The organism is Bradyrhizobium hipponense, assembly GCF_008123965.1.
In the GTDB taxonomy this organism is placed as follows: Bacteria; Pseudomonadota; Alphaproteobacteria; order Rhizobiales; family Xanthobacteraceae; genus Bradyrhizobium; species Bradyrhizobium hipponense.
In genome coordinates this window covers 1-91,511 of record NZ_VSTH01000055.1, presented here as the reverse complement: position 1 = coordinate 91,511, position 91,511 = coordinate 1, and the positions used below count along the sequence as shown (strand labels likewise).

Genomic DNA, 91,511 nt, shown 5'->3' with positions numbered 1-91,511 from the left:
TGCTTTAATGGTTGCTACAATCTTGCCGGCGCCGCGCCGTCCGCTACGAATACGGATTGATCAGCTTCTGCTGCTCGGCGCTGTGCTGCACGAGCATGTCGATGAAGGTTCTGACCTTCGCCGACAGATGATGGCGGTGCGGATAGACCGCATTCATCGACATCTCGACCGGACGATATTCCGGCAAGAGGCGCACCAGCCGACCGGCATCGAGATCGTCGCGCACCAGAAATCCAGCCGCGAGGCTTATGCCGGCGCCCTGCAACGCAGCCTCGCGCAGCGCTTCGCCGCTGTTCGTGATCAGATTGCCCGACACGCGCACCGAGGCCTGCGAACCCTTGCGATCGAAGAAGCGCCATTCGTCGAATGGGTAGTTCACGTGGCGGACGCAATTATGTTCAGTGAGGTCCTCGAGCTTCTGCACGCGCCCATGCGCCTCGATATAGGCGTGAGAGCAGCACAGCACGTGCCGCCAGGTCGCAAGGCTCCGCACGATCAGGCTAGAATCCGCCGGCGCGGTCATGCGCAGCGCGAGATCGAAACCCTCCTCGATCATATCGACATTGGTCTCCCCCATGCGCAGGTCGACCTTGACCTCGGGATAGGTCGCGAGGAATTCGGCCATCACAGGCGCAACGAACGGCACCATGTGGGTGGCGGTGTGGATCCGCAACGTGCCGCGCGGCGTCGATTGCAGCGCGCCGGCGATGTCGTCGGCCTGCTCGATATCGGCCAGTATCTGGACGCAGCGATCGTAATAGGCCTTGCCGATCTCGGTGACGTTGACCTTGCGCGTGGTGCGGTGAAGCAGCCTCACCCCGAGCCGGTCTTCCAGCGCCTGAACGTGGTTGCTCACCATGGTGGTCGACATGTTGAGCTTGCGGGCTGCTGCGGAGAAGCCGGCGGACTCAACCACCCGGCTGAACACTTCGAGGCTGGTCAATCGATCCATGGCTGCCGGATTATCCGCGTTTGATCGATAATCGCAAGGATTTCGCGCCGATTATCTATCGGATAGTTCACGCTACTACACTGCATGCTCGTCGATTGCCGCCATCAGTCTCTCCAGAGCGCTTCGTCCTCGAAGTCGGCTGCATCGGGATGCGTTAGCAGCAATCGCTCGGCAAATGCGGCAATCGCTCTGGGGCAATCGCGCGCCTGGCTTGCTAGACCGAGGCCCCGGTTATCCACTCCTGATGGATAGTCCTTCCGATGTTTCGCCGATTATCGCGCGAACCAGAAAGACCGATATTCCCGGGAAGCCGACAGGAGACTGACATGTCCGAGATGCCCCGCACCGAGAACTTCCAGCAAGCAGCTGAAATCATTGATGATTACTCCAAGGGGACGACGCCTGTCCCGGCCCGGAACGTGGTCCGCCGCTTGGCCCTGGTGCTGGCGTTCCTCGCCGGCACGGCAACGGTCGCCTATTTCGGCCACGACTACTGGACGAGCGGCCGCTACCTCGAGACAACCGATGACGCCTATGTGAAGGCCGATTCCACGATCATCGCGCCCAAGGTGTCCGGCTACATCGCAAAGGTGCTGGTCGGCGACAACGAGAAGGTCAGGGCAGGTCAGGCGCTGGCGAAGATCGGCGATCGCGACTTCAAGGCGGCGCTCGACCAGGCCCGCGCCGACGTCGCCGCTGCGGAAGCTTCGGCGCGCAACCTCGATGCCCAGCTCGAGCTGCAACAGCCGGTCATCGAGCAATGCACCGCCGACGTCGCAGCAGCCGACGCCAATCTGAAATTCGCGCAGGAAGAGCGCGCCCGCTACGACGATCTCATGAAGTCGGGCTCCGGCACGATCCAGCGCGCACAACAGACCGATGCGGCGCTCCGCGCCAGCAACGCGCAATTTCAGCATGCCAAATCGGGCTTGGTGGCCGCGCAGCGCAAGGTCGACGTGCTCACCACCCAGCGCGCCCAGGCCATAGCCCAGCTCGCACGCGCCCGCGCGGTCGCAGACCAGGCGCAGCTGAACCTGTCCTATACCGAGATCACCGCGCCGGTCGACGGCACCATCGGCGCCCGTTCGCTCCGCGTCGGGCAATTCGTGCAGGCCGGCACACAATTGATGGCGGTGGTGCCGCTCGATGCGGTCTATGTGGTCGCGAACTTCAAGGAGACGCAGCTGACCCATGTACGCCCAGGCCAGCCGGTCGAGCTGCATGTCGACAGCTTCCACAGCCGGACCCTGCGCGGCCACGTCGACAGCCTGTCGCCGGCGAGCGGGCTCGAATTCGCGCTGCTGCCGCCGGACAATGCCACCGGCAATTTCACCAAGATTGTGCAGCGTGTGCCCGTGAAGATCCTGCTCGACGACCACAGCCTGACCGGCCTGCTGCGACCGGGTATGTCGGCGGTGCCAACCGTCGACACTAAGCAGGCCGTGTTGGCTGAGCGCGAGATCGCCAAGCGAGTTGCCGAGAACACTGCGCGGCCAAACGGCGGCTAACGCCGAGAGGATCCCGGCGGGGGGTTATCAAGTCCTGCTGGATGACCCTCCCAGAACTTCGTCGATTATCGAAACCATCCGTCTAACGCATCCTGTCTCCGTAACCGAGACGAGGCTTCCATGAGCACGCTCCAGCCGACCCTCAGCGCCGCTTCCACCCCCAGCATCCCCGCCCCGGCCGCGGCACCCGCGGCGCCGGCTGTTTCCGCGAGGACCTGGATCGCCGTGATCGGCGCCACGCTCGGCGCGTTCATGGCGGTGCTGAACATCCAGATCGTCAACGCCTCGCTCGCCGACATCCAGGGCGCCATCGGCGCCGGCATCGACGATGGCGGCTGGATCTCGACCTCCTATCTGATCGCCGAGATCGTGGTGATCCCGCTGTCCGGCTGGCTCGCGCAGGTGTTCTCGATCCGCATCTATCTCCTCACCAATGCGGTCCTGTTCCTGATCCTGTCGGCGGCCTGCGCGCTGGCGCAGGATCTGCCGCAGATGATCGTGCTCCGCGCGGTGCAAGGTTTTACCGGCGGCGTCCTGATCCCGATGGCGTTCACGCTCATCATCACACTACTGCCGCGCGGAAAACAGCCGGCGGGCCTAGCGCTGTTTGCATTGTCCGCGACATTTGCCCCCGCGATCGGCCCGACCATCGGCGGCTATCTCACCGAGAATTTCGGCTGGCAGTACATCTTCTATGTGAACCTCGTGCCCGGCGGGATCATGGTCGGCATGCTTTGGTACTCGCTGGATGCCAAGCCGATGAAGCTCTCGCTGCTGCGCGAGGGCGACTGGGCCGGCATCGCCACCATGGCAATCGGCCTGTCCGCGCTCCAGACCGTGCTCGAGGAAGGCAACAAGGACGACTGGTTCGGCTCGCTCTTTATCGTCAAGCTGTCGGTGATCGCGGGCGTCGCGCTGACCGTTTTCCTGATCATCGAGCTCACGGTAAAGAAACCGCTGTTGAACCTGCGCCTGCTGGTCCGCCGCAATTTCGGTTTCGGCATGCTCGCGAACTTCCTGCTCGGCGTCGCTTTGTATGGTTCAGTGTTCATCCTGCCGCAATATCTGTCGCGCATTCAGGGTTATAATGCGGAGCAGATCGGCATGGTGCTGGCGTGGACCGGTTTGCCGCAGCTGGCGCTGATCCCGCTGGTGCCGCGTCTGATGCAGCGGTTTGATGCACGGATCATCATTGGCATCGGCTTCGTGCTGTTCGCTGCGTCCAACTTCATGAACATTTACATGACCAGCAATTATGCCGCCGACCAGCTGCTCTGGCCGAACGTGGTCCGCGCGATCGGCCAGGCGCTGGTGATGGCGCCGCTATCGGCGGTGGCGACCGCCGGTATCGAGCCGGAGAACGCGGGCTCGGCCTCCGGCCTGTTCAACATGATGCGCAATCTCGGCGGCGCCGTCGGCATCGCGCTGTTGCAGACCGTACTCACCAAGCGCGAGCAGTATCATTCCAACGTGCTGATGCAGTCGGTCTCGGTGTTCGAGCAGGCCACCCGCACGCGGCTGGAGCAACTCACGCAGTATTTCGTCGATCACGGCATCCTGGACCGTTCTGATGCGGCGCATCGTGCCTATGTCGCAATCGGCCATATCGTGCAGAAGCAGGCCTATATCCAGGCCTTCAGCGACACCTTCTATCTGCTCGGCGTGGCGCTGATCGTGGCCCTGATCGCCGCCCTGTTCCTGAAGAAGCCCGGCCATGTCTCGGCCGGGGGAGCACACTGACATCAACCCAGCAGGCAAGGAGAACGACCATGAAGCCCCGCATGAACTTCTACCAGGCAGCCCCGGACACCATCAAAGCGTTGAACGCATTGGAGACGCATATCCAGTCGACGGGACTCGAGAAATCGCTGATCGAGCTCGTCAAGATCCGCGCGTCGCAGATCAACGGCTGCGCCTTCTGCATCAACATGCACACCGAAGACGCCCGCAAGCGCGGCGAGAGCGAGCAACGCATCTATCTGCTCAACGCCTGGCGCGAATCCCCGCTCTACACCGACCGCGAGCGGGCCGCACTGGCCTGGACCGAGTCGGTGACGCTGATCGCGGAGACGCACGCGCCCGACGACGTCTATGCGCAGCTCCGCGCGCAGTTCTCCGAGGAGGAGACGGTGAACCTGACCATGCTGATCGCGACCATCAACGCCTGGAACAGGCTGGCGATCTCGTTCCGGGCGATTCACCCGGTGAAGGTGAAGGCGTCGGTGGCGTGAGGGGCGTTGATCGGCGTGAGGAAGGCAACGCTGCTACCACACTTGCAACTGTCATGCCCCGCGAAAGCGGGGCATCCAGTATTCCAGAGATAGCGAGAATCGGAACAACCGCCGCGGCGTACTGGATCGCCCGGCCAAGCCGGACGATGACGGCGGAGTATGCGGTGACGTTATCGCATCACTCGCCGTCCGCAACGCCGGCTTCTCAAACCGCTGTCGCCTTGGCGAACTCCACATAGATCTCGCGCAGCCGCGTCGCCATCGGGCCCGGCTTGCCGTCGCCGACCTTCTTGCCGTCGATCGCGACCACCGGCTGCACGAACAGCGAGGCCGAGGTGGCGAACGCTTCTTTGGCGGCGAGTGCTTCGGCGACCGTGAAGGAACGCTCCTCGACGCGGAGCTGTCGCTCTTCGGCCAAGGCCACCACGGCCTTGCGGGTGCAACCCGGCAGGATCGCGTTGGAGTTCTTGCGGGTCACGATGACGTCGTCCTTGGTCAGGATGAACGCCGAGGACGAACCGCCCTCGGTGACATACCCGTCCTCCAGCATCCAGGCTTCACCGGCACCGGCTTCGGCTGCTGCCTGCTTCGCCAGCACCTGCGCCAGCAGCGCCACGCTCTTGATGTCGCGCCGTTCCCAGCGGATATCGGGCACGGTGATCACGTTAATGCCGGTCTTCGCCGACGCCGCGTTGATGATGTCCTTTTCGGAGGTGAACATCACCAGGCTCGACCTGACGTCGCCCTTGGGGAAGGCGAAGTCGCGGCCTTTGTCGGCACCGCGCGTCACCTGGAGATAGACGAGGCCATTCGCGACCTTGTTGCGCGCGATCAGTTCCTTCTGGATCTCGGTGATGCGCTCGACTGTCGCCGGCAGCTTCAGCTTGATCTCGCCGACCGAGCGCTCCAGCCGCGCCAGATGCGAGGCATTGTCGACCAGCTTGCCGTCGAGCACGGCCGAAACCTCGTAGATGCCGTCCGCGAACAGGAAGCCGCGATCGAGCACCGAGACTTTGGCCTCTGAGAGCGGGACGAATGAGCCGTTGACGTAGGCGATCGAGTCCAAGGCAGGTCTCCTGGCGGGCAAGGGGGAATTCGGCGCGCTTATACGCCAATTAGAGGTGCCGAGCACCCCACGATTCGTCATTCCGGGGCATTCGCGCAGCGAATGAGCCCGGGATCCATTTCACCTCGTGTACTGCAGCCCGATGGATTCCGGGCCCGCGCCAAACGGCGCGTCCCGGAATGACGACGAAGTTAGTGAGAGAGAATCTTCGACAGGAACTTCTGCGCGCGGTCGCTGCGCGTCTTTCCGAAGAAATCGTCCTTCGGCGCGTCCTCGACGATCTCGCCACGGTCCATGAAGATCACGCGGTTGGCGACCTTGCGGGCAAAGCCCATCTCATGGGTGACGACCATCATCGTCATGCCTTCGCGTGCGAGATCGACCATGACGTCGAGCACCTCGCTGACCATCTCGGGGTCGAGCGCCGAGGTCGGCTCGTCGAATAGCATCACGATCGGATCCATGGCCAGCGCGCGGGCGATCGCGACTCGCTGCTGCTGGCCGCCGGAGAGCTGCGCCGGAAATTTTTGTGCCTGCTCATTCAGTCCTACGCGATCGAGCAGTTGCATGCCTTTCGCCACCGCCTTGTCGTGCGACCGGCCCAGCACCTTCTGCTGGGCAAGGCAGAGGTTTTCAATGATCTTGAGATGGGGAAACAGCTCAAAATGCTGGAACACCATGCCGACGCGTGAGCGCAGTTTCGGCAAGTCAGTCTTGGGATCGTTGACCTTGGTGCCATCGACGCTGATATCGCCGCTCTGGAAGGGCTCCAGCGCGTTGACGCATTTGATCAGCGTCGACTTGCCCGAGCCCGACGGACCGCAGACCACCACGACCTCACCCTTGTTGACACTGGTGGTGCAGTCGGTCAGCACCTGAAAGGTCGGGCTATACCATTTGTTGACGTGGCTGATTTCGATCATGTGCTTCTCTCGCGCCTCGGCAAACTCGGTTCACCTCTCCCAAGGGGAGAGGTCGGCGCATCGCGCCGGGTGAGGGGTTCAGGTCTGTCGTTGGAGCGAAACCCCTCACCCGGATCGCTGCCGCGATCCGACCTCTCCCTAAAGGAGAGGTGAAGAGGAGCCCGCTTCCAGATCTCAAATCCAAATTCCACCTATCGAATGATGGCGATGCGCGCCTGGAGGCGCCGGACGCCGAAGGACGCAATTGAGGAGATGGTGAAATAGACGACGGCGGCGAACAGATACATTTCGACCAGACGGCCGTCGCGCTGCGCGACCTTGCTCGCCGCCCCCAGGAAATCCGTGATCGAAAGCACGTAGACCAGTGATGTGTCCTGGAACAGCACGATGGTCTGTGTGATCAGCACCGGCAGCATGTTGCGAAACGCCTGCGGCAGAACGACGTAGCGCATGGTCTGGGCATAGGTCAGCCCGAGCGCGTTCGCCGCGGCCGGCTGTCCGCGCGAGATCGACTGGATCCCGGCGCGCATGATCTCGGAGAAATAGGCCGCCTCGAACATGATGAAGGTGATGAGCGAGGATGCGAACGCACCGACGCTGATGGGGCGCGAAGCGCCGGTCAGCCACTGCCCGATATAGGGCACCAGGAAGTAGAACCAGAAGATGACCAGCACCAGCGGCAGCGAGCGCATGAAGTCGACATAGACTCCGGCGATGCGGCCCAGGATCTTGAAGCCGGAGAGCCGCATCAAGGCGATCGCCGTACCGAAGATCAGGCCGCCGAGGGCTGCGAGCCCGGTCAGGGTCAGCGTGAAGGTCATGCCCTCGTAGAACAGATAGGGCAGCGCGCGGCGGATGACGTCGAAATCGAGATTGGCGAACATCGCGCTATTTCCCCGTGATGTAGCCGGGGATCGCGACGTAGCGCTCGAGGAAGCGCATCGCGGTCACGACAACGGCGTTGACGAGGAGATAAAGGATGGTCGCGGCCGTGAAGGCCTCGAACACCTGGAATGAGAATTCCTGCATCGAGCGCGCCTGTCCGGTCAGCTCGACCAGGCCGATGGTGATGGCGACGGCCGTGTTCTTGATGGTGTTGAGGAACTCGGAGGTCAGTGGCGGCAGGATGATGCGGAACGCCATCGGCAGCAGCACGTAGCGATAGCCCTGCACCGTGGTGAGACCGAGCGCGGTCGCCGCCATCCTCTGCCCGCGCGGCAGCGAGCCGATGCCGGCCTGCAACTGTATCGCGACGCGGGCCGACATGAAGAAGCCGACGCCGATCGCAGCGGTCCAGAACGGTGCGTTCGGCAATTGCTTCAACCACAGGCCGGCAGACCGCGGCAACAATTCCGGCAGCACGAAGTACCACAGGAAGAGTTGCACCAGGAGCGGCATGTTGCGGAAGAACTCGACCCAGCAGAAGCCGAACCAGGTGGCGGCCTTCGACGGCAGCGTGCGCATGACACCGACGACCGAACCGAAGATCAGCGCGATGACCCAGGCGAGCGCCGCCGTCTTGAGCGTCAGCACCAGTCCCGACAACAGCATGTCGAGATAGGTGCCGGTACCCATCGGGTTCGGCTCGAAAAAGATTCCCCAGTTCCAGTGGTAGCTCACGAGTCCCCCGCGCGAACGCGTCAATCACACCTATCGCTAACGTCTATGCAAATGTCCGGCCACTCTCCTGTCAAGAATGGCCGGACATGGTCTTGACCTCCAGGGTCGAGGTTTACTTGTAGTCGTCCGGGTTCGGCGAGTCGGTCGGCTTGGCGAACTCGTGCTTCAGCTCGGCCGAGATCGGGGTGTTGAGGTTCAGACCCTTCGGCGGGATCTTCTGCGTGAACCACTTGTTGTAGATCTTCTCGCCCTCGCCGGAGGTGTAGAGCGCCGCGGTCGCCGCATCGACCACCTTCTTGAACGGCGCGTCATCCTTGCGCAGCATGATGCCGTAAGGCTCCGGCTTGGAGAACGCATCCTTGGAGATGACGTAGTCGTCCGGCGACTTCGAGCCGGCAACGAGGCTCGCAAGCAGGATGTCGTCCATCACGAAGGCCACCGCGCGGTCGGTCTCGACCATCAGGAAGGCTTCGGCGTGGTCCTTGGCCGGGATGATGTTGGCGCCGAGGCCTTTCGCAACGTTGGCTTCGGTGAGCTGCTTGATGTTGGTGGTGCCGGCGGTCGAGACCACCGTCTTGCCCTTGAGATCGTCGATCGACTTGAGGCCGCTCGACTTCTTGAACACGTAGCGGCTGGCGGTCAGGTAGTGGGTGTTGGTGAAAGCGACCTGCTTCTGCCGCTCGGCATTGTTGGTGGTGGAGCCGCATTCGAGGTCGATGGTGCCGTTGGCCATCAGCGGGATGCGGGTAGCCGAAGTCACCGGGTTGAGCTTGACCTCGAGCTTGTCGAGCTTGAGCTCCTTCTTCACGGCGTCGACGATCTTGTAGCAGATGTCCATCGCGAACCCGATGGGCTTCTGGTTGTCGTCGAGATAAGAGAACGGAATCGAGGAGTCGCGGAAGCCGAGCGTAATCGCGCCGGTGTCCTTGATATTCTTCAGCGTGCCAGTCAGCTCCTGGGCCCCGGCCTGGCTGACGGCAAAGGTCGCGGCCAGCGCGATGCCGATGGTACGGAAATGTTTCACTTTTTTCTTCCCCTTTCAGGATGATGCGGCCGGATGCAAGCACAAATCGGCCAAGATTAGAATGTGACTTTCGGCGGGATCGCAGCTCAGGTTAACGGGCGCGGCAATTCGCCGAGATCCCAGAACAGGCCAGCCATTACCGTCAAGGCCTCTTCGGTCAAAGGCAGCAGGATGTGCTCATTGGGCGCATGCTGGGAGCAGCCGGGATAAGAGTGCGGCACCCAGATCGTCGGCAGGCCAAGAATCTCGGAAAACACGTCATTGGGCAGCGAGCCGCCGAAATTCGGCAGCACCGCCGGTGTCTTGCCGGTGGTCTCGCGCACCGAATCCGCCGCCCAATTGATCCAGGGGCTGCCAAAATCGGTGCGCGAGGCGGCAAAGCTCTGCGCCGCCCGCACCTCGACCATCGGAAAGCCCTTTGCGGCCAGATGCGCGCGAATGGCCTCGATCAGGCCGTCGATCCTGGTGCCGACCACGAAACGCAGTTGCAGCACGGCATTGGCATGGCCGGGAATGGCGTTGGCGGGCTTCTCGATATTGCCGGACGACATCGCCAGCACTTCGAGCGTATTCCAGGCGTAGAGCCGCTCGGCCGCCGACAACCCTTCTTCGCCCCAGTTCTCCGCCAGCGCCGGCTCGTCCTCGGTCGGCATGACCTGCACGTCCGCGAGATAGCTGCGGATCTGGTTGGTGAGGCGCGGCGGCTTCAGCGCATCGAGTTGAAGGCGGCCGTGGCCGTCGACCAGCGTGGCAATCGCGTTGACCAGAATGGTCGCGGGGTTGGCAAGCACACCGCCCCAATTGCCGGAGTGGTGCCCGCCATCGCGAAGGTTGACGTCGAGATGGATGCGGATGCCGCCGCGGCAGCCGAGAAACAGGGTCGGCCGGTCCGCGGACAGGCGCGGCCCGTCGGAGGCCATGAACAGGTCGGCCTTCAATGCGTCGCGATTGAGATCGCAGACCTTGCCGAGATCGGGCGAACCGATCTCCTCGCCCATCTCGACGATGAATTTGGCGTTGAAGCCGAGCTTGCCGCCGCGGGCGTCGCGCACCGCGCGGAGCGCCGCCATGTTGATGCTGTGCTGGCCCTTGTTGTCCGCGGTGCCGCGGCCGTAGAGCCGCGCGCCTGAAACCGTGGTGCGCCAGGGATCGCGGCCGTCGCGCCACTCGCCTTCCATACCGTCGACGACGTCGCCATGGCCGTAGATCAGAACCGTCGGCGCCGTCTCGCTCTCGCGATGCTCGGCGAACAGGAACGGCGCCTTGCCGCTCGGGGATTCGACCATGCGGCTTTCGAAATCCAGCGCCGCGAATGCGGGCTGCATCTCCTGTTCCAGATAGGCGCGCAGCTCGGAGCTGCGCGAGGGGTTCTGGCTTTCGGTCCGGAAGGCGACGCGGCGGTCGAGTTCGGCGAGGAACGCGCCGGATTTGAAATCCTCACGGGCGCGGGCGATAGCGTCGGCTCTGGTCATTACTTGCTTTTTCAGGATTGTGACACGAAAGGAGCATACCCGAGACGGGTGGGGCTTCGAAAGTGGCGGGGACCGGATAGTTCTTGGGATTTCGTTCTTGCTCTCTTGAGATTGGCTTGCCAAGGGCAGCCGCGCTGCTGATTTTGGCCTTGCCAAGGTCCGGCTATATGCAAGAACTTCGCCAAGTTCGGGCGCACATCTATCATTCGAAGAGTGCCCGGTACAGGGCGCCGAGGGACCAGCATGGCCAAAGTGATCAGGCTCAACGCATTTGCGATGAATTGCGTCGCACACCAATCACCGGGCCTGTGGACCCACCCGCGCGACCGTACTGCCGACTATAACCGCCTGCCCTACTGGATCGATCTCGCCAAAACGCTGGAGCGCGGCCGTTTCGACGGGTTGTTCCTGGCCGACGTGCTCGGGGTCTACGACGTCTATGGCAACAGCCCTGACGCAGCCTTGCGCAACGCAGCGCAGACGCCGTCGAACGAGCCGCTGCTGCTGCTCTCGGCGATGGCGGCGGTGACGCAAAATCTCGGCTTCGGCGTCACCAGCAATCTGTCCTTCGAGCCGCCCTATCCGTTCGCGCGGCGGATGTCGACGCTGGATCATCTCACCGAGGGGCGGATCGGCTGGAACGTCGTCACGGGCTATCTCGACAGCGCCGCGCGCGGCGCCGGCAAGGACAAGCAGGCCGGGCACGACGACCGCTACGACATTGCGGACGAGTATATGGAGGTCGTCTATAAGCTCTGGGAAGGGAGCTGGGAGGACGATGCGGTGCTGCGGGATCGCAAGCGCGGTATCTTTACCGATCCCACGAAGGTTCATCGCGTCAACCATGAGGGCGCGAACTACCGCATCAACAACACCATCCACCTCAGCGAGCCGTCGCCGCAGCGCACACCGGTGCTGTACCAGGCGGGCACCTCGCCGCGGGGAAGGCAGTTTGCGGCGCGCCACGCCGAATGCGTGTTCATGTCGGGACCATCAGCCAAAGTGATCGCGCCGCGCGTCTCCGCCATCCGTCAGGAGGCTGCCGCAGCCGGCCGCAATCCGGCGGAAATCCTGATGTTCTCGATGATGACGATCATCCTCGGGCGGACGGAGGCAGAGGCGAGGGAAAAGTATGCCGACTATCGCCGCCACATCAGCCCCGAAGGCGCGCTGGCGCTGATGTCGGGATGGACCGGCGTCGACTTCTCCGGCTACGACCTCGACCAGCAGGTACGCCACGTCCAGAACGACGCCGGCCGCAGCGCGATGGACAATGTCACCCGCGCCGATCCCGACCGCATCTGGACCGTGCGCGACGTCATCGAGCATGTCGGCGTCGGCGGCGCCGGTCCCGTCGTGGTCGGCACGCCGGAGACAGTCGCGGACAAGATCGAAACATGGTTCGAAGCGACCGACGTCGACGGTCTCAACGTCGCATTCGCGATCTCGCCGGGCGACTTCGAGGATATCGCCGATATGCTGGTGCCCGAGCTGACCCGCCGTGGGCGCTACAAGCCGGAGTATGCGAACGGCACTCTGCGGGAGAAGTTGTTCGGCGCGGGCCGCGCAAGGCTGGGCGCGCCACATCCTGCTGCAGGGTATCGGGTGGGGAAGACGGGATAGAACTGCCGCCTCCTCGTCATTGCGAACGAAGCGAAGCAATCCGGAGTCTTTCCGCGGTGGCAGTCTGGATTGCTTCGCTTTCGCTCGCAATGACGGCGGCTGTGTCCTACATCTTTCCGTCCACCATCACCTCGATCAGCTTCGTCCCGGGACGGTTGAACGCGGACGACAGCGTCGCCTTCAGCTCACGGGGATCGCTCAGCTTGATCGCCTCGCAGCCGAGCGCCTTCGCGATCCCTGCGAAATCAACTGGCGGATCGACAAAGTCCATGCCGACGTAATTGTCGTCGCCATGGAAGGCGAGCAGGCGCTGCTTGATGATGCGATAGCCGCCGTTGTTGGCGATGACGACGTTGAGCGGCAGCTTGTGATGCGCTGCCGTCCATAGCGACTGGATCGAATACATTGCGCTGCCGTCGCCGGAGAAGCACACCACGGGGCGATCCGGGTTGGCAATGCTGGCGCCGACAGAGGCCGGCAGACCCCAGCCGATGCCGCCCGATGCCAGCCCGTGATAGCCGAAGCGGTCGCGGTGCGCACGAAGCGCCGTGATCTGGCGGCTGGAGGTGAGGCCTTCATCGACGAGGATGGCGTTGTCGGGCATGGCCTGGACCATTTGCAACACTAGCCAGTCCGGATCGATGGGGCTACGCTCCGCAGTCCTGCCGATCTGCTCGACCAGGGCGGCGCGCCGCGCGGTCCAGTTCTTCGGAGCAAGCTCGGCGAGACGTTGCTTCGCGCGCTCCGCCAGCGCCGCGCCGCCCATCTCCTTCAGCACGGGCATCAGCGCCTGCAGGGTTTCCTTCAGGTCCGCCTTCAGCGCGATCTCCGCACCGTAGTTCTTGGCGATCTCCCAATCCACCAGGCCGACCTGCACGATGCCGAGGCCGTCCGGCAGCGCATCGACCTCGCTATAGACCGACATCCGCAGGGGATCACCGCCGAGCGCGATCAGCAGATCATAGCGTGCGAGCGTATCGCGCGCGACCCTCTGCACCCGCGCCAGCGTGCCCACGAAGCTCGGATTCTCCGAGAGGAAGTGCGAGCCATAGGGCGTCGCGGACTGATAGGCGGCCGCGCCCAATAGCTCAGCGAGTTCGGCGGCCTCCTTCAACGCATCGCTCTTGACCACCTCGTCCATAGTGACGATCACCGGACGTTCGGCCTTGAGCAGGCGCGCAGCAAAGGCCTTCAGCGCCTCGTCGGACGGCTTTGTGCGCGCATCGATCCGGGTGGAGCGGCCAAGATCGATGCCGGCCTCGCTGTTGAGGATGTCACCCGGCAGCGAAATGAACACCGGCCCGGTCGGCGGCGTGGTCGCGACTTTTGCGGCGCGGCGCACGATGCGCGGCAGATCCTCCAGCCGCGTCACTTCGACCGCCCATTTCACCAGCGGCTCGGCGATCCGTACCAGCGGGCCGTACAGCACCGGCTCCATCAGGCCGTGGCCCTGCTCCTGCTGGCCCGCAGTCAAGATCATCGGCGTGCCCGTGAACTGCGCATTGTAGAGCGAGCCCATCGCATTCCCAAGGCCGGGCGCGACATGGACATTGCAGGCGACCAGCTTGCCGGAGGCGCGGCTATAGCCATCCGCGATCGCGACCACCAGGCTCTCCTGCATCGCCATCACATAGGTGAGGTCGGGATGATCCTTCAGCGCATGCATGATCGGCAATTCAGTGGTGCCGGGATTGCCGAACAGATGCGTGATGCCCTCGTCCTTGAGTAGCGCGAGAAAGGCGGAGCGGCCGGTGATCTTGTTCTTCATGTTTCCTCCAGGCCTTGCGGGCATTGCCGCAAGCCGCGGAGCATGATGACCGAAGTCGGAGGATGCGCGCAATGGAGTGCGATCATGGCTGCGTTGCGCGAGCGCGCGCCGTCACATCTCCTCGCGGCCCAGCTCGAACGGATCCTCGCCGCCGGCACGCTTCTTCCTTTTCGAGCGCTGCCAGACCACACCGGGGAAGCCCTTCAGCGGGACCAGCGGCTCGCCGGTATAAGCCCATTCCTGGAGCTCCTCGATGGCGATGTGATAGAGCGGCTGGCGGCCGGTGCGCTCGTTGAACAACGCGCGGGGGATGTTGACCATGTGCGGCCCGCGCGGCCGTTCATAGGCGATCGGCGTGCCGCAATGGGAGCAGAAGCTGCGCGCTGTCTTGGTCGCCTTGTCCTCGTAGCGGGTCAGCGCGGTCTTTCCCGAAATGATCCGAAAGCGCTTCTTCCAGCTGCCGACATAGGTCGCATAAGCCGCGCCGTGGGCGCGGCGACTCGCGGCCGAATGATCATGCCAGGCCCAGCGCGCGGGGACATCGATTTCGAAGGTAATCTTGCCGCAGAGACATTGGCCGGTGGCGGTTCCTACGGCAGCTGCGGCTTTGGCCATGATTGCTTCCTCATCGTCATTGCGAGCGAAGCGAAGCAATCCAGACTGCCTCTTTGGAAAGATCCTGGATTGCTTCGCTGCGCTCGCAATGACGGAATTTGTGGTGGCGGTCGGGACAGCAATGTAGCTCCGTAGCCCGGATGGAGCGAAGCGTAATTCGGGGATGTCGATCGCGGGGCAAAACCCGGATTTCGCTTACGCTCCATCCGGGCTACAGCAACGTCAGGCCGGCGTCAGCTCGTCATACACCGGATAATCCGTGTACCCTTTGTCCTCGCCGCCATAGAACGTCGCCCGGTTGTACGGCGTGATCAGATAGCCGTGCCGAAGGCGGCTCGGCAAATCCGGGTTGGAGATGAAGATGCGGCCGAAGGCGATGATATCGGCATGGCCGTCGGCGATCGCCGCATTCGCGGTCTCGCCGGTGAAGCCGCCGGCGGTCATCAGCACGCCGCTGTAGAGCGGGCGGAACAGCACCATCGCCGACGGCACGTTCTGCCAGTTGACCTCGGCGCGGCCAGAACCGCTGGATCGCGGCTCGATGAAATGCAGATAGGCGAGAGCGAGCTTGTCGAACGCCTTCACCACGTGGGTGTAGAGCGGCATTGGATCGGCCTCGCCGGAGTCATTGGCAATGCCATGAGGCGACAGCCTCACACCGACGCGGCCCGCGCCCCAGACGTCGACCGCGGCTTGCGTCACCTCCAGCAAAAGCCGCGCGCGGTTCTCGATCGAACCGCCATATTGATCGGTGCGCTGGTTGCTGCGCGACTGCAAGAACTGCTCGAGCAGATAGCCGTTGGCGCCGTGGATCTCGACGCCATCGAAGCCGGCGGCAAGCGCATTCTTCGCAGCCTGCCGGAACGCCTCGACGATGTCCTTGACCTCTTCGGTCTCCAGCGCGCGCGGCGTCTCGTAATCGGAGATCCTGCCGTCGGCCGTCATCGCCTTCATGCCCTCGGCCCTGATCGGGATGGCCGAGGCCGAAACCGGCAGCGCCCCACCGTGAAAGGAGGAGTGCGAGACGCGACCGACGTGCCAGAGCTGGAGGAAGATGATGCCGCCCTTGGCATGCACGGCATCGACGACCTTGCGCCAGCCCGCAATCTGCGCCTCGGAATAGATGCCGGGCGTGGCCGGGTTGCCGCGGCCATGCGATAGCACGGGAGACGCTTCAGCAATGAGCAGGCCGCCTTGCGTCGCGCGCTGACTATAATATTCGGCATTCAGCGGCCGCGGCGAAAAGCTCTCGCGCTCGGCCCGCATCCGGGTGAGCGGCGCCATCGCGACACGATGAGCAAGCCTGTACGGACCGACCTGCAACGGTTTGAACAACGCCGGGAATTTCATGAAGGCCCCAAATGCTGTGGAAGGATGCGGATCATATAGCGAGGGGCGGTCACCGGAAAAAGGCGCCGCCCCGCAAAAGCATTATTCCCTTTCGCGGAACGCGGGAGGGAATAGGCACTAGCCCGTCTTGATCCAGACAGCCTTCACGTTGAGATACTCCTCGACGTGCTGCTTGCCGGACTCGCGGCCGTAGCCGCTCATCTTGTAGCCGCCGAACGGCATGGCCGGGTCCATCGCCTGGTAGCAATTGACCCACACCGAGCCGGCTCGCAAGCGTTTCGCGACGGCATGCGCCTTGCTGACGTCGCGCGTCCACAGGCCGGAGCCGAGGCCGAACGTCGTGGCGTTGGCGCGCTTGACCAGCTCGTCCATATCCTTGAACGCGATCGCGGAGATGACCGGACCGAATATCTCCTCCTGCGCGATGCGCATGTTGTCCTGGACATTGGCAAACACCGTCGGCGAGACGAAGAAGCCCTTTGACAAGGCGCCTTCCGTGACGCGGCCGCCGCCGGCGAGCGCCTTCGCGCCTTCCTTCTGGCCGATGTCGAGATAGCCGGTGACGCGTTCGAGCTGCTGCTCGGACACCAGCGGTCCGATCTGAGTGTTGGGATCGAGCCCGTTGCCGACCTGCAGCTTCTTGCCGAACTCGGCGACGCGGCCGACGAACTCCTCGTAGATCGACTCCTCGACAAACAGCCGGGTGCCCGCGCTGCAGATCTGCCCCGAATTGGCGAACACCGCCATCGCGGCGCCCGGCACCGCGGCATCGAGATCGGCATCGGCAAACACGATGTCCGGCGACTTGCCGCCGAGCTCGAGCGAGACGCGCTTGAGATTTCCGGCCGAGGCGCGGATGATCGACTGGCCCGTGACATGCGAGCCGGTGAAGGCGACCTTGTCGACGTCGTGATGCGAGGCAAGCGCCGCACCCGCGGTCTCGCCATAGCCGGGAACCACATTGATCACACCGGGCGGCACGCCCGCTTCCATCGCGAGCTCGGCGATGCGCAGCGCGGTCAGTGGCGCTTCTTCCGCAGGCTTGAGCACCACGGTGCAGCCGGTCGCGATCGCCGGACCGATCTTCCAGATCGTCGCGGTGAGCGGACCGTTCCAGGGAATGATGGCACCGACGACACCGACCGGTTCCTTCAGCGTGTAGGAAAAGATTTCGCCAGGCAGCGAGTTCTCGACCGTCTCGCCGTGAATGGCCGTGCTCTGCCCCGCATAGTAGCGCAGCATGCCGATGGCGCGCAGGCGGTAGGCGCGGGTGCGGCTGACCGGCGCGCCCATGTCGAGGGTATCGAGCTGCGACAATTCGTCGAAGTTCTTCTCGACGAGATCGGCGAGCTTGAGCAGCAGGTTCTGCCGCTCGAACGGCTTGACCTTGCCCCAGGGACCTTCGAAGGCGCGGCGCGCGGCGGCGACCGCACGATCGATATCTTCCTTGTCGCCCTCGGCAACGGTTGCAAGCAACTCACCGGTGGCGGGATTGTGGGTCGCAAAACGCTTGCCGGAAGCGGCATCGACCCACTCCCCGTCGATCAGCATCTGCTTGTAGGACCCGTTGGCGAAGGGATGGCGCGTGATCGGAATAGCTTGCGACACAGCCATGGCTGCACTCCCTGGTGAGGATTTGTTTGGTTCGATCTTGGCGGGATCGTTAGATCACGTAAGATACAGCGGTGCCGGATAGGCGTAAAGTCGGCGCGAAACGAAGACCTCCCATGCTGACTTGTGCGGGGTCGCGCGCCAGCCATGTTATAGCTCGAGCGAGAGCAACACTCTTCGCCGGAGAAGATCCATGCCACACCCCGCCATCATCAAAGACAATGTCGCCGTGATCACCGGTGGCGCCTCCGGCATTGGCCTTGCCGCCGCCATGGCCTTCGCGCGTGCCGGCATGAAGGTGTGTATCGCCGACGTCGACCAGGGCAGACTGGCAGAAGCCGCAACAAAACTGTCATCCGTCGCACCTGCCACAAATGTGATGACGTTCGCAGTCGATGTCAGCAAGGCCGAGAGCGTCGCGGAGCTGGAGCGCGCCGTGCGCGAGCGTTTTGGCGGCACGGACGTTCTCATGAACAATGCCGGCATCCAGCCCGGCAGCACGCTGTTCGGAGAGCGCGACAACTGGCAGCGCATCATCGGCGTCAACATGTGGGGCGTCATCAACGGCTCGCGCATCTTCGCAACGAGCATGATCGCGCGCGGCAGAGCCGGCCTCGTCATCAACACGGGCTCGAAACAGGGCATCACCACGCCGCCGGGCGACCCCGCCTACAACGTCTCCAAGGCCGGTGTGAAGGCGTTCACTGAGGCGCTCCAGCATGAGCTGCGCCACACGAAGGACTGCCGCATCAGCGCGCACCTGCTCATCCCCGGCTTCGTGTTCACCGGTTTGACTGCGAAGGGGCGCACCGAAAAGCCGGCCGGCGCCTGGACGCCGGAGCAGACCGTCGACTTTATGATCGCGCGGCTGGAAGCCGGCGACTTCTACATCCTGTGCCCGGACAACGACGTGCCGCGCGCGCTCGACGAAAAGCGCATGCTGTGGGCCGCGGGCGACATCATCGAGAACCGTCCGCCGCTGTCGCGCTGGCACCCGGATTATGCGGAGGCGTTCGCGAAGTTCGTGAAAGGGAGCTAGACGCCGTGCCTTACAGCGTTTCCTGCTGGTGCGCGCATTGCTTGCAGGCGAACTTGACGCGAGTCTGGCCCTTCGGCGCCTGCACCCGGTTCGGCGCGCCGCACTTGCCGCAGACCGCCTCGATGCGGGTATCGCCCTGCTTGACGACGACGGTCTTCTTTTCCATCGATTCGCGGATCAGGCGCTCGGCCTCCTCTCGCAGGGATTGTTTGGACAAAGCTGATCTCCGCCATGAATGGGGGCGAGCCTTATCGCACCTGCGTCGAAATCACAATCCGAAACGCGTGTTCAGACCTCGACAATCGCGTAGCTGTCCCTCGACATGCACCGGAAGAGTCGCGGCGACATATAGGCCTTGCCCTAGTTCCTCGCCTCGCTCGACCGCGACTAGGTAAGAGCGGATCTTGACCCGTTTCGGATCGAACCAGGACTGGCCGATGCGCATGTCATAGCCGCTCAAATGAATGCCGAGCGGCAGGACGAGTGCCTCGGCGCGTTCGTAGATCGGCCGGTAGCGGCGGCGGCCGCGTGGCTTGTCGGCGCGCGGCGAGATATTGATCTGGCCTTGGATGCGCCTTCGCATCTGCAACACGGGTTGCGCCGCCAGCTCCGCACGCTCACGAACACCTCAGACGCTGACTAAATTTTCGCCTGTTGTAACGTGCGTCCGGCGCCTAGCTTCTAACATCCTACTCCCCGGAGTCCCCTCATGCCTCTCCTCATCCGCGGCGGCACTGTCGTCAATCATGATCATTCGCGCCGCGCCGACGTGCTGATCGACGGCGATAGCATCGTCGCGGTCGGCGCATCGATCGAGGCGCCCACGGGCACGGAGATCATCGATGCCGGCGGCACCTACATCATCCCCGGCGGGATCGATCCGCATACGCATCTCGAAATGCCGTTCATGGGGACGGTCACCGCCGACAATTTCGAGTCGGGGACAAAGGCGGCGCTGAGCGGCGGCACCACCATGGTGGTGGATTTCTGCTTGCCCGATCCGGGCCAGTCGATGCTCGCGGCCTATCAGGAATGGCGGCACAAATCCGAGAAGGCGGCCTCCGACTACGGCTTCCACATGGCGGTGACGTCGTGGTCGAAGCAGATCTATGACGAGATGGAGATCGTGGTCAAAACCTACGGCATCAACACCTTCAAGCACTTCATGGCCTACAAGGGCGCGTTGATGGTGAACGATGACGAGCTCTATAACTCGTTCGCGCGCTGCGCTCATCTTGGTGCGATGCCGGTGGTGCATGCGGAAAACGGCGACGTTGTCGCCTTGATGCAGGAGGCGCTGATCGCGCGCGGCGTCACCGGCCCCGAGGGACACGCCTATTCGCGTCCACCGGAGGTCGAGGGTGAAGCCACCAACCGCGCCATCATGATCGCGGACATGACGGGTACGCCGGTCTACATCGTGCACACCAGCTGCCGCGAAGCCCATGAGGCGATCGCGCGGGCGCGCGCCGCCGGCAAGCGTGTCTATGGCGAGCCGCTGATCCAGCATCTGCTGCTCGATGCCCGCGAATACGAGAACAGGGATTGGGATCACTCCGCGCAGCGGGTGATGTCGCCGCCGTTCCGCGACAAATCGCATCAGGACAGCCTGTGGGCCGGCCTGCAATCCGGCTCGCTCCAGGTGGTCGCAACCGACCATTGCGCGTTCACCACCGAGCAGAAGCGGTTCGGGCTCGGCGACTTCAGAAAGATCCCGAACGGCACCGGCGGCCTGGAAGATCGCTTGGCGCTGCTGTGGACCGCAGGCGTCGCCACCGGGCGGTTGACAAAGGAAGAGTTCGTCGCGGTGACCTCGGCGAACATCGCCCGCATACTCAACATCTATCCGCGCAAGGGTGCAATCGCGGTGGGCTCGGATGCCGATGTCGTGGTGTGGGATCCCAAGGCGACAAAGACCATCAGCGCGAAGCGGCAGGCGAGCCGGATCGATTACAACGTGTTCGAGGGCTTTTCCTGCACGGGCGGGCCGGCCGCGACAATCTCGCGCGGCCGCATCGTGTGGAAGAACGGCGAGTTGCGCGCCGAGGCCGGCGACGGCCGCTACATCGAGCGCCCCGCGTTCTCGCCGGTGCATGTCGCCAACTCCACGTGGAAAGAGCTGACGGCACCGCGTGCCGTGGTCCGCGGCGCGGTCACGCCCTGACCCGCAGACGGCCTGCAATCCGCCTCGTGTTCTGCCAAGGGTTCGACTCCAAAGCCTGTGCCGCTGGCACACGCCTTGCCTCTCGATGTCGAATAACTTTCGGCAGGAGGCACCTATGAGCACACCACCTTTCGATATCAGTCGCCGCAGCGTCGTGTTCGGCGGTCTGGGTATCGCCGGAATGACGGCGGTCGGTCCCCCCGCCCGGGCGCAGGGGCGCAGCGAGACGCTGCTGGTGGTGCAGGAGCTCGGACCAAACTCGCTCGACATGCAGGGCGTCGGCTCCAACCAGACCGTGAACGGCCTGTCCTGGAACTGCTACGATCGCCTGCTGACCTACGCTTCCAAAACGCTGTCCGACGGCACGCCCTCATACGATCGCGCGATACTCGCGCCTGAACTGGCTGAGAGCTGGGAAGTCGCCGCTGACGGCATGTCCTGCACTTTCAAGCTGCGCAAGGACGCGAAATTCCACGACGGAAGCCCGGTGACGGCGAAGGACGTCAAATGGTCGTTCGACCGCGCCGTGAAGGTCGGCGGCTTTCCGACCTTCCAGATGTCGGCGGGATCACTCGAGAAGCCCGAGCAGTTCGTGGTCGTCGACGACCACACCTTTCGCATCGACTATGTGCGCAAGGACAAGATGCTGCTGTTCAACGTGGCGGTCGTCGTGCCCTTCGTCATCAACTCCGAACTCGCCAGGAAGAACGCGACGCCGGAAGACCCTTGGGCGCTGGCGTGGCTCAAGAACAACGAAGCCGGCGGCGGAGCTTACAGGATCGAAAGCTGGAAGCCGGGCAGCGAGACCGTGCTGACGCGGTTCGACGACTGGAAAAGCGGACCACTACCGAAGATCAAGCGGGTGATCGCGCGCGATGTCCCGTCTGCGGGCACCCGCCGCGCGATGCTCGAGCGCGGTGACGCCGATCTCTCCAGCGGGTTTGCGCCGCGGGATTTCGAGCAGATCATCAAGGAGGGAAAGGTCAAGGTATCGGGCGTGCCGATTCCCAATGCGCTCTGGTACGTCGCCCTCAACACTGCAAAGCCGCCGTTCGACAATATCAAGCTGCGCCAGGCCATCGCCTGGGCGATGCCTTACGAGCAGATCCAGGCCAGCGCGTTCTTCGCGCGCGCCGTTCCGATGTACGGCGGATCTACGGATGTCTCAAAGCCGGTGTGGCCGCAGCCGTTTCCCTACGTCACAGATCTCGACAAGGCCAAGGCGTTGATGAAGGAGGCAGGATTCGAGTCCGGCCTGGAGACGACCTTGTCGCTCGACACGGGTACAGCGACCGTCGGCGAGCCGACCGCGATCCTGATCCAGGAAAGTCTCGCCAAGATCGGCATCAAGGCGTCGATCGAGAAAATTCCCGGCGCGAACTGGCGTACGACGCTCAACAAGAAGGAGCTGCCGCTCGCGCTCAACCGCTTCAGCGGCTGGCTCGACTATCCCGAGTACTATTTCTACTGGAATTTTCATGGCAACAACTCGATCTTCAACATCTCCTCCTACCAGAACAAAGCCATGGACGCGCTGATCGACAAGGCGCGCTTCACTACGGATGCAACGGAGTACGAAAAGGCTGTGAAGGATTTCATCGCCTTGTGCATGCGGGACGTTCCGGTCATTCCGCTCAACCAGCCGATCCACGACGTTGCCATGCAGAAGGGCGTGTCCGGTTACGAATTCTGGTTTCACCGTGAGCCGGACTATCGCCAGTTTGCGAAGGGCTAGTGCTGATTGACGATTCGCTTCGAGTGCAAGGCGCACGATCCGAATCGACCGGGGCCAGCGACATGGCGGCTCGATCAGGCTCACGCCGACCGACGAGGGCGCGGCGTTCGAGCTCCGATTCCCACTAGCCTAGATCGCAAACACCCAGGCGGCGAGGATGGTGCCGATGGTGACCAGGCCAGCGATGGTCCAGCCCGCGGCATACTCCAGTTCAGGGTGACCATTTGCCCGCATGATCTCGGCTGGATCGGCGGTATGCTTCCAATGCTCTGCCATGACAGCCTCGCACGTCTCTCCCCGCGTCATATGTAAGTCGCACCAGCCGCCGTTAGGTTCCATCACGGAAATGCGAGGCCTTCCGGACGATGAAGCCGGCGTGAGAGGTCGGCCCAAACAAAAAGCGCGAAAACAACCCCATGCACAGTAGAACGGCCTGGCCGGCGGAAAGCTCGGCCGTGCTGCGTAACCGTTTGACACCTCGGGCCAAAACAGCCGCGCCGCGCAAAAGCGCAGGGCCCGGCGAACTTGCCTTCCATTTCGCGTTGCATGCTAGACTGGTTCCACGCATCCCGCCGCAGGAGGGAAGCCAAAACTGCAGGTCCAGGGAGGCAAGCATGAGAGCCGGCCGATTGATCCTCACCTGCGCGCTCGTCCTCACCAACGCACATCATCTGGCGGCTGCCTCCGGCGCCACACCCGGAAAAATCTCGGGCGCCACGGCGCTGGCGCTCGCGGGCGTGATCGCGCCGCTGTCGCCTGACCTGTCGGGCGCCGAGAAGAGGGCGGTGGCGATGCTGTTCGCCGCCAACAGCGACGTTCCCCACAAGAAGACGATCGTGCTCACCGCGGACAGGATCGTCTGCCGCACCGGCAATGTCGACATCACCTTGCGCAACTGCGAGATCACCTTCGGCAAGAAGGTCAAAACCGTGAACGGCTCCACGGCCAACGAGATCTTCGCGACCGAGGCGCTCGCCGGCATTCCGCCCGACGGCGCGGCGGGATCGAATTTTGAGAGCCTGACGATGCTGAGCTGCACGATCGACCCCAACGCCATCCGCCGGAAGGACGGCAACGGGGCGGATTGCACGTTCCAGCCGGGGAATTGAGCCGGTCTTGGCGGGCGAGCCAACGGTGCCGCGAAATAGCCGCAAGACGAACCAACTAATAAGGCGAATTGAAAAGACAGGCCAAACGAGCGAGCCCATATCGGGCACGCAAGGCCGGCATCAACATGAAGCATTATCTCGCATTTTTCCTGATTCTGACTGCGACAGCGGCGTCCGCGCACGGCCCCATGCCGGCGCCGCTGACGGCGCCCTCCGATATCGTCCGTGTGGGCCTCACCGACTCCGATACGATCGCCGGCGGCACCGCGCGGCTGTGCGACCAGGTCACCTTCTCGCGCGGCCTGCGCTACGGCGAGAGCGAGGCCAATGTGCTCGATGTTGCCGCCAGCACGACCAAGGCGCAGACGCCGCGGCCGGTGCTGCTGTTCGTGGCCGGCGACACCTTCACCGGGGACCGGACCGCGCCGGAGCTGTCCCGCGACATCCAGGACGCCGCGATGTGCTTTGCCGCGCGCAACGACATGATCGGGGTGCGCGTGAACTATCGGCAGGCCCCTGCGGCGACCTGGCCGATGGGTGCGACCGACGTTGGGGCGGCGCTGTCCTGGGTCCACGGCAATATCGACCTGTTCAACGGCGACGCCCGCGAGATCGTCGCGGTCGGCTATGGCGCCGGGGCCTTCCATGTCGCGAGCCTGCTGGCGCATCCCGAGCTCCAGGCCGACCACGCCGATGTCGCCGCGGTCGTGCTGGTGTCCGGAATCTACCGGGTCGGCAAGAACGCCAGCGACAGCGAGAAGGCCTATTTTGGCACGGATGCCAGCCAGTATGACAAGCGGTCGGTCTTTCCCGGCATCCTCAACGTCGACGCGCCGATCGTGCTGGCTTGGGCCGCGGGCGATCCCGCAAACCTCGTGGCGCAGGGCGAGACCCTGAAGAAGACGCTGTGCGGCGCCGGCCACTGCCCGCGCAGCACGATCCTGCGCAGCCGCGACGGCATCGCCGCCGCGTTTGGTTTGGATGGCTCCGGCGACAGCCTCGCCGAACCGACACTGCTGCTGGTGCACCAGCTCGAGGCGCGCGGGCTGCCGTAGCGGCGACGTGACGTTAGTGGGGTTAAACAGATAGAGCCCAGGCCTCAACCTCTCCCGCTTGCGGGAGAGGTCGGCGCGAAGCGCCGGGTGAGGGTTCTCTCCACCCAGGGACTGTTCCATTGCGGAGGCCCCCCACCCCAGCCTCCCCCGCAAGCGCAGGGCAATCGCACATGGACATTCACAAGAGGTCGTCATGCCCGGGCTCGTCCCGGGCATCCACGTTCTTTGTGCTTCGGAGCAAGGCGTGGATGGCCGGGACAAGCCCGGCCATGACGCTGGGGAAGCTTGGTCGCCCCAAGTTCTCACGTGATATGCGATTGCCCTCCCCGGAAGCGGGAGAGGGGGCAGACCTTCCTCGTGGCAACAACGGGGGCTCAATCAGCTCAAGCTTTATCTGCCTCGCGCAGGCTTGAGTGAGCGAGTCAGCACGACTGCCGTTTCGCCTCAAGAGGACGCAAGGGTTGAATCCGGCCGCCCAGCCACAGCTTTGACAAACGCTTGACGTAGATCAACTCACCCTGGGGCAGATCGAGCCGACCTCTCCGGGGACCAACGTCAAGGTGTCGAGCATGCGCGTCACCGGCAGACTGCTGTTCGTTCTGATCTTCGCGTTCGCGGCGCTGGGGGCGATGTCCCAGCAACACGCAGAACAATCCGCGACCGACAGCGAAATCCGCATCGGCAATGTCGTGCCGTATTCGGGACCGCTTTCGGAATTCGGCGCGATCGGCCAGGCGGAGGCCGCCTATTTCGACATGATCAACGATCGGGGCGGCATCAACGGCCGCAAGGTCCGTTTCATCTCGCGCGACGACAATTCCGACCCGACGACGGCGCTGGAGCTGACCCGAAATCTGGTCGAGCAGGACGACGTGCATTTGATGTTCGGATCGTTCGGCACGCCCGGCAATCTCGCCACGCGCTGGTATCTGAACGAAAAGAAAATCCCGCAGCTTTTCGTCGCCTCCGGCGACGAGGAGTTGAGCCAGGCCAAGGCGTTTCCCTGGACCATGGGCTGGCAGCCATCGTTCCGGTCGGAGGGGCGCATCTACGCCAACTACATCCAGGCATATTATCCGCGGAAGAAGATCGTGGTGCTCTGGCAGAACGACCAGTTCGGCCGCATGCTCTACAGGGGCATCCAGGAAGGCCTTGGCGACCTGAACCGTCTCGTCCTCGTCGACATCGCCTTTGACATTGCCGATGAGCATCTCGAAGGGCACGTCTCGATCCTCAAGCGTTCAGGCGCCGATATTTTCGTCTTTCTCGGCGTGCCCTCGACGGCGTCCAAGGTGATCAGGCTGGCGGCGTCACTCAAATGGCGTCCAGTCTTCATTGTGAGCGACGCCTCCGCCTCGATCGCCAATGCGATGGCGCCCGCAGGCCTGGAGAATTCGGCCGGTGTGATCTCGGCGGCCTTTTTGAAGGATCCGAGCGATCCCGCATGGAAAGACGATCCTGCCATGAAGGACTGGTTCGCCTTCATGGACAAGTATCATCACGTCGAGAGTACGAACAACAGCGCCGCGCTCTATGGCTACGCCGCCGCCGAATCGCTGACGCAGGTGCTGAAGCAATGCGGCGACGATCTATCGCGCGAGAACATCATGCGTCAGGCGGCTTCGCTTAAGGGTTATCAGCCCTCCGTTGCGTTGCCCAACATCAAGATGAACACCACGCCGAACAGCTATCTCCCGATCAGGCAGATGCGGCTCGTCCAGTTCGACGGCCGGTCCTGGCAGCCGTTCGGCGAGGTGATCGAGACCGCCTTTACGGAAGGCGCGGCACGATGAGACGCATCCCGTTGCGGGCGATACGACGGTCATACGCGCACCTTTGGCCGGGCTACCCCTCCCCAGCCCTCCCCACAAGGGGGTGACCGTATATGACCTGGAAGTTTGAACGCAGAAGTTTCCACAGCGTCGTGGCCGGGCTTGACCCGGCCATCCACGTCTTGCCACGCGGCACGAAGAACGTGGATGCCCGGGACAAGCCCGGGCATGACGACCTCTTGTGAATGCTCGCATGCGATTTCCCCTTGTCGGGGAGGAGGTGCCACACGGCACACTCTCAATCGGAAAGAGCGCAAGTCTGCGTGCCCTCACGCCGGCTTCAGCGAGGCCAGCGCGCTTTCCAGCAGCGAGCGTACCCGCGCTGCGCACACTTGATATGACCGAATTGAGATCGGCGGCGCCTTTTCGTTTCATCGCGATCGTTTAAGATCGGCAGCGATCTGCATTCGCTCCGCCGGGAGATCCTCCACATGACCGAGACCATCCGCATCAAGCGCTTCCATGCGCGCCCCGTGATCGTGCCGATGAACCTGCCGCTCAAGACCTCGACCGGCGCGGTCGCCAAGGCGCCGCTGGTGCTGATCGATTGCGAGACCGACCAGGGCGTGCGAGGGCATGCCTATCTGTTCTCGATCACGCCCTCGGCCCTGAAGCCGCTGACGGCGATGGTCACGGAAATGTCGGAGCTGCTTGCCGGCGACGAGCTGCTGCCGTTCGAGCTCGAACGCAAACTGACCCAGCGCTTCACGCTGCTTGGGCTGGCCGGCCTGCAGCGGCTGGCGCAATCCGGCATCGACGTGGCGGCGTGGGATGCGCTGGCGCGCAGCAAAGGCCTGCCGCTGGCGCGCCTGCTCGGCGGCGCACCGAAGCCGGTCAAGGCCTACAATTCGAAAGGGCTCGGCATCATGCCGGCAAGCGCTGCCGTCGACGAAGCGCACAAGCTGCTGGCCGAAGGCTTCCACGCCGCAAAGATCCGCGTCGGCCGGCCCGATGCGCGGGAGGATCTCGCGGTCGTGCGCGCGGTGCGAAAGGCCGTCGGCGACCAGGTCACGCTGATGTGCGACTACAATCAGGCGCTGACGGTGACCGAGGCGATCCGCCGCGGCGAGATGCTCGACGACGAAGGCCTGACCTGGATCGAGGAGCCGATCCGCCACGACGACTATGCCGGCTGCGCTCGCATCGCGGACGCGCTGCGCACGCCAGTCCAGATCGGCGAGAACTTTGACAGCGCCTTTTCGATGCAGTCCGCGCTGTCAGCGGAAGCCTGTGACTTCGTGATGCCCGACGTGCAGCGCATCGGCGGCGTCACCGGCTGGCTGCGCGCGGCCTCACTGGCACATGCCGCCGGCGTCGAGATGTCGACGCATCTGTTCTCGGAAGTCAGCGCGCATCTGCTGTGCGTAACGCCGACCGCGCATTGGCTGGAATACGTCGACTGGGCCGACGCGGTGCTGGCGACGCGCCTGACCATCGAGGACGGGTTCGCGCTGCCGAGCGAGGAGCCCGGCAACGGGATTGCGTGGGACGAGGCGGCGGTGACGAAGTATCTGGTGAGCTAACTACGCCTAACGCCTCGAACACCGACGTCGTCCTGGCGACGGCGGAGAGATCGTGTGCGCAACATCCGCCACATCGTGATTGCGAGCGCAGCGAAGCAATCCAGAATCTTTCCGCGACAACAGTCTGGATTGCTTCGCTGCGCTCGCAATGATGGAGCGTGCGGTTGATTGCGCGGCAGTCCGCCGGCCTATCGCGGCTCCGCGCCTGGAATTTTCTTGCGCGATGCCCTGCGCTCGATCCAGACGCAGCGGCGGGCTGCGACGCTGGAGCGCCCGACCGCGGATATTCCTTGGCCGGCCTGGAGCAGGGGCGCGATGTTTTCGCGGAGCGCGCGGCAGTGCGCGACTTCGGCCGGCCAGTCAATCATCGTTGCGTGAGCTGGCAAGGCGATCAGCGCCGAAATCGCCGACGCAAGAGAGATTGCCCGCATCGCCCGCCCCCTTCATTGCGCCGCGCCCGGATTGCGCCGGTAGCGGAAATCGCAATGATCGGCGCCTTGCATGATGGTCTGCGTCCGTGTGAGTTCGACGTCGGGACCGAACCCATCCGCCGTCGCAAAGTCCGCGGTGCAGACCAGGAGAAAGCCGAGCTCGGGCTCGCCGAGGGCCTTGTAGAATTCGGCGTAGGCGCATCGCGTGACGTTGAAGTCGAAGGCGTCATGGGATTGCTCGATCACGTCATAGGCGAGCGCGTCGTCGCGGGCATAGGTCTTGAAGGCGGACGAAACGGCCTTGCCGAGATTGGCCTCGTTCTTCGCCTTCCAGAATTCCTCGCCGAAACCGCGATAAAGATCGCCGAGCGCCTTTCGTACCAGCGCGTTCGCGCGCGCCTCGCCGAGTTCGGCCTGGAGCGCCTTGACCAAGGGCACCAGAACTTGCGCCTGGATTCTGGCCTGTTCGAGGACGGAAACACCCATGAGCGGCCTCGCGTCTGGGATGTGATTGTAGCCCGGAAGGAGCACAGCGCAATCCGGGAAAGACCCGCGGGACAGATCCCGGATTTCGCTGCGCTCCAACCGGGCTACGGACCTACGACAAGCATGAGCCCGCCGAGTGCGAGTGGCTAACCTTCCGCCGGATAGCTCAAACGGCCGTCAGCCTGGATCTGCGCCGCCGCATTCATCGCGGCCTGCTCGATTTTCCCGGGTCCCATAATGTGAAACACGCTCTCGCCGGCGGCGAGCAGGTAATCGGTGATGATACGCCGGTGGCATCGCCACCATAGCGTCTCGGCGCACATGATGGCGCATCGCTGCGCCTGCCCGAGTTCGCGCAGATGCGCGAGCCCCTCGCGAAAGCTCTCGCCCATGGCGTGGTCGGCGTAGTTGTGAAAGCTGTCGTTCTGCCAGAATGCGTTGGTCTCGCGTGACACCTCGCGCTTGCGGCTGCGCAGGCCGCCGAGCGAGGCGATATGCTCATAGCCGATCGAAACGGCCGCAAGTGTTTGCGGCAGGGTCTCGCGGTTGTATTGGGGATTGGTGCGCGAGCGGGGCACCGCGCGAATGTCGGCGACAAACGTAACGGAGGCGCCCTGCAACAGTGCAATGAATTCACCGATCGGACGTGTGGCGTGGCCGATCGTGAAGAATGGATGAGCCATGAGACGCCCCATCTGTCAGATTGCCCGCGGCCCGTCAGTTCCGCAGCAAGCGCAGCGTACGGCCCTTATGCAAGGCGACGTGATCGGTCTTGTCGCTTTTGATCTCGTATTGCGGATCGTCCGGGCTGGCATGGTGGACGTAGCCCTTGTACTCGACGTCTTTGGTGTGCACGCGCAGGATATGGCCGCGCACCCGGCCGGCCTCGGAATTCCAGCTGACGTGATCGCCGCTCTTGAAGGTTTTCGGCATGGCGAACCAATGCCGGACGGCATCGGGCTGTTCCAGTGAGCAAGACGCGCCAGTCCGTCTACGCTCTACGAGCTACGCCGGACACGCTTCGCCCGATGGTCTTGGCTGCGCCACGCGAAGCCGAAGGCGAAGCGTGGTGGGCACGACAGGGATCGAACCTGTGACCCCTACCATGTCAAGGTAGTGCTCTCCCGCTGAGCTACGTGCCCTAGAAATCGTCTAGATCGGGTGGGGTCCCTATAACGGCTCAGGAGAGCCGGCGCAAGGACGGAACAGGCGGATTTAGGCGGCCAGCATCTTGTTCACTTCGCTCACCAATTCGCGCAGGTGCACGGGTTTGGACAGCACCTTGGCGTTCTTGGGGGCGTCCGAATCCGAGTTCAGCGCCACCGCGGCAAAGCCGGTGATGAACATGATCTTGATGTCGGGATCGAGTTCCGAGGCCCGGCGGGCGAGCTCGATGCCGTCCATCTCCGGCATCACGATGTCGGTCAGGAGCATCTCGAACGGCTCTTCCCGCAACCGCTGATAGGCGGCCATGCCATTGTCATGGGACGAGACCTGAAAACCGGCGTTTTCCAGCGCCTTGACCAGGAAACGGCGCATGTCGTTGTCGTCTTCGGCGAGCAGGATTTTTGGCATGGCAGGAACGTTGAATCCCCAAGGCATCAGCAGCGGTCACTAAGCCCGACAGAGGGTAAATTTCGGGTGAAAATCTTTAACCTCAGCGAAACCCTTGGCGAGCTGTGCGAGCGCCCCTTGTGAACCCGAATGCGGCCGGAAGCAATCGAGCGGCTCGGAGACACCCTCCTCCATCCCCGCAGGGTTAAGATACGTTCCAGTGCCGATCGCATCTTTTCGCTTGGCAGAGCGGTTGCGATTCCGGACAATGAGGACACATAAGAGCCGCTCGACCGGCCGAATCGATTCGATCCGGATCTTGCCGGATCTTTCCGGATCTTGCGGCGCGAAGGGACGAAGCCTGAGAAGATGACCCGGTTTGACGGCGAAGCGTCGCCAGCCTTCGAGATCGTGGAGCCCGCGCAATGGCGCGCGCCGGTCATCTTCAACTCGCCCCATTCCGGCTCGAGCTACCCGGACGAATTCCTCACGACCTCGCGGATCGACCTGCCGACGCTGCGGCGGTCGGAAGATTCCTTCATGGACGAGCTGATCGGCCATCTCAGCGACCGCGGCTTTCCGACCGTGCGGGTCAACTTTCCCCGCTCCTATGTCGACGTCAATCGCGAGCCCTATGAGCTCGACCCACGGATGTTCTCGGGCCGCCTGCCGAGCTTCGCCAATACCCGCTCGATGCGGGTGGCGGGCGGGCTCGGCACCATCCCGCGCGTGGTCGGCGACGGCCAGGAGATCTATCGCGAGCGCATCATGGTCGACGATGCGCTGGCGCGGATCGAGACGCTCTACAAGCCCTACCACCGCGCGCTGCGCCGTCTGATCAACAAGGTGCACCAGATGTTCGGCACCGTGGTGCTGGTCGACTGCCACTCGATGCCCTCGGTCGGCGTCTCCCGTGACGAGCCGCGCCGGCCCGATATCGTGATCGGCGACCGCTATGGCACGAGCTGCACGCCGCTGTTGCCGGACCGGGTCGAGGAAACCATGAGCGGGCTCGGCTATTCGATCGGCCGCAACAAGCCCTACGCCGGCGGCTTCATTACCGAGCACTACGGCAATCCGGCCAGCGGCCTGCATGCCGTCCAGCTCGAGCTGAACCGTGCGATCTACATGGACGAGCGGCGGCGCGAGCGCAGCCCGCGCTTCGCTCAGGTCGCGTCCGATTTCGCGGTGCTTGCCGACGTGCTGGCGACGACGATCCCGTTTGGCGATCTCGGCCCGTTCCAGGCCGCGGCCGAATAGGCGCAAGCTTCGCCGCGCGATCACATCGCGACCGGACACAGCAGCAAGCCCAAGCGGATCGAGCGCGGAATCTTCGCTTTGCGTTTTCGCGCGCTTGAAGTGAAGACGAAGGCCCCAAGAAAAAAGGGCCGCTTGTTATGAACAAGCGGCCCAAGTCTAGGGAGGAAACGCCCAAGGAGGGCAGCGGTAACGCAGAGCGCTACCGCACCGCAACAATATGCGGCCGCGCCGCACAAAGTGCAAGGGCTTTTGAGCCGTTTCCCATGCAAAACACACATGGCTCGGTTGCTTCCAGAGAAACCCAGATTCAGTTCCTTTGATAAGGAAATTCAATGGGTTGATTGTCATTTGCATACGAATGAGGCAAGCCCGGAACTAAGCATTCAACTTAATGATCGATATTTGGCCAAGCCATGGCTCGCTGAGGCAACATGGTGTGGCATCCAAAATACCAGGGAGCAAATCAAGACAGCGCTGCCCGTCACAGGCGAATTGAGGTAGGCAGATGCGAAGCTTCACCCGACTTTCGCTTTGAGGAGACGCCGTGACGGTGATCGACTTCTCCGCCTTCATCGGACGGCTCGCCACTGCGTCCGGCGAAACCATCCTGCCGTTCTTCCGCACCTCGCTGTCGATCGACGACAAGAGCAAAACCAAGGATTTCGATCCCGTGACGGAGGCCGACCGTGCCGCTGAAGCGGTGATGCGGCGGCTGATCAAGGCCAACTTCCCCCAGCACGGCATCGTCGGCGAGGAATTCGGCAGCGAGCGCGAGGATTCGGAGTATGTCTGGGTGCTCGATCCCATCGATGGCACCAAGTCCTTCATCGGCGGCTTCCCGATCTGGGGCACGCTGATCGCGCTCCTGCACAAGGGGGCGCCGGTGTACGGCATGATGCACCAGCCCTTCATCGGCGAGCGCTTTTCCGGCGACAACGGCTCGGCCCATTATAAAGGTCCCTCCGGCGAGCGCCGGCTCCAGGTCCGCCGCTGTGCCTCGCTCAGCGAGGCCACGACCTACACCACCAGCCCGCTGCTGATGAACGAGCACGATCGCGCCATCTTCGGCCGCATCGAGCAGGGCGCGCGGCTGTCGCGCTATGGCGGCGATTGCTACTCCTATTGCATGCTGGCCGCCGGCCACGTCGATCTCGTGGTCGAGACCGAGCTGAAGCCGTATGACATCGCAGCGCTGATCCCGATCGTGACCGGCGCCGGCGGCGTCGTCACCACCTGGGAGGGCAAGCCGGCCCAGGGCGGCGGCCGCATCATCGCCGCCGGTGACGCGCGGGTCCACGAAGAAGCAATGAAACTGCTGGGCGGATAAGCGATGCGAGGGGCTTGATGAAAAACTGGCGCAAGCGCCTCCTCGCGATCCCGTTTCTGTTTCCGGCGCTCGCATCCGCCCAGAACGCGGTCGCAAAGGCCACGCGCAAGGCGCCACGTGAAGTCGCGAAAGCTCTTCACTGCGGGCGCGAGCGATGAGGGCCAGCTCAGCGCGCGTATAAGCCTTCGACGATCGGCAATCGAGCGGCCCGGACAGCCGGAAACAATCCACCGATCAGGCCCACGATCAGTGCAAGCGCGACGCCCTCGGCGATCAGCCAGGGACTAAGCTTGAAGTCGAACACCACCTGCGTAAAGTTGCCGCCAAGGGTAGACGCCGTGACGCCGTCAAAAATCAGATAGGTCGCGGCGGCGCCCAGCAGGCCGCCGATAACGGCGAGCAAAAGCGACTCGGCGAGCGTGCCGACAAAGGCGGGGAAGCCGCCGAAGCCGATAGCGCGCAGCGTTGCGATCTCTGTCGCGCGGGCTGCGACCGACGAATACATCGTGTTAAGCGCGCCGGCGACCGCGCCCAGGGCCATCGCGATCGCCAGCGGCCAGCCGAGCTTCTGAATCAGGTCGGAGGTCTGGGAGGCCTGCTCGGCGAAGTAGGCTGCTTCGGATTTGACATCGAGCTTCAGCCGCGGTTCGTTGTCGCTGTAGCTCTTGAGCTCGTTGAGTGCGGCCGGCCCGGTGAGGCGCGCGCGCACGGTTTGCACGACGTTGTTCCGGTTGAACAGGCTCTGCACCACATTAAGGTCGGCCCATATCTCGGATTCGAACACGCTGCCCCCGGCCTCGAACACGCCGACGACGTTCCAGCGCGAGGCGCCGAACGACACGGTGGAGCCGACGTCGAATCCCTCGAACTCGCGCAACAATGCCTTGCCGACCACGACCTCATTGCTGCCTCGGTTGAACATGCGGCCTGCGGTGATGGCAATGTCCTTGCGTAAGGTCGTCCCCTGTTCACCGATTCCGCGCAGCGGAAGGTTCGCCTTGGTCTTGGTCGAACGCTTGATGCCGTCGACCACGAGATAGAGTTCCGGCGATATCAGGGGCTTGCCGTCGCTACCGCGGGCGATGCCGGGACCGTCCTCGATCAGCCGCACCTGGTCGCGGCTCACCGTGCTGTTGATCTCGGCCTGCGAGCCGGCCCGCAGCACGATGGCGATGTCGTCGGCCCCGGACCCCGCGATGGTGCGCTGGAAGCCGTTGGCCATCGCCAGGAACGCGAGCAGCACGATCACCACCAGGGCGATCGCGATCACGGTCGAGAGGGAGAGCCAGCGCCGCTGTCCAATGCTCTTGAGATTGATGGCGGTAACCGCCGCGACTTGAAGCCAAAGCGAACGCATACCTACCCCCGTCCGAGCGCGGTTGCAATCTTGAGCCGCATGGCGTTGAGCGCCGGAATGATTCCGGTGATCAGTCCAAGCGCGATCATCAGTGCCAATCCTTGCAGCGCGATCGTTGGCGATACCGAAAAAGCGGGCGCGACGTTGGCGAGGCTGTTGCGGAGCGCCATCGCAATAAGCCCCGCAATCGCCAGTCCGGGAATGCCGCCGAGCAGCGCCAGCAGCACGGACTCGCCGAGCACCATCGCGAGGATGCGCGGGCCAGAAAAGCCGAGGGTCTTCAGTACGCCGATCTCGCGCGTGCGCTCCCGGATCGACAGCGCCATCGTGTTGCCGACGATCATTAGGATGGTGACGAAGGCGGCGCCGACCACCAGCAACACGATCAGCGCGATGTTGCCGAACTGGGCCGCGAAAGCCTTGCCGAACGCCTTTTCGGTATCGGTCGAGGTCTCGGCGGTGGAATTGGCGAACATCGCGTCGATTGCCTTAGCCACCCGATCGTTGTTTTCGGGCGAGGTGGTCTGAAGGATCATCCAGCCGATGGTGTCCTTGCCGAAACTGCGGGTCTCATCGAAATAGGCGTACTGGAACAGGAGGAAGTTAGTGTCGATGTGCTCGGCCTTGCCCTTGACGATGCCGGCAATGGCGAGATCCCAGGTGTGGCCGCCGCTCTTCTGGCTGAAGATGTTGCTGTTAAGTGGAATGCGATCGCCGATCTTCCAACCCCACTTCTGCGCCAGCTTTTCGCCGACCACCGCGCTACCGCGGTCCCGCATGAAGGCCTGAAGCTGTTCGGGTGGAACCTCGAATTCGCTGCGGTAGACGTCGAAGTAGGTATTCGGCTCGATCGCGAGCGCCATGATGAAGTTCTTCGGGTCCTGATAATAGCCGCCGAACCAGTTGGCGAAGGTCACCTGCCGCACGCCCTCTACCGCACGGACGCGATTGAAGTAGGCGATCGGCATCGGCTGGGTGAAGTTGATCTTGTTGACGGTAATCATCCGGTCCGCCGCGGCGCGATCCTCGCCGGCGGTAAAGGCGCGGTAAAATCCGGCGAGCACACCGAAGATCATGAAGGCGATCAGGATCGACACGATCATCAGGCTGGCGCGCAATTTGCGGCGAAACAGGTTTTTCCGGACCAGGTCGAAATCGTTCACGCGGCCAGCTCCCGTTCGACGAAACGGCCCTTGTCGAGATGCAGGACGCGCTTGGCATAGTTTGCCGCGGCAGGATCGTGCGTCACCATCACGATGGTCTTGCCGAGTTCGCCATTGAGCAGTTGCAGGATCGAAAGGATCTCGTCGGCGGACTGCCGGTCGAGATCGCCGGTCGGTTCGTCGCATAGCAAGAGGTTCGGATCGGAGACAATGGCGCGCGCAATCGCCACGCGCTGCTGCTGGCCGCCCGACATTTCGCGCGGACGGTGCTTGGTGCGATCGGCGAGGCCGACCACGGAAAGAGCGGTGTGAACGCGCTCGGCGCGCTCTTTGCGGTTCAACCTGGTGAGCAACAGTGGCAGTTCGACATTCTGCGCCGCAGTCAGCATCGGCATCAGATTGTAGAACTGGAAGATGAAGCCGATATTGGCGGCGCGCCAGGTGGCAAGTTCGCCCTCGGAAAGCCCATCGATGCGCTGGTCGGCAACCGCGATCTCGCCGGCGTCTGCGCGGTCGATGCCGCCCAGCAGGTTGAGCAGCGTGGTCTTGCCTGAACCGGATGGCCCCATGACGGCAATGAAGTCGCCGCGGGGGATCCCGAGGTCGAGATGATCGAAGATCGAGATCGTCTCCTTTCCCTTGGTGAAACGTTTAGCTACGCCGGTCAGGCGAATCATCGGATGCTCGGCTGTCACGCTCGTCTCCTTCTCAAGGAATCCAGCTTGGGGTTAGTTCGCGGCGGTGGCTTCAGCGGCGCCCTTTCCCTTGGCCTCCACGAGGAAATTCACTTTGACCGCCATGTCGGGCAGGATGCGCGGGTCCTTCTTGTCGAAGCGGATGCGGACCTTCACCGTGGCCTTCTCGCGGTTCGCCGTCGGCACGATCGCGATCACCGAGGCCGGAATGGTCCAGTCCGGATAGGCATCCAGCATCGCGCTCACGGCGCCACCGGGGACGACCCGGCCGATGAAGGCTTCATTGACGTCGACCTCGATTTCGATCGAATCCATGTCGACGATGGTGCAGATACCGGTGCGGGTATAGCCGCCGACTGACATCGGCGAAATCATCTCGCCCGGCTGTGCGCTACGGTCGATGACAACGCCGGCGAACGGCGCTCGAATTTGATGCTTGTCAAGCATCGAGCCGCTGCGCTTGGCGTCGATCGTGGCGGTCTCGAATTGCGACTTGGCCTGGCGCAATTGCGCGCTGAGCACGCCGACCCGGGCCTGTGCCTTGGTCAGATCGGCCTCGGTGGCGAAATTCTTTTGCGACAGTGTTTGGACCCGCGACATGATCCGGGTCGCATCCTCCAGATCCGCGGTGATCGCGGCCACCGCGGCATCTGCCGTCTCGACCCGCGAGCGGGCCAGCTCATAATCCTTTTCGGCAAGCACGCTATCGAGGCGCGCGACGATCTGACCGTCGTTCACCGTCATGCCTTCGTCGATGAAGACCTCGACCACTTTTCCGGTGATCTCGGCGGCAACGGTTGCCTTGCGGCGCGCCACCACATAGCCGGAGGCCGCCAGACTGCCCGCCGCCTTGTTATTCGTTGTAGTTCGTTCGGGCTGTGGCGTCTCGGACTGCGGGGCGGATGCGATCTGCGATGCGGTCTCCTTCGGCGGATATTGTCTGCGAAATTCGAAAGCGGCAAAGGCGGCGAATGCGACGACGCAGGCGACGATCGCCGCCGAGATTGGCAACCGGCGGCTACTCGATCGCTCCGCCTTGTTAGCGCTGCGATCGATCGTCAGCGATCTCAGCAATTTGGTCTTGTCGTCGGTCATCGTTCGTTTCCATCCGGTTCTTCGCTGCAGCTTGCGCGGGCGGCATCGTCTCTCGCGCTGTCGGTCTTGCTCACGGCCGGATTACTTGTCTCGCCATTAATAAGGGCAGGCCTCAAGTTCGGTAAGGCGGGCCCCGTCGGTTGCAATCCACATTCGGCTCTCGCGAGCGCCGGGCGGCGCCCGTTTTCGACAAGGCGAGTTGCAGGAAATTTAAAGCTTAACAGCGACAGAGGCAATTCCTGAAACTAGCAGGCGTTGTACTCCATGTTGCCAGTTGTGGCCACGCGCGAATCCTTCGCCTGAACGCCCGCCGGCTTCCGAAAACCGCTCAAAACTCGGCACAACCTCGCAACGGGAACCGGTCGCTGGAATCGGCCGTCGATGGCAAAAATGTCGCGCTCCAGCGATCTCTGGGACAACGCCGGCACAATCTCCGAGAGCCTCCAATGATGGCGCCATTGCGCGCAGATGCAAGTGAGCGCTCCAGGGGAGCGTCAGAGCAGCGCCCCGTCACACCGCCGCGGCCCTTAAATGCTCCACCAGCATCTTGGCCGGTCGCGGCAGTGTCTTGAAGCTGCGCGCGCAGATCACGAGGCGGCGATTGGCGAAGGCGTCGCGCAGGCGAACTATGGCGAGCGGCATCAGTTTGGCGCAGCGGCGGGCGGCGGCTTCGGGCACGAGGGCTACGCCGACATCGGCGGCGACGAGCTGGCAGATCGCGTCGAAGTCGCGCAGGCGGGCGCGGAAATGCGGCCGCATGCCGAGCCGGGCCGCGTGCTTCGAGATGTGCATCTGCAGCGCGGTGGCGCTGGTCAGCCCGACGAAGTCGCAGGCCCCCGCCTCCTGGAAATCGATCTGGCGGCGCCCGGCGAACGGGCCGCGCCGCGACGTCACCAGCATCAGGCGATCCTCGCTGAAGGAGAACCGCTCGATGTGGTCGGGCAGCGCGTGCTCGGCGGCAAATCCGAGGTCGGCGGCGCCCGCGGTGATCGCAGCCGCAATGTCGGTGCTCTCGCGCTCCTCGATGTCGATGGCGACGTCGCGATGCTCGCGCAGAAAGCCGGCGAGCGCCTTCGGCAGATGCTCCGACAGGCCCGAGGTGTTGGCGAGGAAATGCACGCTCGCCCGCACACCGCTGGCAAAGCCGGCGAGATCGCCGCGCATGGCGTCGATCTGGTGGATGACGAGGCGGGCGTGATCAAGCAGGCTCTCGCCCGCCGCGGTCAACTCCACGCCGCGGCGCCCGCGCTTGAGCAGCGCAACGCCGAGCGCCTCCTCGAGCCCCTTGATGCGCGCGCTCGCCGAGGCCAGGGCCAGGTGCGAGCGCTCCGCGCCGCGGGTGATGCTGCGCTGGTCGGCGACTGCGATGAAGAGTTGGAGGTCAACGAGGTCGAAGCGCATGGCGTCTCCTCAGCCTTCGCTCCAGACGAAGGCTGTCTGCGTAACCTCCAGATTGTGCCGGGGCGCGGCTTCGGTCAATGTGCAGGGATGATCGACCCGCTCCTCATCGTCATCGCCGCCGTGTTCCTGGTTGCCGGATTCGTCAAGGGCGTGATCGGGCTCGGCCTGCCGACCGTGTCGATGGGCCTGCTTGCAGTGAGCATGGCCCCCAGCCGGGCGATCGCCATCGTGATCGTGCCGGCCATCGTCACCAACATCTGGCAGACCTTCGTCGGCCCTCACTTGCGCGACATCCTGAGACGGCTGTGGCCGCTGATGATCGGCACAGTGATCGGATGCTGGCTCAATGCCGGCGCGCTGACCGGTCCGCATGCGCGCTACGGCACGATCGTACTCGGCGTGCTGCTGGTGATCTACGCAATCATCGGGCTGAACAAGTTTCACTTCCGCGTCGCGCCGCAGAACGAGAAATGGGTTGGCGGCGTGGTCGGTGTCGTCACCGGCGTGATCTCGGCCTCGACCGGTGTGCAGGTGATCCCCTCGATGCCGTTCATGCAGGCGATCGGCATGGAGAAGGACGAACTGGTGCAGGCGCTCGGCGTGTTCTTCACCACTGCGACACTGGCGCTCGCCTTCAACCTGACGGCCGGCGGATTGCTGACGGCGGCCAATGCCGTGCCCGGCGCCGTGGGCATGGCCTGCGCCTTTGCCGGCATGTTCATCGGCCAGTCGGTGCGGGCGCGGATGCCGGCGGAGGCATTTCGCCGCTGGTTCCTGATCGCGATGATCCTGCTTGGCCTTTATCTCGCCGGCAGCCCAGTGTTGAAGGAATTCGCGTAGGGGAGAACGTAGGGTGGGTTAGTCGTGCAGATGCGCGAAGCGCAGCTGCTCGGCGTAACCCACCACTGTTCGCATCTGCAGGGACAGAAGAGGTGGGTTACGCCTTGCGACTGCGCTTCGCGCAGCCGCGCGGCTAACCACCCTACGCAGCTCAGCCCTTATCATTCGTTCGAATGAGTTACCGCGTCTCCAGCATGGCGACGCGAATGCCGAGATAGATGAAGAGGCCGCCAAGGGTACGGTTGATCCAGGCGATCACGCCTTCGGACTGCCGGAGCCGGTGGGCGGCCTTCGCCGCGAATGCCGCCAGCACCAGGCACCACAATGTTCCCGTGCAGATGAAGATCAGGCCCAGCGTCAGAAAGGCGAGCGGCTTGTGCGGCGCGTCGGCTGCGACGAATTGTGGCAGGAACGCCAGGAAGAACAGCGCAACCTTGGGATTGAGCGCATTGGTGAAGACGCCCTGGAGGAAGGCGCGCCGCAGCGAGGTCCGCTCGGGCTCGTCAATCGCCGACGCCAGCGCCGGGCGCGACCACAGCATCCGCAAGCCGGTCACGATGAGATAGGCCGCGCCGGCCAGCTTCAGGATCGAGAAGGCGGTGGATGAGGCCATCAGCAGGGCCGAAAGGCCGATCGCCGCGCCCGCGACATGGAAAAAGCAGCCACAACTGATGCCGAAGGCGGCAGCGGCCCCGCCCCGCCACCCCATCTGCATGCTGCGGCCGATGACATAGACCGTATCCGGCCCTGGCGTGATATTGAGCAGCAATCCCGACAGGACGAAGAGCCAGATCTCGTGAATGCCCAGCATGCCGTTCCCCCGCCGCCCCGATCGGGCGGTCTCAAGCGATTCGGCTTAATCGGTTCGGCCCGCACCGTCCACCGCCGCGATTGCGCAGAATTTACCCCGAATTTGCAATGCGGATCATACTTTCGCTGGGCCTTATCTGCTCTATAAAGGCAGGGTTCTTGAAATGCAGGATTCGAGGCGACTACCATCGCCCGTGGCCGGTCCGCCAGCCCTTGGAGCACCGTGGATATGGAAAGACGCCTGGCTGCCATCGTCTGCGCCGATGTCGCCGGCTATTCGCGCATGATGGGCAGCGACGAGGCTGGCACCCATGCCGCCTTCAAGGCCCATCGCAGCGCGATTCACCCCATCATCCTCAATCATGGCGGCCGCGTCGTGAAGAACACCGGCGATGGATTCCTGCTGGAATTCCCGAGCATCGTCGGCGCCACCGAGGCCGCGATTGCGATGCAGACGCTGATGGCGGAGCGCAACCAGCACCTGCCCGCCGATCGTGCCATGCAGTTTCGCCTCGGCATCCATATGGGTGATGTCATCGCCGACGAGGACGAGGTCTTCGGCGACGATGTCAACATCGCCGTGCGCCTCGAATCCGTGGCGAGCCCCGGCGGCTTCGCCATCTCGGCCAAGGCCTACGAGGAGGCGAGCAAGCATCTGAGCGTGCCGCTGGTCGATGCTGGCAACCACCGCTTCAAGAACATCAAGGATCCGGTCGGCGTCTGGACCTGGACGCACGAGGGCGCACCGGCGCTTGCGCCCGAGTTGAAGGAGGCATCCAATCTCGCGCAGCAGTACCGGACCGCGATCGTCGGCGTGCTGCCCTTCGCCAATCTCAGCGACGCCCAGGACGAATATTTCTCCGACGGCCTGACCGAGGATCTGATCCACGCGCTGTCGCTGCAATCCTTCTATCGCGTGCTGAGCCGCAACTCGACCTTCACTTTCAAGGGCAGGAACACAAGCACCCGCCTGATCGCGCGGGAGATCGACGCGACCTATTTGATCCAGGGCTCGGTGCGGCGTGCCGGAGCCAAGATCCGCGTCACCGCCGAACTGATTGCGCCGGAAACCGGCGAGCAGCTCTGGACCGGCCGCTACGACCGCGACATCGGCGACCTCTTCGCGATGCAGGACGAGATCACCACGAACCTGTCCGCCGCCATCGCCACCGAGATCGTCCGGGCCGAGGCCTCGGCGCCGGCGCGGCTCTCCACCGACGTCAACGCCTGGGACCGCTTCCTCAAAGGGCTGTCGCACTACTACCGGCAGACCAAAGAGGACCTCAACGCCGCCGTCGAGTTGTTCCGGGAGGCCATCAGGCTCGAGCCCAAACTGTCGATCGCACACGCGTATCTCGCCACGATCCAGATCCAGAGCATCCAGTTCGGCTGGGTCAAGGGCACGCGCCAGATGTGGGCCGAGGCGATGAACCTCGCCGAAACCAGCGTCCGGCTCGACCCGCGCTCCTCCTTCGCGTTCTCGATCCTGTCCTGGGTCCACGCCATGGAGGGGCATGACGAGGCCGCGATGGACGCCGCTAGGCGCGCGGTCGCCCTCAATCCCTACGACGTGGGCGCGCGCGGCGTGCTCGGCATCTGCCATTTCGTCATCGGCGAGCATCGCGAGGCGATCGAGCTGTTTTCAATGGCGGCACAGCGCGACAACAGCGATCCGCGCTACCAATGGGCGGCGCTGAACGCGTTCAGCCATTATCTTCTGGGGCAGTATGATGCGACCCTGTCGTGGGCCCGCGAGCAGCTCTACGTCAACCCCAACCACATGCAGGCGCTGGCGATCCGCGCCGCGGCGCTGGCGCAGTTGGGGCGGATCGCCGAAGCGAGCGAGGCTACCTTGGTGCTCATGCGCAACTACCCGACCCTGAATGTCGACCGCCATTTGCGCAATTTTCACTGGAAGCGGCCCGAGGACATCGCCCATTACCGCGAAGGCCTGCTGAAAGCGGGCGTCCCGCTCGGCAAATTGACCCTGGTCCAGAGCGACGTCAAACGCGCCGCCGAATCCTGAGGGCAGGGCAAGCTGAGCCGGGGCGGCGATCTCACGTCCGCTTTTGTTGACAGCCCAGTGAATTCAGCCACACATTGTCACACGCTGAAGTAGTATAGTCTAAAGTCTGTTTGTTAGGACTTTCCGCGCTTGATCGGCGCGTCTGATTTCACCGATTCGCTGTTTTCAGGATTTTGGGCCATGCATGACCCCACCTCGAAACCCTTCGTTCCCTCGATCGAAGTGTCGCAGGACAATCCCTGTCCGTTCCTGCGCGGCCTCGTCGGCGAGGGTTTTGTAGCCGGCGGAACGGTTCCGCTCGGCGCGCTGTCGCAGACCATCGCGGATGCGAGCGGCGAAACGGGGCCGAAGAAGGCATTCGCCGGCCTCCAGGTCCGCGGCGTGGCGCTCATCGCCAACGGTCTTAAGCACATCCTGAAGAGCATCTTTGCCGGCGCGCAGCTCGACGCGCTGCGCGGCGGCCCCCTCGACAAGCGCGGCGCCGGCTCGCGCATCCTCGGCGTCGACGGCAAGGTCAACGAGGACGAGATCGCGCGGCTTGCCGGCTTCGGCCGTGCCTACGCCGATCCGGACGGCGGCAACACCGAGCAAGGTCTCAACACTTCGGAAATCAAGACCTTCATGAACGACAACCTCAAGCGCGCCGGCAGCGCCGCGCGCTGGTACTATCCGTTGCTGATGAAATTCGAATGGCCCGTCCTTCTGAAGATCATGGGCAAGGGCGAAGGCGAGGACCGCTATCTCAGCGTGGCCGACGTGCGCACGCTGTTCAATGAGCGCAAATTTCCCGCTCGCATCAACCAGCGGCTGCTGACGCAGCCCGTGCTGTCGGCCTGCCAGCGCACAGTGCGGCGCGCCGTCAAGGCCGCGGCGTGGCTGCTCGCCATCGGCCTCGTCGCGCTCGTTGCGGTGGCCGAATTTCCCGACCAAGTCCGCGCCATGCTGCCGCAGAAGGGAATCCTCGCGCAGCTGCTGCCGCCGCCGTTGCCCACCTTGCCGGAGACGACGGCAGCCTACTGGCTCGAGCAAAACTGGTCGCTGAAGGACCGGCACTGGTTCCACCATGCCACTCAGGGCACCGCGACTTTTCCGGTGCCCTATAGCTGGTTCCTGGCGCTGGAGCAGCCACGCCTTCATCTGGTGTCGCGGCCCGGCATGATGAAGGACAGCGTCTATCTCGAGCGCTTCGGCTTCATCCCGAGCCCGCAGTCGATCCAGACCGACGCGACGACACTGCGCCGCTTCGGCTACGCCAATGTCTATGAGACGACAACGTCGTTGCCGGACTGGTCGACCCGGTGGACGGCGGCGGAGAACGTCGACGGGCTGCCGGTGGGCTTCGCGCGGATGACCGGTGTCGTCGATCCGGCGACGGGCCGTCGCGAAGAGGACAAGATCGGACTGACCTGCGCGGCCTGCCATACCGGCCAGATCCACTACAAGGGCGCGGACGTGCGCTTCGACGGCGGCCCCGCCATGACCGACCTGAAGAAGCTCGAGATCGCGACAGGTTTGTCGATCGCCTACACGCTGTATGTTCCGTTCCGCTTCCAGCGCTTTGCCGATCGCGTGCTCGGCCCCGAAGCCAGCAAGACCGACCGCGACGCGCTCAAGCAGAAGCTCAGCGCGATCGGCACGTTCCTGATCGACTGGCAGAACAAGTACAACGATACGATCGCGCACAAGGAGACCTGGGACAAGAAGGTGCAGAAGGACACCGAGGAAGGCTTCGGCCGCCTCGATGCCCTTAATCGCATCGGCAACCAGGTGTTTTCGCAGGATCTCGCGCTGAGCGGGCTCAGTGGATTCGAAAAGAACCTGCATGCCCAGGACGCGCCGGTCAGCTATCCCGCGATCTGGACCGTGCCGTGGTTCAAATTCGCCCAATACGACGCCTCGATCGAACAGCCGCTGATCCGCAATGCCGGCGAAGCCCTCGGCGTGACCGCGCTGCTCAATCTATCGGATGCCTATCCGGAGGACAGGCTTTGGCGGTCCTCGGTTCATATCAACACGCTCGGCTGGATCGAGGACATGCTCAGAGGCCCCGATCCGTTCAAGGCGGCCGAGCCGAAGTTCGGCGGTCTGCTGTCGCCGAAATGGCCGTCGCAGATACTCGACGATGCCTGGAAGCTGAAGCCTGATCGCATCGAACGGGGTCGTGCGATCTACGCCGAGATGTGCTCCGGATGTCACCTGCCGGCCGTCGACACCCCGGCCTTCTGGTCCTCGAAACATTGGGAGGCAAGCGGCGACAGCAAGGTCCTGAACGCGGTGACGATCCCGCTCGACGAGATCAAGACCGATCCCGAACAGTCCCTTGTGCTGAGCAGCAGGACGGTCGACATGCCCGGCTTCCTGAAGGTGAATACCGCCGATCTCAAGACCTGGTGGCAATGCGACGGCTCGACCGCGAGCTCGCCGACCGAGATGGTGTACGCACTGGGCTTGATGACGGTCGTCGACCTCGTCGCCCGCAAGTGGATGGACGACGAGAAGATCCCGGACGCCGAGCGGGCGAAACTGTGGAATCTCGCCCGCAAGAACTGCCTCAATCCGGCGCCCGGACCACGCTATCGGGCGCGGCCGCTGAACGGCATCTGGGCGACCGCCCCCTATCTGCACAACGGCTCGGTGCCTTCGCTGTACTGGCTGCTGAAGCCGCAGAACGAGCGCCCGACGAAGTTCTGCATGGGCCACCGCGACTATGATCCCGTGACCGTCGGCTTTGCGGTCAGCGCGGACGAGCGCTGCAAGACCGGCGAAACGCAGTTCTCCATGACGGGACCTGACGACAAACCGATCCAGGGCAACAGCGTGCTCGGCCATTCCTTCGAGCGCAAGGACGGCGAGCCGAAACGCCCCGGCGTCATCGGCCGTATGTTCAAAGACGACGCCGAGCGCTACGATTTGATCGAGTATCTGAAGACGCTGTAGCGCTCTTTCTTACCTCACCCCGCTTGCGGGGAAAGGTCGGATTGCATCCACATCGTCATTGCCAGCGCAGCGAAGCAATCCAGACCGTCTCCGCAGAAGGATTCTGGATTGCTTCGCTGCGCTCGCAATGACGGAGAATGAGGTCTCTCCGCGAGTCCAATTCTCACCGCCCTCGCAGAGACCGCCGCCTCACTTGAACAGCGGCGTGCCCGGTACGAAGGCGTCGAAGGCGGCCCAGAACTGGGAGCGGTAGCGGTCCTGCTCCTGGAGGATCTCGTGCTTCGAGCCGGCGATGACGAGGTGGGAGCCGGCGCGCAGATGATAGGCGAACTCCTCGATCGCCGCGGTCGACACCACGGTGTCGTTGGAGGCCGCCAGCATCAGGATCGGCTGGCGGATCTCGGACGGGTAGCTCATGCGCTTGAAGGTGTTCATCGCGCGGAACGCCGTGTCGGCCCAGGCGACCGTCGGTGAAGCCAGCCCGAGCGTCGGATCCTCCTCCAGAATCGCGGCATTGCGGGCATAGCGCACGGGGTCGCTGGTCAGGGGGTTGTTGATGAACGGATCGAGCCCGGTGAGGCGGTCGCTGCCGCCGGGAATGTAGCGGCCACCCTGCCCGAGCAGCCGCATCGTCTTCACTAGCGTCCGCACCGGAAACGAGGTGGCGCGGCCGGGCAGGTCGATCATCGGCGCCGACAGCACCATGCGGTCGAACCAGCGTTTTCCCGCATGCGCCAGGCGAAGCATCACCGCGCCGCCCATGGAATGGGCCAGCGCGAAGAAGGGCGGCGGGCAATCGGGCAGCACCACCTGCTGCACGAAGGTCTCGACGTCGATCTCGAAGTCGGCGAAGTCGCGCACATAGCCCTTGCGCGGGTCGCGCAGCCGGCGCGAGGAATGGCCCTGCCCGCGCCAGTCGATCATCGCCACCGCAAAGCCGCGGTCGCGCAGGTCGCGAACCGTCTCGAAATATTTCTCGATCTGCTCGCTGCGCCCGGTGAAGACGCAGACGGTACCCTTGCGGCCCGCGGGCGGCGCCCAGCGCGCAAAACGCAGTTCGGCGCCATCAGGCGTCTTGATGGTACCGCTGACGACGTCTTCGGGCACGGGATTGGACGGAATCGAGACCAGCGTCATGAGTGGGGAAGTGCTGAAAATCAGGGGGCGGGAGCGCCACAGAGGCGCTGATTGCCGCCCTCTTGAACGCAGTTTCCCCAAACCCATATCATCTCGGTGCAGGCCGCTACCAGTGTTTCGGAACCGGAACATCAGGCTGCACACAGACTAAGCCCGGCCCGATAGGCGGGCGGGTTACCAACAGTCGCTCAATGGAGGACTTGACCATGCGTACCTACGATCTGACCCCCTTCTACCGTTCTACCGTCGGCTTCGACCGTCTCTTCAACCTGCTCGACCAGGCCGGTTCGGACGGCAGCCCCGGCTATCCGCCCTACAACATCGAGCGGACCGGCGAGAACGCCTACCGCATCACGGTTGCGGTCTCCGGCTTCGCCAAGGATGAGCTCTCCATCGTCGCGAAGGAAAACACGCTGACGATCAAGGGCGAGAAAGTGGCGAACGAGAACAGCAAGAGCGAAGTGCTCTACCGCGGCATTGCCGCGCGTGCGTTCGAGCGCGCCTTCCAGCTCGCCGACTTTGTGCAGGTGAAGAACGCCTCGCTTGAGAACGGCCTGCTTCACGTCGACCTCGTGCGCGAGATTCCCGAAGCCAAGAAACCGCGCCAGATCGCGATCAACACCGGCGCGCAAGGCGCGCAGGTGATCGAGAACTCGGTCGCCGCCTAAGCACAACGACAGCCGCCAAGTTGCGAAAACGCTCCGGTGCCCCCGGGGCGTTTTTTTGTTTGGCTCTCCTTGTCCCGGCGAAGCCAACAAATCCTACCGCGAGATCGATAATCGTGCGCGGAAGGAATACCGAAGGACGAAACTGCCATACCCTCCCCTGAGACGATGGTCTCGGCCTTTCAGGACGTCACCGATTGGCGGACTGCGTTGCTGGACTACTGCACTGCATCACAGAGCGGTGAAACGGCGTAACGCCGCCGCCCTGCGCCTCGTCCTTTGGATATCCAACCCAAAACAAGACGGAGAACGATCATGACACTTTGGCGCAGCCTTTTCGTCGCCGCGAGCCTGCTGGCGGCTCCCATCAGCCTTGCCCACGCGCAGATCCCGCAGACCGTCAAGGCCAAAAACGTCGTGCTGGTGCACGGCGCCTGGGCCGACGGCTCGAGCTGGTCGGAAGTGATCCCGATCCTTCAGGCCGCCGGATTGCACGTCACCGCCGTGCAGAATCCGCTGTCGTCGCTTGCGGACTCCGTCGAGGCGACCAAGCGTGCGCTGGCCGAGCAGGACGGGCCGACCGTGCTGGTCGCGCATTCCTGGGGCGGCACTGTGATCAGCCAGGTCGGCAGCGATCCGAAGGTCACCGGCCTCGTCTATGTCGCCGCGCGCGCCCCCGATGCGAACGAGGATTTCGTCGCGCTGTCGAAGCAATTTCCGACCGGTCCGGTGCGCGCCGGCATCGTCGAGCGCGACGGTTACACCAGGCTGTCGGAAGACGCGTTCCTGAAGTATTTCGCCAATGGCGTGAAGCTGGAGCAGGCCAAGGAGCTCTACGCCGTGCAATGGCCGACGGCGGCCTCGATCTTCGCCGGGCGCACCACCGAAGCCGCCTGGCACTCCAAGCCGAGCTGGTACGCGGTGTCGAAGAATGACTACACCATCAATCCCGATTTCGAACGCTTCCTCGCCAAGCGCATGAACGCCACCACGATCGAGCTCGATGCCGGCCACCTCTCGCTGGTGTCGCATCCGAAGGAGGTCGCGAATTTGATCCTGGAAGCGGCGGGGTATGGACGGAGCTGAGGGGTGATTGCCTGAACGCAAAGGCGCCCCGAATTTTCGGGCGCCTTATGTTTTGCGTGAGCTCTCTGCCTATTCCAACCCCTGCGCGGCGGGCATCTCCTGGGTCGGCAAGATCGTCGGTGCCGGCTTGGCCTGGCTGACGGTTGGCGCGGCGGTCTCGGCCGGCTTGGGCGGGGCGGCGGCCGCCTGCTGCGCGGGCTGAGCCTGCGGCGCGGCTTGGGCCTGTTGCGGTGCCGGCTCGGGTGATGCTGGCTTGGCGGCGGCCATCGGCCTCTCGCCGCGCGCTGGGGCGGTCTTCGGAATCGGCACAGTACGGCTTGCGACGTGCGGGATCGGGGCTGGCGGCCGCGGTGGGCCGCTACGGACCATGGTCGGCGGCGGGAGCGCGCTTTGCGGCCCGTAAGGTGTTACCGCGCGCTCCTCATGGGCGGGGGCCATGCCGAAGGCGTCGGCGGCCGGCATGAAACGGAGGATCCGGCCATCGCGGGCGTCGATCACAAGACGCCCGTCGTCGCCGCGGCGGTCGATCACCGCAATCGTGTAGACGGCACCGCGCAGGCGAGGGATTCCGAGTGGCGAGAAGCCGTTGTCGCGCAACACGGCGTAAACTTCCGTTGGTGGCAACAGAGCCGGAGCCGGGCCGCGCTCATCATCATACCCATAGCCATAGCGCGGCGGCGGTGCAGCCTCCGGCGGCCCGTACGGACCGTCGATATCGGAGACCGCGGTATAGGGCGCTCGCGCCGCTCCGTTCGCCGGCACCTGCGCCTCAGCGGCCGTTGCCACTAGCGCCAGCGCGGCTGCGGCCACACATCCTGTGAAAAACTTCATGGTCGATACGCTCCTGTCAGGCCCTGACGGGGCTTGCGCTCTTTCGCTTCTTGCGGCGTGGCGCGCCTTTCGAAGGGCCAAGGCGAAGCTTCATTCGGGATTCCGGCGGCGCTTGGGCCGGATCGGGGCGCGTTTGCTTCAAATCCGGGGCGGCGCGCAAGCGGAAAGCGTCGATTGACACGTTGGGAATCGGGACTTGCACGCGCTTGTGTGATAGACAAAAATTTGGCAAGGTGATGTTTAGGACAGGAAGACTGTCTCAATTTTGCTTGCGGTTCCGGCATAGGGATTGCAACGAAAGTTGGTGCTTTCGAGCGCCAGAAGGCAACAGGCAAAGCCGTTCTCGGGGACGTAGAACGCCTTGGCCTGAATTTAAGAAAATGCGGCTCGCAGCGGACGAGCGGTAGCCCAGGAGCGGGTGCCGCGGAACGCCCAAGGTGCGCCGAAGATGGCGGTGAGGCAGCTCGCCGCATGGAGAGGACAGGAATCATGAACGGGTCGCAATTCGGGCGCGCAAGCATCGTGGCAGAACAACTGTCGGCGACGGTCGCCTCGAAAACGACCGATCCGATTCAGGAGCACAATTCGCGTCCGCCGGCTGAAGGGCTCTACGATCCGAGCCTGGAAAAGGATTCCTGCGGCGTCGGCTTCATCGCCAACATCAAGGGCAAGAAGTCCCGCGAGATCGTCGCGGACGCGCTGAGCATCCTCTGCAACCTCGAGCATCGCGGCGCCGTCGGCGCCGACCCGCGCGCCGGCGACGGCGCCGGCATCCTGGTGCAGATCCCGCACGCCTTCTTCGTCCGCAAGGCCAAGGAGCTTGGCTTCACGCTGCCCAATCCCGGCGAATACGCCATCGGCGCGCTGTTCATGCCGCGCGACACCGCCTGGCGCAACGTCATCAAGAGCATTATCGCCGACCAGATCAAGGAAGAAGGCCTGACGCTGCTCGGCTGGCGCGACGTGCCGACCGACAATTCCTCGCTCGGCATCACCGTGAAGCCGACCGAGCCCGCCTGCATGCAGGTGTTCATCGGCCGCAACGGCACCGCCGAGACCGAGGACGATTTCGAGCGCCGGCTCTACATCCTGCGCAAGTCGATCTCCCAGGCGATCTACCAGCGCCGCGACCGCGGGCTCGCCGGCTATTACCCCTGTTCGATGTCCTGCCGCACCGTGATCTACAAGGGCATGTTCCTCGCCGACCAGCTCGGCAAGTACTATCCCGATCTGCACGAGCCGGACTTCGAGAGCGCGCTGGCGCTGGTGCATCAGCGCTTCTCGACCAACACCTTCCCGGCCTGGTCGCTGGCGCATCCCTACCGGATGATCGCGCATAACGGCGAGATCAACACGCTGCGCGGCAACGTCAACTGGATGGCGGCACGCCAGGCCTCAGTGAGCTCGCAGCTCTACGGCAAGGACATCAGCCGGCTGTGGCCGATCTCCTATGAAGGCCAGTCGGACACCGCCTGCTTCGACAACGCGCTCGAATTCCTGGTGCAGGGCGGCTACTCGCTGCCGCACGCCGTCATGATGATGATTCCGGAGGCGTGGGCCGGCAATCCCTTGATGGATGAGAAGCGCCGTGCCTTCTACGAATATCATGCCGCGTTGATGGAGCCGTGGGACGGCCCCGCCGCGATCGCTTTCACCGACGGCCGTCAGATCGGCGCCACGCTCGACCGCAACGGCCTGCGGCCGGCGCGCTACCTCGTCACCAAGGACGACCGCATCGTGATGGCGTCCGAGATGGGCGTGCTGACCATCCCCGAGGACCAGATCATCACCAAGTGGCGGCTCCAGCCCGGCAAGATGCTGCTGGTCGACCTCGAGCAGGGCCGCCTGATTCCCGACGACGAGATCAAGGCCGAGCTCGCCCGGAGTCATCCCTACGAGGAGTGGCTGGAGCGGACCCAGATCGTGCTGGAAGAGCTGCCGAAGGTGCCGACCACCGGCGTACGCTCCAACCTGTCGCTGCTCGATCGCCAGCAGGCGTTCGGCTACAGCCAGGAAGACATCGCCATCCTGATGACGCCGATGGCGGCCACCGGCGAGGAGGCAGCCGGCTCGATGGGCAACGACACGCCGCTCTCGGCGCTGTCGGACAAGGCCAAGCCGCTGTTCACCTACTTCAAGCAGAATTTTGCGCAGGTCACCAATCCGCCGATCGACCCGATCCGCGAGGAGCTGGTGATGAGCCTGGTCTCGATCATCGGACCGCGGCCGAACCTGTTCGACCTCCAGGGGATGGCCACCACCAAGCGGCTTGAAGTGCGTCAGCCGATCCTGACCGACGCGGATCTCGAAAAGATTCGCTCCATCTCCGACGTGGCCGAATCCCACTTCAAGTCGCGCACGCTGGATACGACTTTCCACGCCGGCCTCGGTGCGGCCGGTATGGACCAGGTGCTGGATGAGCTCTGTGCGCGCGCTGAAAGCGCGGTGCGTGAAGGCGTCAACATCATCATCCTGTCCGACCGCATGGTCGGCACCGACCGGGTGCCGATCCCGTCGCTGCTCGCCTGCGCCGCCGTACATCATCATCTGATCCGCACCGGCCTGCGCACCTCGGTCGGCCTCGTCGTCGAATCCGGCGAGCCGCGCGAAGTGCATCATTTCGCCTGCCTCGCCGGCTACGGCGCGGAGGCGATCAATCCCTATCTTGCGTTCGAGACCATCATCGCGATGAAGGACCGCCTGCCCGGTTCGCTCGACGACTACGAGATCGTCAAGCGCTACATCAAGTCGATCGGCAAGGGCCTTTTGAAGGTGATGTCCAAGATGGGCATCTCGACCTACCAGTCCTATTGCGGCGCGCAGATCTTCGACGCGGTCGGCCTCAAGGCCGACTTCGTCGGAAAATTCTTCGCCGGCACCCACACCCGCGTCGAAGGCGTCGGCCTGTCCGAGATCGCCGAAGAGGCGGTGCGCCGTCATGCCGACGCGTTCGGCGACGCGCTGGTCTACAAGACCGCGCTCGACGTCGGCGGCGAATATGCCTACCGCACCCGAGGCGAGGACCATGCCTGGACCGCCGAGTCGGTGGGGCTGCTTCAGCACGCCGCGCGCGGCAATTCGCTGGAGCGCTACCGCGCCTTTGCAAAGATCCTCAACGAGCAGTCGGAGCGCCTGTTGACGCTGCGCGGCCTGTTCCGGATCAAGGGCGCCGAGGAAGAGAAGCGAAAGCCGGTGCCGATCGAGCAAGTCGAGCCGGCCAAGGACATCGTCCGACGTTTTGCCACTGGCGCGATGAGCTTCGGCTCGATCTCGCGCGAGGCGCACACCACGCTCGCGATTGCCATGAACCGGATCGGCGGCAAGTCGAACACCGGCGAAGGCGGCGAGGAAGCCGACCGCTTCAAGCCGATGCCGAACGGCGATTCCATGCGCTCGGCGATCAAGCAGGTCGCCTCGGGGCGTTTCGGCGTCACCACGGAGTACCTCGTCAACTCCGACATGATGCAGATCAAGATGGCCCAGGGCGCCAAGCCCGGCGAAGGCGGCCAGCTGCCCGGTCACAAGGTCGACGCCACCATCGCCAAGGTCCGGCATTCAACGCCGGGCGTCGGCCTGATCTCGCCGCCGCCGCACCACGACATCTACTCGATCGAGGATCTGGCGCAGCTCATCTACGATCTCAAGAACGTCAACCCGGACGGCGCGGTCTCGGTCAAGCTCGTCTCCGAGATCGGCGTCGGCACGGTGGCCGCCGGCGTTGCCAAGGCACGCGCCGACCACGTCACTATCGCGGGCTTCGAGGGCGGTACCGGCGCCTCGCCGCTGACCTCGATCAAGCATGCCGGCTCGCCGTGGGAGATCGGCCTTGCCGAAACCCACCAGACGCTGGTGCGCGAGCGGCTGCGCAGCCGCATCGTGGTCCAGGTCGACGGCGGTTTCCGCACCGGCCGCGACGTCGTGATCGGCGCGCTGCTGGGCGCAGACGAGTTCGGTTTTGCCACCGCGCCGCTGATCGCGGCCGGCTGCATCATGATGCGCAAGTGCCACCTCAACACCTGCCCGGTCGGGGTCGCGACGCAGGATCCGGTTCTGCGCAAGCGCTTCACCGGCCAGCCCGAGCACGTGATCAACTACTTCTTCTTCGTTGCGGAGGAAGTCCGCGAGATCATGGCGAGCCTCGGCTTCCGCACCTTCAACGAGATGGTGGGCCAGACCCAGCTGCTCGACCAGACCAAGCTGGTCGCGCACTGGAAGGCCAAGGGCCTCGACTTCTCCAAGCTCTTCGTCCGCCAGAAGGAGGAAAAGGGCCAGAAGATCTATCATTCGGAGCGCCAGAACCATCATCTGGAAGCGGTGCTCGACCGCTCGCTGATCGAGAAGGCGCAGCCCGCGCTCGACCGCGGCGCACCGGTCAAGATCGAAGCCGCGATCAACAGCACCAACCGTTCCGCCGGCGCGATGCTGTCGGGTGCGGTCGCCAAGATCTACGGCCATGCGGGGCTACCGCATGACACCATTCATGTCAGCCTCAAAGGTACCGCCGGCCAGGCCTTCGGCGCCTGGCTCGCGCACGGCGTCACCTTCGAGCTCGAAGGCGAAGCCAACGACTATGTCGGCAAGGGCCTGTCGGGCGGCAAGATCATCGTCAAGCCGCCGAAGGAGAGCGGCATCGTGCCGGAAGAGAGCATCATCGTCGGCAACACCGTGATGTATGGCGCCATTCAGGGCGAGTGCTACTTCCGCGGCGTCGCCGGCGAGCGCTTTGCCGTGCGCAACTCCGGCGCGGTCGCGGTGGTCGAGGGCGCCGGCGATCATTGCTGCGAATACATGACCGGCGGCATCGTCGTCGTGCTCGGCAAGACCGGGCGCAACTTCGCAGCCGGCATGTCCGGCGGAATCGCCTATGTGCTCGACGAGACCGGTGACTTCGACAAGCTCTGCAACCTCTCGATGGTCGAGCTCCAGCCGGTCCTCTCGGAGGAGATGATTGCCCAGAGCGCCTACAATCAGTTTGGTGACCTCGAGGCGCACGGCCGGGTCGACGTGTTCAACAACCTGCTCGAATCCGACGTCGAGCGGCTGCACGTTCTGGTCACGCGCCACGCGAAAGCGACCGGCTCCAAGCGCGCCGCCGACATCCTTGCCAACTGGAAGGACTGGCTGCCCAAATTCCGCAAGGTGATGCCGGTCGAGTACCGGCGCGCGCTGCGCGAACTGGCCGCCAACGCGGACGCCGAGCCGAAAATCGCGATCGGGGCGTAGGGCAATCACACTCCGTCATTGCGAGCGAAGCGAAGCAATCCAGACTTTCTCCTCGGAAGCAGACTGGATTGCTTCGTCGCAAGAGCTCCTCGCAATGACGGTGAGGAAACGACAAACGATTAAGCGGCAGGGACTTCGCGTTTGATGGGCAAGGTCACGGGTTTTCTCGAAATCGAACGGCATGATCGCAAGTACGCACCGGTCGCCGAGCGCGTGAAGCATTTTCACGAATTCGTCGTTCCCTTGAGCGAGAAGGAAACGCGCGACCAGGCCGCGCGCTGCATGAACTGCGGCATTCCCTTTTGCCACGGCACCGGGTCGGTCGCGCCCGGCACGCCCGGCTGCCCGGTCAACAACCAGATCCCCGACTTCAACGACCTCGTCTATCAGGACAACTGGGAAGAAGCCTCGCGCAACCTGCACTCGACTAACAATTTTCCGGAGTTCACCGGCCGCATTTGTCCGGCGCCGTGCGAGGCATCCTGCACGCTCAACATCGACGACAACCCCGTCACCATCAAAACCATCGAATGCGCGATCGTCGATCGCGCCTGGGACAATGGCTGGGTCAAGCCTGAGGTCGCCTCCGTCAAGACCGGCAAGAAGGTCGCCGTGATCGGCTCTGGTCCGGCCGGCATGGCCTGCGCGCAGCAGCTCGCGCGAGCCGGCCACGACGTGCATTTGTTCGAGAAGTTCGCCAAGGCCGGCGGCCTGCTGCGCTATGGCATTCCCGACTTCAAGATGGAGAAGAACATCATCGACCGCCGTGTGGTGCAGATGGAAGCCGAAGGCGTCACCTTCCACTACAACAGCCATGTCGGCGCCGACGGCAATGTCGATCCGCGCGAGCTGCTCAACGAGTACGATGCGGTCGCGCTGACCGGCGGCGCGGAAGCCCCGCGCGACCTGCCGATTCCCGGCCGCGACCTCGACGGCATCCACTATGCGATGGATTTCCTGCCGCAGCAGAACCGCCGCGTCTCCGAGGAGCCGCTGGGCGGCGTCACCGAGATTTTGGCCGGTGGCAAGCATGTCGTCGTCATCGGCGGCGGCGACACCGGCTCTGACTGCATCGGCACCTCGCTGCGCCAGGGCGCGCTCTCGGTCACCCAGCTCGAGATCATGCCGGCCCCGCCCGAGCGCGAGAACAAGGGCCTGACCTGGCCGAACTGGCCGCTGAAGATGCGCACCTCCTCCAGCCAGGCCGAAGGCGCGATCCGCGAATACGCCGTGCTGACGCAGAAGTTTTCCGGCGAGAACGGCAAGGTCAGGAAGCTGCACTGCGTGCGCGTCGACGACAAGTTCAAGCCGATTGCCGGCACCGAGTTCGACCTCGACGCCGAGCTCGTCCTGCTCGCGATGGGTTTCGTCCATCCCGTGCACGAAGGTCTGCTCAAGTTGCTCTCGGTCGAGCTCGACCCGCGCGGCAACGTCAAGGCCAACACGCTCGACTACCAGACCTCACGCCCGAACGTGTTCTCGGCCGGCGACATGCGCCGCGGCCAGTCGCTGGTGGTCTGGGCGATCCGCGAGGGCCGGCTTTGTGCGCGGTCGATCGATACGTTCTTGATGGGGAAGACGGATCTGCCACGATAGGTTCTAGCGAGCCGCACAGCTCGAAGGCAGACAAGCAATCCGCTGTCGTCCTGGCGAAGGCCAGGACCCATACCGCGAAATCTATCGATGGCAGACGGTGCCAATCCCGAACGACCGGTCGTCGTCAAACCTCTCCCTGGGGTAATGGGTCCTGGCCTTCGCCAGGACGACATCCGAGGCTTCGCTCCGCCGGGCCCACCATCCCGGAGCCCTCAATTCTGCATCCTCACTCCGACCATCACCACCGTCCCCTGCGAACTCGAGCCCGGCTGGTTCGAGTCCAAAATGTCGTGGCGGAGCATGCCCTTGATCCAGAGGTTGCGGTTGAGCTTGTAGATCAGATTGCCTTCGAGCGAGTAGGTCTTGTCGTTGCGGTTCTGGCCCTGGTAGTCGAGCGTGCCGTAGGTGAACTTGCCCACGGCCGTGAGCCAGCGGCGGAAGTCGTGATCGACTTCGGCAGCGTAGGTGCGCACCAGCACGCCGGAGGAGCCGGGGACGGTGGTTTCCGCGATCTGGGTGTCGGTGAAGAACTTCACCGTGGTCAGGCCGCTGGCGTTCCAGATCAGCGAGCCGGAGGTGAGAAAGCCTGCGAGCTGGCTCAGGCGCGGGTCGACATAGTTGCGCGCGGAATAGCCGACCGAGACCTCGCCGGTGAGGATGCGCGAGAACTCGAAGGACGAGCCGACCTTGCCGTAGCCGCCGGATGAATCGCGGAAGTAGCCGTTGCGATCGGCCGGCTGGTCGTGCACGCGGCTGTAGCCCTGGATCTCGACGAACGGCTTCAGGCCCGGCTTCAGCTCATAGGAGAAGCGTCCGACGCCGCCATACTGGTTGAAATCGCGGTCGTCGTTGCTCGAGGTCGTGCCGTCGGTGAGCTTGGAGTTGGTGTAGGCAGTGCGATCGACGGTGGCGCCGGCCGCGACCTGGAAGCGGTTGAAGGTCTGGTCGAAGCCGAAGGTGCCGCCATAGGTGGCGTAGACCGGAAATTTCTGCAGGCCGGCCTGCACGTTCGGGCTGCCGGGATTGTCGGTGGCGAGCCTGAGGCGAAATTGCGAGGTCAGCTTGAGGTCGCGATCGACGTCGAAGCGGCCGTCGACATGCCCGGTGAAATCGGGGCGATCGACCTCGACCGGCGAGGGCGAAGCGAAGCCGTCGATCGTCGCCGGCATGTTGTTGGTGTAGCCCGAGAACGAGCCGCGCAAATCGGCGACCAGCGCGTGGCGCTCCCAGTCGGACACCACGAGCAGGTCGGGCGCGACCACGTAGGCCGGCGAGCCGACCGGCTTGTTGAGGCGCGCCGGATTGGTGTCGTAGCCAGCGGAGAGTTCGAGCCCGCCCTTGATCAGGAAGCTGCCGGCATAGTCGCCAACCGCGCCGAACGGATCTTCGTCGAGCTTGAGGCGGCGGCGGAGCGGCTGGCCGGGCACGGTGCCGGCCATCGCCCGCGGAACCGGCGTCTTGTTGGCGCTGTCCGACGGCGGCGGTGCAATGCGCGGCGGACCGAGGCTCGTGACCGGTGTCGTAGCAAGCACCGGCGAGCCCGGGCCGGCGCGCTTCGGCTTCGGCTGCCCCGGATAGAGCTTTGGCTGCTGCCGCTTGCGGTTGAGCGAGTCGTAACCTGAACCGCTGGCGCCATTGGCGGCAGGCAGGCCGTAGGTCGGGACTTGACCGATGCGCGAACTCGCCGGCGCCTGCTGGCGCTTGCGTGGATCGGCATTGGGATCGGGCAGCACCGCCAGCGCATCCGATGGCGCCTGCGGCACGCCGGCCGTGCGGCGCGTCGGCAGCGTGTCGGGCGAGGCGAAGCCGCCGCGGCTCGGATTGAACAGATCGGGCGTGAGGCTCTGGGCCGTGGCCGGAGCGCTCTCCAGCGCAGTCAGCAACAGGCATGGCAAAACCGCGCGGACGAGTTGCGCGCGTTTGCTCCGGCTCCTGCCTGGAGACGCCACCACGATAAGAATAACTCCAACGAAATCAGGTACTTCGTCGATGGCCCACCGCGAACGGCGGGAACCATCGTTAATGGAGTTAAAACAATTATGGTTAATGACCCGTTGAGGGTCTGGAGGCACGCGTCGCCTCGAAGGCCTCGGCGTGCTAAGGAGGCGCCGACCGGGCGATCGCCCACCTCCCTGGATAGAAGCATGCCGAGTTCGAAACCGCTGATGACCCAATCATCCGGCCCCGCCCCCGCCAGTGTCGAATCCGCGCTCCGCACGCTGGAGACGGAGAGCGGCGGCATCAACGCGCTCGCCGCCGCGCTGCGCGGCCCGCTCGGCGCAACGTTTGCCGCAGCTGTCGACCTGATCCGGCAGGCCAAGGGCCGCGTCATCGTCACCGGGCTCGGCAAGTCCGGCCACATGGCGCGCAAGATCGCGGCGACGATGGCCTCGACCGGCACGCCCGCCTTCTTCGTGCATGCCGCCGAAGCCGGTCATGGCGACCTCGGCATGATCACCACCGACGACGTCATCATGGCGCTGTCCTGGTCCGGCGAGCAGCCGGAGATGAAGAACCTCGTGAATTATTCGGCGCGGTTTGCGATCCCGATGATCGCGGTGACCTCGAACGCGGCCTCCTCGCTCGGACAGGCCGCCGACATTGTGATCGAGCTGCCGAAGGCGCGCGAGGCCTGCCCGCACAATCTGGCGCCAACCACCTCGACGCTGATGCAGGCCGCAATCGGCGATGCGATTGCGATCGCCTTACTCGAAGGCCGCGGCTTCACCGCGCTGGAGTTCGCGCATTTCCACCCCGGCGGCAAGCTTGGCGCCATGCTGAAATTCGTCCGCGACTATATGCGCACCGGCGCAGAGATCCCGGTGAAGCCGGCCGGCACCAAGATGTCGGACGCCGTGATGGAAATGTCGGCCAAGGGTTTGGGGTGCGTCTGCATCGTCAACGAGGGAGGCGAGGTCGCGGGCATCATCACCGATGGCGATCTGCGCCGTCATATGCGGCCGGATCTTTTGACGGCGTCGGTCGACGACATCATGACCAGGCAGCCGAAAACCGTACCGCCGTCGATGCTCGCGACTGAGATGATCGAGGTGCTGAACACGCGCAAGATCACGACGCTGGTCGTGACAGAAGCGGACAAGGTGGTCGGCATCGTGCATCTGCACGATCTGCTGCGGGCGGGCGTGGCTTAGCGCGCCCTCTCTCTCCTCCGTCATTGCGAGTGTAGCGAAGCAATCCAGACTGCCTCTGCGGAGACAGCCTGGATTGCTTCGTCGCAAGAGCTCCTCGCAATGACGGCGGTTAGAGCTGCGCCGGAAACCGCGCCGCTATCTCCTCCAGCGGCAGCCGCAGCCCATTCGCCAGATACGACACCGTGCGATAGAATCCGCAGAGCAGCATGATCTCGAGAATCTGCGCCTCGTCGTAATGCGCCGCAAGCGCGGCGAATTCCGTGTCAGTCAACGTCGCGCGGTGATGCAGCGCATCGACGGCCGCGATCAGCGCCTGCTCGGCCGGCGACCAGCACGCTGACCTCGCATCGCCATGGACGGTGGCGCGGACCTCGTCTTCGGTGAGTTTCCCCGGCCCGGCGAAGACCGCGACATGCACGCCCCATTCATATTCGCATTTGTTCAGCGCGCAGGTGCGATCGATGACGATCTCGCGCTGGCGCAAGGACAGCGGCCCGGGATCGAGCAGGCCGCCGGCGCGAAACTTGTCCCAGGCGCGGGTGTGGCCCGCCATCACCCGGAACAGCATCAGCGGCGGCGCGCCGCGCATGATGCGGTCGAACTGCACCTGGATGTCCGGGGGATAAGGCGGCCCCAGCGGCGCGATGCGAGGCATGGCTTGAGATATGGCTTGAGACATGGGCCGTCTCCGGTGCTACGATTATCGTAGCACGATGCTACATTATCTGTAGCATAGCGCAAGAGGGTCACGATGGCGAAACAGGCCTCTTCCAGATCAAGCGGCGTCCGCGGCTCGCGCACGGGACGGCCGATCATGGCGCTGCTCGACCTGCTGGGACGGCGCTGGAGCCTGCGGATCTTGTGGGAGTTGCGCGATGCTCCCCTCACCTCCCGCGCGCTGCGCACCGCCTGCGACGAGGCCTCGCCGACGGTGCTGCAAGCGCGGCTGAGCGAACTGCGCGAAGCGGGGTTTGTGGGGCTCGGCGAGGCCGGCGGCTACGGCCTGACGCCGCTCGGGCGGGATTTGTGCGAGACGTTCATGCCGCTGCACAAGTTTGCGGAGAGGTGGAGGAAGTAGGAATCCAAGATGTGGCCAAGCACGCAGACTTCCCTTCTCCCCTTGTGGGAGAAGGTGGCATAGGCGGCCTTCGGCCGCCGTTTCTTAAAAACGCCGATGCTTTGCATCGGCTATGGCACCGGATGAGGGGTCTCTCTCCTCGCACTCACTTGCAGCAGATTCATCGCGGAGAGAGACCCCTCACCCGTCTCGCCGCTACGTGGCGAGCCACCCTCCCCCACAAGGGGGGAGGGAAGAAGAGTCACGCCGCGGCGACCGTCAGGTTGGCGCCATCCACCTGCACCACCTTCACTCTCGTCCCGGCCGGCGTGTCCGGGCCGGAGACACGCCAGACGGTGTCGCCGATGCGCATCGTGCCGCTGCCGTCGACGATCGGCTTCTCCAGCGTGAACTCGCGGCCGAGCAACGCATCCGCGCGCTTGTTGAGGAAGGGGCTTGCGCTGGTACCGAGCTTCGGCCGGGCGAGCCGGCGCCACACCGGGACGGCGGCGGCTGCGAACAACGCGAACATCACGAGCTGGATCTGCCAGGATACGACGACAGCGAACGAGATCAGGCCGACCAGCAGCGCGGCGAGCCCGAGCCAGAACAAGAACACGCCCGGCGCCAGCACCTCCAGCCCCATCAAGATGAAGCCGAAGATCAGCCAGTTCCAAGTGCCGAGCGAAACGAACATGTCGGTCATGACACGACCTCTGTGAGTGATCCCGTTACCTCGGCGGCACTGCCGGCGGCGTGGGCGCCGTAGGTGGCACCGAGCTGCGGCGGGCGGCGGCCGCGGCGGACGCTGCGCTTTCGCCGAACGTTGCCTTGGCGATCTCGCCGATGCCGGCGAGCGAGCCCAGCATGCTCATCGCTTCCACCGGCAGCATGATGATCTTCTGGTTCGGCGAGTCGGCCAGCTGGCCGAACGCCTTGATGTACTTGTCGGCGATGAAATAGTTCAGCGCAGCGACGTCGCCCTTGCTGATGGCGTCGCTGACCATCTGGGTCGCCTTGGCCTCGGCTTCCGCCAGGCGCTCGCGCGCCTCGGCATCGCGAAAGGCGGCCTCGCGGCGGCCTTCGGCCTGGAGGATCTGGCCCTGCTTGGCGCCCTCGGCGCGCAGGATCTCGGACTGGCGGGCGCCTTCGGCCTGCAGGATGTCGGCGCGCTTGACGCGCTCGGCCTTCATCTGCCGGCCCATCGCCTCGACGAGATCGGCCGGCGGCACGATGTCCTTGATCTCGATCCGGTTGACCTTCAACCCCCACGGCGAGACCGCGGCATCGACCACGCGCAACAGGCGCTCGTTGATCTCGTCGCGGTGCGACAGCACCTGGTCGAGATCCATTGAGCCCATCACCGAGCGGATGTTGGTCATAGTTAGTACGATGATCGCCTGCTCGAGGTTGGAGACCTCGTAGCTGGCTTTCGCGGCGTCGAACACCTGGAAGAAGGCGACGCCGTCCACCGTCACGGTGGCGTTGTCCTTGGTGATCACCTCCTGCTCGGGAATGTTGATCACCTGCTCCATCATATTGATCTTGCGACCGACGCGATCGAAATAGGGCACGATCAGATTGAGCCCCGGCGTCAGCGTCTGGGTGTATTTGCCGAACCGCTCGATGGTCCAGTCATAGCCCTGCGGCACCGTCTTCACGCCGGCAAAGAGCGTGACGATGACGAGCAATACCAGCACAATCGCGAAAATGTCGAAACCGCTCATATGTCCTCCAAGGCAGGAAAAGAACCTTTCCGGCGCTGTCATTGGTCGGGATCACGACCCCAACGGTTCAGCGGTCGCGACTCACGTCGGCATCGGCGCAATTCTGCACAAGACGCACGGAGAGGGAACGGTCACGACTAAGTATTTGCACGACGCTCTTGAAAGCGTGCCGGCGCGGACCTAGCGGCCAGCATTAACGTTTCTGACTCTCCCGCCTGTCTCGACAAGCCTATTCGATGACCTCGTTTGCGAGTGCGAGCAGGCCGGGGGCGATGGTGAGGCCGAGCGCCCTAGCCGCCTTCAGGTTGATCGCGAGCTCGAATTTGGTGGGGTTCTGGATCGGCAGGTCGGCAGGCAGCGCGCCCTTCAGGATGCGATCGATATAGGAGGCGGCGCGGCGGAGCTGCTCGACGCTGTCCGTGCTGTAGGACATCAGCCCGCCCTCGTCGACGAAGGTGCGGCTCCAGAACACCGCCGGCACGCGCGCCTCGGCGATCACGGCCAGCAGAGGCGCGCGATTGGCCATGGTGAAGAAGTCCGGCAGGATCAGGAAGCCGCCGTCCTTCCGCGATGCCAGCGCGGCGATCGAGGCGGCGTCATGCACCGGCGCAGGCTCGACGATTACAGCGAGCTTCTGCGCGGCGCCCTCGATCGTGCGCAGCATGAGGCCGGCGAACGGGGCGGTGGCGGGATTATAGACGACGAAGACACGGGCGACGCGCGGCGTGACCTGCGTCAGCATCTCCAGCCATTTGCCGGCCAGCGGGCCGTCATAATCGGTGAAGCCGGTGATGTTGCCGCCGGGATGGGCGAGGTTCTCGACAAACCCCTGGCCGACGGGATCGGTGACGACGGCGAACACGATCGGCGTCGTCGCGGTGCGCTGGCGCAGCTCCTCCACCGACGGCGTGCCGATCGCGAGCAGGATGTCCGGCTTGAGCGCGACGAGCTCGTCGGCGAGCCGCGCGATGCGCGCCCGGTCGCCGCCACCACTGCGCCAGTCGATCTCGAGGTTGCCGTGCTCCTTCCAGCCGTGCGCTGCGAGCGCCTCGACCAGGATGGCGCTGCGGGTCTGCCCGACCGCATCGTCGTCGGCCGTGACCGAGAGCACGCCGAGCCGGCGCGTCGCGGACTGTGCCAGTGCCGCAGACGGCAGCATGGCAAGCGTCCCAAGAAGCCTCAAGACCTCGCGACGGTTCATGGGGCGCTCGTCAAATCCAGCCCTGAAGCTCGCGGAGCACCAGGGTGCGGATCACATCCATGCCGGGTTCGCTGTCATTGAGGCAGGGGATCGCGGAAAACTGCTCGCCGCCATTATGCTTGAAGATCTCCGCATTCTCCTGCGCAATCTCCTCCAGCGTCTCCAGGCAGTCGGCGGAAAAGCCCGGCGTCACCACGGCAATGCGGCGCACGCCCTCCTTGGCGAGACGCTCCATCGTCATGTCGGTGTAGGGCTGGAGCCACTCGGCATTGCCGAAGCGCGACTGGAACGTCAGCAGCAGCTTTGCCGCATCCATCCCGAGCCGCCGGCGCAGCGCCTCGGTGGTGGCGACGCATTGGCCCTGATAGGGATCGCCCTTGTCGACATAGGATTTCGGCATGCCGTGGAACGAGGCGACGATCAGCTCCGGCTTGAACGGCAGCGTGGTGAGATGCGCCTCGATCGAGGTCGCAAGCGCCTCGATATAGGCCTCGTCCTCGTAATAAGGCGGCGTCACCCGCAATGTCGGCTGCGCGCGCAGGCGGGAGAGCACGCGGAACACCTCGTCGCAGACGGTGGCCGAGGTCGGGGCCGAATATTGCGGATAAAGCGGCACGGCGAGGATGCGTTCGCAACCCTTGGCGATCAGCGCCTCGATGCCCGACTGGATCGAGGGATTGCCGTAGCGCATCGCCCAGTCCACGACGACGTGGCTGCGGTCCGACAACGCGGCTGCGAGCTTGTCGCTCTGCGACCGCGTGATGGTCTTCAGCGGCGACTCGTTTCTCTCGGTGTTCCAGATCTTGAGGTAGTCGAGCGCCTTGGTCCGGGGACGGCTGCGCAGGATGATCCCGTTCAGCACCAGCTTCCAGATCAGGCCCTGGTCCTCGATGACGCGGGGATCGGAGAGGAATTCCTTCAAATAGATGCGCACCCCGGGAGCATCGGCCGTATCGGGCGTGCCGAGATTGACCAGGAGCACGCCGACACGCGACAGGCCAGCCAGCACGGCTGACGTCACGGTCGCGATGGGGGCAATGGTCGTCATGGCAAGTTGCGTCGCGCGTTGCTCCGAACTTGTCAAGATGAGGCCGATTTCGCTAGGGTCGCACCCGAGCGGGGGAGGGCCGATGACACTCGCGGAATGGTGCGTATTCGGAGCGCTGCTGCTCTATCTGACGACGATCGCCTCGATCAAATGGATCAGGTTTCGCAGCTTCGACAATTCGCGGCCGCGCGATCCCGCCTTCTATGAGGACGCCATCGCGCAGCGCGCGCTCGGCGCGCACCAGAACGGCATCGAGACCTTCCCGTTCTTCGCCTTCGCCGTGCTGCTCGCCGAATTCCGGGATTCGCCGCAGCGCCTGATCGACGAGCTCGCGGTGCTGTTCCTGATCGTGCGGATCGCCTATGTGCTGACCTATCTCGGCAACCGCCCGACGCTGCGCTCCATCCTCTGGAGCATCGGCTTTGCGATCAATCTCGGGATTTTCTTCATGCCGATGTTGAAGCGATTTTTGCCGATGTGACCTTTTCTTCCCTTCTCCCCTTGTGGGAGAAGGTGGCGCGAAGCGCCGGATGAGGGCTTAGATCCGCGAGCCCATCGATGAAGAGGAATTCGCGGAGAGAACCTCTCACCCCGCTTCGCTTTGCGAAGCGACCCTCTCCCACAAGGGGAGAGGGAAGAGCTCAAAAACACGTCGTCCGCTCGGCCGCGATGTAGCCGAACAGCAGACCTGCGCCGAACAGCAGCACGAGGCCGGCGGCACCGAATTCGATGCCACGCATGAACAACGCACCTCCGCCGTCGCGCCCGGCGCTCAGACGGCCGGCAACGTCCTTGGCGAAAACGGCAACGACCGCGATGGCTGCAACCGTGATCGCGGTGCCGAGCCCCATCAGCAAGGTCGCGGCGATGCCGGCCCAGAACAGCCCCTGCGCCAGCGCGAACACCAGCACCAGGATCGCACCCGAGCATGGGCGGATGCCGACGGTCAGGATCGCGGCGAAGCCTCGGCGCCAGCCGCCGGGCCCGGCGAGCTCGATCGGCGCGGGACCATGGGAATGGCCGCAATGCTCGTCGTGGACGTGGTCATGGCCGTGGTGGGCATGGATGTGACCGCCACCATGATCGCGGTGATGATGATCATACGCATCATGCTGGTGATGGCCGTCATCGTGATGATGCGGCACGCCCGCGATCGCCGGCACGGGCTGACTGGCCTGCAGTGCACGGATGAAGGTGCCGCCCTTGACCCAGACCAGGCGCAGGCCGAACAGCGCGATCAGGGTGTAGCTCGCGATCTCGATCGCGCCTTCGGCCCTGCACATCGTCTTTGCGGTCGCATTCAGCACCCAGGCCGAGATGCCGACGATGAGGATCGCGACCAGCGACTGCATCAATGCGGACGCGAACGACAGCACGATGCCGCGCCGCGCGGTCTCGCGGTTGGCGACAAGATAGGAAGTGATCACCGCCTTGCCGTGGCCGGGGCCGGCAGCGTGGAAGATGCCGTAGGCGAACGAGATAAAGAGCAGCGTCCACACCGCCGAGCCGTCGGTCTTGGCGGCACGGATGGTCGCGGACATCTGCCGATAGAATTCCGACTGCTTGGCGAGCAGCCAGCCGATGACGCCGCCGGCCTCGGGCTCGGCCGCCGGCCGGGGCGCGCCAAACGGATTTTGCGCGAGGACATCGTGAAGTGCGGCATCGGCCAAGCCGGCGACGAGGAGAACCGCAGCGCAGGCGATCAGCCCGCGTCCGAGAGGAGAGAGATGCCGCTTCAAGGGCAATCCACCGTGATCTTGTTGGCGAACATCATGCCGAAATTGGCGTTCTCGCCGCTCATGAAAGTCTGCTCGTTGAGCTTCTGCGCGCTCGCCGTGCCGTCGCTCGGGCGCTCCAGCTTCGTCTGGCAGCCGGCGGGCGCGCCGACCAGCTTGACCGGATTGTCCTTGGCCATCTGGAAGTCGATGAAGAAGGAGCGGTCGAACACTTCGAGCATCAGCTGCCTGGGCTTGACCGGATTCTTCAGCGGCAGCGTGAAGTGCAAGGTCAGCACCGTATCCTTGTAGTCGAGGAAGTAGTCGACCGGCTCCTGGAATCGCTCCTTCTTGCCGTCGGCTCGCGCAAAGGTGAAGTAGGCATATTCCTTCAGCGACTCGACATTGGTCTGCGCCAGCGGCGCCAGCTCCTCGCGCGAATAGGCCCCCTTGGTCTTGCCCTCGAGCCCCTGCACCGCGTAGGCCGAGAACATGTCATCGAAGGTCCAGGCGTGGCGAACGCCGGTGATGGTGCCGTCGGTTGCGTAGAGCAATTCGCTGGTCGCGGTGATCCAGACATGCGGATGCGCCCGCGCCGCGCTGCCTGCGAGCGTGAGGCCGGCGGCGAGCAGCAATCCGAACAGGGCGCGCATGCCCATCAGGCCGCCTTTGCGTCGTCGAGCAGGCCGCGACGGCGGAGCAGCGCGTCGGGCTCCGGCGGCCGGCCGCGGAAGGCCTCGTAGGCTGCTTCCGGATCGACCGATCCGCCGCTCGAATAGATGTCGTCGTGCAGGCGCTTGGCCACGGCCGGATCGAAGATGTCGCCGGCCTCCTCGAACGCGCCGAAGGCGTCGGCGTCCATCACCTCCGACCACATGTAGCTGTAATAGCCCGCGGCATAATGATCGCCGGTGAAGATGTGGCCGAATTGCGTGGGCCGGTGCCGCAGCGATATCTCCTCGGGCATGCCGATCTTCTCCAGCTCTTTTTTCTCGAAGGCACGCACGTCCTGCGCGGCCGCAGCCGGCTGAGTGTGGAATTCGAGGTCGATCAGGGCCGAGGAAACGAACTCGACGGTGGCAAAGCCCTGGTTGAACTTTCGCGCGGCAAGGAACCGTTGCAGCAGGTCGTCGGGCAGCGGCTCGCCGGTCTGATAGTGGCGGGCGAACTGCTGGAGCACCTCGGGCCGCTCTTGCCAATGCTCGTAGAGCTGCGACGGCAGCTCAACGAAGTCGGTGAACACGGAAGTGCCCGACAGCGACGGATAGGTCACGTTGGAGAGCATGCCGTGCAGGCCGTGGCCGAACTCGTGGAACAGGGTCCGGGCGTCGTCGGGCGACAACAGCGAGGGCTGGTCGTCGGCGCCCTTGGCGAAGTTGCAGACATTGATGATCAGCGGCGCGATCTCGCCGTCGAGCTTCTGCTGGTCGCGCAGCGAGGTCATCCAGGCGCCGGAGCGCTTTGACGACCGGGCGAAGTAATCGCCATAGAACAGCGCCTTGTGCTTGCCGTCCCGTCCCTTCACTTCCCAGACGCGGACGTCCGGATGCCAGACCGGGACGTCCTTGCGCTCTTCGAAGGTGATGCCGAACAGGCGCGTGGCGCAGTCGAAGGCAGCCGCGATCATATGATCGAGCGCGAGATAGGGCTTGATCGCGGCGTCGTCGAAATTGGCGCGCTGGAGGCGGAGCTTTTCGGCGTAGAACCGCCAATCCCAGGGCGCGAGCTTGAAATTGCCGCCCTCTTGCGTGATCAGCGTCTGCATCTCATCGCGGTCGGCCAGCGCCCGGGCGCGGGCGGGTTTCCAGACCCGTTCCAGCAGGCCGCGCACCGCCTCCGGCGTCTTGGCCATGGAATCCTCGAGCCGGTAGGCGGCGAAGGTCGGATAGCCCAACAGCCTGGCGCTCTCCTCGCGCAGCTTCAGGATCTCGACGACGATCGTGTTGTTGTCGTTGGCATTGCCATTGTCGCCGCGCGCGATGAAGGCCTTGTAGATCTTCTCGCGCAGGTCGCGCCGGCCTGCGCTCTTCAGGAACGGCTCGACCGAGGAGCGCGACAGCGTGACAATGGCCTTGCCGGCCATGCCGCGCTCTTCTGCCGCGGCCTTGGCGGCGGCGACGAAACTCTCGGAAAGGCCCTGCCGGTCGCCCTCGCCGAGCTCCATGAACCATTCCTGCTCGTCGCCGAGCAGATGATGGCTGAAGCCGGTGCCGAGCTGGGCGAGCTTTTCGTTGATCTCGGCCATGCGCGTCTTGGCCTCATCGGAAAGGCCGGCGCCGGAGCGGTGGAAGCGCGTGTAAGTGCGTTCCAGCAGCCGGAGCTCCTCCGGCGTCAGCGCGAGATTGGCGCGGTTCTCGTGCAGCTGGGCTATGCGGCCAAACAGCACGGCATTCATCGTGATCGGATTCCAGTGCCGCGCCATCCGCAACGAGACCTCCTTGTCGATCTCCAGGATGGCCGGGTTGGAATGCGCCGAGACGAGATCGTAGAAGACCGCGGTGACTTTGTTCAACAGCTTGCCGGAGCGCTCCAGTGCCGTGATGGTGTTGGCGAAGTCCGGCGCGGCCGGATCGTTGGTGATCGCCGCGATCTCGGCGGAATGGTCGGCGAAGGCCTGCTCGAAGGCCGGCAGGAAGTGCTCCGGCTTGATCTCGTCGAAGGGTGGGGTCGCAAACGGCGTCACCCAGGCCTTCAGCAGCGGGTTGGTCTCGGAGTCCGTAGTTTGGCGAAGTTCTGACATCACAAGTCCCGATTTCTGAGCCGATTTGTCGGAGCCAGCTATAGCACGCGATGGGGCTTTTTTGGGCCATTTGGCCTTGCTCCCGGCGGGCTTTTCGGGGAGATTGCGGCCCTCGAAGCTACGGACCTTGACCCCATGAACGCGCCTTCCTCGTCCTCCCGTCAGATCGTCTGGCCTAGCGTCATCACCATCATCAGTGCCGCCATCCTGATCGGCGCCGAAGTGTTCGGTGCGGCCTTTGCCGGCGGCTGGGCGCTCGCGATCCTGTTCGGGCTCGGCGATCAAGGTGCACATATCCTCCAGGCCGTGCTGTTCGCACTCGGCGTCCTCGTCATGACCGCCTTCATCCGTGGGGCTCAGCGCGTCGAGCCGTTCACGAAGCGCGGCTGAAGCGCACGCGCGAGACACGCGCGCTGCACGGAAAAACTTAACGCCTGTTCATGTTCGGCGTCGCCTGCGCGACACAGCGCAAGCAGATGTTAGGCAATTCGGTTGGCAGCCTAAAAAAATTCTTGCGAAGCAGAGTCAAAACGCTTATTTGCGGACTTGCCCAATTTCGCACGTGCCTGTGGTCGTGTGTCAGTCGGTAGGTATCCGGACAAGAGGCCGGACAGCCGCCAAGGGGTGAAGAAGCCGAGGGGCTCTTCGGAAGCGTCGAAATCGGAAGACTGAAAAGTCGGAAGACGAAGCGAACCCGAAGCGTCCAGCATCTCTCTCAAGAGATGCCTTGTCGAAGGTGACTTTACTCTTTGCAACCGTGACTGGCAGCCGGAGGCGAACCGGCGCACCCCGCTCTCAACGGGGGACGCGACTTAAAGCAACGACGGATCGGGCTTTTTTGGTCTCTACCGGCATTCCAACGCCGGCGCGGGCTACTGAAAAGGCTTGTCCTTCATTGCCAGGTGTGCGGGCGGGAAAATTCCCGACCAATCCACGGCAGCACAGTCTGGTTTGAGTCTTTGGCTTCGTCGCGCCTCCATCGCGCGATCTGGCCGGAGCGCTCTTATCCGACGTCATTTTTTGAACGGATCCCCGTCGCTGGGCCGTTTGGGAGAGTGCTATGACCGAACGTATTCAGGAATTCCTGCGCAACCGCCGCAGCGAGGGCCGGGACACCGAGCCCTGCCTCGTCGTCGACCTCGAAGTCGTGCGCGACAATTACCAGACCTTTGCCAAGGCGCTGCCCGACAGCCGCGTGTTCTATGCCGTCAAGGCGAACCCGGCGCCGGAAGTGCTGGCCCTGCTCGCCTCCATGGGCTCCTGCTTCGACACCGCGACGGTCGCCGAGATCGAGATGGCGCTGGCCGCTGGAGCTACGCCCGACCGCATCTCCTTTGGCAACACGATCAAGAAGGAGCGCGACATCGCGCGCGCTTTCGCGCTCGGCATTCGCCTGTTCGCGGTCGATTGCGCCGCCGAGGTCGAGAAGGTCGCCCGTGCCGCTCCGGCTGCGAAGGTGTTCTGCCGCATCCTCTATGACTGCGCCGGCGCAGAGTGGCCGCTGTCGCGCAAGTTCGGCTGCGACCCGGAAATGGCCGTCGATGTGCTCGACATCGCCAAGCGCCTGGGCCTGGAGCCGTGCGGCATCTCCTTCCATGTCGGCTCGCAGCAGCGCAAGGTGAAGGCGTGGGACCGCGCGCTGGCGATGGCCTCGCAGGTATTCCGCGACTGCGCCGAGCGCGGCATCAACCTGACCATGGTCAACATGGGCGGCGGCTTCCCGACCAAGTACCTGAAGGACGTGCCGCCGGTGGTCACCTACGGCCGGTCGATCTTCCGCGCGCTACGCAAGCACTTCGGCAACCAGATTCCGGAAACCATCATCGAGCCGGGCCGCGGCATGGTGGGCAACGCCGGCATCATCGAATCCGAGGTCGTGCTGATCTCGAAGAAGAGCGACGAGGACGAGGTGCGCTGGGTCTATCTGGACATCGGCAAGTTCGGCGGTCTCGCCGAGACCATGGACGAGTCGATCCGTTACGCCATCCGCACCCCGCATGACGGGGCGGACATGACGCCGTGCGTGCTCGCTGGGCCCACCTGCGATAGCGCCGACGTGCTGTACGAGAAGACCCCGTATCCGCTCCCCGTCACGCTCGAGATCGGCGACAAGTTGCTGATCGAAGGTACCGGAGCCTATACGTCGACCTACTCGGCGGTGGCGTTCAACGGCATCCCGCCGCTGAAGACGTACCACATCTAAGCAGCCTCTCTTTTTCTGAGGCCTGACGAACCCGGGAGCCGGCTTGCCGGCTCCTTCCCTGACATTTCGATTCTGACGACGCCTTGGACCGGCGTGCTTCTCGCACGCCGGTCCAAGCGGGGACTGACGCGCCATGACTGCTCTTCGGAAGCCACAGATCGCCCTCACCTCGAAAGCCGCTCCGTTCGCGATCCGTGCCGAGCGTGCTGCCGACGTCGCGATGCGTGAATCGCTGCTGGATGCCTGCTTTGGCGAGAACCGCCATGGCCGCACCTGCCAGCGCTTGCGCGACGGACGTGCACCCGCCGCCGGCCTCGCGCTGGCCGCCGTGCACGAGGGACAACTCGTGGGTACCGTGCGTCTGTGGCACGTCAGCGCCGGAGGCAGGCCCGCCTTGGTCCTCGGACCGCTGGCGGTCGACCCTGCCTGCCGCGAGCTCGGGATCGGCGCCGCGCTGATGCAACAAGCGCTGGCCGCCGCCCGGGCGCGCGGACATGCCGCCGTGATCCTGCTCGGCGATGCCGCCTATTACGCGCGCTTCGGCTTCTCGGCCGCCAGGACCGGTGAGCTCTCGCTGCCCGGCCCGTTCGAGCGCGACCGCCTGCTCGCGCTGGAATTCACCGAAGGCGCACTCGACGGCGCGTCCGGGATGATCGCCCCCACGGGCGCGGCCTTGCCCAAACGGCGGGCATCGCGCGCCCTCGACGCGCACGCGGCCTAAGGGATTGCCATGATGGCGCCGAGCCGCGTCGCGCGGCGGTGCCTGCACGCGCCTGTTCTGACGCCCGTTGCTTTGGGGTTGCGCGAGCCCGAGAAACGCCCTTTAACCCGCGAAACATCCCCTCAATCGAGGTCCGAGCCCATGCCCCGTCGCCTGATTTCCACCGGCTCCCCGTTCGAGAAGACCGCCGGTTACAGCCGCGCTGTGATCGACGGCGAGTTCGCCTTCGTCGCGGGAACCACCGGCTACGACTACACCACGATGACGATGCCGGCCGATGTCACCAGCCAGTCACGCAACTGCTTCAAGACCATCGAAGCCGCCCTGAAGGAGGGCGGATTCGAGATGGCCGATATCGTCCGCGTGACCTACTACCTCACCGACATCAAGGACGCGGACGCCCACTTCGCTGTTTGCGGCGAAATCCTCGGCGACATCCGGCCGGCCGCAACGCTCGTCGCCGTCTCAGCGCTCTACAAGCCCGAGATGAAGGTCGAGATCGAAGTGACCGCCAAGCGCCGCCGCGCCTGATCCACCCCTCACCCTTTGTCTGCCCGCACTTTCCGGAGAATCCATCCCATGAGCCCCGCCTCGCAGATCTACGCGAAGATCACCGGTCCCATTGTCATGGTCGGCTTCGGCTCCATCGGCAAAGGTACGTTGCCGTTGATCGAGCGGCATCTCGATTACGACAAGTCGCGCATCACCGTGATCGACCCGAAGGACGAGGGCCGCAAAGCACATTGCGAGAAGCACAATGTCAGATTCATCCAGAAGGGCGTGACCAGGGACAATTATCGCGAGTTGCTGACCCCGCTGCTCACCGAAGGCGGCGGCCAGGGTTTTTGCGTCAATCTCTCGGTCGATACCGGCTCGACCGACATCATGGAGCTCTGCAACGAACTCGGTGCTCTCTATATCGACACCGTCAACGAGCCCTGGCTCGGTTTCTATTTCGATGCTTCGAAGGGCCCGGAAGCGCGCTCCAACTACGCCCTGCGCGAAGCGACGCTGGCCGCCAAGAAGGCGCGCCCCGCCGGCTCGACGACGGCCGTCTCCTGCTGTGGCGCCAATCCCGGCATGGTCTCCTTCTTCGTCAAGCAGGCGCTACTCAATGTCGCCGCTGATCTTAAGCTCAATGCCCCCAAGCCGAAGACCAGAGCCGAATGGGCGGACTTGATGCGGCAGGCTGGTATCAAGGGCATCCACATCGCCGAACGCGACACCCAGCGCTCCAAGTCCCCGAAAGAGCCGGACGTCTTCGTGAACACCTGGTCGGTGGAAGGTTTCCTGTCGGAAGGCGTGCAGCCGTCCGAACTCGGTTGGGGCACCCATGAAAAATGGATGCCCGAGAATGCGCGTACCCACGAAGCCGGCTGCGGCGCCGCCATCTATCTGATGCAGCCCGGCGCCAATACGCGCGTGCGCACCTGGTGCCCGACTCGCGGCGCGCAATATGGCTTCCTCGTCACCCACAACGAGTCGATCTCGATCGCCGATTATTTCACGGTGCGCGACGCATCGGGCACGGCGGTCTATCGGCCGACCTGCCACTATGCCTATCATCCGGCTGACGATGCCGTGCTGTCGCTGCATGAAATGTTCGGCCGCGCAGCGAAGATGCAGGAAAAGCACCACATTCTCGACGAGAACGAAATCGTCGATGGCATCGACGAGCTCGGCGTGCTGCTGTTCGGCCATGACAACAATGCCTACTGGTACGGCTCGCAGCTCTCCATCGAAGAGACCCGCAAGCTCGCGCCCTATCAGAATGCCACCGGCCTGCAAGTGACCTCTGCCGTGCTCGGCGGCATGGTGTGGGCGCTGGAAAACCCGAACGAAGGCATCGTCGAAGCAGACGAGATGGATTTCGATCGTCTGCTGGAAATCCAGTTGCCGTATCTCGGCCCGGTGAACGGTTTCTACACCGACTGGACGCCGCTGACGGATCGTCCGGGACTGTTTCCGGAGGATATCGACACCAGCGATCCCTGGCAGTTCCGGAATGTTCTGGTGCGCTGAGGACTGATCGTCATGCCCGGGCTTGTCCGGGCATCCACGAACTTTCTTCGTGCAGCTCCAAGAACGTGGATGGCCGGGACAAGCCCGGCCATGACGCTGCAACGACCAGGTCGCTACTTCTCCTTAATTGGCGGCGCGATCTTCTCGGCCGGTGCCGGCGGCAATGCTGGTTTAGCCGCGCCCGCTGTGCCTTGGGTCTGCGGTTCGGGGCGCGCGGGTTCGGGCGCCGGCGTGGTCGGCCGTTCGCCGCCGGGCTTGGATTCCGCGGGCGTCTTGCTCTGATCGTCGGAGGGCGTGCCCTGGAGCGGCGGCGTCGCTTGCGCCGTCTGCATCCGGCTCTCGGCACGGATCTGCGCCAACGACAGGCCCGACACCACGACGCCAACCACAAACAGCGAGCAGGCGATCAGCAGGTCTCGTGTCAGTGTGCCCTTGTGGTCTTTGCCGGTCATGTCGATCACCGCTTTTGTCCGCGGGATCAACGAATTGGCGCGACAGCGGTTCCTTGCTGGACAAATCGGGAACCGCACTCGCGCCAAAACGCCGCGCTCAGTCGGAAGTGCTGACTTCCCAGGTGGCGTGGCGGACGCCGGGCAGGTGTTGCAGATCGGTCGCCACCGCGTTGAGCTCGTTCGGATCGACCGCGGTCGCGACCAGCTTTGCGACGATCTCGATCAGGTCATCCCCGGTCTCGACCACGTCGATATCGGCCACCGGATATTTTGCACCCTCGAGCTTGTCGACGAGCCGGTCGCGCATGTCGGGCAGAGCATCTGCCGCAACCGCGAGCTTGAAATAGTACGTCGCCTCCGATGCCTTCTCGTTCAGCGGGATGCGGTTGATGGCGTTGACCAGCGGACGCAGCATGGTGTTGCCGGCGATGACGAACACGGTCAGCGCAGCCGCCTGCGCGATCATGTCGGCACCGGCGCAGGAGCCGACTGCGGCCGACGCCCACAGCGTCGCCGCGGTGTTGAGCCCGCGCACGTCCATGCCCTGCTTCATGATGACGCCGGCGCCGAGAAAGCCGATGCCGGAGACGACGTAGGAGATCACCCGCACCGCGCCGTCCGCGGCGGTCAGATGCATGGCGAGATCGACGAAGGCGGCGGCACCGACCGCAACCAGCACGTTGGTGCGCAGGCCCGCAGTGCGCTGCCGGTATTGCCGCTCGGCGCCGATCAGCGTGCCCAGCACGAAGGCCGTGAACAGGCTGACCAGCGTGTCGAGAAAATCAGCAATCTGGAAGGTCGTCAGAAACCGCATGGCCCCCTATACGGTCAGAACGATGACAGATCAAAGCTCCAGAAGCCCGCCGTCCCCATTTTCATCCGCGAACGCGAGCAGCGTACCTTTGGCGTTCCAGGCGAGCGCGGCCACGGGCGGCGTGCCGTTGCGGCGGACGAGGATCTCGGCGCCGTCCTCCAGCCGCACCATCAGCACGGTGCCGTCGCTGTAGCCGGCGGCGAAGATGTCGTTCTTGGGGTGGCAGGCGACCACCGACACGCGCGCCTGGAGCGGCGCGAGCATCGCGGGCTCCTTGCCCATCGGGCCATCCTTGCTGGCGAACGGCCACAGGATGACAGTGTCGGCGCCCGAGGTCGCCAGCGCCTTGCCGCCCGCGCTCCAGGACATCGAGCGGACGCGGCCGGGATAGCCGGTCATGCGCATGTGCCTGTTGTCGGCAAGCCGCCAGCCGTGCAGCGCCGCCTCATGCATCGTGGTGACCAGGAATTTGTTGTCCGGGCTGAAGGTGACGCCGAGATGCGAGCCGGCCCAGGGCAGGAATTCGGCCGTGGCCGCCATGTTCGGAAACCACAGCGTCGCGCCGTTGTAATGCGCGATCGCAAGCCGCAGGCCCTTCGGCGCGAACGCAAGCCCGCCGACGGTCGAGGGCACCTCGATCGATTTCTCTTCCTGCTTGCCGCTCTTGACGAAGGCGAACTTTCCGGCCGACCAGGCGAAGGCGCCGTCCGGGTGCAGCGCCACCGCATCGATCCAGCGCCGCTTCGGGTCGGTGGCAAGCAGCGTCACCTCGCCCTTGGCATCGAGCGAGACAACCTTGCCGTCGTCGCCGCCCATGACGAGGCGCTTGCCGTCGCACGCGGCCGAGAGAATGCCGCCGCTATGCACGGCGACCTTGCTGATCTCGCCCTTGGCATCGACGAAAGCGACATTCTCCTCACCGCCGACAAAGACGGCGCGGTCGCCGAGGAAATGCGCTGAGATCACGCCTATGCCGAGCGCGACCGGCTTGACGCGGTCGGTGACGGAAACGATCGAGGCTGAATCGGGAGCCGGCGTAAACTCTTTCATCACGAGACGATGCAGCTCTCGAAGCCCGTGCGAATAGCCTCTTCCGGCAATTCGCGGCCGATGAAGACGAGGCGGCTCTCGCGCCGCTCGCCGTCGTTCCATTTCCGCTGATGATTGCCCTCCAGCATCATGTGGACGCCCTGGAAGACGTAGCGGTCGTCATCGTCGTGGAAGGCGAGGATGCCTTTGGAGCGCAGGATCTTCCCGCCCTCGACCTGCACCAGGTTCTGGAGCCAGGGCATAAACACGTTCGGATCGAGCGGCTTGTCGGTCTTGAGCGACAGCGACTGCATGTCCTCGTCGTGATAGTGTTTCAGGCCGTGGCCGTGATCATGATGATGGTCATGGCCGTCATGGTGGTGGTCATGATCGTGGTCGTGATCGTCGGCATTCAGGAAGTCCGGCTCGATATCGAGGATGCGATCGAGGTCGAATGCGCCGCGATCGAGCACGTCAGCCAACGCCACCGAGCAGCGCTCGGCGCGATGCAGTTTCGCATAAGGATTGATGGCGCGGATCCGGGCCTCGACCTCGGCAAGTTCGCCCTTGGTGACGAGATCGGTCTTGTTCAGGACGATGACGTCGGCGAAGGCGATCTGGTTCTTGGCCTCTGGCGCATCCTTGAGCCGGTCGGACAGCCATTTGGCGTCGGCAACCGTCACCACCGCATCGAGCCGGGCGTTCTTCTGCACGTCCTCGTCGACGAAGAAGGTCTGGGCCACCGGCGCCGGATCGGCAAGCCCCGTGGTCTCGACGATGATCGCGTCGAACTTGCCTTTGCGCTTCATGAGCCCGTCCATGATACGCACGAGGTCGCCGCGCACGGTGCAGCAGATGCAGCCATTGTTCATCTCGAACACTTCCTCATCGGCGCCGATGATGAGGTCGTTGTCGATGCCGATCTCGCCGAATTCGTTGACGATGACGGCGTACTTCTTGCCGTGGTTTTCCGACAGGATGCGGTTCAAAAGCGTGGTCTTGCCGGCACCGAGATAGCCGGTGAGGACGGTCACGGGAATTTTTTGAGAGGTCGCTTCAGACATAACAACTCCGGACTTCGGGCTTTTGCGCGACGCGAGGCGGGGTGGCCCCCTGCCCTAATGGTCAAGCGCGCTGGTCAGCGCCTTTATATTGTGCCTGACCATGTCAATGTAAGTGGGTGCGGACCCCTTTTCGCCGGTCAAACCGTCCGAAATCAGGGTCCCGCCGACCTTTGAGCCGGTCTCGGCGGCGATCCGGCGGATCAGCCGGTCATCGCTGATATTCTCCAGGAATACCGCCGGGATTTTTTGGGCCTTGATCTGGCCGATGATCGCAGCAATATCGCGGGCGCTGGGCTCGGTTTCGGTGGAGACCCCCAAGGGCGCGATGAACCGGACGCCGTATTCGGCGGCGAAATAGCCGAAGGCGTTGTGGGTGGAGATCACCTTGCGCCGCTCCGGCGGGATTTTTGCCACCGCCTCACGCACCTCGCGGTCGAGCGTTTCGAGCTTTTCCAGATAGGCTTTTGCCTCGGCACGGAAGAAGTCCGCATCGTCCGGGTCGGCGGCGGCCAACGCACTGGCGATGTTGGTGACGTAGGCCTTGGCGTTGGGGACCGACTGCCAGGCATGGGGATCTGCAGCCGTGCCGAGTTTCAGGGGCGCAATGCCGGTGCTTGCGGTGACGACCCTTGCCTTGCTGCCCGAGGATTGCACCAGCCGCGGCAGCCAGCCTTCGAGGCCGAGCCCATTGACGATCACGAGCTTTGCGTCGGCGATCCGCTTCGCGTCGCCAGGCGCCGGCGTGTAGACGTGGACGTCGCTGTCGGCGCCAACCAGCGTGGTGAGGCTGATGCGGTCACCGCCGACATTACGGACGAAATCCGCGAGGATCGAGAAGCTCGCGACCACGTTGAGCCGCTCGGCGGCATGCAGCGGCGAGGTGATCAGCAAGAGCACACAAAACAGGATAAGCCGCATCGCCCGTCACGCTTCCAGATGCCGGCCGGGAAACAGCTGCCTGATAACGCCGCCGACACGGCCGAACAGGACGGAGACGATGTAGAGCCCGCTCGCCACCAGAATGATCGCAGGCCCCGAGGGCACGCGGGTCTGGAACGACAGCACGAGGCCTGCATAGCCGGATACGGCGGCGACGATCACCGCGATGCAGATCATCGCCGTCAGATCACGCGACCAGAATCGCGCGATGCCGGCCGGCAGGATCATCAGGCCGACCGCGAGCAAAGTGCCGAGCGCCTGAAAGCCGTTGACCAGATTGATCACGACGAGCGCGAGGAAGGCGAGATGCGCGGGCCCCCCGGCGCGGCTGACGGTGCGCAGGAACAAGGGATCGACACTCTCGATCACCAGCGGGCGGTAGATCATGGCCAGCACCAGCAGCGTCACCGTGGCGTTGAAGGCGACCACCAGCAGCGTCTGGTCGTCCATCGCCAGGATGTTGCCGAACAGCACGTGCAGCAGGTCGATGTTTGTGCCCTTGATCGAGACGATGGTGACACCCAGCGCCAGTGACGCCAGATAGAAGGTTGCAAGCGAGGCGTCCTCCTTCAGTCCGGTCGAGCGCGAAACCACACCGGCGAGGATCGCGACCGCAAAGCCGGCGATGAGGCCACCGGCCGTCATCGCGAATAGATTGAGGCCGGAGAGCAAGAAACCAACGGCCGCGCCCGGGAGGATTGCGTGCGCCATGGCGTCGCCGACGAGGCTCATCCGCCGCAGCATCAGGAACACGCCGATCGGGGCGCCGGCGAGCGACAGCGCGATCACGGCTGCGAGCGCGCGCCGCATGAATTCGAATTCGGTGAACGGGCCGATCAGCGCGTCATGAAACATCAGATGTCACGCCGCTTGCGCATCATCGGCGGCGCAGGCCGCGGCGCTGTCGTCGAACGCCTCGCACATCCGCATCGCGACCATCAGGTTTTCCGGCGTCAGAACTTCCGCCGTTGGGCCCCATGCAACCGGCCCGCGCGCCAGCACCAGCGTCTCGCTGAAATGCGTGCGCACCATCTCCAGATCGTGCAGCGCGGCCAGCACGGTGCGGCCTTCGCCATGCCAGTGCTTCACCAGCGCGAGCAGATCGATCGTGGTCTTGCTGTCGATGGCGTTGAAGGGCTCGTCAAGCACGATCAGGCTCGCGTCCTGGAGCAGAACGCGCGCGAACAGCACGCGCTGCATCTGCCCGCCGGAGAGCGTGCCGATCGGACGATTCTCGAAACCGTTGAGCCCGACGCCCGCAATCGCATGCAGGATCTTGTCGCGCGCGGTCTTGCCGATGCCGCCGGACAGGCCGGTCGCGCGCCACAGTCCGGTGGCGACGAAATCGAACACCGAGATTGGAAAGCTGCGGTCGATCTCCGCGCTCTGCGGCAGATAGGCGATATCGCGGGAGTCGAGTTCGCCGAGATGGATGCTGCCGTCGAGCGGCTTGAGGATGCCGACGATGCCGCGCAGCAGCGTCGACTTGCCGGCGCCGTTCGGGCCGATCACGGCCACCAGCGCGCCCGACGCGACCGCGCCGTTGAGATGGTGCACGGCCGGATGCCGGTCATAGCCGAGCGTAACGTTGTGGAAATGCAGTGCCGCCATGGATCACCTCATCGCCACCCAGACCATGCCCCACAGCACCGCGCAGACCGCGATCGCGGCCGAAAGGCGCGTGGCCATGGTCATGCGCAGGATCGACCAGGGCGCCGCCTGGGCCGGATGCGGAGAGGTCGCACCGTGGACATGGGCATGCACGTGGTCGTGCCCATGCGAATGGGCGTGGGAATGGTCGTGATGGTGAGCATGGGAGGCGGCGGGAACCATGCCTGAACGTTATATTATAACATTGCGCCTGTCCACGCCCGGCTCAGGGCCTGCCGATCACCATCGCGATGGCAGCGGCGACGAACGGGAACGGCACCGAGACGGCGCAGCGGAACCAGACGAACCGAGCTGGCATAAAAGGGATTTCCCACAAAATGACCCGCTGGAAGGCGAACAGCGCCCAGGCGACGACATAAGCAACCACTTGTGGCACCCCGCCGCCGGATTTCAGCGCCACTGTGCCAATGGAGAAGCCGATCACCGGGCCGCCCGGTGTGGCGGCGCCGGCGAGCACGGCGGTCGCGACCCCGAGCCAGCCGCTGTCCGGCCCGAGCCAGCCGGTGATAACCTCTTGCGGGATGATGGCGGCGATATAGCCGGAGCCGATCACTCCCAACGCAATCCGCGGCACGATGTTGATGAAGTCCATCGAGCCTTCGCGTAGCGAGGCCTTGAACACGGGAGGGCCGCGGCGAAAGGCGATCAGGCCGACGCCGAAAACCGAGCCCCACAGCAGGATGTCGATCAGAAGCGCCGCGCTCACGTCTCATCGTCCTTCGTCGCCGGCTTCGGATACATCCGGACATAGACGAAGCGGCCGAGGCTGCCTGCCAGCACCGGCAGCGGCAGCGAGATGACGATGCGCCACAGCGTGAAATCGGTGCCCATGATCGGGATTTCCCACGCCACCGCGCGGCCATAACCGATCAGGGTCCAGCTCACGACCATGGCAATGGTGGCGCCGAAATCGGCGCCGACTGCGAGCAGCGCGCTCGCCACGGGATAGGCGGTGAAGGGTCCACCGGGCAGGATCGCGCCGAAGGCGGTGCCGATCAAAAGCCCCTTCAGCCCGGACTTCGGCCCGAGTGAGCGCGAGACTTTCTCGTGCGGCAGGATTTCCGAGATGAACGCGCCGAGCAGACAGCCCGCCAGCACGCGCGGCAGGATGCCGCCGAACAGCGACAGATCGTGGGTGAGTATCTCCAGCACACCGTCGGTGCCGTCGCGCCGCCAGACCAGCGCCGCACTGACCGCAACCAACGCGGCGATGACCAGTGTCGACCAGCCGATCGGCTTGCGCACACGCCCAGGCCGCGGCTCGGACTCGGCGTCCGCGGCAGGCGCCGGGTCTTTCGAAAAGGGTTCTGACAACGGGGCTTGAATCGGAGGGAAGGGATGCCAGCCTTGATTAAGGAGGCCCTGCCCCCGATGCAAACGGAACCATGACAGGGCCCATGCGCGCCTTGCGCAGGGCTATGCAGGGGCTGGAGAATGCGCAGCAAAAAGGCGGCCGCGCATGCGACCGCCTTTTCGATACCTTTCACCGGCATTCCAGGACGACGCGAAGCGTCGACCCGGAATGATCGATCGGCTTAGCTTACGCCTTGTCGAACAGGGACTCGACGTATTCCCAGTTCACGAGGTTCTCGACGAACGCCTTCAGATAGTCCGGACGGCGGTTGCGATAGTCGATGTAGTAGGAGTGCTCCCAGACGTCGCAGCCGAGGATCGGGGTGGCGCCATGCACCAGCGGATTCTCGCCGTTGGGGGTCTTGGAGATCTCGAGCTTGCCGTTCTTGACCTGGAGCCAGCACCAGCCGGAGCCGAACTGGCCGACGCCGGCCGCCTGGAAGTCCGTCTTGAACTTCTCGAAGCCGCCGAGGTCCTCGTTGATCTTCTTTTCGAGCTTGCCCGGCAGCTTGGTGCCGCCGCCATTGGGCTTCATCCAGCTCCAGAAGTGAATGTGGTTGTAGTGCTGGCCGGCATTGTTGAACACGGCAGGGTTCTTGCCGAACGAGCCCTTGACGATCTCCTCAAGGGATTTGCTTTCCCATTCGGTCCCCTTGAGCGCGTTGTTGCCGTTGGTGACATAGGCCTGATGATGCTTGTCGTGATGATATTCCAGTGTCTCCTTCGACATGTACTGGCCGAGGGCGTCATAGGCGTAAGGGAGTGGGGGCAGCGTGAATGTCATGGTTCTTGTCCGCAACTGGTGGGGAACGTGTTCTAACGGTCACCCCTTATAGAAGGTTCCTCGGCCGTTAAATACCGCCAATTTGCGAAAAGGCGTGATGCGAGGCATGGCCGGATTGCATAAAATCGTCGCAACGATGTCGGGGCGTTTGAACGAGGCCGCAAAATATCATTGCCTTTGAAGCGCTTATGACAGAACAAAACGCGCCACGCAGCCGAGACGCGAAAGACAGGCCATGAGCATCGAGATCGACATTCTGAACGGCGACGCCGCGTGGCCGATTGCGGAGCCGTTGCACCAGGCGGTCTTTGGGCCGCACATCGTGGAGAAGCTGCCTTGGGGGCACGTCAAATGGGATAACGCCCATCTCCGCGTGCTGATCGAGACGCCCGAGGACGGCCTCGTCTGCCATGTCGGCATCTACTTCCGCACCATCAGCTGGAACGGGCGCAATGTCCATGTCGGCGGCATCGGCGGGGTCTGCACCCGCGAAGATCAGCGCGGACGCGGCTATGCGACCATGGCGATCGGCGCAGCCGTGCACACCATGAGGGCCAACGAGGCGGTGCGCTTCGCGCTCCTGTTCTGCGAGCCGCATAATGTGGCATTTTACGAAGCCCGCAACTGGCACGCCTTCACTGGCGAGGTCTATTGCGAGCAGCCGGAGGGACGGATCCGGTTCGACCACATGGCTCCCTTCGTGTTCGACATCGTGCGCGCACCGCGCCAGGGCACCATCGACCTATGCGGCCTGCCCTGGTGAGCCCTGCGTGAGGTGAGGGCTGGCGCAAGGGCTCCCTTGCCCTATAATATGTCGATCATCATCCAATACTCCGCCCGGTGACACATGACGATCGACGCCTCCCTGGACGCCGCGCCCCTCCGTGCACCGGTCGCCTCCCCCATCGCCAGCCTGCTGACGGCGCCGATCCTGCCGACGCTGCTGCGGCTGGCGCTTCCCAACATGATCGCGATGGTCGGCAGCACGCTGGTTGCGATCGCCGAGACCTCCTATATCGGCCGGCTCGGCACCGTGCCGCTGGCCGCAATCGCGCTGGTATTTCCGTTCGCGATGCTGACGCAGATGATGAGCGCGGGCGCGATGGGCGGCGGCGTTTCGTCCGCGATCAGCCGCGCGCTCGGCGCGGGAAATCGCGACGGCGCCGCGACGCTGGCGCTGCATGCCGCCATCATCGGCCTCTGCGGCGGGCTGTTCTTCACCGCGATGATGCTCCCCTTCGGCCGCAGCTTCTTCGCGCTGCTCGGCGGCCGCGAACGCGTGCTCGACGAAGCCTGCGGCTATTCCCAGGTGCTGTTCTCCGGCGCGATCGCGATCTGGCTCGTCAACACGCTGGCCTCGGTGATTCGCGGCACCGGCGACATGCGCCTGCCCTCGATGACGCTGATCGGGGCAAGCCTGGTGCAGGTCGCGCTCGGCGGCACGCTGGGGCTCGGCCTGTTCGGAGTGCCGCAATTCGGCATGCCTGGGGTCGCCGCGGGCCAACTGGTTGCGTTCAGCGGCGCCGCGGTCTTCCTGCTGTGGTATCTGCTGTCCGGCCGCAGCCGGCTGCCGCTGAATGTCCGCGCGTTCCATTTCGAGCGCGCAATGTTTTTCGACATTCTCAAGGTCGGCGCGGTCGCCTGCCTGTCGCCGCTCCAGACCGTGCTCACGATCCTGATCTTCACCAAGATCCTGGCAACGTTCGGCACCGAGGTGCTGGCCGGCTATGGCATCGGCTCGCGGCTGGAATTTCTGCTGATTCCGATCACTTTCGCGTTCGGCATCGCGTCGGTGCCGATGGTCGGCGTGGCGATCGGCGCCGGGCACTTGCAGCGCGCGCGGCGAGTCGCCTGGACCGCAGCTGCGGCCTCCGGCCTCACTGTCGGCCTAGTCGGCCTTCTCGTCGCAATCGCTCCGTCGCTGTGGGTGTCGCTCTTCACGCGGGATCCTGGCGTCACCGCCGCCGCGTCCAGCTATTTCCATTGGGCCGGCCCGGCCTTCGTGTTCTTCGGCATCGGCGTCTCGCTGTATTTCTCCTCGCAAGGCGCGGCGCGCGTCGGCGGCCCCGTGCTCGCCTCGACCGCGCGACTTCTGATCGTGGCGATCGGCGGCGCCGGCCTCGTCATGGCACAGGCGCCGGCCTGGACCTTGTTCGCGCTGGTCGGCGGCGCCATGGTCGCGTTCGGGCTCTCGACCGCGGCCTCTGTCGCCTTCGTGCGCTGGGGCAAATGAGCGCAGAAATGTGATTCAATCGAGCGTTGCACTATCCTGACGGGCTGCTATGGAGGCGCCTCCATTCCGGGGCTCTCTCTCCATGACATTCAGATTCGCCGTCCTGACCGTTTTTCTGGCCGTGCTGTCCGGCGCACCCGCTTATGCCCAGAGCACTGACGCGAGCGGCACCTGGCTAACCCAGGCTGGCGATGCGCGCGTGAAGATCAGCAAGTGCGGCGGCGACATCTGCGGCGTCATCGTCTGGCTAAGGGAGCCTCACGACACTGCGACCGGCCAGCCGGCGACCGACAGCAAGAACCCCAATCCCGCGCTCGCCAGGCGCCCGATGATCGGATTGCCGCTGTTCAGCGGCATGCAGCCCACGGGCCCGAGCAAATGGTCCGGCCAGATCTACAATGCCGACGACGGGAGTACCTATGCGAGCAGCGTCACCGTCACGGGCGCGGATTCGCTGCGCGTCGAGGGCTGCGTCGGCGCGCTCTGCGGCGGCGAGACCTGGACGCGGGCCGGACGTTAGCTCGCCAGCATTGCCTTCAGTGCCGTCGCCGCAGAGGCATAGCCGCCTCGCGCGCCGTCGATGAAGTGCACGTGGTCGCTGCGCAGCGCCGAGGGCGTGAAGCAGGTCATCATCGCCGCGTCCTGCTGGTAGAGACCGTAGCGCACGATGCCGTCGCGCGCTGCTGCCGCGAGGCAATCGCTCAACGCGCGCGCGAGTTCGGGGGTGCAGTCCAGGATCATGCGCAGGCCGTCGTCATATTTGCGGAAGTCGGAATTTTCGACCACCTGCCGCGTATACAGCTTGGGCACGAAGCCGCCGATCTTGATGTCGAAGCGCACGATGAGATAGACGAACAACGTGTAGGCCAGCACGCCGACGCGCCGCCGCAACAGCGAGCCGCCTCGCTTCGCCCGCGCCTCGTATTCCAGCCCCTGCGGCGGCCATTTCAGCGGCGGCCCCTGCGACGGCACCGGCCGGCCGGCATCGGGGCTGCGCTCGACGCGATGGATGACATCTTCGATCACCTTCCGGAACGCTTGCGCCTCGGCGCCGCGCGCCGGCACCACCAGCACCGACAGGATCAATCCCCGCGAGGCTGGAATCTCCTCGAAACGGCAGGACAGCCCCGAAAGATCGGGCTGCGAGCCGGCGGGCGCCTCGGTGACCGCGAACTCGCCGCGCTTCATCGCCGCATCGGCCCAGCCCAGGCCACCGCCGGAGAACATCGCATAGGACAGGTTCGCCGACGGACCGAAGCGCGCGACGCGCACGTCGAGGCCCTGCGCGCGAATCGCGCTCACCGGCACCAGCGCGACGCGCATCTTCAGATCGAGATCCTCCCGCACCCAGGTCGCGGTCGCGGCCAGCGCTTCGCGGGCACGGTCGAAATCGCCCGGCGCGACCGCAAAGCTCGCGCCGTCGCCGCCGAACACGAACGGGAATTCCCGCCCCTCCAGCGCATTCGTCACCGCCGCGATCACTGCGGCGCCCGCCATGTTGACCGCCTTGTAACGCTGCGCCGCGATCGCCTTGGTCGAATCGACGATGTCGGCGACACCGATGGTCCAGTCGTCAGGCAGCGGCGAATAGAGCTTGGGATCCATCAGGCTGGTGAAGCCACGGAAGACGGGAATAGCGCCGTAGAAGGTTTCGCTTGGTGTCATCGGATGATGCCGGATGATTGGGAAGCGCGTCCGAAACAGATACGTGGCAGGATCGATCCGGGTTCGCCCGCCGGCGCGCCCGTCGTAGTCCCGATCATTGGCCGAAATAAAGGTGGACAACAAGGTCACGCCGCGCCGGATTGCCGCACTTCGTCATTGATCGGCATCAAACAGTGGCCCGGCAATCGCAGCTACGATTGGATCATTCAAACCTCTAGCGGGATGATCGAGGTGTCCGACTTCGGCAACAAGGATTCTGGCTTCCCGTTGCGCCGGCGCACGGGGCTCGACGCCGTCAGCGCGGTGAAGATGCCCGAAGGATTGACCTCGGCCGTCGACGCCTGGAAGCGCATCATCTGACCCGTTCTGATGCGATCTGCAAGCTGGTCGAAATGGGGTTGAGAGTTGCGCCCGCGGCATCGGCCGCACCCCACACGGCAACCGCATCGGACGCCACCAGGCTAGAAGAGATCGCAATGCACGAGATCGACCGGCTGCTCGATCCCGCGCTGCCGCCGGACGAACGCGAGCGCCGCATTCGCCGCCTCACCGAGGGACCGCCGGAGTTTTCACACGAACGGATTGATCTGCCGAAGCACGAACCGTGAGCGCCGATACGCGCTAGTGCAGCTTCTCGTCCTGACGCTTGCCCAGCGAGGGCGCCGATACAGCGTGGCACCCCACGAGCCGCACGAATTGCTGCGGATACATCTCATGGCCATGATCGCCGGAATTCTGATGCGTCATCGGCGGGCAGTGGACGTCGGCCGGTTTCGCGGCCGATTGCTCGATCTGGCCGCGATTGGCGATCGCGTTCGAAGCGGTCATGCTTGACATCTTCATGGGCTGCTCCCTGGCGATTGGGGCAGATCGATTGACGTAACCCAATCGATTGCGGCGCATCTTACGACCAAATCCGGGGAAATGACATTGCTCCGGATCAACTCAATTGCGGCGGCGGAGTTCCGGTTATGCCGTATTCCCTGCATCGATCGTGAACACTGTGCCGGTCACGTTGCGGCCGCCTTCGCCCAAAAGATATTCCACCATGCGCGCCACGTCGTCCGTGTCCGGCAAACGCCGCAGTGCGCTGCGGCCGGCGATGCGCTTGCGTCCCTCGTCGGAGAGATTGTGCGTGAGCTCGGTGTCGATGAAGCCCGGCGCGATCGCGTTCACGGTGACGCCGAGCTTGCCGACCTCGCGCGCGAGCGAGCGGGTGAAGCCGGTGGCGGCAGCCTTGGTCGCGCCGTAGACGGAGAGGCCGTTGTAGCCCGTGGTCGCGATGATGGAGGAGATGTTGACGATGCGACCCGCACCGTCCGCCATCATCTGCCGCGCAACGTATTTGGTGAGAATGATCGGTGACAGCACGTTGAGCTGGACCAGCGCCTCGATCTCGGAATTGTGCATGGTGGCGAGCAGGCCTTCGGTGCCGAGGCCGGCATTGTTGACGAGGCCATAGATCGCGCCGAATTCTTCGCGGACAAGCTTTGCAAAAGCCGGGATCGCATCGATCACGGCGAGATCGCAGGCGCGGAAATGCAGGCGCCCCTCCGCCTCGGCGATCGCGGCCTTGAGCTCCTCGCTCTCGCGCCGCGCCGCCGCGATCACGTTGTAGCCGGCGCCGGCCAGGCGCTTGCCGATCGCAAGGCCGATGCCGCGGCTGCCGCCGGTGACGAGGACGTTATGCATCGGTGCGCGCCAGTTTGCCGGCCGGGGTGACGTCGAGCGCCTCGACGAAGCGGACCACCGCCGGCACCTTGTGTGAAGCGAGCTGCGCGCGGCACTGCTGGACGATCTGCTCGCGGATCTCTTTCGCCCGCGCCGGATCGGTGCCGTCGGCGAGGATCACGTCGGCGACCACGATGCCGCCGGTGATCGGACTCTTCCGCGATTTCGCCCGCGACATCCGTACGTCGGGGTGACGATTGATCACCGCCTCGATTTCCTCGGGATGAACCTTCAACCCGCCGATATTGATGATGCCGCCACGGCGGCCGACGAAGTAATAGCGGTCGCCGCGCAGCTCGACCATGTCGCCACTGTCGACGAACCCGTCATCGTCGGTGAGCGCAGAGGCGTCGCGGCCGATATAGGCGTGCGCGGTGCGGCTCGAACGGATGCGGAGCGAGCCGTCGACGACCTTCATCTCGACGCCGTTGCGATTGCCGAGATAATCGGCCGGAAAGCCCTCCAGCCCGTCATTGACGGCGAAGCCGACGCCGGCCTCGGTCGAGGCATAGGCGTGGCCGATCGACGATCCCGGAAATGCCGCCTTCAAGCCGTCGAGCACCGCCTGATCCGCGATCTCGCCGGAGAGACGGACGTAACGTGGAGCGAAGTGCGCGGCCGAACCGCTCATCAACAGCTTGCGCCAATGCGAGGGCGTGCCGGAGATGTGCGAAACGCCGCGCGCATTGAGCCGCGCGACGTGATCGGCGAGCGCCTCATGCGGGTCGGACAGCACCATCGAGCCGCCGCAGAGGATGGCACGGAGGAAGATTTGCAGGCCGCCATAGCGGCGAATGTCGTAGAACGTGGCCCACACCGGCGCCGGACCGCGCGCGGAGCCTTCGGCAACGATGGCGCCGGTGAGCGCTTCCAGCGTATGCCCGGCGATCTTCGGCACGCCCGACGTGCCCGAGGTCAGCATCAGCCATTCAGTGCCGCGCTCGGTTTGAGCGGGAATGGTTGGTACGAGCGGCAATTGTGCGGTGACGACCAGCGCAACGCCGGTATCAGTCCAGCGATCCGGCTCGTCGGTGACGACGGCGTCGATTCCGGCATCGGCGATCAACGCGTCCAGATGCGCCGGGTTGAGATCCGGCGGACACAGCAGCATGCGACGGGCGATGCCGTCGAGCTCGATCATGGCAAGGCCCGACCGGAGCTGGTCGGACAGCTTCAACAGTACCGCGCGGCCCGACAACTCGCGAAGGCGGCCGCCCAGGACGGTCTGCGACAGGACATCGGTCAGCGAAACGCTCGTGTGCGCATCCGACAGGGTGCGGCCCGTCAGCTCCGCGCCGAGATGGTCGCGGAGCGCAAAGATCTCACGCGGGGACATTTTCGTAGGCCCGCACGAAATCGCCCACGGTGGCGGGGAACGCCGCGTCCTCGGAAATGGTAAAGGGATCGACGCCGGTCTCGTCCTCCAGCCGCGCGACCAGGATCGCGAAGGCGAGCGAATCGAAGCCCGTCTCGTGCAGAGACAGGTCGTCCGAAAGTTCGGGAAGCGCGACGCGCTGTTCCTTGGCGATCTGCTGGATCGCTTCAATAACCTTAGACCTTACCGACATGGCTGGCTCGCTTCTTGTTCTGTTATCGATCGTTCGTGTTGCGGCGGCTCTTGATGACCGCCTCCCATGGCCGCTTGTTTACCTGACAGAAGTAAATCGGCTCTTGGACAATTCAGATAAAATTGGACCTATCTCCGGATTTTCGTACGGCTACAGCCTCATCGACCCGTCCACGATCTGCGCATACATCTCTGCGTCCAGCGCGACATAGACGCCGGATTTCGCCTCGGCCATGAACAGCGGATCAGAGATCCCGTTCGGGTCGAAGCCCTCGCGTGCCAACTCGCCCTTCTTCTGCTTGAACGTCTCGGTTGCTTCGAGCTCGCGCGAAATGCGAACGAAGACGGGCCGCGCATAGTCCGGCAGCCGCTGCGCCAGATGCGCATGCAGCGCAGCGATATCAAAGCCCTCGTTCACCACGATCGCGCTCATGCCGGCCCGGCCGTCCGCGCCGGGAATGCCGACGCCATAGGTGGTGGCGTCGACCACACCGGTGAAATCGCGCACGGCGTCGTTGACCTCCGATGCCGCGACGTTCTCGCCCTTCCAGCGGAAGGTGTCGCCGATGCGATCGACGAAGTGGAAGAAGCCCTTGTCATCGAGCCGCATTAAATCGCCGGTACGGAACCAGGAATCGCCCTTGGCGAAGACATCGCGCAAGACCTTCTTCTCGGTCTCTCCGGCATCGGTATAGCCCTCGAAGCGGCCGCCGCCCTGATCCGCCGTGCCGATGCGGCCGATGGCCTCTCCGGCCTCCCCGCGCGCGCAGGCAATGCAAAGTCCATCTTCATTGCGCAGCGGAGCACCACTGTCAGGATTGAGCCTGACGAGGCTGGCGGGGAAGCGGTGCGCGAGCAGCGGCGGAATCCGGCCGATCGCGCCGGGCTGGCCCTCGACGTTGAACAGCGAGAAGTTGCCTTCGGTTGCGGCGTAAAATTCGAGAATGCGAGGAATGGCAAAACGTCCCTGGAAATGCTCCCAGATGTCGCCGCGCAGGCCGTTGCCACAGGCGAACCGCAGGCGATGGCGGTTCTCGTATTCCGACGGCGGCGCTTTCAGCAGATATCGGCAGAGCTCGCCGATATACTGGAACAACGTGCAATCGTGCCGCACGACGTCGTGCCAGAAATTCGACGCCGAGAATTTCTCCGCGATCACGACCGCGCCGCCGGCTGCGAGCATGCTGCACGGCGCGACGATGCCGCCGACCGAATGGAACAGCGGCAGGCAATCGTAGAGCCGGTCCTGCGGGGTCGCGCCGGTGAGGCCGGCGAACCAAAAGCCCCAATTGAGGATGCGGCGGTGACTGATGCTGGCGGCCTTGGGCAGGCCCGTGGTGCCGGACGTGTAGATCAGCAGCGCACGGTCGTCGATGGTGACGCCGCCATGCTCATCCGGCGAGAGCGGGCCGTCGTCGAGTACAGCGAGCGCGACATCGATCGCGCGCTCGCTTCGCGCATCGCCGTGGATCCAGATTTTTGCGTCCGACTTCAGATGCGGCGACGCGCCGCCCAGCGCCTCGGTCAGGCCGTGCGCGACAATAAGGTGCGACGGCTTTGCGACATCGATGCAATGGGCGAGCGAAGGCCCCACGAGTTTTGTATTGATCAGCGCCACAACGCCGCCGACGCGGCTGATACCGAGCCAGGCCGCGACGTAATCGATGCCGTTCGGCATGATCAGGCCGATAGTGTCGCCCTTGGCGACGCCGACCGAGCGCGCCCAGCGTGCATAGCGGTTGATGCGCTTCGACAGGCCTTCATAGTCAAGGCTTGCGTCGTCGGTGACCAGCGCAGCGCGATCGGGTTGGCGCCGCGCCCAGTCGTCGACGACGTCGGCGAACAGCCGGCCCGGCAATGTCTCGATCCGCGCGGTGAGCTCGATCGCCTTCAGCCAAATTCTTGAAGCCGACGGCGCGCGCACAGCTTTCGGTTGTTCGATGACGCCGGTGATCATGCCGTACATTCTCTCGGAACGTGTCTGCTGGTCCCGGCAGTTTAGCTCCGTGCGCCCTGCCCAGATGTTAAGAGACAAGGTAAAACTCGGTTAGCTCCCGATTAACTCTAGACATCCTTTACCAAGCCGACGGGAACGGCGTGCGGTGCGACCCCCGCATCGCCGAACTCGGCGCGATCCCGCTACACGGCAATGAAAACGCGTTCGCAGCATCCTTACCGCGGAGCGCTGGCGCAAAGGTCATGGAGCTGTCGGAGGTCAAGTAGGAATAGCGCGTGGCATCTGCTCGCAAGGCGGACCGATGCCCCGGGGACGATCGCCCGGCGCTAGCCACTTCCTTGGCACCAGCGCGGCGGCGATGCGTTCACGGGATAATAGGGATTGAGATCGCAGGTCGCGGCGCGGCCGCCAGCCGTGGAGCGGCACTGCGGCAGCGAGATGAAGGAGCCGTCGTACCACTCCCCGCCGCCACCGATCGAGCCGGAATAGACGGTATGCAGACGGGATAGTCCTCCGTGAAGAATTC

Annotated in this window: 83 protein-coding genes, 1 tRNA gene and 2 pseudogenes; 32 read left to right on the top strand and 54 right to left on the bottom strand. The window is 64.3% G+C overall.

Features of this window, described 5'->3' with window-relative positions; translation table 11 throughout:
- Nucleotides 1-43: 43 nt before the first annotated feature.
- Nucleotides 44-952, bottom strand: a complete 909-nt coding sequence (locus FXV83_RS17995; protein WP_148740736.1) for a LysR family transcriptional regulator — start codon at nucleotides 950-952, stop codon at nucleotides 44-46.
- Between the two features lie 326 nt (nucleotides 953-1,278).
- Between FXV83_RS17995 and FXV83_RS17990 the strand changes: the two genes are divergently transcribed.
- The 3 genes from FXV83_RS17990 to FXV83_RS17980 all read left to right on the top strand — a co-directional run bounded on the left by FXV83_RS17990 (nucleotide 1,279) and on the right by FXV83_RS17980 (nucleotide 4,691).
- A complete protein-coding gene (locus tag FXV83_RS17990) occupies nucleotides 1,279-2,460 on the top strand; it encodes an HlyD family secretion protein (RefSeq protein WP_148740735.1) in 1,182 nt (393 codons plus the stop codon).
- Nucleotides 2,461-2,580: 120 nt separating this feature from the next.
- Entirely contained in the window at nucleotides 2,581-4,200 is a 1,620-nt protein-coding gene (locus FXV83_RS17985) for an MDR family MFS transporter (RefSeq protein WP_148740734.1), read from the top strand.
- 29 nt (nucleotides 4,201-4,229) lie between these two features.
- On the top strand, nucleotides 4,230-4,691 hold the full coding sequence (locus tag FXV83_RS17980) for a carboxymuconolactone decarboxylase family protein (protein ID WP_148740733.1): 462 nt from the start codon (nucleotides 4,230-4,232) through the stop codon (nucleotides 4,689-4,691).
- 205 nt (nucleotides 4,692-4,896) lie between these two features.
- Here FXV83_RS17980 and FXV83_RS17975 read toward each other — a convergent pair whose 3' ends face one another.
- The 6 genes from FXV83_RS17975 to FXV83_RS17950 form a co-directional block, all read right to left on the bottom strand.
- Nucleotides 4,897-5,757, bottom strand: a complete 861-nt coding sequence (locus FXV83_RS17975) for a D-amino-acid transaminase (RefSeq protein WP_187435982.1) — start codon at nucleotides 5,755-5,757, stop codon at nucleotides 4,897-4,899.
- 191 nt (nucleotides 5,758-5,948) lie between these two features.
- Nucleotides 5,949-6,680: an amino acid ABC transporter ATP-binding protein gene (locus FXV83_RS17970; RefSeq protein ID WP_148740731.1), complete on the bottom strand. Its 732-nt coding sequence runs from the start codon at nucleotides 6,678-6,680 to the stop codon at nucleotides 5,949-5,951.
- Between the two features lie 191 nt (nucleotides 6,681-6,871).
- Nucleotides 6,872-7,564 (bottom strand): amino acid ABC transporter permease, encoded by a 693-nt coding sequence (locus tag FXV83_RS17965; RefSeq protein ID WP_148740730.1) that lies wholly within the window; start codon nucleotides 7,562-7,564, stop codon nucleotides 6,872-6,874.
- Nucleotides 7,565-7,568: 4 nt separating this feature from the next.
- Nucleotides 7,569-8,300 (bottom strand): amino acid ABC transporter permease, encoded by a 732-nt coding sequence (locus FXV83_RS17960; RefSeq protein ID WP_148740729.1) that lies wholly within the window; start codon nucleotides 8,298-8,300, stop codon nucleotides 7,569-7,571.
- A gap of 112 nt (nucleotides 8,301-8,412) precedes the next feature.
- On the bottom strand, nucleotides 8,413-9,324 hold the full coding sequence (locus FXV83_RS17955) for an amino acid ABC transporter substrate-binding protein (RefSeq protein ID WP_148740728.1): 912 nt from the start codon (nucleotides 9,322-9,324) through the stop codon (nucleotides 8,413-8,415).
- Between the two features lie 86 nt (nucleotides 9,325-9,410).
- Nucleotides 9,411-10,796 carry a M20 family metallopeptidase gene (locus FXV83_RS17950; RefSeq protein ID WP_148740727.1) on the bottom strand — a complete coding sequence of 462 codons (1,386 nt, stop codon included), beginning with the start codon at nucleotides 10,794-10,796 and terminating at the stop codon, nucleotides 9,411-9,413.
- 243 nt (nucleotides 10,797-11,039) lie between these two features.
- Between FXV83_RS17950 and FXV83_RS17945 the strand changes: the two genes are divergently transcribed.
- The gene (locus FXV83_RS17945; RefSeq protein ID WP_148740726.1) at nucleotides 11,040-12,419 is read left to right on the top strand and encodes an LLM class flavin-dependent oxidoreductase; all 1,380 of its coding nucleotides are present in this window, start codon (nucleotides 11,040-11,042) and stop codon (nucleotides 12,417-12,419) included.
- A gap of 106 nt (nucleotides 12,420-12,525) precedes the next feature.
- On the opposite strand, the gene FXV83_RS17940 is transcribed toward FXV83_RS17945, so the two are convergent.
- The 4 genes from FXV83_RS17940 to FXV83_RS17925 all read right to left on the bottom strand — a co-directional run bounded on the left by FXV83_RS17940 (nucleotide 12,526) and on the right by FXV83_RS17925 (nucleotide 17,766).
- On the bottom strand, nucleotides 12,526-14,187 hold the full coding sequence (locus FXV83_RS17940) for a thiamine pyrophosphate-binding protein (protein ID WP_148740725.1): 1,662 nt from the start codon (nucleotides 14,185-14,187) through the stop codon (nucleotides 12,526-12,528).
- Between the two features lie 111 nt (nucleotides 14,188-14,298).
- Complete coding sequence (locus FXV83_RS17935; protein WP_148740724.1) at nucleotides 14,299-14,802, bottom strand: GFA family protein; 504 nt, start codon at nucleotides 14,800-14,802, stop codon at nucleotides 14,299-14,301.
- Between the two features lie 222 nt (nucleotides 14,803-15,024).
- Entirely contained in the window at nucleotides 15,025-16,152 is a 1,128-nt protein-coding gene (locus FXV83_RS17930) for an alkene reductase (RefSeq protein WP_148740723.1), read from the bottom strand.
- Nucleotides 16,153-16,269: 117 nt separating this feature from the next.
- Nucleotides 16,270-17,766, bottom strand: coding sequence for an aldehyde dehydrogenase family protein (locus tag FXV83_RS17925; protein ID WP_148740722.1), 1,497 nt, complete (start codon nucleotides 17,764-17,766; stop codon nucleotides 16,270-16,272).
- 190 nt (nucleotides 17,767-17,956) lie between these two features.
- On the opposite strand from FXV83_RS17925, the gene FXV83_RS17920 reads away from it, so the two are divergent.
- On the top strand, nucleotides 17,957-18,802 hold the full coding sequence (locus tag FXV83_RS17920) for an SDR family NAD(P)-dependent oxidoreductase (RefSeq protein WP_148740721.1): 846 nt from the start codon (nucleotides 17,957-17,959) through the stop codon (nucleotides 18,800-18,802).
- Between the two features lie 10 nt (nucleotides 18,803-18,812).
- Here the strand turns inward: FXV83_RS17920 and FXV83_RS17915 are convergent, their stop codons facing one another.
- Together FXV83_RS17915 and FXV83_RS42820 are read right to left on the bottom strand one after the other, a co-directional pair.
- Nucleotides 18,813-19,019, bottom strand: a complete 207-nt coding sequence (locus FXV83_RS17915; protein WP_148740720.1) for a hypothetical protein — start codon at nucleotides 19,017-19,019, stop codon at nucleotides 18,813-18,815.
- A gap of 231 nt (nucleotides 19,020-19,250) precedes the next feature.
- Nucleotides 19,251-19,364, bottom strand: a pseudogene (locus FXV83_RS42820) (amidohydrolase family protein); the annotation flags it as partial.
- 147 nt (nucleotides 19,365-19,511) lie between these two features.
- Between FXV83_RS42820 and hydA the strand changes: the two are divergent.
- Complete coding sequence (gene hydA / locus FXV83_RS17905; protein ID WP_148740719.1) at nucleotides 19,512-20,966, top strand: dihydropyrimidinase; 1,455 nt, start codon at nucleotides 19,512-19,514, stop codon at nucleotides 20,964-20,966.
- A gap of 115 nt (nucleotides 20,967-21,081) precedes the next feature.
- Nucleotides 21,082-22,701, top strand: coding sequence for an ABC transporter substrate-binding protein (locus tag FXV83_RS17900; RefSeq protein WP_148740718.1), 1,620 nt, complete (start codon nucleotides 21,082-21,084; stop codon nucleotides 22,699-22,701).
- 129 nt (nucleotides 22,702-22,830) lie between these two features.
- On the opposite strand, the gene FXV83_RS42815 is transcribed toward FXV83_RS17900, so the two are convergent.
- A complete protein-coding gene (locus tag FXV83_RS42815; RefSeq protein ID WP_187435981.1) occupies nucleotides 22,831-22,977 on the bottom strand; it encodes a hypothetical protein in 147 nt (48 codons plus the stop codon).
- A gap of 338 nt (nucleotides 22,978-23,315) precedes the next feature.
- Here FXV83_RS42815 and FXV83_RS17895 point away from each other — a divergent pair, with 338 nt between their 5' ends.
- From FXV83_RS17895 to FXV83_RS17875, 4 genes are all read left to right on the top strand, one after another.
- A complete protein-coding gene (locus tag FXV83_RS17895) occupies nucleotides 23,316-23,810 on the top strand; it encodes a hypothetical protein (RefSeq protein ID WP_148740717.1) in 495 nt (164 codons plus the stop codon).
- A gap of 125 nt (nucleotides 23,811-23,935) precedes the next feature.
- On the top strand, nucleotides 23,936-24,865 hold the full coding sequence (locus FXV83_RS17890; RefSeq protein WP_148740716.1) for an alpha/beta hydrolase: 930 nt from the start codon (nucleotides 23,936-23,938) through the stop codon (nucleotides 24,863-24,865).
- Between the two features lie 569 nt (nucleotides 24,866-25,434).
- Entirely contained in the window at nucleotides 25,435-26,658 is a 1,224-nt protein-coding gene (locus FXV83_RS17885; RefSeq protein WP_148740715.1) for an ABC transporter substrate-binding protein, read from the top strand.
- Nucleotides 26,659-27,128: 470 nt separating this feature from the next.
- Complete coding sequence (locus FXV83_RS17875; protein WP_148740713.1) at nucleotides 27,129-28,220, top strand: enolase C-terminal domain-like protein; 1,092 nt, start codon at nucleotides 27,129-27,131, stop codon at nucleotides 28,218-28,220.
- 443 nt (nucleotides 28,221-28,663) lie between these two features.
- Here FXV83_RS17875 and FXV83_RS17865 read toward each other — a convergent pair whose 3' ends face one another.
- The 5 genes from FXV83_RS17865 to cpdR form a co-directional block, all read right to left on the bottom strand.
- Nucleotides 28,664-29,137: an L-2-amino-thiazoline-4-carboxylic acid hydrolase gene (locus FXV83_RS17865; RefSeq protein ID WP_148740711.1), complete on the bottom strand. Its 474-nt coding sequence runs from the start codon at nucleotides 29,135-29,137 to the stop codon at nucleotides 28,664-28,666.
- 146 nt (nucleotides 29,138-29,283) lie between these two features.
- Nucleotides 29,284-29,820 carry a DUF488 domain-containing protein gene (locus FXV83_RS17860; protein ID WP_148740710.1) on the bottom strand — a complete coding sequence of 179 codons (537 nt, stop codon included), beginning with the start codon at nucleotides 29,818-29,820 and terminating at the stop codon, nucleotides 29,284-29,286.
- A 34-nt stretch (nucleotides 29,821-29,854) separates the two neighbouring features.
- Nucleotides 29,855-30,070 carry a hypervirulence associated TUDOR domain-containing protein gene (locus FXV83_RS17855; RefSeq protein WP_148740709.1) on the bottom strand — a complete coding sequence of 72 codons (216 nt, stop codon included), beginning with the start codon at nucleotides 30,068-30,070 and terminating at the stop codon, nucleotides 29,855-29,857.
- 134 nt (nucleotides 30,071-30,204) lie between these two features.
- Nucleotides 30,205-30,279, bottom strand: a tRNA-Val gene (locus tag FXV83_RS17850).
- Nucleotides 30,280-30,352: 73 nt separating this feature from the next.
- On the bottom strand, nucleotides 30,353-30,712 hold the full coding sequence (gene cpdR / locus FXV83_RS17845) for a cell cycle two-component system response regulator CpdR (protein WP_007597092.1): 360 nt from the start codon (nucleotides 30,710-30,712) through the stop codon (nucleotides 30,353-30,355).
- Between the two features lie 348 nt (nucleotides 30,713-31,060).
- Between cpdR and FXV83_RS17840 the strand changes: the two genes are divergently transcribed.
- Both FXV83_RS17840 and hisN read left to right on the top strand, forming a co-directional pair.
- A complete protein-coding gene (locus tag FXV83_RS17840) occupies nucleotides 31,061-31,951 on the top strand; it encodes an N-formylglutamate amidohydrolase (protein ID WP_148740708.1) in 891 nt (296 codons plus the stop codon).
- 544 nt (nucleotides 31,952-32,495) lie between these two features.
- Nucleotides 32,496-33,278 (top strand): histidinol-phosphatase, encoded by a 783-nt coding sequence (hisN, locus tag FXV83_RS17835; protein WP_148740707.1) that lies wholly within the window; start codon nucleotides 32,496-32,498, stop codon nucleotides 33,276-33,278.
- 166 nt (nucleotides 33,279-33,444) lie between these two features.
- Here hisN and FXV83_RS17830 read toward each other — a convergent pair whose 3' ends face one another.
- The 5 genes from FXV83_RS17830 to FXV83_RS17810 form a co-directional block, all read right to left on the bottom strand.
- On the bottom strand, nucleotides 33,445-34,635 hold the full coding sequence (locus FXV83_RS17830; protein ID WP_148740706.1) for an ABC transporter permease: 1,191 nt from the start codon (nucleotides 34,633-34,635) through the stop codon (nucleotides 33,445-33,447).
- A 2-nt stretch (nucleotides 34,636-34,637) separates the two neighbouring features.
- The gene (locus FXV83_RS17825) at nucleotides 34,638-35,798 is read right to left on the bottom strand and encodes an ABC transporter permease (protein ID WP_148740705.1); all 1,161 of its coding nucleotides are present in this window, start codon (nucleotides 35,796-35,798) and stop codon (nucleotides 34,638-34,640) included.
- On the bottom strand, nucleotides 35,795-36,475 hold the full coding sequence (locus FXV83_RS17820; protein WP_148740740.1) for an ABC transporter ATP-binding protein: 681 nt from the start codon (nucleotides 36,473-36,475) through the stop codon (nucleotides 35,795-35,797). Before FXV83_RS17820 ends, FXV83_RS17825 begins: the two co-directional genes overlap by 4 nt.
- Before the next feature lie 51 nt (nucleotides 36,476-36,526).
- The gene (locus FXV83_RS17815) at nucleotides 36,527-37,588 is read right to left on the bottom strand and encodes an efflux RND transporter periplasmic adaptor subunit (RefSeq protein ID WP_148740704.1); all 1,062 of its coding nucleotides are present in this window, start codon (nucleotides 37,586-37,588) and stop codon (nucleotides 36,527-36,529) included.
- Between the two features lie 510 nt (nucleotides 37,589-38,098).
- Nucleotides 38,099-38,989, bottom strand: coding sequence for a LysR substrate-binding domain-containing protein (locus tag FXV83_RS17810; protein WP_148740703.1), 891 nt, complete (start codon nucleotides 38,987-38,989; stop codon nucleotides 38,099-38,101).
- Between the two features lie 87 nt (nucleotides 38,990-39,076).
- On the opposite strand from FXV83_RS17810, the gene FXV83_RS17805 reads away from it, so the two are divergent.
- Complete coding sequence (locus FXV83_RS17805; RefSeq protein WP_148740702.1) at nucleotides 39,077-39,829, top strand: sulfite exporter TauE/SafE family protein; 753 nt, start codon at nucleotides 39,077-39,079, stop codon at nucleotides 39,827-39,829.
- Nucleotides 39,830-40,007: 178 nt separating this feature from the next.
- Here FXV83_RS17805 and FXV83_RS17800 read toward each other — a convergent pair whose 3' ends face one another.
- Nucleotides 40,008-40,640: a LysE family translocator gene (locus FXV83_RS17800; protein WP_148740701.1), complete on the bottom strand. Its 633-nt coding sequence runs from the start codon at nucleotides 40,638-40,640 to the stop codon at nucleotides 40,008-40,010.
- Between the two features lie 228 nt (nucleotides 40,641-40,868).
- On the opposite strand from FXV83_RS17800, the gene FXV83_RS17795 reads away from it, so the two are divergent.
- Nucleotides 40,869-42,665: an adenylate/guanylate cyclase domain-containing protein gene (locus FXV83_RS17795; RefSeq protein ID WP_148740700.1), complete on the top strand. Its 1,797-nt coding sequence runs from the start codon at nucleotides 40,869-40,871 to the stop codon at nucleotides 42,663-42,665.
- Between the two features lie 180 nt (nucleotides 42,666-42,845).
- Nucleotides 42,846-45,602: a di-heme-cytochrome C peroxidase gene (locus tag FXV83_RS17790; protein ID WP_148740699.1), complete on the top strand. Its 2,757-nt coding sequence runs from the start codon at nucleotides 42,846-42,848 to the stop codon at nucleotides 45,600-45,602.
- Nucleotides 45,603-45,791: 189 nt separating this feature from the next.
- Here FXV83_RS17790 and FXV83_RS17785 read toward each other — a convergent pair whose 3' ends face one another.
- The gene (locus FXV83_RS17785) at nucleotides 45,792-46,739 is read right to left on the bottom strand and encodes an alpha/beta hydrolase (RefSeq protein WP_148740698.1); all 948 of its coding nucleotides are present in this window, start codon (nucleotides 46,737-46,739) and stop codon (nucleotides 45,792-45,794) included.
- 206 nt (nucleotides 46,740-46,945) lie between these two features.
- Between FXV83_RS17785 and FXV83_RS17780 the strand changes: the two genes are divergently transcribed.
- On the top strand, nucleotides 46,946-47,407 hold the full coding sequence (locus FXV83_RS17780) for an Hsp20 family protein (protein WP_187435980.1): 462 nt from the start codon (nucleotides 46,946-46,948) through the stop codon (nucleotides 47,405-47,407).
- Between the two features lie 312 nt (nucleotides 47,408-47,719).
- Nucleotides 47,720-48,490: an alpha/beta fold hydrolase gene (locus FXV83_RS17775; protein ID WP_148740696.1), complete on the top strand. Its 771-nt coding sequence runs from the start codon at nucleotides 47,720-47,722 to the stop codon at nucleotides 48,488-48,490.
- A gap of 69 nt (nucleotides 48,491-48,559) precedes the next feature.
- Here the strand turns inward: FXV83_RS17775 and FXV83_RS17770 are convergent, their stop codons facing one another.
- On the bottom strand, nucleotides 48,560-49,321 hold the full coding sequence (locus tag FXV83_RS17770; protein WP_148740695.1) for a hypothetical protein: 762 nt from the start codon (nucleotides 49,319-49,321) through the stop codon (nucleotides 48,560-48,562).
- 489 nt (nucleotides 49,322-49,810) lie between these two features.
- Between FXV83_RS17770 and gltB the strand changes: the two genes are divergently transcribed.
- Nucleotides 49,811-54,544: a glutamate synthase large subunit gene (gene gltB / locus FXV83_RS17765; protein ID WP_148740694.1), complete on the top strand. Its 4,734-nt coding sequence runs from the start codon at nucleotides 49,811-49,813 to the stop codon at nucleotides 54,542-54,544.
- 144 nt (nucleotides 54,545-54,688) lie between these two features.
- Entirely contained in the window at nucleotides 54,689-56,140 is a 1,452-nt protein-coding gene (locus FXV83_RS17760; RefSeq protein ID WP_148740693.1) for a glutamate synthase subunit beta, read from the top strand.
- A gap of 212 nt (nucleotides 56,141-56,352) precedes the next feature.
- On the opposite strand, the gene FXV83_RS17750 is transcribed toward FXV83_RS17760, so the two are convergent.
- Nucleotides 56,353-58,092: an outer membrane beta-barrel protein gene (locus FXV83_RS17750; protein WP_148740692.1), complete on the bottom strand. Its 1,740-nt coding sequence runs from the start codon at nucleotides 58,090-58,092 to the stop codon at nucleotides 56,353-56,355.
- Nucleotides 58,093-58,284: 192 nt separating this feature from the next.
- On the opposite strand from FXV83_RS17750, the gene FXV83_RS17745 reads away from it, so the two are divergent.
- A complete protein-coding gene (locus FXV83_RS17745) occupies nucleotides 58,285-59,292 on the top strand; it encodes a KpsF/GutQ family sugar-phosphate isomerase (protein ID WP_187435979.1) in 1,008 nt (335 codons plus the stop codon).
- A 109-nt stretch (nucleotides 59,293-59,401) separates the two neighbouring features.
- Here the strand turns inward: FXV83_RS17745 and FXV83_RS17740 are convergent, their stop codons facing one another.
- Nucleotides 59,402-59,971 carry a carboxymuconolactone decarboxylase family protein gene (locus tag FXV83_RS17740; protein ID WP_235939788.1) on the bottom strand — a complete coding sequence of 190 codons (570 nt, stop codon included), beginning with the start codon at nucleotides 59,969-59,971 and terminating at the stop codon, nucleotides 59,402-59,404.
- A 72-nt stretch (nucleotides 59,972-60,043) separates the two neighbouring features.
- Here FXV83_RS17740 and FXV83_RS17735 point away from each other — a divergent pair, with 72 nt between their 5' ends.
- A complete protein-coding gene (locus FXV83_RS17735) occupies nucleotides 60,044-60,370 on the top strand; it encodes a winged helix-turn-helix transcriptional regulator (protein WP_148740690.1) in 327 nt (108 codons plus the stop codon).
- A gap of 241 nt (nucleotides 60,371-60,611) precedes the next feature.
- Here FXV83_RS17735 and FXV83_RS17730 read toward each other — a convergent pair whose 3' ends face one another.
- From FXV83_RS17730 to hemH, 4 genes are all read right to left on the bottom strand, one after another.
- Complete coding sequence (locus FXV83_RS17730) at nucleotides 60,612-61,055, bottom strand: NfeD family protein (RefSeq protein ID WP_148740689.1); 444 nt, start codon at nucleotides 61,053-61,055, stop codon at nucleotides 60,612-60,614.
- 25 nt (nucleotides 61,056-61,080) lie between these two features.
- Complete coding sequence (locus FXV83_RS17725) at nucleotides 61,081-62,076, bottom strand: SPFH domain-containing protein (RefSeq protein WP_148740688.1); 996 nt, start codon at nucleotides 62,074-62,076, stop codon at nucleotides 61,081-61,083.
- Between the two features lie 229 nt (nucleotides 62,077-62,305).
- Nucleotides 62,306-63,277, bottom strand: a complete 972-nt coding sequence (locus FXV83_RS17720) for an ABC transporter substrate-binding protein (protein WP_148740687.1) — start codon at nucleotides 63,275-63,277, stop codon at nucleotides 62,306-62,308.
- A gap of 10 nt (nucleotides 63,278-63,287) precedes the next feature.
- Complete coding sequence (gene hemH / locus FXV83_RS17715) at nucleotides 63,288-64,325, bottom strand: ferrochelatase (protein ID WP_148740686.1); 1,038 nt, start codon at nucleotides 64,323-64,325, stop codon at nucleotides 63,288-63,290.
- 82 nt (nucleotides 64,326-64,407) lie between these two features.
- On the opposite strand from hemH, the gene FXV83_RS17710 reads away from it, so the two are divergent.
- On the top strand, nucleotides 64,408-64,806 hold the full coding sequence (locus tag FXV83_RS17710) for an MAPEG family protein (protein ID WP_148740685.1): 399 nt from the start codon (nucleotides 64,408-64,410) through the stop codon (nucleotides 64,804-64,806).
- Between the two features lie 160 nt (nucleotides 64,807-64,966).
- On the opposite strand, the gene FXV83_RS17705 is transcribed toward FXV83_RS17710, so the two are convergent.
- The 3 genes from FXV83_RS17705 to FXV83_RS17695 are packed head-to-tail and all read right to left on the bottom strand — an operon-like array spanning nucleotide 64,967 to nucleotide 68,780.
- Nucleotides 64,967-66,064, bottom strand: a complete 1,098-nt coding sequence (locus tag FXV83_RS17705) for a nickel/cobalt transporter (RefSeq protein WP_187435978.1) — start codon at nucleotides 66,062-66,064, stop codon at nucleotides 64,967-64,969.
- Nucleotides 66,061-66,699: a DUF1007 family protein gene (locus FXV83_RS17700; protein WP_148740683.1), complete on the bottom strand. Its 639-nt coding sequence runs from the start codon at nucleotides 66,697-66,699 to the stop codon at nucleotides 66,061-66,063. Before FXV83_RS17700 ends, FXV83_RS17705 begins: the two co-directional genes overlap by 4 nt.
- Nucleotides 66,699-68,780 carry a M3 family metallopeptidase gene (locus tag FXV83_RS17695; RefSeq protein WP_148740682.1) on the bottom strand — a complete coding sequence of 694 codons (2,082 nt, stop codon included), beginning with the start codon at nucleotides 68,778-68,780 and terminating at the stop codon, nucleotides 66,699-66,701. Before FXV83_RS17695 ends, FXV83_RS17700 begins: the two co-directional genes overlap by 1 nt.
- A 135-nt stretch (nucleotides 68,781-68,915) precedes the next feature.
- On the opposite strand from FXV83_RS17695, the gene FXV83_RS17690 reads away from it, so the two are divergent.
- From FXV83_RS17690 to FXV83_RS17665, 5 genes are all read left to right on the top strand, one after another.
- Entirely contained in the window at nucleotides 68,916-69,170 is a 255-nt protein-coding gene (locus FXV83_RS17690; protein WP_148740681.1) for a hypothetical protein, read from the top strand.
- Between the two features lie 670 nt (nucleotides 69,171-69,840).
- Nucleotides 69,841-70,983, top strand: coding sequence for a type III PLP-dependent enzyme (locus FXV83_RS17680; RefSeq protein ID WP_148740680.1), 1,143 nt, complete (start codon nucleotides 69,841-69,843; stop codon nucleotides 70,981-70,983).
- 133 nt (nucleotides 70,984-71,116) lie between these two features.
- Complete coding sequence (locus tag FXV83_RS17675) at nucleotides 71,117-71,704, top strand: GNAT family N-acetyltransferase (RefSeq protein WP_148740679.1); 588 nt, start codon at nucleotides 71,117-71,119, stop codon at nucleotides 71,702-71,704.
- A gap of 141 nt (nucleotides 71,705-71,845) precedes the next feature.
- Nucleotides 71,846-72,235, top strand: a complete 390-nt coding sequence (locus FXV83_RS17670; protein WP_148740678.1) for a RidA family protein — start codon at nucleotides 71,846-71,848, stop codon at nucleotides 72,233-72,235.
- 48 nt (nucleotides 72,236-72,283) lie between these two features.
- Complete coding sequence (locus FXV83_RS17665) at nucleotides 72,284-73,726, top strand: homospermidine synthase (protein ID WP_148740677.1); 1,443 nt, start codon at nucleotides 72,284-72,286, stop codon at nucleotides 73,724-73,726.
- Between the two features lie 113 nt (nucleotides 73,727-73,839).
- Here the strand turns inward: FXV83_RS17665 and FXV83_RS42810 are convergent, their stop codons facing one another.
- The 11 genes from FXV83_RS42810 to FXV83_RS17610 all read right to left on the bottom strand — a co-directional run bounded on the left by FXV83_RS42810 (nucleotide 73,840) and on the right by FXV83_RS17610 (nucleotide 81,832).
- Complete coding sequence (locus tag FXV83_RS42810; protein WP_187435977.1) at nucleotides 73,840-74,178, bottom strand: hypothetical protein; 339 nt, start codon at nucleotides 74,176-74,178, stop codon at nucleotides 73,840-73,842.
- Nucleotides 74,179-74,275: 97 nt separating this feature from the next.
- Nucleotides 74,276-74,992, bottom strand: a complete 717-nt coding sequence (locus tag FXV83_RS17655) for an MgtC/SapB family protein (protein ID WP_148740676.1) — start codon at nucleotides 74,990-74,992, stop codon at nucleotides 74,276-74,278.
- 30 nt (nucleotides 74,993-75,022) lie between these two features.
- Nucleotides 75,023-76,042, bottom strand: coding sequence for a WD40 repeat domain-containing protein (locus tag FXV83_RS17650; protein ID WP_187435983.1), 1,020 nt, complete (start codon nucleotides 76,040-76,042; stop codon nucleotides 75,023-75,025).
- A complete protein-coding gene (locus FXV83_RS17645; RefSeq protein WP_148740674.1) occupies nucleotides 76,042-77,085 on the bottom strand; it encodes a CobW family GTP-binding protein in 1,044 nt (347 codons plus the stop codon). The genes FXV83_RS17650 and FXV83_RS17645 overlap by 1 nt, the downstream gene beginning before the upstream one ends.
- A gap of 54 nt (nucleotides 77,086-77,139) precedes the next feature.
- Nucleotides 77,140-78,003: a metal ABC transporter solute-binding protein, Zn/Mn family gene (locus FXV83_RS17640; RefSeq protein ID WP_148740673.1), complete on the bottom strand. Its 864-nt coding sequence runs from the start codon at nucleotides 78,001-78,003 to the stop codon at nucleotides 77,140-77,142.
- A 6-nt stretch (nucleotides 78,004-78,009) separates the two neighbouring features.
- Nucleotides 78,010-78,879, bottom strand: a complete 870-nt coding sequence (locus tag FXV83_RS17635; RefSeq protein WP_148740672.1) for a metal ABC transporter permease — start codon at nucleotides 78,877-78,879, stop codon at nucleotides 78,010-78,012.
- A gap of 6 nt (nucleotides 78,880-78,885) precedes the next feature.
- A complete protein-coding gene (locus tag FXV83_RS17630; protein ID WP_148740671.1) occupies nucleotides 78,886-79,635 on the bottom strand; it encodes a metal ABC transporter ATP-binding protein in 750 nt (249 codons plus the stop codon).
- A 3-nt stretch (nucleotides 79,636-79,638) separates the two neighbouring features.
- Nucleotides 79,639-79,857 carry a hypothetical protein gene (locus FXV83_RS17625; protein WP_148740670.1) on the bottom strand — a complete coding sequence of 73 codons (219 nt, stop codon included), beginning with the start codon at nucleotides 79,855-79,857 and terminating at the stop codon, nucleotides 79,639-79,641.
- 43 nt (nucleotides 79,858-79,900) lie between these two features.
- On the bottom strand, nucleotides 79,901-80,401 hold the full coding sequence (locus FXV83_RS17620) for a hypothetical protein (protein WP_148740669.1): 501 nt from the start codon (nucleotides 80,399-80,401) through the stop codon (nucleotides 79,901-79,903).
- Nucleotides 80,398-81,009, bottom strand: a complete 612-nt coding sequence (locus FXV83_RS17615; RefSeq protein ID WP_148740668.1) for a permease — start codon at nucleotides 81,007-81,009, stop codon at nucleotides 80,398-80,400. The genes FXV83_RS17620 and FXV83_RS17615 overlap by 4 nt, the downstream gene beginning before the upstream one ends.
- Nucleotides 81,010-81,235: 226 nt before the next feature.
- Nucleotides 81,236-81,832, bottom strand: coding sequence for a superoxide dismutase (locus FXV83_RS17610; RefSeq protein ID WP_148740667.1), 597 nt, complete (start codon nucleotides 81,830-81,832; stop codon nucleotides 81,236-81,238).
- A 235-nt stretch (nucleotides 81,833-82,067) separates the two neighbouring features.
- Between FXV83_RS17610 and FXV83_RS17605 the strand changes: the two genes are divergently transcribed.
- The 3 genes from FXV83_RS17605 (at nucleotide 82,068) to FXV83_RS17595 (ending at nucleotide 84,585) form a co-directional block, all read left to right on the top strand.
- On the top strand, nucleotides 82,068-82,595 hold the full coding sequence (locus tag FXV83_RS17605) for a GNAT family N-acetyltransferase (RefSeq protein WP_148740666.1): 528 nt from the start codon (nucleotides 82,068-82,070) through the stop codon (nucleotides 82,593-82,595).
- Nucleotides 82,596-82,679: 84 nt separating this feature from the next.
- A complete protein-coding gene (locus tag FXV83_RS17600; protein WP_148740665.1) occupies nucleotides 82,680-84,065 on the top strand; it encodes an MATE family efflux transporter in 1,386 nt (461 codons plus the stop codon).
- Nucleotides 84,066-84,147: 82 nt separating this feature from the next.
- Complete coding sequence (locus FXV83_RS17595) at nucleotides 84,148-84,585, top strand: DUF2147 domain-containing protein (protein WP_148740664.1); 438 nt, start codon at nucleotides 84,148-84,150, stop codon at nucleotides 84,583-84,585.
- Here the strand turns inward: FXV83_RS17595 and FXV83_RS17590 are convergent.
- Entirely contained in the window at nucleotides 84,582-85,730 is a 1,149-nt protein-coding gene (locus FXV83_RS17590) for a DUF3095 domain-containing protein (RefSeq protein WP_148740663.1), read from the bottom strand. The genes FXV83_RS17595 and FXV83_RS17590 overlap by 4 nt on opposite strands.
- A 222-nt stretch (nucleotides 85,731-85,952) precedes the next feature.
- On the opposite strand from FXV83_RS17590, the pseudogene FXV83_RS17580 reads away from it, so the two are divergent.
- Nucleotides 85,953-86,338: pseudogene (locus FXV83_RS17580) on the top strand (hypothetical protein).
- Nucleotides 86,339-86,351: 13 nt separating this feature from the next.
- Here FXV83_RS17580 and FXV83_RS17575 read toward each other — a convergent pair.
- The 6 genes from FXV83_RS17575 to FXV83_RS17550 all read right to left on the bottom strand — a co-directional run.
- Complete coding sequence (locus tag FXV83_RS17575) at nucleotides 86,352-86,573, bottom strand: hypothetical protein (protein ID WP_187435976.1); 222 nt, start codon at nucleotides 86,571-86,573, stop codon at nucleotides 86,352-86,354.
- Between the two features lie 126 nt (nucleotides 86,574-86,699).
- Nucleotides 86,700-87,422, bottom strand: coding sequence for an SDR family NAD(P)-dependent oxidoreductase (locus FXV83_RS17570; protein WP_148740662.1), 723 nt, complete (start codon nucleotides 87,420-87,422; stop codon nucleotides 86,700-86,702).
- Nucleotides 87,415-88,797, bottom strand: coding sequence for a class I adenylate-forming enzyme family protein (locus FXV83_RS17565; RefSeq protein ID WP_187435975.1), 1,383 nt, complete (start codon nucleotides 88,795-88,797; stop codon nucleotides 87,415-87,417). Before FXV83_RS17565 ends, FXV83_RS17570 begins: the two co-directional genes overlap by 8 nt.
- Nucleotides 88,784-89,029 (bottom strand): acyl carrier protein, encoded by a 246-nt coding sequence (locus tag FXV83_RS17560; protein ID WP_148740661.1) that lies wholly within the window; start codon nucleotides 89,027-89,029, stop codon nucleotides 88,784-88,786. The genes FXV83_RS17565 and FXV83_RS17560 overlap by 14 nt, the downstream gene beginning before the upstream one ends.
- Nucleotides 89,030-89,179: 150 nt before the next feature.
- Nucleotides 89,180-90,994 carry a long-chain-acyl-CoA synthetase gene (locus FXV83_RS17555; RefSeq protein ID WP_148740660.1) on the bottom strand — a complete coding sequence of 605 codons (1,815 nt, stop codon included), beginning with the start codon at nucleotides 90,992-90,994 and terminating at the stop codon, nucleotides 89,180-89,182.
- A gap of 317 nt (nucleotides 90,995-91,311) precedes the next feature.
- The coding region (locus FXV83_RS17550; protein WP_430648938.1) for a DUF3551 domain-containing protein at nucleotides 91,312-91,511 on the bottom strand (200 nt) is incomplete at its 5' end.

What these genes read in the sequence shown, in the direction of transcription:
- hydA (WP_148740719.1), top strand. Translation starts at nt 19,512, where the DNA reads ATGCCTCTCCTCATCCGCGGCGGCACTGTCGTCAATCATGATCATTCG.
- FXV83_RS17860 (WP_148740710.1), bottom strand. Translation starts at nt 29,820, where the DNA reads ATGGCTCATCCATTCTTCACGATCGGCCACGCCACACGTCCGATCGGT.
- FXV83_RS17945 (WP_148740726.1), top strand. Translation starts at nt 11,040, where the DNA reads ATGGCCAAAGTGATCAGGCTCAACGCATTTGCGATGAATTGCGTCGCA.
- FXV83_RS17730 (WP_148740689.1), bottom strand. Translation starts at nt 61,055, where the DNA reads ATGACCGACATGTTCGTTTCGCTCGGCACTTGGAACTGGCTGATCTTC.
- FXV83_RS17680 (WP_148740680.1), top strand. Translation starts at nt 69,841, where the DNA reads ATGACCGAACGTATTCAGGAATTCCTGCGCAACCGCCGCAGCGAGGGC.
- FXV83_RS17780 (WP_187435980.1), top strand. Translation starts at nt 46,946, where the DNA reads ATGCGTACCTACGATCTGACCCCCTTCTACCGTTCTACCGTCGGCTTC.
- FXV83_RS17830 (WP_148740706.1), bottom strand. Translation starts at nt 34,635, where the DNA reads ATGCGTTCGCTTTGGCTTCAAGTCGCGGCGGTTACCGCCATCAATCTC.
- FXV83_RS42810 (WP_187435977.1), bottom strand. Translation starts at nt 74,178, where the DNA reads ATGACCGGCAAAGACCACAAGGGCACACTGACACGAGACCTGCTGATC.
- FXV83_RS17635 (WP_148740672.1), bottom strand. Translation starts at nt 78,879, where the DNA reads ATGTTTCATGACGCGCTGATCGGCCCGTTCACCGAATTCGAATTCATG.
- FXV83_RS17740 (WP_235939788.1), bottom strand. Translation starts at nt 59,971, where the DNA reads ATGTCTCAAGCCATATCTCAAGCCATGCCTCGCATCGCGCCGCTGGGG.
- FXV83_RS17935 (WP_148740724.1), bottom strand. Translation starts at nt 14,802, where the DNA reads ATGGCCAAAGCCGCAGCTGCCGTAGGAACCGCCACCGGCCAATGTCTC.
- FXV83_RS17695 (WP_148740682.1), bottom strand. Translation starts at nt 68,780, where the DNA reads ATGTCAGAACTTCGCCAAACTACGGACTCCGAGACCAACCCGCTGCTG.
- FXV83_RS17785 (WP_148740698.1), bottom strand. Translation starts at nt 46,739, where the DNA reads ATGACGCTGGTCTCGATTCCGTCCAATCCCGTGCCCGAAGACGTCGTC.
- FXV83_RS17570 (WP_148740662.1), bottom strand. Translation starts at nt 87,422, where the DNA reads ATGCATAACGTCCTCGTCACCGGCGGCAGCCGCGGCATCGGCCTTGCG.
- FXV83_RS17670 (WP_148740678.1), top strand. Translation starts at nt 71,846, where the DNA reads ATGCCCCGTCGCCTGATTTCCACCGGCTCCCCGTTCGAGAAGACCGCC.
- gltB (WP_148740694.1), top strand. Translation starts at nt 49,811, where the DNA reads ATGAACGGGTCGCAATTCGGGCGCGCAAGCATCGTGGCAGAACAACTG.
- FXV83_RS17985 (WP_148740734.1), top strand. Translation starts at nt 2,581, where the DNA reads ATGAGCACGCTCCAGCCGACCCTCAGCGCCGCTTCCACCCCCAGCATC.
- FXV83_RS17565 (WP_187435975.1), bottom strand. Translation starts at nt 88,797, where the DNA reads ATGTCCCCGCGTGAGATCTTTGCGCTCCGCGACCATCTCGGCGCGGAG.
- FXV83_RS17865 (WP_148740711.1), bottom strand. Translation starts at nt 29,137, where the DNA reads ATGGGTGTTTCCGTCCTCGAACAGGCCAGAATCCAGGCGCAAGTTCTG.
- FXV83_RS17895 (WP_148740717.1), top strand. Translation starts at nt 23,316, where the DNA reads ATGAGAGCCGGCCGATTGATCCTCACCTGCGCGCTCGTCCTCACCAAC.
- FXV83_RS17875 (WP_148740713.1), top strand. Translation starts at nt 27,129, where the DNA reads ATGACCGAGACCATCCGCATCAAGCGCTTCCATGCGCGCCCCGTGATC.
- FXV83_RS17610 (WP_148740667.1), bottom strand. Translation starts at nt 81,832, where the DNA reads ATGACATTCACGCTGCCCCCACTCCCTTACGCCTATGACGCCCTCGGC.
- FXV83_RS17855 (WP_148740709.1), bottom strand. Translation starts at nt 30,070, where the DNA reads ATGCCGAAAACCTTCAAGAGCGGCGATCACGTCAGCTGGAATTCCGAG.
- FXV83_RS17595 (WP_148740664.1), top strand. Translation starts at nt 84,148, where the DNA reads ATGACATTCAGATTCGCCGTCCTGACCGTTTTTCTGGCCGTGCTGTCC.
- FXV83_RS17700 (WP_148740683.1), bottom strand. Translation starts at nt 66,699, where the DNA reads ATGGGCATGCGCGCCCTGTTCGGATTGCTGCTCGCCGCCGGCCTCACG.
- FXV83_RS17925 (WP_148740722.1), bottom strand. Translation starts at nt 17,766, where the DNA reads ATGGCTGTGTCGCAAGCTATTCCGATCACGCGCCATCCCTTCGCCAAC.
- FXV83_RS17640 (WP_148740673.1), bottom strand. Translation starts at nt 78,003, where the DNA reads ATGCGGCTTATCCTGTTTTGTGTGCTCTTGCTGATCACCTCGCCGCTG.
- FXV83_RS17665 (WP_148740677.1), top strand. Translation starts at nt 72,284, where the DNA reads ATGAGCCCCGCCTCGCAGATCTACGCGAAGATCACCGGTCCCATTGTC.
- FXV83_RS17655 (WP_148740676.1), bottom strand. Translation starts at nt 74,992, where the DNA reads ATGCGGTTTCTGACGACCTTCCAGATTGCTGATTTTCTCGACACGCTG.
- FXV83_RS17560 (WP_148740661.1), bottom strand. Translation starts at nt 89,029, where the DNA reads ATGTCGGTAAGGTCTAAGGTTATTGAAGCGATCCAGCAGATCGCCAAG.
- hemH (WP_148740686.1), bottom strand. Translation starts at nt 64,325, where the DNA reads ATGACGACCATTGCCCCCATCGCGACCGTGACGTCAGCCGTGCTGGCT.
- FXV83_RS17820 (WP_148740740.1), bottom strand. Translation starts at nt 36,475, where the DNA reads ATGATTCGCCTGACCGGCGTAGCTAAACGTTTCACCAAGGGAAAGGAG.
- FXV83_RS17630 (WP_148740671.1), bottom strand. Translation starts at nt 79,635, where the DNA reads ATGGCGGCACTGCATTTCCACAACGTTACGCTCGGCTATGACCGGCAT.
- FXV83_RS17645 (WP_148740674.1), bottom strand. Translation starts at nt 77,085, where the DNA reads ATGTCTGAAGCGACCTCTCAAAAAATTCCCGTGACCGTCCTCACCGGC.
- FXV83_RS17710 (WP_148740685.1), top strand. Translation starts at nt 64,408, where the DNA reads ATGACACTCGCGGAATGGTGCGTATTCGGAGCGCTGCTGCTCTATCTG.
- FXV83_RS17600 (WP_148740665.1), top strand. Translation starts at nt 82,680, where the DNA reads ATGACGATCGACGCCTCCCTGGACGCCGCGCCCCTCCGTGCACCGGTC.
- FXV83_RS17900 (WP_148740718.1), top strand. Translation starts at nt 21,082, where the DNA reads ATGAGCACACCACCTTTCGATATCAGTCGCCGCAGCGTCGTGTTCGGC.
- FXV83_RS17575 (WP_187435976.1), bottom strand. Translation starts at nt 86,573, where the DNA reads ATGAAGATGTCAAGCATGACCGCTTCGAACGCGATCGCCAATCGCGGC.
- FXV83_RS17970 (WP_148740731.1), bottom strand. Translation starts at nt 6,680, where the DNA reads ATGATCGAAATCAGCCACGTCAACAAATGGTATAGCCCGACCTTTCAG.
- FXV83_RS17965 (WP_148740730.1), bottom strand. Translation starts at nt 7,564, where the DNA reads ATGTTCGCCAATCTCGATTTCGACGTCATCCGCCGCGCGCTGCCCTAT.
- FXV83_RS17805 (WP_148740702.1), top strand. Translation starts at nt 39,077, where the DNA reads ATGATCGACCCGCTCCTCATCGTCATCGCCGCCGTGTTCCTGGTTGCC.
- FXV83_RS17770 (WP_148740695.1), bottom strand. Translation starts at nt 49,321, where the DNA reads ATGAAGTTTTTCACAGGATGTGTGGCCGCAGCCGCGCTGGCGCTAGTG.
- FXV83_RS17720 (WP_148740687.1), bottom strand. Translation starts at nt 63,277, where the DNA reads ATGAACCGTCGCGAGGTCTTGAGGCTTCTTGGGACGCTTGCCATGCTG.
- cpdR (WP_007597092.1), bottom strand. Translation starts at nt 30,712, where the DNA reads ATGCCAAAAATCCTGCTCGCCGAAGACGACAACGACATGCGCCGTTTC.
- FXV83_RS17995 (WP_148740736.1), bottom strand. Translation starts at nt 952, where the DNA reads ATGGATCGATTGACCAGCCTCGAAGTGTTCAGCCGGGTGGTTGAGTCC.
- FXV83_RS17590 (WP_148740663.1), bottom strand. Translation starts at nt 85,730, where the DNA reads ATGACACCAAGCGAAACCTTCTACGGCGCTATTCCCGTCTTCCGTGGC.
- FXV83_RS17950 (WP_148740727.1), bottom strand. Translation starts at nt 10,796, where the DNA reads ATGACCAGAGCCGACGCTATCGCCCGCGCCCGTGAGGATTTCAAATCC.
- FXV83_RS17625 (WP_148740670.1), bottom strand. Translation starts at nt 79,857, where the DNA reads ATGGTTCCCGCCGCCTCCCATGCTCACCATCACGACCATTCCCACGCC.
- FXV83_RS17920 (WP_148740721.1), top strand. Translation starts at nt 17,957, where the DNA reads ATGCCACACCCCGCCATCATCAAAGACAATGTCGCCGTGATCACCGGT.
- FXV83_RS17840 (WP_148740708.1), top strand. Translation starts at nt 31,061, where the DNA reads ATGACCCGGTTTGACGGCGAAGCGTCGCCAGCCTTCGAGATCGTGGAG.
- FXV83_RS17690 (WP_148740681.1), top strand. Translation starts at nt 68,916, where the DNA reads ATGAACGCGCCTTCCTCGTCCTCCCGTCAGATCGTCTGGCCTAGCGTC.
- FXV83_RS17800 (WP_148740701.1), bottom strand. Translation starts at nt 40,640, where the DNA reads ATGCTGGGCATTCACGAGATCTGGCTCTTCGTCCTGTCGGGATTGCTG.
- FXV83_RS17990 (WP_148740735.1), top strand. Translation starts at nt 1,279, where the DNA reads ATGTCCGAGATGCCCCGCACCGAGAACTTCCAGCAAGCAGCTGAAATC.
- FXV83_RS17930 (WP_148740723.1), bottom strand. Translation starts at nt 16,152, where the DNA reads ATGAAATTCCCGGCGTTGTTCAAACCGTTGCAGGTCGGTCCGTACAGG.
- FXV83_RS17605 (WP_148740666.1), top strand. Translation starts at nt 82,068, where the DNA reads ATGAGCATCGAGATCGACATTCTGAACGGCGACGCCGCGTGGCCGATT.
- FXV83_RS17790 (WP_148740699.1), top strand. Translation starts at nt 42,846, where the DNA reads ATGCATGACCCCACCTCGAAACCCTTCGTTCCCTCGATCGAAGTGTCG.
- FXV83_RS17980 (WP_148740733.1), top strand. Translation starts at nt 4,230, where the DNA reads ATGAAGCCCCGCATGAACTTCTACCAGGCAGCCCCGGACACCATCAAA.
- FXV83_RS17745 (WP_187435979.1), top strand. Translation starts at nt 58,285, where the DNA reads ATGCCGAGTTCGAAACCGCTGATGACCCAATCATCCGGCCCCGCCCCC.
- FXV83_RS17795 (WP_148740700.1), top strand. Translation starts at nt 40,869, where the DNA reads ATGGAAAGACGCCTGGCTGCCATCGTCTGCGCCGATGTCGCCGGCTAT.
- FXV83_RS17555 (WP_148740660.1), bottom strand. Translation starts at nt 90,994, where the DNA reads ATGTACGGCATGATCACCGGCGTCATCGAACAACCGAAAGCTGTGCGC.
- FXV83_RS17675 (WP_148740679.1), top strand. Translation starts at nt 71,117, where the DNA reads ATGACTGCTCTTCGGAAGCCACAGATCGCCCTCACCTCGAAAGCCGCT.
- FXV83_RS17885 (WP_148740715.1), top strand. Translation starts at nt 25,435, where the DNA reads ATGCGCGTCACCGGCAGACTGCTGTTCGTTCTGATCTTCGCGTTCGCG.
- FXV83_RS17725 (WP_148740688.1), bottom strand. Translation starts at nt 62,076, where the DNA reads ATGAGCGGTTTCGACATTTTCGCGATTGTGCTGGTATTGCTCGTCATC.
- FXV83_RS17650 (WP_187435983.1), bottom strand. Translation starts at nt 76,042, where the DNA reads ATGAAAGAGTTTACGCCGGCTCCCGATTCAGCCTCGATCGTTTCCGTC.
- FXV83_RS42815 (WP_187435981.1), bottom strand. Translation starts at nt 22,977, where the DNA reads ATGGCAGAGCATTGGAAGCATACCGCCGATCCAGCCGAGATCATGCGG.
- FXV83_RS17940 (WP_148740725.1), bottom strand. Translation starts at nt 14,187, where the DNA reads ATGAAGAACAAGATCACCGGCCGCTCCGCCTTTCTCGCGCTACTCAAG.
- FXV83_RS17890 (WP_148740716.1), top strand. Translation starts at nt 23,936, where the DNA reads ATGAAGCATTATCTCGCATTTTTCCTGATTCTGACTGCGACAGCGGCG.
- FXV83_RS17760 (WP_148740693.1), top strand. Translation starts at nt 54,689, where the DNA reads ATGGGCAAGGTCACGGGTTTTCTCGAAATCGAACGGCATGATCGCAAG.
- FXV83_RS17775 (WP_148740696.1), top strand. Translation starts at nt 47,720, where the DNA reads ATGACACTTTGGCGCAGCCTTTTCGTCGCCGCGAGCCTGCTGGCGGCT.
- FXV83_RS17810 (WP_148740703.1), bottom strand. Translation starts at nt 38,989, where the DNA reads ATGCGCTTCGACCTCGTTGACCTCCAACTCTTCATCGCAGTCGCCGAC.
- FXV83_RS17735 (WP_148740690.1), top strand. Translation starts at nt 60,044, where the DNA reads ATGGCGAAACAGGCCTCTTCCAGATCAAGCGGCGTCCGCGGCTCGCGC.
- FXV83_RS17815 (WP_148740704.1), bottom strand. Translation starts at nt 37,588, where the DNA reads ATGACCGACGACAAGACCAAATTGCTGAGATCGCTGACGATCGATCGC.